The sequence below is a fragment of the Massilia sp. SYSU DXS3249 genome, assembly GCF_053668055.1.
Genome location: NZ_JBSIPX010000003.1, coordinates 56,254 through 169,518, shown reverse-complemented (window position 1 = coordinate 169,518; position 113,265 = coordinate 56,254). Strand labels below are relative to the sequence as shown.

Sequence of the window (113,265 nt, the reverse complement as noted above, 5' to 3'; positions counted from 1 at the left end):
TATATATACATTTATTACTGTAAACATCTGAAAGCAGGGAAAAGCGGGACAACCCGCGTTCGCCAGGCCAAACCAGCCCTGTCGACACCCTGTTTTTCGCCCTCAACCAACAAAAAAACATCAAAACATGCGTCTCGGGATCATCAGCGCGCTGTACGAAGAACAGCAGGGGCTCGTGGAAGCCATGCAGAGCCCCTACAAGCTCATCCATGGTCAACGCGAGTACTGGGTCGGACAGCTGTGGGAAATCGACGCTGTGTGCGTTTTATCGCGTATAGGCAAGGTTGCAGCGGCGATGACGGCTACCACGCTTGTGGAAAAGTTCGGAGTTACGCACATCCTGTTTACGGGTGTGGCTGGTGCAGGCGATAAAACGGTGCGCGTCGGCGACATCGTGGTGGCCGAATCGCTGGTCCAGCACGACATGGATGCCAGTCCCTTGTTTCCCCGCTTCGAGGTGCCGTTGACGGGACTGTCCCATTTCCCGGCGGACCGCCAGCTGGGTGCGCGCCTGGTTGACGCGGCACACGCCTTCCTCGACGATGATTTCAAGGACGCGATCGATGCGGACGAAAAAACGGTGTTCGGCCTCGTGCAGCCGCGCATCCACCGCGGCCTGGTGGCCAGCGGCGACCAGTTCGTCAACGATGGGGAACACATCAACCGGCTCAACGATGCCCTTCCCGGGCTGGTGGCGGTCGAAATGGAGGGGGCGGCGGTGGCCCAGGTGTGTTTCGAGCTGGACGTGCCCTGCGGTGTGATCCGGACGATTTCGGACAACGCGAATGAACACGCGGCCACCGACTTCATGCGTTTCGTGAAGTCGGTGGCCGCGCGCTACGCTTATTGCATCGTCAGGCAGTTCTGCCTGCAGGCGCAGGCACCGGCGATGCCGGTTCAGGCCAGCAGCGAATCGGCCGGCACGTAGCCGTAGCCGAGCGTGTCCGCCACGGCCTGATAGGTTACTTTGCCCAGCGCGACATTCAAACCCTGGCGCAGGTGGGCGTCGTCCAGCAGGGCGCGGCGCCAGCCTTTACTTGCCAGTGCCACGGCATGGCCGATGGTCGCGTTGTTCAGCGCGAAAGTCGAGGTGCGCGCTACCGCGCCCGGCATGTTCGCCACGCAGTAATGCACGACGCCATCGACCACGAAAGTCGGGTCGGCGTGGGTCGTCGCGTGCGAGGTCTCGAAGCAGCCGCCCTGGTCGATCGCCACGTCGACCACGACCGCGCCCTTCTTCATGCGCCCGATCATGGCGCGCGTCACCAGTTTCGGCGCCGCCGCGCCCGGCACCAGCACGCCGCCGATGACGAGGTCGCTCGATACCACCGCTTCCTCGATCGCGTGCGACGTCGAATACACGGTCGCAATCCGGTTGCCGTAGATCAGGTCGAGCTGGCGCAGACGGTCGATGTTTTTGTCGAGCACGGTCACGCGGGCGCCGGTGCCGACCGCCATCTGCAGCGCATTGGTGCCGACCACGCCGGCGCCGATGATGACCACGTGGCCAGGCGCCACGCCCGGCACGCCGCCCAGCAGCAGGCCCATGCCGCCCTTCGACTTCTCGAGGTGGGCGGCGCCGGCCTGGATCGCCATGCGCCCCGCCACTTCGCTCATCGGCGCCAGCAGCGGCAGGCCGCCGCCCTGGCCGGTGATGGTTTCGTAGGCGATGCAGACCGCGCCCGATTTGACGAGCGCCGCGGTCTGTTCCGGATCCGGCGCCAGGTGCAGGTAGGTGTAGAGGAGCTGCCCCTCGCGCAGCATCGCGCATTCGCCCGGCTGCGGCTCCTTGACTTTGACGATCATGTCGGCACGGGCAAAGATCTCTTGCGCCGTGTCGACGATCGTGGCGCCCGCCGCCAGATATTGCTCATCCAGCAGGCCGATCTCGGTGCCGGCGTTCTTCTGGACAATCACTTGATGCCCCCGTGCGACCAGCTCGTGCACGGAAGGCGGAGTCAGGCCGACCCGGTACTCATGGTTTTTGATTTCTTTTGGAACGCCAACTAACATGTCTTCCTCCAAAGTGAAAAAGCAGCTACATCATTACAGTCCCAGCGTCATTAAGCTTGCGTTGCCGCCAGCGGCGGTCGTGTTGACGCACAGGGCGCGCTCGGCCACCAGGCGCCACAGGGGCACCGGCGCCGTGCTGTCGGTATCGACGATGCTGACGATTGCGCCCGGGCGCGCGGCCAGTTGCGAACGCAGCTCGCCTTTCAAACCGGTCTCGACCAGCGCAACCTGGAAATCGCACTGCGCCACTTCCTTTTCTCCGACAAAGCGGATGCGGTCCTTGAGTTCCGGCGGCAGGTCGTCCGGCACCTGCAGCTGGGCGCTGGCCAGCACCAGGGCGCGGTTGCCGGTCGCCATCGCCGCCGCCAGCTGGTTCAGCATCGCCTTCGTCGAGTTCGCCACGCACAGCAGCACGCCGCGCGGGGTGAACGACAGCTGGTTGCGCTCGCCGGTCGGGCCCGGCAAGGCGAGGCACATGCCGTTCAGCTGGGTGCGGGCATAGGATTCGCCCAGGGTCACCAGGTCCTCATGGCCGTGGGTGCGTGCCCAGACCATCAATTCGTCCAGCGCCGCATACGGCTTGCGACCATGGCTGAGCAGCGGGCCGGGCAGCGGGCCGGCGTTCTTCTGCAGGCGCTTGATGTAGAGCGGACCGCCCGCTTTCGGGCCGGTGCCGGATTTGCCCTCGCCACCGAAAGGCTGCACGCCGACGACCGCGCCGACGATGTTGCGGTTCACATAGATGTTGCCGACGTGCGCGCGGCTGGTGATGAAATCGATGGTTTCATCGATGCGCGAATGCACGCCCAGGGTCAGGCCGAAGCCGGTGGCGTTGATCGCGGCGACGACCTTGCCGAGGTCGGCGCGGCGATAGCGCACGATGTGCAGCACCGGACCGAAGACTTCCTGTTTCAGTTCGTCCAGGGAAGCGATTTCCAGCACGGTCGGCGGGACAAACGTGCCCTGCGACGTCACGCTGCTTGGGAGCTCGAGCGCGAAATGCTGTTTCGCAGTCGCCTTCATGCGCTCGATGTGGCCGAGCAGGTTGCGCTGGGCTTCGGCGTCGATCACCGGGCCGATGTCGGTGGCCAGGCGGTCCGGGCTGCCGACGCGCAATTCCTGCAGCGCCCCTTTCAGCATGCGGATCGTCTTGTCGGCGATATCCTGTTGCAGGAACAGCACGCGCAGCGCCGAGCAGCGCTGGCCGGCGCTGTCGAACGCCGAGCTCAGCACGTCCTGCACGACCTGTTCCGGCAGGGCCGACGAGTCCACGATCAGCGCGTTCTGGCCACCGGTTTCCGCCACCAGTGGAATGTCGATGCCCTCGGCTTCCGCACGTTTCGCCAGCGTACGGTTGATCAGTTGCGCCACTTCGGTCGACCCCGTGAAAATCACGCCCTTGACACGCGTGTCGGAAGTCAATGCCGCGCCGACCACTTCGCCACGGCCCGGCAGCAATTGCAGGGCGGCGGCCGGGATGCCGGCCTCAGTGAACAACTGCACGGCGCGGTGCGCGATCAGCGGCGTCTGCTCGGCCGGCTTGGCCAGCACGACGTTGCCGGCGGCCAGGGCCGCGGCGACCTGGCCAGTAAAGATGGCGAGCGGGAAGTTCCATGGGCTGATGCACGTCACCGGTCCCAGCGCTTCGGCTTGCGGTGCATCCTTGACCTGGGCGGCGTAGTAGCGCAGGAAGTCGACCGCTTCACGAATTTCCGCGATCGCGTTCGGCAGCGATTTGCCCGCCTCGCGCACGGCCAGGGCCATCAGTTCGGCGCAGTTGTCTTCGAATAAATCAGCGGTGCGATCGAGCATGGCGGCGCGTTCCGCGTTGGCGCTGGCTTGCCACTGGCCGGCAAAGGCATTGGCCGCCTGCAGCGCGGTCTCGACATCCGTTTTGGAGGCTTCACGCACGCTGCCAACGATGTCGGCATGCTGGGCCGGATTGACGACCGACAGCGTGTCGGCGCCCTGGACTTCACCGGCGAGCAACGGCAGCGCGTGATAAGTCCGCTGGCGCGACAGTTCGGCGCCCAGTTCGCGCAGCGCGTCCTCATTCGTCAGGTCGATGCCGCTCGAGTTCTTGCGCTCGGTGCCGAACATGGCGCGCGGCAGGGCAATGCCCGTGTGCGGCAGGCCGCCGCTGGCACGCGCCACCTCGAACGGGTCGTTCAGCAGGGTGTCGATGGCGATCTTTTCGTCGACGATCTGGTTCACGAAGGAAGAATTCGCGCCGTTTTCCAGCAGGCGACGCACGAGGTAGGCCAGCAGGGTTTCGTGGGAACCGACCGGCGCATAGATGCGGCAAGGCTTGTTCAGGTTATTGGCGCCGACGACCTGGTCGTACAGCGTTTCTCCCATGCCGTGCAGGCACTGGAATTCATAGTTCTCGACGCCCTTTTCCTTGGCCCAGGTATAGATCACCGATAAGGTGTGCGCATTGTGGGTGGCGAACTGGGCGTAGATGCGGTCCGTCGCCCCCAGCAGCTTTTGCGCACAGGTGAGGTAGGACACGTCCGTGTACACCTTGCGCGTATAGACCGGGTAGCCCGGCATGCCGTCCACCTGCGCGCGCTTGATCTCGGCGTCCCAATACGCCCCTTTTACTAATCGCACCATGAACTTCTGGCCGCTGCGCGTGGCCAGGTCGACCACATAGTCGATCACGAAGGGGCAGCGCTTTTGATAAGCCTGTACCACCAGGCCGATGCCCTCGAAGCCGGACAGTTCCGGATCGAAAGCCAGGGCTTCGAGCATGTCGAGCGAGATTTCCAGGCGGTCCGCTTCCTCGGCGTCGATATTGATGCCGATGTTATAGCCCTTGGCCAGCAACACCAGGCTGCGCACGCGCGGCAGCAGTTCGTTCATCACGCGCGCGTACTGGGCACGGCTGTAGCGCGGGTGCAGGGCCGACAGCTTGATGGAAATGCCGGGACCGTTCTTGATGCCGCGGCCATTCGAGGCCTTGCCGATCGCGTGGATCGCCGCCTCATAGGAGGCATAGTAATTTTTCGCATCCAGCTCGGTCAGCGCCGCTTCGCCCAGCATGTCGTAGGAATACTGGTAGCCGCGGGTCTCGTTGGCCTGGCTGTTTTTCAGCGCTTCCTCGATGGTCTGGCCGGTCACGAACTGGTTGCCGAGCATGCGCATGGCAAGGTCGACGCCCTTGCGGATCAGCGGCTCGCCGCCCTTGGCGATCAGGCGCGTCATGGCCGAGCCGAGGCCGCTTTCGCTGTTGCTCGACACCAGCTTACCGGTGATCAATAAACCCCAGGTGGCGGCGTTCACGAACAGGGAGGGCGACTCGCCCAGGTGGCTGCGCCAATCGCCCTTGCTGATTTTGTCGGCAATCAGGCGGTCGGCAGTGGCGCTGTCGGGAATGCGCAGCAGCGCTTCGGCCAGGCACATCAGGGCCACGCCTTCTTCCGACGACAGCGAGAACTCGTGCATCAGCGCATCGACGCCCGAGGCGCGGGTGCGTTTTGCGCGCACGCTCGAGACCAGCCGGTGCGCCAGCGGTTTCGCCTCCGCGCTCGGGCGCGCGCCCTGGTCCAGCAGCCATTGCACGGCCTGGGTTTCGTCGCGGCGGTAGGCCGCGGTGATGGCGGCGCGCAAGGGCGTCTGCTCGTGCTTGAGTTCCGACTGGAGGGCGTCGAAGGGAACGAAGGTGGTGGCCGGAGAGGCGGCGATCTGCATGGCGGTCTTTATGAAGTCAGGGCTAAGAACAAGTCGGGGGCACACAGCAAAACGCGCCGGGCTGCGGGGCAGCCGGCGCGCGTTTTGATACGTGCTTCAATCGTTTGATTGTAGAAGGAAATCTTCTGGATTAATTCTGTTTTTACGGGGCACTAGCAATAGATAGTTTTTGGTGCGAGAATTCGACCAAATAATATTTATTCACGTTGGAGACGGCATGCTGGACAAGATTTCCAAGAAGATTTTGGCCGAGTTGCAAAACGATGGACGCATCAGTAACGTCGAGCTGGCAACCCGAGTCAACCTGTCACCGGCAGCCTGTCTCGAACGCGTGCGCAAGCTGCACGAGTCCGGCTACATCATGGGCTATACCGCCCAGTTGAACCCCCAGCTGCTCGACGTGTCGCTGCTGGTGTTCATCGAAGTCGTGCTCGACCGCACGACGCCGGAAGTGTTCGACGCCTTCAAACAGAGCGTGCAGCTGATTCCGGAAGTGCTGGAATGCCACATGGTGGCCGGCGGCTTCGACTACCTCGTCAAGGCGCGTGTCAAGGACATGGCGGCTTACCGCGAATTCCTCGGTAAAACCTTGCTGCAAAAGGGCGTGCGCGAAACGCACACCTATGCGGTGATGGAAGAGGTCAAGAATACGACGAAGTTGCCGATTCGGTGATGTGACGGCGCGACACCTGTCGATCAATGAGCAGAGGACGTAGGGTGGACGGGTCTCCCGTCCACGCGTTCAACGAAAGCGGATAAACAGCGACGCGATTGGGGACGCCGCGGTTGAACGCGTGGACGGGGAACCCGTCCACCCTACGTCCCTACGTTTGCGTTTCCCGGATCAGGTCCCTTTTTACGCCGCTTGCCGCTCCGACTTCGGCTGCGCCGACGCCGCCGTCGCCTCCAGGTTGCTCCGTAGCCAGCGGTGGGCGGGGCTGCGGCCGTCGCGTTCGTGCCAGAGCATGTCCAGGTGCACGGCCGGCAGGGTAAACGGCAGTTCGCGCCAGACCAGCGATTCGGTCATCCCGGTCGAGACCATCAGGTGTTTCGGCAGCACCGTGATCAGGTCGGAATTGGCCACCACCCGTCCCGCCGTGAAGAACTGGTTCACCGTCAACAGGATGCGGCGCTCGCGGCCGATCTGCGCCAGCGCCTCGTCGACCAGGCCATGCGCGCGTCCGGAAAAGCTCACCAATAAGTGATTTGCCTTGCAATAGGTGTCCAGGTCGAGCTTGGAATTGACCAATGGGTGGTTCTTGCGCATCACGCACACGTACTGGCCCGAGTACAGGCGTTCGTGGCGGATCGGCGAACCGGTCTCGTAGGACAATTGCGCCGCCACCCCCGGGAAGAAGCCGACCGCGAGGTCGATGTCGCCACGCAACAACATCGGGCGCGGTTCGCGCGTGGTGAGCGGCACCATGCGGATGTTCACGCCCGGCGCTTCGCTTTCGATCGAGCGCATCAAGGACGGCAGCCAGTAGGCGGCGGTGGCGTCGGCCATAGCCATGCGGAAGGTCGCCTGGGCCTTGGAGACATCGAAGGTTTCCGGCATGACGGCCGCTTCCAGCGATTGCAGCGCCTGGCGCACGGCCGGCCACAGGGCTTCCGCGCGCGGCGTCGGTTTCACGCCGTAGGCCGTGCGGATCAGCAGTTCGTCGCCCAGACTCTCGCGCAGGCGTTTGATCGCATTCGAGACGGCCGGCTGGGTCATCGCCAGGTGGCCGGCGGCGCGCGTCAGGTTTTGCTCGGTCATGACTGCGTCGAACACGCGCAGCAGGTTCAGGTCCAGCGTCAGAAAGCTCATGGCGGATCGCCTTTGCTGGCGCTTGCGCGCCGTAATTGGTCTAGCTCAAAAGTGTACCCGATTTCATTCACAATCAATATAAGAGGCATCATGAAACGGAATTAGATTTATATGTTGCATTGCAGTATATTTTCTAAAAACAAAATCCCGTCTTCAAGAACCATGTCTTTCGCCGCCACCCTCGTCCAGTTTTCCTTGCCCGTGCTGTCGCTGGCCGAATGCCTGCGCGCCGCCTGCCTGCTGGCGCTGGTGGCAAGCCTGCTGATGTTTTTCCGTCCCCTGATCAAGGGCATCGTGCGTGCGCTGGCGCTGACCCTGCGTGCGCGGCTGACGCGCAAGAACGTGCGCCGCAACATCGACGCCCTGCCCGGTCAGCGCGCCTGAGCGAAACACAGCAATGAAAAAGCGGCACCGGGAAAACCCGTGCCGCTTTTTTTATTGCGTGACCGCTACGCCGTCTGGCGCAAAGTTCAATCAGTGGCGACAGGCGCCGCCAGCCGTACCGCCGCGCTGCCCGGCAAGGCGTGTGAGTTACCCGCCGGAAGCCCCAATTTAAAAATGCCGACGGCGCGCGCCAGCTGGGCGGCCTGCTCCTGCATCGAGGCCGCCGCGGCGGCCGCTTCCTCGACCAGCGCCGCGTTTTCCTGGGTGCTCAGGTCCATGTCGACCACGTTGCGGCTGACCTGGGCGATGCCGGCGCTCTGCTCCTGGCTGGCGGCGGTGATCTCGGCCATGATGTCGGTGACGCGGCGTACGCTCTCGACCACGTCGCGCATGGTGGCGCCGGCCTGCTCGACCAGCAGGCTGCCCTCCTTGACCTTGTCGCTCGAGTCGCCGATCAGCACCTTGATTTCCTTGGCTGCGGCGGCCGAGCGTTGTGCCAGGCTGCGCACTTCGGCGGCGACGACGGCGAAACCGCGTCCCTGCTCGCCGGCACGGGCCGCTTCCACCGCCGCGTTCAGGGCCAGGATGTTGGTCTGGAAAGCGATGCCGTCGATCACGGCGATGATGTCGACGATGCGCTGGGACGAAGCCGTAATCGAGCCCATCGTATCGACCACCTGCGCCACGACGCTGCCGCCGCGCGCGGCGACGCTCGAGGCTTGCGCCGCCAGCGCGTTGGCCTGGCGCGCGTTGTCGGCGTTCTGCTGGACGGTGTCGGTGAGCGAGCGCATCGAGCCGGCGGTATTGCCGAGCGAGGCGGCCTGCAGTTCGGTGCGCGAGGACAGGTCGAGGTTGCCGCTGGCGATCTCGCTCGACGCCGCCGCCATCGCTTCGGTGCTGCCGCGCACGTCGAGCACGATGCGCTGCAGGCTGGCGTTCATGTGGCGCAACGCCTCCATCATCTGCCCGGTTTCGTCGCCGCTCTCGACGCGGATCTCGCTGGTCAAATCGCCGTCGGCCACGCGGCGCGCGATTTTCACCACATGGCGCAGCGGGCGCACGATGGAGCGCGTCGTCAGCCAGGCCACGCCCAGCGAGATGGCGGCCGCGGCAGCAGCCAGTCCCAGTACCAGCAGCTGCGTGCGGCGGGTGTCGGCGGCGGCCTGTTCAGCGGCGGCGCGGATGGCCGTGTCCGCATTGGCGCCGGCATTGCGCAACTCGATCAGCGCGGCCATCTCGTCGTTCAGGTTGGCCAGACCCGAATACGCCAGGCCGGCCAGCAAGACCAGCAGGGTAATCACGATACCGAAGCCGATGGCCATCCGCTGGCCGATGCGCAGATTATTGATGTTCACGAATTCCGTCCCAATAGTATGGTCGTGCTAAAACAGCAATATCAATATAGCACCGAAATCTTGACGTAAATCAAGATTACTCCACTATTTCAATGCTGCATGAGCACAAACTGGGACATCAGGCGGTATCGGGAAGCTGGTTGTTGTCGTGTTTTTCCTCGATCGCGTCGAGCACGGTCTGGGTATCGGCCGGTTTCGCCAGCTCATCCGCCTGGGCGTCGGCCTTGCCGGGAACGCCGGGCATGTCGCGCCGCAGTTCTTCGAGCATGGCAATGATCTTGCTGGATTTTTGTTCGGCCAGCAGGCTGATCTGCAAATCGAGATGGGCATTGTGCGCCGCCAGTACGGACATGCGGTTCTGGCGGATCAGCACGGTAGTGGAGATGAGCAGGGCGTTCAGGCCAACGAAGCCCTGTAGCCAGAAGAAAGGCGGCTCGTCGAATTCGTCGATATCGAAAAACGCCGGCCCGATCAGGTTAATGCCCATCCACACGAGGATCAGGACAACACTGCCGGCGACATAGCGCGGACTACCTAGGAACAAGGCCATCTTTTCGATGAAGGCCTGGGCGCGCGTTACCTCTTCTTCGTGACGCGCGTAATGGCCGGCAATGGTCTCGATGTTATCGGCGACCACGTCCGGCAAACGTTTGTCGAATCCCTGGTTTTGCTTGGCCATGAAAACAGCATAGCATGCGGTTTTCGATCGCTCCGCGACCGCCCGAATCGTGCGTGCTTCCCGCAGCAGTCTATTTCAGGCGGCGTTTTTGGCGGCCGTCAGGCGTTCGAACTTGGCCTGCAATTCTTCGCGCGTTTCGCGCCAGGCCGGGTCGAAGGGAATGCAGGCGACCGGGCACAGCACCTGGCAGGTCGGCTCGTCGAAGTGGCCGACGCATTCGGTGCATTTATGGGGATCGATCTCGTAGATCTCTTCGCCCATCGAAATGGCGTCGTTCGGGCACTCGGGCTCGCACACGTCGCAATTGATGCAATCGTCGGTAATCAGTAAGGCCATGGGACTGCTCTACACTCAAAAATGCCTGATGAATGGATCAGGCTTGCGGCGCCGTCAGGGATGCGATTTTCTTTTGCAGCCAGCGGTCCACCGAAGGGAAGACGAATTTCGACACATCGCCGCCCAGCATCGCAATCTCGCGCACGATGGTGCCGGAGATGAACTGATATTGGTCCGACGGCGTCAGGAACAAGGTCTCGACGTCGGGCAGCAGGTAGCGGTTCATGCCGGCCATCTGGAATTCGTACTCGAAGTCGGAAACGGCGCGCAGGCCGCGCACGATCACGCGGGCGTCGTGCTGGCGCACGAAATCCTTCAGCAAGCCGGAAAAGCTCTGGACCTTCACGTTCGGATAATGGCCCAGCACTTCGTTGGCGATCTCCAGGCGTTCCTCGAGCGAGAAAAAGGGTTTTTTGTTCTTGCTGTCGGCGACACCGACGACCAGGGTGTCGAACAGGCCGGACGCGCGGCGGACCAAATCTTCATGGCCGCGGGTGAGCGGATCGAAGGTTCCTGGATAAACGGCTACAACCATTGCGGCTCCCTGGGAGAAACACCTGTATTGAAAGGCGCATTATGCCTGAAAATCCGGCAGTTGCCCCAGCAAAGGGCTTCGATTGCCCGCAAATTGGGCAGAAATAAGGGGGTAATGCCTTGTTTTCGTGCAAGTTCAGGAGCGTAACTCAGGAACGTAACTTCAGCAGGTGGTAGAACACCATGCCCGCCTTGTCGGCCCGGATCGTTTCCCACGGCGCCAGCCAGTCCGGGGCTTCCTCTTCTTGCGGCAGCGCGAATTCGGCTTCGACGAACACCATGCCGTCTTCCTTCAGCAGCGCGATGCAGGCCGGCAGCGCCTGCGCGAGCAGGTCCTGTCCGTAGGGCGGATCAAGGAAGATCACGTCGTAGCGCTGGCCACGCGCCGCCAGGTCGCGCGCCACCGTCAAGGCGTCGCCGCGCAGCACGGTCACGTTCCCGGCCTTGAGCATTTCCTTGTTCAGCTCGAGCTGGCGCGCGGCGGGTCCGTGCGCGTCGAGCATGGTGACCGAGCGGGCGCCGCGGCTGGCCGCTTCGAAGCCGAGCGCGCCGCTGCCGGCGAACAGGTCGAGGCAATCGACCTGGTCCCAGTCGCCGCCGACCTGGTGGTGGATCCAGTTGAATACGGTTTCGCGCACGCGGTCAGGGGTAGGACGCAGGCCGAGCGCATCGAGCACCGGCAGCAATCGCCGTTTCCAGGCGCCGCCGATGATGCGGACCTGCTGAGGCGCGAGGCGCGGACGGCCATGCTGGCCCTGTGTTTTAACCGGTCGTTTTTGCATGGCGCGCACTATAGCAGAAGGAGCGCCTAACAAAACCCTCATAGCGGCGTTGCATTCGTCTCGCCGTACTAACGTACTGTCTTCGACGATGCGCCTTGCTCTGAGGGTGTTGTTAGACGCTCTAGAGTTACTTATTTTGCTTCCCGGGCCAGGCCATTAAAATCGTCGATCCAGCCCTGCATGCGTTTCTGGGCATGCGCCTTTTGCGCCGGCGTGGCGAGCCGGATCGCGGTCAGGATGTAATTCGCCGTGGCATTCGCATAGCTGTCATAAAACGCTTTGCGGTCGGGCGCATCCATGCGGCCGAAGAATTCGCGCAGCAGCGATGTGACCATGACCGTGGTTTGTTCCTTGCTCGGCTTTTCCTGCTGAATCTTGCGCGCCAGGGCGAGAATTTTGCGTTGGCGCAGGATGCGTTCTTCCAGCCAGACGTTATTGTCGAGCGGACGCGCATCCGAAGCGCGCCGCAACGCTGCTTCCTGTTCGTTGCTGAAGCGGCCGAACCACAATTTAAATTGGTCCATCGATTTGTCGAAACGCGCTTCCTGGCGTTTTTCGACGCTGCCGCTGACGAACTTGCGGCGGTATTCCTCGTTCTTTTTATTAAAACGCTCTTCCATTTGGCGGATCTGGTCGGGCGTGAGCGAGCGCGCCAGGTCGACCATGTCGGGCACGGCGTGCATGGCCAGGGTTTCGGTGCGGCTGCGGATCTGGCGATAACCGGCCAATAAATCGGCCTGGGTCGGATTGCCGGCCAGCTGGCGCTGGAAGCCGGCGAGCAGTGCGGCGTAATCCTGCAATTGGGTTTTGCGGTGCCATTGAAACAGTTCGCGGATGTCGCGTTTGACCCAATCGGCCTGCTCGCCTTCAAAGTCGACATAGGCGTCCAGCCACCAGTACAGTAAGGTGTCGCCGTTGTTGTAACTGAGGCGAATCGAGCTGCAGGCGCTGGTCAGGGCGATCAGGACAACGAGGAACAGCGCAAACGTGCGCTGGAGCAAGGGGTGATGCATGCTAAACTTTTCCATCTTATTAACTCTTCTTGAGTACGGCTTATGAACGTTGTCATCCTTGCCGCTGGCATGGGTAAGCGGATGCAGTCCGCGTTGCCAAAAGTCTTGCATCCGCTGGCTGGTAAGCCGCTGCTGCAGCATGTTATCGATACGGCCCGGGGCTTGAGCCTGAGTAAATTATGCGTGATTTACGGGCACGGCGGCGCAGCCGTGCCGGAGATGGTCGCCGGGCTGGCTGCTGACGGACAAGTGCCGATCGACACCGCCCTGCAGCAACCGCAGCTGGGCACCGGCCACGCCGTGATGCAGGCCGTGCCCCAACTCGACGAAAACGTGCCGACCCTGGTGCTCTACGGCGACGTGCCGCTGACCACGGAAGCTTCGCTGCGCCGCCTGGTCGAGGCCGCCGGCGACGATAAACTCGCCATCCTGACCGTCGAACAGGCCAATCCCTTCGGACTGGGCCGCATCGTGCGGGAAGACGGGCGCATCGTGCGCATCGTCGAAGAGAAGGATGCGAACGAGGCCGAGCGTGCGATCCGCGAGATCAACAGCGGCATCATGGCGATTCCGACCCGCCATTTGAAACGCTGGCTGTCCGCCCTGTCGAACAACAATGCGCAGGGCGAGTACTACCTGACCGACATCGTGGCGCAGGCCGTCGCCGAGGGCGTGCAGGTCACCTCGGTATCGGCTTCGGCCGAATGGGAAGTGGCCGGTGTCAACAGCAAGGTGCAGCTGGCCGAACTCGAGCGCCGCCACCAGCTCAACATCGCCAACGCGCTGCTGGAAAAAGGCGTGACCCTGATGGATCCGGCGCGCATCGACGTGCGCGGAGAGCTCATCTGCGGGCGCGATGTCGTGATCGACGTCGGTTGCGTGTTCGAGGGGCGTGTGGAACTGGCCGACGGCGTCAAGGTCGGCGCGCATTGCGTGCTGGTCGATGCGCGAGTCGGCGCCGGCGCCAACATCAAGCCTTTCTGCCACATCGAGGATGCCGTGGTCGGCGACCAGTCACAGATCGGCCCGTATGCGCGCCTGCGCCCGGGTACCGAACTCGGGCAGGATGTCCACATTGGTAACTTCGTCGAGGTAAAGAACAGCCAGGTCGCCGCGCATAGCAAGGCGAACCACCTGGCCTATGTCGGCGACGCAACCGTTGGCTCGCGCGTGAACATCGGCGCCGGCACCATCACCTGCAATTACGACGGCGCCAATAAATTCCGCACCGTGATCGAAGACGACGCTTTTATTGGCAGCGACAGCCAGCTGGTGGCGCCAGTGACGGTGGGCAAAGGTGCGACGCTGGGCGCCGGCACCACGCTGACGAAGGACGCGCCGGCCGGCAAGCTGACCATCTCGCGCCCGAAGCAGATGACCATCGATGGCTGGACCCGTCCAGTCAAAACGAAGAAGTAATCCACCGCCTGTCCACGGCCAATCCACCGGATATGGACAGGAAAATCACAGGGGTATCCACCGGCTTATCCAGCGTTTATTCATGGCTTACCCCAAGTGATTCCACATCCTCATCCACAAAGTTGTCCACAGGCAGGAATAACGTATGTTTCCTGCTCAGAGGGCGATGCGGGTGTCGAATTTGCTCCTGAAAGTCGAGAAATAGGCTTTGACGTTGCGTACGTTGGCGTGGGTGGCGAACAGCCGGTGCGCCAGCGCGTGGTAGGCCGGCATGTCGACCACTTGCACCACCAGCACGAAATCCGGGCCGGGGGCAACGCGGTAGCACTGCATTACCGCGTCTTCCTGGGCCGCCAGTTTCTCGAAGGCTTCCATCCGCTCGGCCGCCTGCACGTCGAGCGTGATCTCGACGATGGCGGTGAGCCGCGCGCCCACCTTTTCCGGCGCGACGATGGCGACTTGCCGTTCGATCACACCGTTCTCCGTCAGCTGTTTGACGCGGCGCAGGCAAGTCGGCGGCGACACGTGCACCAGCTCGGCGAGCTCGGCATTGGTATGCGATGCATCACTTTGCAAGGCGTTGAGGATGCGACGATCAAGGTCGTCCAGCGGCGGCAGTGGTGTAGCCATGAAATTTAAGTAAAGTTTTAGAATAAATTCGAAATAATATTTCAGCACTTCGTGTTGATGAAATTTTATAACGAAAATGGCTGCACTCTGAAAGCATATTTCATGCGCCTTGCCATACGATATGTTTTATTGCTAATTTTTTACTACGAGGTAAGTCCATGTGCGGTATCGTCGGTGCAGTAGCTCAGCGTAACATCACCCCCATCCTGATCGAGGGCTTGAAGCGCCTCGAATACCGTGGCTACGATTCCTGCGGCGTGGCGCTGCACGTCGAAGGCCGCCTGGCCCGTTCGCGCAGCACCTCGCGCGTGGCCGACCTCGAAACCCAGATCCAGGGCACCGGCCTGCAAGGTTTTACCGGCATCGCCCACACCCGCTGGGCCACCCACGGCGCCCCGGCCTCGCACAATGCCCACCCGCACTTCTCGCCGAACGAAGAAGCCGCCCGCATCGCCCTGGTCCACAACGGCATCATCGAAAACCACGACGAACTGCGTCGTGAGTTGACCGATCTCGGCTACGTCTTCCAGAGCCAGACCGACACCGAAGTCATCGCCCACCTTGTCGACCATATGTACAACGGCGACCTGTTCGACACCGTCCAGCAGGCAGTAAAGCGCCTGCATGGCGCTTATGCGATCGCCGTGTTCTCGCGCGAAGAACCGCACCGCGTCGTCGCCGCCCGCCAGGGCTCGCCGCTGATCCTGGGCGTGGGCGAAGGCGAGAATTTTGTCGCCTCCGACGCCATGGCGCTGGCCGGCACCACCAACCAGATCATCTACCTGGAAGAAGGCGACGTCGTCGACCTGCAACTGTCGCGCTACTGGATCGTCGACAGCGAAGGCAAACCGGCCGAGCGCGAAGTCAAGACCGTGCACGCCCACACCGGCGCCGCCGAACTCGGCCCTTACCGCCACTACATGCAAAAAGAAATCTTCGAGCAGCCGCGCGTGATCGGCGACACCCTTGAGGGCGTCACCGGCATCATGCCGGAACTGTTCGGCGACAACGCCTATAAAATTTTCAAGGACATCGACCGCGTCCTGATCCTGGCCTGCGGCACCAGCTATTACGCCGGCCTGACCGCGAAATACTGGATCGAGTGCATCGCCAAGCTGCCGGTCAACGTCGAAATCGCCAGCGAATACCGTTACCGTGACAGCGTGCCGCACCCGAAAACCCTGGTCGTCACCATCTCCCAGTCGGGCGAAACGGCCGACACCCTGGCTGCCCTGAAGCACGCGCGCAGCCTCGGCATGCCCTACACCCTGACGATCTGCAACGTCTCGACCAGCGCCATGGTGCGCGAATGCGAACTGGCCTACATCACTCGCGCCGGCGTCGAAGTCGGCGTCGCCTCGACCAAGGCATTTACCACCCAGCTCGCCGCCCTGTTCCTGCTGACCCTGACGCTGGCGCAAGTCAACGGCCGCCTGAGCGACGAGGAAGAGGCCGAGCACCTGAAGCAGATGCGCCACCTGCCGGTCGCCATTTCCTCGGTGCTGGCGCTGGAACCGCAGATCATCGCCTGGGCCGAAGAATTCGCCCGCAAGGAAAACGCCCTGTTCCTCGGCCGCGGCATGCACTACCCGATCGCCCTGGAAGGCGCGCTGAAGCTCAAGGAAATTTCGTACATCCACGCCGAAGCCTACCCGGCCGGCGAACTCAAGCACGGCCCGCTGGCGCTGGTCACCGAAGAAATGCCGGTCGTCACCATCGCCCCGAACGACGCCCTGCTGGAAAAGCTCAAATCGAACATGCAGGAAGTGCGCGCCCGCGGCGGCCAGCTGTACGTCTTCGCCGACGTCGACTCGCGCATCACCTCCGGTGACGGGCTGCACGTGATCCGCCTGCCGGAACACTATGGCGAGTTGTCGCCGATCCTGCACGTGTGCGCGTTGCAGCTGCTGGCGTACCACACGGCGCTGGCGCGTGGTACGGATGTGGACAAGCCGCGGAATCTGGCGAAGTCGGTGACGGTGGAGTAAGAATTTGTACCAGAGGAACACCTAGGCATACACAAAAGGCTGACTTAATGGTCAGCCTTTTGCTTTTACGAAGTCGTTCGGTATCTGCATCGCTGAATGTGATACGGGCGCTGAATAGATACCGTACTGAAGAATTTCCCGATAATCCTCGGTAAGCGGTACTACGTTGCCTGTGCTTTGCCAAGTTTGCGAAGAAGTTGCAAATCCATGCTCATAGGACCATTGAGCGACACGTATGGTCGTCGGTTCATCACATATGAACTGGCTGCCTAGTTCGTGTCTCAGGACAGCGCCTTGCGTAACGTTCCTGTTGCGCCATTTTTCCAAATGTATAGTCGAAGCCAACAGATCACGTTTGTCGCCGTTGCATTTTTTGTGCGCCAAGACAAAATTATGTCCGAGGTCGCGAGGGTAGCGAGACCATGGTATGAAATGGTCGACTTCACCTGCTTCGTTAAGACGGCGCTGGCAATAGAAGCAAGTGTCGTTCTGCAGTTCCTGAAGAATAGGCCTAACGAGCGCCAGCGAAGCTCGGTCCGTTCCAAACAGAGTTTCTTCGAGATCAGTGCCATTACCAACTAACGCAGCGTTTTTTGGATTCGTTCGAATATGATTTGTCCAGGCAGAACGGATGAGTTGTTGCAGCAAGCCATGAAATCGGCGCAGGTTGAACATTACGCCTGGCAGTAGTCTGATGTAGGGACCGGTGCCTGGAATGTAAAGAAAGCGAACCTCTTGGCGTCGCAGAATCTGCAGCCGCCACAGTGGCATGACCTTTAGTAGGCTCACTGTCCGCCTGACTGCAGCACGCCATTCGGGAGAAGCGCGGACCTTCGGTAGCGTACTGTAGCGAGCACGAAGGCCTTGCAAAAGTATGATGACGGCCGCCTGCTCGCCTTTATTCTGGATGAGTACTCCTTCCTCGTCGTCAACACGGTAAGGAATGACTTGTCGCCAATATAACTCGAGGAATTTGCTGGCGATATCGGTATGGAATAAGTCGAGGGTGTCGCCGGTATCGTTTCCCAGTTCTACAGCCAACTCCGTTATCGCAAGTAATAAAGCGTATTTGTATGTGGCGCCAAACTCTCCCTCATCAAACAGCCGTTGTATGTGGTCGAGGAAGACAAGCTGTTCTTGAGGTGAAGGGGCGGACATCGCTATGCCTTGCTCCAGTAGTCTGCCTTTTCTGGAATGACCCACCTGACTCCACCGCGCGGATCTGGCATATCCGCGGGATACCGTGGGATGAGGTGCATGTGGAGATGGGGTACGGTCTGGCCGGCTGTAGAGCCATCGTTGATCCCAATGTTGAAACCTGATGGCCCAAGCTCTTCTTTTAATAACGCCGCTGCCTTGTCCAGCAAAGCCAGCATTGCAGATCGTTCTTCGGAAGAAATCTCGAAGAAAGAACCGACATGGCGTTTGGGGATAACTAAAGTGTGACCTGAAGAAACAGGGTACGCATCCCGGATCACTACCGCCAGATCGTTACTGTCGATGATTCGATCTTGCGGCAGTGAACAAAAGACACAAGACATGGCAATGTAAGCGCTGAAATCGCGGAGTATTGGAAGAAGGCATATACTAACCTGCTTCTCGGCACAGTCAATCTCATCCATTCGAAGGAGCTGTCGAGCCGCTCTCACCATTCGAGCACTATTCTCCAGATCAGGATAGGTTCGAACTTATTTCACCCCCACGTTCACCATCCCCTTGAAATCGTAGGGAATCACGACGGTCTGCACTTTACCCTCGGCGATGCCTTCCGCAATCTTCATCTGCGCCTGCGCCTGCATGTAACTGATCGCGCCCGCATTCGCATTCAGGGCCGCGATCCGCTCGGCTTCTTTTTTCGCGATCTGGACTTCAACCTCTTTCGTCTTTTCCTCGTTCTTCGCGCGCACCAGGTTGTCGGCGCTGGCTTTGACGGCGTCGCTCGGCACCATGCTGCCGACCCGCACCTGGGAAATCACGATGCCGTTCAGCTTTTCGTCATTCAGCGTCGCCGCCATGGTTTCCTGGATTTCCTGCTCGATCTGGGCGCGGTTGTCGTTCATGTTCAGCGCCTCGTACTTGCGCGCCGTTTTATAGACCGCATTGCGCGCGGTCTGGTAGATATAGGCGTGCATCAGGTAGATGTCGTCGGACTTGTCCACCATGTGGAAGGAGCGGCTTTTGTTGATGTACAGGTCCGAGACCGAGGACGGCGTGATGTTGTAGATGACGCTGATATCGAATTCCTTCATCGTCGAATTGTCGGCGGCGAGCGGCGTCAGGTTCTGCACGTCGACACTCACGTCTTTGACGGGGAAGGTCAGGATCTTGCCGACGATCGTCTGGTTGAAACTGCCGGCGACGCGTTCTTCCGCTTCGATGGTCTTGTCGAAGTTGACGCGCAGGCCGACCTCTCCCGTATCGACGATGGTGCAACCGGTCGCCAGGGCGCCGACGGCAAGCGCGGCGGCAACGGCAAGGATGATCTTTTTCATGTGCTCTCTTTCAGGTGTTCCCCGGCGCTCGTACGCGAGGCGATATTTTTATCTGTACCAGTGTCGTCTATGAACATGACATTGCTGTTCAGCATCAACATGGTAACCGCTGCGGCAGGAATGAAAACTATCGAATGATCACGGCGGTGGAAGGCCAAAGGTGCCCGGGAAGTGCCGCCGAATTGCAGTATGATCGTCGGTTTCTTGAATTAACTCGTCCGTGATCACCACCTCGCCCGATACCTCGGCCGCCTTCGCCACCCACGCGGTCAACCTCGTCAACTGCGGCATCGTCGTCCTCGATGCCGACGGGCGCATCGTCCTGTGGAACCGCTGGATGGTGACGCATTCCGGCCGCTCGGCGGCGCGGGTGCGCGAGCAGTTGCTGCTCGATGTGTTTCCGGAGCTGCGCGGCTCGCGCGTCGACAGCGCGGTGCTGGGCGCGCTCGCCGAGGGGATCAGCACGAACGTGCCGCAATCGCAGAGCCGTGCGCCCTTCCCCCTGCGCGAGGCCGGCAGCTTCGACGGCGAGCGCATCGCCCAGGCGGTGTCGGTGACTCCCTTTCAGGACGGCGACGCGCGCCTGTGCATGATCGAAATCCGCGATGTCAGCGGCACTGCGGGGCGCGAGCGCCAGTTGCTCGAGCATGCCGAATCGCTGCGCGCGCGTTCCTATACCGATGGATTGACCGGCATCGCCAACCGGCGCGGTTTTGACGTGGCGCTCGAGCGGGAACTGCGGCGCGCCCAGCGCCATGGCGGGGCGCTGGCGCTGCTGTTGATGGACATCGATTCCTTCAAGGCCTACAACGACCACTTCGGCCACCAGCAGGGCGACGCCTGCTTGAGCACCGTCGCCCAAGCCCTGTCGAATATGCTGAAACGCCCGGCCGACCTAGCGGCCCGCTACGGCGGAGAAGAGTTCGCCGCCATCCTGCCCGATACCTCGCCCGAACAGGCGCGCGCCCACGCGAACGCGATCCGCGCCCACGTGGCCGCGCTGGCGCTGGCGCACGCGCCGGCCGCGGTCCGGCCGCACGTGACCCTGAGTATCGGCGTGGCCAGCTTCAGCTTGGAAGGATTACGCGACGCATCCTCCCTGATCGCCGCGGCCGACCAAGCGCTGTATGCCGCCAAGCGCAGCGGCCGCGACCGGGTGGTCGCGCATGGCGATGCCGCCCTGCCGCTCGACTAAAGAACCGCTGCTCAGCGGGTATCGCCGCCGCCGGGTTTGTCCAGGCTTTCCTTCGCCAGGTCTTCGACGGCATTGCCGCCGATGGCCGCGTCAACGGCCCCGGTCTGGCTGCCCGGATCCGGCATGTCCGCCGACGTCCCCGGCCGGCCGCCGGCCGCAGCCACGCTCATGCCCTTGTCTCCGCTTTCGGCGGCGGTCGTGCCTCCCGGGATTGGTTGTGTGGCGCTGCCGCGGCTGCTCTGCGGCTTGCCGGCCGGGCCGACATTGCTTTCCGGTGGTGCGCTGACGATGCCGCCATCGCGGCCGGCGCCACTTGCACTCCCCGTGTAATGGCCGCTGGTGGACGACCCGTCCTGCGCCTTCTGCTGGCTCTGCCCGCTGTCGGCGCCGGTGTCGACCCGGCCCGACAAGGGATCCGGCCCCGTACCGCCCGCATTGTTTTGCTTGTTCCCAACCATATCGACCTCCTCAAGCGTGATTACTGGTGGGTTTGATGGTAGTCCTTTGGCGGCAGGCTCCAATAGGCGCATTGGCTGACAGAGTGTAGGCGGCTTCGCACGACGTGCTCAGGCCAAAGGCTTTTCAGAGTTTTGCTACTCGTCAACGATAGGGGCTAGCTTGCGGGTAACAATGCGCCTTTGTTGGCCGGCTTTCCATGCATTTTTCCACTCAAGCATGTCCAAAGTCGAGCCTGTCCTTCACCTTGTTCATAAGCTTTCCAGGAGCTGCGAGTGGTTGAGCTATTCCCCCGCTTTACACAAGAAACCCGTCTGCTTCGCCTGCTTACGCCGCTTGGTCCCGACAAGTTACTCGTTGAGTGCCTGCGCGGCGAAGAGAATGTGGGCGCCTGCTTTTCGTTGCAACTATCGGTGCTGTCGACCGACGCCCATATTGCGCTTAAATCCTTGCTCGGCCAGCCGGCCCTGGTCGAGCTGTTAACCGCGGCACCCGGAATGAAATGGCGTCCATTTCACGGCTACATCACATCTGCCGAATGTGTTGGTGCCAATGGCGGATTTGCACGTTACACGATGACGATCGAACCCTGGTGCGCGTTCCTGAAGCTTGGTCGCGACAGCCGTATCTTCCAGGACAAGTCGGTGTTCGACATTCTGGATGCGGTATTCGGAAGTTCACGTGATCGAGGCAAACTCGCCATGGCGTGGCGCTACGACATTGCCGATCGGCGCATTTACCCATTGCGCTCCCTGACCTGCCAGTATCAGGAGTCCAACTTCGCCTTCGCCGAACGCCTGATGTACGAAGAAGGCTTGTTCTATTATTTTGAACACGACCCGGCTATCGAACACCGCGATCTCGGTAGTCATACGCTGGTCATTGCCGACCACAACGGTGCTTTCAAACCGAACCTGCAGGATGAAATACGCTTCACCCAGCCGGGTGCAGTGATGCGCGAAGACAGCATGGACCGCTGGCGCATTACGGCGCGCGCAGTCATTGCGTCGACAAGCATGCGTAGCTGGGATTACCGTTCAAACGGCACCCGTCCCGTTAGCGCCAGCGTGTCCTCTGCAAGCGATATCGCTGAACCAACAAGCTTCGACACACCTGGAACCTACGCATACCAGACACGCGCCCAGGGACAGCGCATTGCGGACAATCAGCTGCAAGCGGCGCAGAGGGCGAAAGAAACACATGTCGGGGCCGGAACGGTACGTACGCTGGCCGCCGGCACGACGTTTGTCCTGCGCGACCATGCATACCTGGACAGGGCACTGACGGACGATGCCCGTACGTTCACCGTCACGCGCGTAGTTCACCTCGCGCACAATAATCTCAGTGCCGAGCTGCGTTCCGCGATTGCACAGGCATTGGGAGACGACGCAACGTCCAGGCGCGCGGATGAGCCACGGGACGGGCTGCGGGCAAGCGCAACGATCCCGGGCCGGCCTCTGTACCGCAATCGTATCGAAGCGATCCGCAACGACATTCCCTACCGCGGCAGTAACGATCAGGGCCATGGACTTAACCTGCATCCACGTCCAACGGTGACTGGCCAGCAAACCGCCACCGTTGTTGGACCTGCGGGTTCTGTCATTCATACCGACCGCGAAAACCGCATCAAGGTGCAGTTTCATTGGCAGCGCAATGCAGGACGTAATGACCAAAGCCACAGCCGGCTGGATCATCCTGCGCCACTGGGTCAGACCGGGGCGCCGGCTGATGACCGTTCCGGAACCTGGTTGCGTATCGCAACGCCACTTGGCGCAATCGCCGGCGCCAATTGGGGTGCAGTGACTGTCCCACGGGTGGGTAGCGAAGTTCTGATCGATTTTTTGGATGGAAATATCGATCGACCCGTGGTGATCGGCAGTTTGTACAACGGACGCGGTGAGCGGGATGCGCAGCACAATCAGGTGTCCAACGGCGCCGGCGTCTCGACCGGCAATGCGCCTTCATGGTTCCCTGGCGAAGCTGGCGGCTACGCCCACCCGGCAGTGCTGTCGGGTTTCAAATCGCAGGCCATGGCGTCGAGCCAAAGCGGTAATGGCGCCTACAACCAACTGGTGTTCGATGACAGTGCGGGTCAAGCGCGCGTAGTGTTGCAAAGCCACGCCAGCCAGCATATTGGTTCGGCCGAACTCAACCTTGGCGCCCTTCGACATCAGACCGATAACCAGCGCTTGGCTCCGACTGGCTTTGGTGCCGAGTTCAAAACAGCGCATGGGGCAGCATTGCGGGCTGGCCGGGGTTTACTGCTGTCCACCGACATACGCGCCGGTGCTGCCGGTAACCAGCTCGATTCGCGGGAAGCGCAAGCACAAATCGAGCAGAGTAACGAATTGCAGAGCGGGCTGGCGCGTACTGCCCAGCAACACAACGCCGTATTGGAAGGCACCGAGAGCGACGCAGGGGCCCTGGCCGCAATACGTGCAATGGAAGACAGTATCGCCATTCTGCAGGGGGCCGCCAGTGCCTATAGCCAGCCCCACTTGCAGCTATCAAGCCCAGCCGGAATTGTCGCAAGCACGCCGAAGGACGCCGTGCTTGCGTCAGGCATGACGACAAGCCTGACCGCAGGGCAAGACATCAACCTTACGGCACAGGGAAATAGTCTCCATGCGGTAAAAGCCGGTATCAGTTTGTTCACGTATGGCAAAGCCACCGCCAAGGACAAACCAAATCAGGAAGTTGGCATCAAGCTGCACGCCGCCAGCGGCAAGGTCAGCACGCAAAGCCAGGCAGGGCCGTCACGACTTACTGCTGACAAGATGATTACTGTGGCAAGTGTCAGCAAGGATGTCACGGTCGCTGCTGCTCGCCATGTCTTACTGACTGCGCAAGGAGCCTGCCTAAAGCTTGAAGGCGGAAACATCATGCTGCATGCCCCAGGCAAGGTCAATTTCAAGGCCAGCAAGAAAGAATTGGCAGGCCCGGCCGACGGCAGCATCAGCACGCCTGCTCTTCCGAAGGCAAAGGACATCTATAACGAAGCGTTTGTGATTATGGACGAGGAAACGAAGCAACCGATGGCCCATGTGCGTTATCGACTCGAGTCCGCTAGCGGCGTCAAGCTGGAAGGCGTGACCGATGCACAGGGACGCACGCAACGCATTTTTACTTCAAAAAGCGAAAAGCTCACCCTGCACCTTCCTGATGACGAGTGACATCAGCAGTTCATTTTTTGCTTGCCACCCGATTTCAGGAGAGAACAAATGAGCGAAACGCTTACTGCTGTCAAATCCGCCTCTACTACGACACCGCGGGACACCTATGTCGAAGTAAGTCACACGTTAACGGAAGGTGTGCTCCTGTATGTCCCGGGAAATAACTCATTCATTGCACTGTATCCGGATGAGTGGCTGTCCTGCCGCGCTGACGGCTACAAGAACAAGACTGCCATCGAAGAACTCCAGGAAGCCAATCGCGACGTGACTGCAAAATCGTTGCTGCTGCAGGAGCTTCTCGAGCAGCCGAACGCTTCAAAAGCCGCCATCCTACAAGCGCGCAAGGATCTCGATACGGCGCTCTCTACCCTTTCGCAAAAGAGCGACGCCGCGAAAGAGCGGGTGCAGGCGCTCAGTGACCAGAAAGTGGATCCCAGCAACCTGGTCGAAATCGTTCCGCTGACAATGAAACGGATGGAGGGAAAGACCCATACGCCTATCTACGTCAACGCAAGGACCCTGAGAACGGCTTTGGCGGACCGGCGGGTGTATGTCGTGGAAGGTTCAGCTGAACGGAATAGACAGCCAAAAGAAAAACTATTCAATGGGACGACCCTCAACACGAAAGAAATACGCAATCGCATCCTGAATAGCGCACAGGACAAGGCGAAGTTCAGCAAGAAGTGGAAATTGGGGCCGGATGATGCGGATCAGTACAGCGGCATCTTGACCGACTGGGCGAAAGTGATGGGGGCCGATGCCACTGCCATGCTGGAACGGACACAGAAGGAGATTGTTGACGGCATCTTCGGTGCAAAAAACCGGGATCCAGACAATCCTCAACGAATGATCGATATGAAGCCGGAGGCGCAATTCTTGCGCTGGTCTGCAGGTGCCGGCGCTGAAGCTACCTTCATGCCGTTCCAGGGTAACTTGTACGATGCCCGCGATACCAACTGGAAGCAACGATTCAAGCGCGCTGCGAAGGCTGCACAGTTCAGCGTCAAGGCGAACGCGGAAGCATCGTTTGCCATTGGCGAGGCGAAGGTCGATACCACGCTCTATCTGCCGCATGCGGCAGGCTGGCACCTGGGGCCCGAACAGATCGGACAGGATTTTGATTTCGGCTACTTCCGGATGCGCGGCGATCTGACGCTGTCCGCCATCGCTGGCGCCAGCGTTGCCCTGGAAGCGGACGCCGCCTTGATGATCACAGGTCACAAGCAGGGAGTGCGAGGCAGGCCACGCAACCAGGCCGGTGCCAGAGCCAAGGTTGGGGCGAAGGGAAAGGTGGACGTGTTTGTTGGCTTGAAAGAATCAGTCAACCTGGCGGGTGCCCTGCAGTGGCTCAATCCGGAAGGTGTCATCAACCCGGGGGGACCCAAGAAGCCGGACCCAAACAAGACCAAGGCGGCCTATGCGGACTTGGCCAAGGTCAGTAGCGATATCAGTGCGATTCAGGGATTGGCTGCGACGCTGGGTTTTGAGTGCGATTACCGTGGCGGAAAATTCGTCATCGCAGCACAGGCAGGCGCCTGCCTCGGTCTGGGAGGCTCGGGAAGTGTAGCTTGCGAAGTGGGGTATGCCGAGATCGCGCAGTTCTTCATGTGCATTTCGCATCAATTAAAACAGGCTGATTACCGGAAGATGTCAAAATTAATGACATGGGTGGCTTTTGAATCATTTAACCAAATATTATATATTCATGTTGTTGCAGGAAAGAAAATAGAGACCTTTGCAGGTATGAAGATTAGTGATATTAAAGAAAATTATAACTATTTTGTTAAATCAATTAAAGCGAATGGCGAACAAGTGCTAAGGAGAATCGAAGCGCAACTGCGATCAGGGTGGGGTTGGTTTTCCTATATGCCGCCTGAATCTCGAGGCGCACTGATCCGGAGTGTCGCGGATGTAATTGCCCAGCCTCAATATTCAAGTAACTACGACTTAAAAAAGTTAGCTGCGTTTTCCGTCAATGAGTTGTTGTCCACTACCCAGTCGAGTAGCCACTTAAATAATACGTTAGACCGAATAAATATTGCGATGGGAAGTAAATTGGAACGTAATCAAGGAATAAAAATTATCAACTCAATCGTAGAGGGGACGAAATTCGCAGATTGTGTCGAGCGTTGCTCAATACAAGTGGCGCAGGCTACACCTTTGCTAGGCCGGGCGTTCCTTCGCAACGATGAGCCAGAATTTCGTCTTGCTCAGTTTCCACTACATCACCCGGGTTATGGCATTGTCTAGCGCTTATCGGAAGGGCTGTTAAGGGCGCAACGGAAATTATCTGATTTAAAGCCGGCATAAGGAGGAAATGGTACCCGTACCCCTTCGATAATTCCTTTTGGATAGATAGTGTGCATCGTTTGGGGAACTTGTGCCGCTTTCATGAATACCATGGCGGCGATTTCAGCTTTTCCACCCACACTGCCCCGCATAATTTTTTCTGTACCGCTTTCAGGGCCGGTAGGATTTTTCTTTGGCGAATTTTTATAATATTCTTCATGGAACCAGTCATTCACCCATTCACCCGTGTTTTCGGACATTCCGTATAAGCCAGCTGGATTGGGAGGGTAGCTGCCGACGTCAGGAATGATATCCGGATCCCCGTACTCTCTTTCGTTTGGAAAATTCCTCGGTCTTTCAAGCTTACCATTGTCAGTGGCGAACAGCACTTTCTTGCCACCTGAGCGGGCGGCGTATTCCCACTGTGCCTCTGTCGGCAAATCGAAGGGAAGTTTGGTCATTTTCCCTAGCCATTGGCAATAGGCCTTGGCTCCATACCAGCTGACCCCGACAGGGCGATTGGGTGCGCGCTGGTCAATCTCCATTTCGCCCATCGTAATGCGTTCATTGCCAATCGCATCAGTGAACACGTCAAAATCGTCGAAGGTGACCTTGTACGCCATCATCGAAAAGCCATCCAGGCTTACCTTATGCAATGGTCGGGAGTGCTTGTCGAAATCGTAGGGAACACCGGCTTCATTGCCCCAGTCGCCCATCTCGAATGTCCCGCCTTTGAGTGGGCGCATCGAACGCTTCACTTTTTTCAGCAAAGCCTGTATCCGTGTTTCGAGAGTAGCGTTGGCATCCGGTTGCGGTAGGGCCTTTGTCGTTTCGGAGCATAGGGCAAGCATCGGCAAGCTGACCAATATGGAAAATGCGACACGGTTCAGGATGGGCGTCATGATGGGTCTTTCAAGAATGCGGGATCAAGATGAGTATTCGAGGTTCAAGCACAGCAGCGCAGAACCCGCCAGCTGTGCTTGAACGATGATCAAGCCGCTGCAGCAGGAGCGATGAGCACCGTGCAGCGGTGATGCGGATCTTCGTTACCAACGTAGAGCACTGGCGCTGCGCGTTCTAGTGCATGGTGACGCGCCAGCGCCAGCGCGGTGATGCAGGGCACGGCACCGCAGGCGCCACTGCTCGCGCCAACACATGCAACATCCGCTTGATCATCAAGATGGGAAAAAGTCGTCGACACCACTCCCATTAGCTCAAGCATGCGGTTGGCGCGCTCCCCTGTGTCGGCAACTACCATCGCCACCTCCGCTGATTCGACGTTCGCCTGTTTGCAGGTGCGTTCAACAAGGTCCCGGAGCAGCTGCTTACTTGTGCCCTTGCTTTCGCCGATCGACACGTCATGCCGCCCCTCGAGGAAAGTCTCGAGTACGGCATAAGGGGCATCCACGACCGTTTGTGCTTGCTGTAGACTGGTGAGCAGGATCCCAGCCGCACCTTCTCCTGGAATCAATCCCTGTGCGCGCGACGACGTCAGAAGTAATCCGGCAGCATTCCACTGGTCTACCGTCTCCTGGTCGATATGCGAATCGCAGCTCATGACGAGCGCAGCTAGACCTTGATTGGCTATGGCAGCATCACGCGCAAACTGGTTGATTGCCGATGCAACGCAACCAGCGCTGGTCTGAACGTCGATGCAGGTGAGAGCAGTTTCTGGCCAACCAAACTGAGCCACTTGGTGCTTGAACCACATCCCAACCGTATTTCGCTGCTCGAGGGGCCAATCGGCTGGCAGGATGGCTATTAATCGAAGCGTCGGCGGCGTGCCCTCCAAGGGAATCAGCAATGACGCAGCCTCACCCCCAAGGTCACGCACGATGGCCGTTCCGAGCGTCAGCGCGCGCCACTGCACGTCGCTGAAACGCAATTCAGCCATATTGATACCAGTTAGCCAAGCGTTCAGTTCTTCCTGTAACGCGTCGTCGACGGCATCGTTACGGCGGGCTGCTGTAATAGGGAAGCCTTTGTCATCAATCAGCTCTGAATCAAGGTCGGGCCGTGCCTTGCGCTCCGCGATCGCACTGGCAAGTTCCTCGGGTGATGCACCATGAGGAGACCGTAGCGCGCTCGCGAGAATCGCTAGCGGCGGTACAGAAGGCGCGACAGGAGCCGATTGGGCTGCCGCGCTGGCTGTCCCAACCTTCGCGATTGCCGGTTGCGGCATGGCGAATTTGCTGCGGATGCCCAACCAGGAAGCGATCAGCCCCAACGGCAGCGCCAGCAGCACTAACGCCAGCTCGACCGCGCCGGGCTCGCTGCCCCCCGCACGCCACCAGGCGATCGCAGCGCCCCAGCAGAGAACGAAAACGAACACGGCCAGCAGGCCGGTCTTGAGCCAGCCGGGCAGCGTACGGCCGCCGGGCGTTGCGGTAGTCGAAGTCATCGGTTCAAATTAAAGGTTGTCGATCGTTGCCTGCTGGCCGGCGATCAGGGAGGCGCCGCAGGCGGTTTTGTCGCCGTGGCGGGCGGCCGCTTTGCCGTCGACGATCAGGGTCGAGTCGCCGCTGACGATCGGGTTCGGGCCGTGTTTCGGGCAGACGGTTTTGTCGCCCATGCGGGCGATCGGCTTGCCGCCGCTGTCGCTGTGGGGCGAGCCTTCGATGACGGAGCCGCCGTGGGAGGTTTTGTCGCCGAGTACGATCAAGGGGCCGGACATGGGAGTCTCCGTGTCAAGCCGCCACAGCGAGCAGCTCGAGTTTTAGTTCCTTCATCCCGGCCGGCACATAGATCGAAATCGATTGCGCCTTGAGCATGCGCTCGTACATCTGCCCTTTCGACTCCAGCATGAAGTAACAGGTGTCGGGCCGCACGGCCAGCGCGGCCGGGGGCTGCGGGGTGTATTGCAGGCGCACGCCGGGCAGGGCCGAGAGCACGAATTTCTCGACGTCGTCCGGAGCGCCGACTTTAAAACGCAGCGGCACCACGTCGACCAGCTGCACGGCCGGGATGTCGGCCGCCACGGAGATATAAAAGGTGGTCTTGTCGTCGATCTTGCCGGAGTCGAGCGCGCCGATGTGGTACGAAGGGCGTACCTCGTTGAGCGCGATCGCGAAATATTTCGAAGAGATCACCGTGTCGAGCAGCTCGCGGATGATCGTGTGCAGTTTAGTGAAGGCGGGGCCCGGGTCGGCGTGCTGGTAAGGGGGCAGGTCGGCCAGGGTCCAGCTTTTCGAGAAAGTCATCAGGCCGCCGGCCACGTCCAGCAATTGTTCGAAGAGCCGTTCGGGATGCAGGCTCGGGTGATGGAAATGGTGGGTCAGCGTCGCGTAGGCCGAGCTGGCCGTGTGCAGCAGCCAGAACGAGGACATGTCTCCCGAACGAAATTCGATCACGTTGCGGCTGGGCTCGCGGTGGTGGCCATACAGGGCACCTACTTTCGCCTGCAGCGCGTCGAGCAGGCGGCGCAGCTGCTGGAACAGCACGGGCGCCGCGCCCAGCGACAGGCTGGGCGGCACGAAGGCCGGGTCGAGTTCAAAACCGCCGGTGGTCGCGCGGCGCAGGCGCAGCAGCGGGAAATGGATGTAGGCGTCGCGCGGGTCGAACTCGGACACCAGGCGCACCGCCTTTTTCAGGTAGGCCAGCTGCACCGGCGCGGCCTGCGTGTACAGGTCGGCCGTTTCCTGGTTCGCCTGCATGTAGCGAACCGACTGCGGCACCGATTGCGCAGGCTGGCCCGGCGGGGCGAAGTTGCCGCTGAACGGCTTTAAGCCCGGCAGGGCGGCGTAATACGTGACGGTTTGCTGGGACTGCTGGAGCAGGTTCAGGTCGACCGTGTCGGGCAGCTCGTCGATGCCGGGCGCGTCGACCAGTTCTCCGTCCTGGAAGCGCAGCGCCAGGTCGTTGATGCGCAGTCGGTTGTTGGCGAGCGCTTCGCGGTCGACCTGCAGCCGTTCCACGCCCCAGGCATAGGGGTGCACTGCCTTGATGCCTTTTTGCAGGCAGTGCTCGTGGTACTGGTCTTGCCGCTGGAAGTGCTGGGGGCGCAGGAGCAGGCCCTCGCCCCAGAGTACTTTGCTCGTCATGTCCTGGTTCCTGGATGGTTTCGGTTTGGGGAACTTTGCCAACGGAAACAGTAGCACCCCACGCGACGGGGCCTGTTTGCGCTTGCTCAAACGTCGGTATTGCACAACGCCAGCACGGGGGATTGCCCATCCTTATCTTTTTTCAAGACCGGCCCAGGGAGGCCCGGTAACACTACCGGGTGGACGCAAAACGATCGGGGATGCCATGAAAGGATTTACGCCAGGCCTGTTCGACCGCCTGCTCGGAACGCCGGGAAGGGCTGGCAATGCGGCCGGCAATGCGGCAGGAACGGGATCGCGCATGTCGCTCGAAGACATGAAGGACGCCGTGGCGCGCGACCTGGAAGCGCTGCTCAACACGCGCATGGTACTGCCCGACGGCTTGCTCAAAGCCTACCCGGAGTGCAGCAATTCGATCGTCAGCTACGGCATGAACGATTTCGCCGACCTCTCCCTATCCAGCCCGACCGACCGCGCCACCATCTGCAGCTGCATCGAAAGCACGATTGCCTGCCACGAACCGCGCCTGCGCAACGTCAAGGCGGCGCTGGAGATGCGCGAAGGCGCCGTCAACCGGCTCGACTTTTCGATCACCGGGCTGCTGGTGCTCAACGCTGCGCAGGAATCGGTGAATTTCGACGCCGTGCTTCAGCCCTCGACGCTGAGCTACAGCATCAACAAGGCGGGCCGCCCAGCGCCTGCGGGAGCCTAAGTTGGAACAATTACTGCCGTATTACGAGAGCGAACTCGGTTACCTGCGCCGCAACCTGCGAGAGTTCGCCGAACGCTATCCGAAGATCGCCGGCCGCCTCCTGATCAGCGGCGAACTCTGCGAAGACCCGCATACCGAGCGCATGATCGAATCCTTCGCGCTGCTCAATGCGCGCATCGCCAAGCGGCTCGACGACGATTACCCGGAATTCACCGAAGCCCTGTTCGACGTGCTGTATCCGCACTACCTGCGCCCCTTTCCCTCCTGCTCGATCGCGCACCTGGACTTCGCCGGCGCCGCCAAGCAGCAGACCACAGCCGCCACGATCCCGCGCGGCACCCAGTTGACGACGAAGCCGGTGCGCGGCGGCACCTGCACCTTCCGCACCGTGTACCCGGTGGCCGTGGTGCCGCTGGCGCTGTCCCGCGCCGCCTTTTCCGACATCCTGCGTGCCCCGGACGCGCTGCGCGCCCCGCCCGGCGCAACCTCCAGCATCAGCCTGACGATCTCCACCACCCTCGACCAGGTCGCCCCGGGCAGCCTGAACCTGCCGCTGCTGCGCGTCTTCATCGACGGCGAACCCTCGTTTTGCGCGGCCCTGCGCGACGCCCTGTTCATGCGCCCAGTGGCCGCCTATGCCGAGGCCGACGGCAGCGGACGCTGGCTGGCCCTGCCGGACATTCCCATCAAGCCGGCGGGCTTCGACGACGACGAATCGCTGATCGACTTCCCGGCTCGCTCGCACGCCGCCTATCGCCTGCTGACCGAGTATTTCTGTTTTCCCGAAAAATTCAATTTCTTCGATATCGACCTGGCGATGTTGACGGCCGCCCTGCCGCCAGGGACCAAATCGATCACCCTGCACCTGGCCTTGCAGGGCATCCGCAGCGACTCGAACACGGCGCGCATGCTGGGGACGCTGGCCCCGCATCACCTGCTGCTCGGATGCACGCCCGTGGTGAACCTGTTCCGCCAGCGCGGCGAGCCGATCCGCCTGACCCACACGTCGGCCAGTTATCCGGTACTGGCCGACGCCCGCCGCGCCTTTGCCTTCGAGGTGCAGTCGATCGACGCGGTGAATCTGGTGCGCCAGACGCCCCAGGGAGAGACCGTCGTCGAGTTCCGCCCTTTTTACTCTCTCCAGCATGCGCAGACGCCCGAGCAGAACGGCCACTACTGGGCCATGCGGCGCGATGACAGCCTGCGCGAGCGCAGCCCGGGTTTCGAAACGCAGATCACGATCGTCGACATCGACTTCGATCCGGCCGCGGTCGAGACCGATACCCTGAACCTGGAACTGACCTGCTCGAACCGCGACCTGCCGTCCTTGCTGGGCTATGGCCAGGCCGGCGGCGACCTCTTCCTCGAAGGCGGCTCCAGCGTGCGTGCAATCAGTTTCTTGCGCAAGCCGACGGCCACGTACCGCTTCGCCAGCGGGCGCAGCGCGCACTGGCGCCTGATCTCGCACCTGGCGCTGAACCACCTGTCGCTCACCGCGGGCGGCGTCGATGCCTTCCGCGAAATGCTGGCCCTGTACGACCTGCCGCGTTCTCCTTCCTCGCAGCGCCAGATCGGCGGCATCAGCGCCATCGAACAGCGGGCTGCCAGCGCCTGGCTCGCCGGCAATCCTTTTACCTGTCTCGTGCGCGGCGTCGACGTGCGGCTGACGATCGACGAAGAAGCCTTCATCGGCAGCGGCATCCACGTCTTTGCCCACATCGTCGAGCGCTTCCTCGCCCTCTACGTGCACGCCAACAGTTTTACCCGGCTGGTGATCGTGTCGGCCAAAACTGGAGAAGAGTTATTCACATGCCTACCCAAAAGCGGCGATTTGAGCCTGCTGTAATCGAGCGCCTGTTCCGGGAGCCCTACCGTTTCGAGTATTTCCAGGCCGTGCGCATGCTCGAACTCTGGCTGCGCCGCCACGGTGCGCCCGAGCAAAGCCTGGTCGCCAATTTCCTGCGCTTCCAAAATTCGACCTCGCTGCGCTTTCCGGCCAGCCAGCTGGAGGCCGTCGCGAGCGAGCCGCCAGGCCTGGACGCCGCCCCCGGCGCGCTCGCTGAGGCCCTGGCATCGAACACCCTGAAATGGATTCGGGTCACGCCTTCGTTCATGGGTCTGCTGGGCGGGCACGGCGTGCTGCCGCCGCATTACACCGAACGGATCGCCGCCCAGCAGTTCAACGACAAGGACGAGGGCGCGCGTTCCTTCCTCGACACCTTCTCGAATCGTTCGCTGGCGCTGTTCTATGCCGCCTGGCGCAAGTACCGGCTGCACCTGAAATACGAGGCGACGGGCAAGGACGGCTTCCTGCCCCTGCTGCTGGGACTGGCGGGACTCGGCAACGCGTCGCTGCGGCGGCGCCTGGCGCTGCCCGCGCATGGCGGGGTGCTCGACGAGTCGCTCGGCTATTTCGCAGGCGCGCTGCGCCAGCGGCCGGTGTCGGCCACCCAGATGGCGCGCGTGCTGTCCGAGTATTTTCATCAGACTATCCGGGTGGAACAGTTCATCGGGTGCTGGTACGAGATGCCGGCCGCCCAGCAAACCGTGCTGGGGAGCGACAACGCCGTGCTCGGCACGCGCGCGATTGCCGGGGCCCGCGTCTGGCAGCGCGACCTGCGCCTGCGCATCGTCGTCGGCCCGCTCGAGCATGCCGGTTTCACATCCTTCTTGCCCGGTGGGCCGGCGGCGCGCGCGCTGGCCAGCCTGGTCGGGATGCTGACCGGAGTGGCTTTCGAGGTCGAAGTCGAACTGGTGCTGCGCGCGGCCGACGTGCGCCCGGTGACGATGCGCGAAGGCAGCGAGCTCGGGCGCCTCGGCTGGGACAGCTACCTGGTGGAGATGCCGCCGGCGGCGGACCGCCGCGACGTGCGCTACGAGCTAGTACTGGGCTAGACGATCCCGCCGTTCACGCGCACGCGCTGCGGGCCGCCGCCAGCCTTCAATTCCAGCGCCCGGCCCGTCCGCCGATGCTGTAGCGCCCCGCCCCCAGCAGGGCGATGGCGATCGCCGCGAAGAAATACATTCCCTGCAGTTCGAGCGCCCAGCCGCCGGTTTGCGACATCGTGAAGAATTCCTTGGTATGCACCAGCAGCACGGCGACGATCATGTTGCCGGCCACCACCAGGGCGGCGGCCCGGGTCCAGAGCCCGACCAGCATCAGCAGCGGCGCCACGACTTCGCCGATGTAGACGAGGTAGCCGATCGCGCCGGGCAGCCCCATCTTTTCCAGCATGCCGGTAATGAAGCCGACGCCGCCGACCAGCTTGGAGAGGCCGTGGAACAGCAGCAGCAGGGCAAGCGTGACGCGCAGGACCAGGCGGCCGAGATCCTCGCGCGAGGAATCGGCGCCGTTCGAGACAGGGATGGTGCTCATCGGATGCTCCTTGCGGCAGTGGTGGAAAGGGTCAAACCAGTATGGACGAAGGGGCAGGTGTCCGCGCACACTTGTCGAGCGGCGCGGAGCCCGTTCAGGGCCCGCCCGCCAGCACCTTGTCGGGCGTGATCGGCGTCGTGCGGATGCGCTTGCCGGTCGCGTGGTAGATCGCGTTGCTGACCGCCGCGGCCACGCTTACCTGGCCGATCTCGCCCACGCCCTTGGCGCCCAGGCGGCTGACGATGCGGTCGTCTTCTTCCACGAACAGGACGTCAATGTCGTGGATGTCCGCGTTCACCGCCACGTGGTATTCCGACAGGTTGTGGTTCATGAAGCGCCCGAAGCGGTGATCCAGGTGGCTTTCCTCGTGCAGCGCCTGGCTGATGCCCCAGACCACGCCGCCGACAATCTGGCTGCCCGCCGTTTTCGTGTTCATGATGCGCCCGGCCGCCACCGCGCTGACCACGCGCGTCACGCGCACGATGCCGAGTTCCTCGTCGACCCGCACCTCCACGAACACGGCCGAGTGCACCAGGCGCCGGTACTTGCGCTGTTTCAGCATCTGCGGCAGCAGCAGGTATTTTTCCTCGATGCGGCCGCGGCTGCTCCGTTCGGCGACCAGGCCCAGCGAGATAAACGTGCCCGGATCGTCCTTCAGGCGCATGGTGCCGCCCGTGAATTCCACGTCTTTTAGACGCTTGTCGCGGAAGGGAGAGTCGGCGGCCGACTGCGCATGGCGCAGCAGGCTCAAACGCAGCTTGTCGCAGGCGCCCGCTACCGCCGAACCGACCGTCGCCACGTGCGAGGAGCCGCCCTCGATCGGCGCCACCGGCAGCGTCGAGTCGCCCAGCTGGAAGGTCACGCGCTCGAGCGGCAGGCCCATGCTTTCGGCGGCGATCATCGCCATCACGGTATAGGTGCCGGTACCGATGTCGGAGGCCGCGCTCGACACCACCAGTCGCCCGTCCGCGTGCATCACGGCGCTGGCGCGGGCGAACAGCTGCATCGCATCCCAGACCCCGGTCGCCATCCCCCAGCCGACCAGCTCCGAACCCTCGCGCATCGAGCGCGGCGCGAGCGGGCGGCGCGACCAGCCGAATTTCTCGGCTCCTTGCGCATAGCAGGCGCGCAGCTCCTTGCTCGAATACGGCTTGTCCTCGATCGGCACGCGCTCTGCATAATTTTTCAGGCGCAGCGCCAGCGGGTCCATCTCGAGCGCGTAGGACAGCTCGTCCATCGCCACTTCCAGCGCATGCATGCCGTGCGCCGCGCCGGGCGCGCGCATGTCGATCGGCGTGTACTGGTCGAGGCTGACGACCTTGTAGCCGAGCCGGATGTTGTCGCAGGCGTAGAGCAGGCCCGACCAGTTGACGACGACCTCGGCGTGGTCCTCGATCTGCGAGGTTTCGCCGATGGCCTCGTGCAGGATGGCGCGCAGGGTGCCGTCCCGTTCGGCCGCCAGTTTCACGGTCTGCACGGTTTCCGGACGGTGGCCGAAGCTGAACATCTGCTGGCGCGTGAGCACCACCCGCACCGAGCGTTTTAAATGCAGAGACGCCATCACGGCCAGGGTCAGCTGGTACTGCGGGCGCAGGCCGGAACCGAAGGCGCCGCCGACGTACGGATTGCGCACCGTGACCTTGTCCTTGGGCAGTCCGAACACATGCGACACGTACCAGCGGTTGTTCTGCGAGCTCTGCGTCTTCTCGTAGATCGTCAGGTGGCCGTCTTCGCCGCGGATGACGGTCGAGGCGAACATCTCCATCGGATTGTGGTGCTCGACGCCGTGGTGGAAGCGCGCCTCGATCCGTACCGGCGCCGCCTGCCACGCCTTCTCCGCCTTGCCCTTCTCGGGCGGCGGCGGCTCGAAACCGGATTTCAGCGGGCAGGGCGCACGCGCGCGGCCGAGGTTGGCCTCGAGCCGGGTGTCGTGCGGCTCGACGTCGTAGTGCACGCGCACCAGCGCCGCCGCCCGACGGGCCGCCTCGAAGGTCTCGGCCAGCACCAGCGCCACCGGCTGGCCGCTGTAGATGACCTTGTCGTCGTAGAGCGGCTTGAAGGGCGAGCCGGCCGGCGCCGTCATGTCCTTCCAGGCGAGGTCGAAGCCGCGCACTTTCGGGCGGTTCAGGTGGCTCAGCACCTCGATTACGCCGTCGAGCGCCAGCGCCTCCGTCGTGTCGATTTCGCGGATGCGGCCCTTGGCGACCGTCCCGCTGACGACCACGCCGTACAGCAGGCCGGGCGCGAAGTGTTCGGCGGCGTATTGCGCAGCGCCGGTCACCTTGGCGCGCCCGTCCACGCGCGAGACGTCGGTGCCGGTGGCGACGCGCCCGGTACCCGGCTCGGCGACCGGCGTTTTCAGGGCGGGGATCAGGTCAGTCATGCTGCGCTCCCAGGTTAGTCACGGTGCCCTGCACCGCCGTCTGCAGCGCGCGCACGATCGCCTTGCGCGCCAGGCCCACTTTGAAATCGTTGTGGCCCTGGCCGCGCGCACCCTCGAGCAGGACGTCCGCCGCGCGCCCGAACAGGGCCGCATCCGGCCGCTGCCCGGCGAGCAGCTGTTCGGCCTCAGGTTTGCGCCAGGGTTTGTGGGCTACCGAGCCGAGCGCGATGCGGCCGCTCCGGATCACGCCGTCGTCCCCGATGTCGAGCGCGGCGGCCACCGACACCAGGGCGAAGGCATACGACAGGCGTTCGCGCAATTTCAGGTAGGCCGAGTGGGCGGCGTAGCGGCGCGCATCGGGCAGGGTGATGTGGGTGATCAGTTCGTCGGCTTCGAGCACCGCGTCGTACTGGGGCGTGTCGCCCGGCAGGCGGTGGAAGTCGGCGAAGGAGATGGCGCGCTTGCCGCGCCCGGATTCCACATGCACCGTCGCCTCCAGCGCGGCCAGGGCCACGCACATGTCCGACGGATGGGTCGCGATGCAGTGCGCGCTGGCGCCGAGGATCGCGTGCTGGCGCGTGATTCCGCCGATGGCCGCGCAGCCGCTGCCGGGTTCGCGCTTGTTGCAGGGTGTGGCCAGGTCGTAAAAATAATAGCAGCGGGTGCGCTGCAGCAGGTTGCCGCCATTCGTCGCCATGTTGCGCAGCTGGGGAGACGCCCCGGCCAGGATGGCAGCGGTGAGCAGCGGGTAGCGCTCGCGCACCAGCGGGTGGTAGGCGGTGTCGGCGTTGCGCGCGGTGGCGCCCAGGCGCAGGCTGTCGCCGTCCTCCTCGATGGCGTCCAGCGGCAGGCGGTTGATGTCGACCAGGCGGCCGGCAGTCATGACGCCTTCCTTCATCAGGTCGAGCAAATTGGTGCCGCCGGCAATGAAACGCACGGCCTCGCCGCTGAAGCGAGGATTATTCGCCACCTGCTCCACGGCGGCGCCTGCATCGCGCGGTTGGGCAAAGGAAAAGGGGTTCATGCCGGCACCGTCCCGACCACGACCGGACGCGTGGCGGTGTCGCCGCCCTCGATCCCGGCGACGGCGCACACGGCCTTGCGGATGCCCGGATAGGCGCCGCAGCGGCATACGTTGCCGCTCATGAGTTCGCGCACGTCGGCCACCGTCTTCGCGTGGCCCTCGTTGATCAGGCCGACGGCCGAGCAGATCTGGCCCGGGGTGCAGTAGCCGCACTGGAAGGCGTCGTGGTCGACAAAGGCCTGCTGCATCGGGTGCAGCGCATCGCCCTCGGCCAGGCCTTCGATGGTGGTGATCTCGCGGCCCTCCTGCATCACGGCGAGAGTCATGCAGGCATTAATGCGCCTGCCGTCGACGAGGACGGTGCAGGCGCCGCACTGGCCGTGGTCGCAGCCCTTTTTCGAGCCGGTCAGGTGCAGGCGCTCGCGCAGCAGGTCGAGCAGCGTGACCCAGGCCTCGAGTTCGAGCCGGTGTTCGCGGCCGTTGATGCGCAGCATGAGCGGATAGCGCTCGGGAGCGGTCATGGCAAATCCTTTCAGGGGTGGAGCGCGGCGGCGGTGTGCACAGTCAGCGCGGAAGGGCTTGCCGTTCCGTCGAGTTCATCTTAGGGGCAAGGCGGTCCCTACCGGCGCACGGTTAGCGCCGGCGCCGTACGGCCCGGCGCCCGGTCGAATCCGCCCCGAAGGGCTACACTGTCTCGTATCACTTCAGTATCACTTCACAAGAGGAAACCATGAAAGCCATCGCCGCATTTGCCTCCCTGCCCGCCGACAACGACGCCGCCCTGCAGGACATTACCCTGCCCGACCCGGTCGCCACCGGCCACGATGTCCTGGTCGAGGTTCACGCCGTCTCGGTGAATCCGGTCGACACCAAGGTGCGCCGCGGCCTGCCGCCCGAGGCGCAGGCGGAGCCGCGCGTGCTGGGCTGGGATGCGAGCGGCATCGTGCGCGCCGTCGGGCCCCAGGTGACCCTGTTCAAGCCGGGCGACCGCGTCTGGTACGCCGGCGCCATCCACCGCGCCGGCAGCAACAGCGAGCTGCAATTGGTGGATGAGCGGATCGTCGGGCGCATGCCGGCCAACCTCGGCTTTGCCGAGGCGGCGGCGCTGCCGCTGACGGCGATCACGGCCTGGGAACTGCTGTTCGACCGCCTGAACCTGCAGTTAGGCGCGCACCATGGGCAGAAACTGCTGGTGGTGGGCGCGGCCGGCGGGGTCGGTTCGATCCTGATCCAGCTCGCGCGCCAGCTGACCGGGCTGACCGTGATCGGCACCGCCTCGCGCCCGCAGACCCAGGAGTGGGTGCGCATCCTCGGCGCCCAGCACGTGGTCGATCACAGCCGGCCCCTGGACACGGCGCTGCAGGAAGCGGGCCTGGGCGAAGTCGACTACGTCATCAGCTTGACCAACACCGACAAGCATTTCGAGTCCCTGGTAAATGCCCTGAAACCGCAGGGCAAGCTGGCGCTGATCGACGACCCGGAACCGATCGACGTGCGCCTCCTGAAGCGCAAAAGCATTTCCCTGCACTGGGAACTGATGTTCACCCGTTCGCTGTTCAACACGCCGGACCTGCAGGAACAGCACCTGCTGCTCAACGAGGTGGCGCAGCTGGTCGAGGATGGCCGCATCCGCACCACGCTGGCCGAGCATTTCGGACCGATCAATGCCGCCAACCTGCGCCGCGCGCATGCCTTCATCGAGAGTGGAGCGGCCAGCGGCAAGGTGGTGCTCGAGGGTTTCGGGGGCTGATTTATCGGGGTTTTGATTGTCTTTTGGCATTTTTTGAGGCCTTCGCCAAACCTCAAAAAACGCCTAAATTAAACGGTATTATGATTTATACGGTTTAAATTAGATAAATCGAATAAATCGTATTATTCATGCTGCATGTGGTGGTCTCTCCGCCATCGCATGTGGCTGCGATATCGCCACCGGGAGCTGCCATGAAAGCCGTTTTATTCGCCCTTCTGCTGGCCTGCGCCGGACCGCTCGCGCAGGCAGCCGACACCGACGACGACGCCCTCTGGCAGCGCCTGCAGGGAGGCGGCGTCACGGTCCTGATGCGCCATGCGCAGACGGTGCCCGGCATCGGCGACCCGCCCGGCTTCGTCCTTGGCAAGTGTCCTACCCAGCGCAACCTCTCCGGCGCCGGCCGCCGCGACGCCGAGGCCATCGGCGCGGCCTTCCGGCAGCGCGGCGTCCAGCCCGGCGCCGTCTGGTCGAGCCGCTGGTGCCGCTGCCTGGACACGGCGCGCCTGGCTTTCGGGCGCGTGCAGCCGGAACCGAGCCTCGATTCGATGTTCAACGACGATGACACCGCCGCCGGCGCCAAGCTGCGTGCCCTGCAGGCCAGGCTGGCCGCGTGGACGGAAAAGGCACCCCTGGTGCTGGTGACGCACGACGTCAACATCCGCGCCCTGACCGGGCAATCGGTGTCCCAGGGAGAGATGGTGCTGACGGTGCCGCGCGGCGGGAAGCTGGAAGTCATCGGCCGCCTGAAAGCCCACTAAGAGCGCCTAACAAAACCTCCATAGCTGCGTTGCAGCTCCTTGCCGTACAGTCGTACTGTCTTCGTCGCTGCGTCGGGCGGCCGCATCCCTTGCTCTGAAGGTTTTGTTAGGCGCTCTGAAAACGTTGTACAAACGCCTACAGCGGCCGCGCGGGAGCAGTGCCGGCAAAGATAGCGCGTAGAATCGGTGGCTGTCGTTCCACGGGAGAAGCTCATGAAACGTCTCATCCTGCTTGCCGCCGCCTCCGCCCTTGCCGGCAGCGCCCTGGCCCACCATGGCTGGAGCGAATACCAGGCCGACAAGCCGCTCGACCTCACCGGCACCATCGAACAGAGCGGCTATGAACAGCCGCACGGCTTCGTGCGCCTGAAAACGGCGGATAAAACCTGGCTGGTGGTGCTGGCGCCGCCCTATCGCATGGAAAGCCGCGGCTTGCCGTCCGCCAAACTGGTGGCCGGCCAGAAGGCAACCGTGCACGGCTATCCGCACCGCAGCAAGGGCGACGAACTGCGCGCCGAGCGCATCACGATCGATGGCAAGACCACGGAGCTGCGCTGATGGAGGAAGGGGCCGGCGCGCCTGTGTGGCTGACATGGCTGGCCGGCACGCCCGTGTCGGAAACGATGCGCACCGCGCTCTGGGCCTACCCGGTCGTCGAGATCGTGCACATCGCCGGCTTTTCGGTGCTGGTCGGCAGCGTCGTGCTGTTCGATTTGCGCGTGCTCGGCTTCGCGCGGGCGCTGCCGGTGGCCGAACTGGGGCGCCACCTGTTGCGCTGGGCGCTCGCGAGTACCCTGTTCGTGATCCCGGCCGGGCTGCTGCTGTTTTCCGCGCATCCGGTCGAGCTGGCGAACAATCCCGCTTTTCTGTTGAAGCTTGCCCTGATCGCTGCCGCCGGCCTCAATGCCCTCGCCTTCCACCTGCTGCCCTACCGCACCGTGGCCGCCTGGGACCGGGAAAGGCCGGCGCCGATGGCCGCCCGCCTGGGCGCCGCCCTGTCGATCCTGCTGTGGCTGGGCGTGATCACCTGCGGCCGCCTGCTGGCCTACCTGTAAGCATGGCAACAGCAGCCGCGTCCGCCTTCTGCTACAGTGAGCCCTCATCACCTCTACCCGCATCAGCCATGCTGAAACCCTCGACCATCGCCGCGCTCGTCCTCGCCGGCTGCGCCTGCAACGCCGCCGCGGCGGCCATCCCCGTCTACGGGTTTGTCGTAAAAAACACCTACCCCCACGACCCGCAGGCGTTTACGCAGGGCCTGTTCTTCCGCGATGGCCAGCTGTTTGAAACCACCGGCATCGCCGGACGCTCCATGTTGCGCAAGCTCGACCTGAAAACCGGCAAGGTATTGCAAAAGGCCGACCTGCCGCAGGAAGTCTTCGGCGAGGGCTCGACCGCCTTCGGCGATAACATCCTCGGCCTGACCTGGCGCTCGAAGACCGGCTACGTGTTCGACGCCAAAACCTTTGCCGTGAAAGCGCGCTTTCCGTATGAAGGCGAAGGCTGGGGCCTGGCCAGCGACGCGCGCCAGCTCTACATGAGCGACGGAAGCGCCCAGATCCGCGTGCTCGACCCGCATACCTTGAAGGAAGTAAGGCGCGTGCAGGTGACGGCCGACGGCAAGCCGATTGATGCGTTGAACGAACTCGAAATGGTCGACGGCGAGCTGTTCGCCAACGTCTGGGGCACCGACGTGATCGCGCGAATCGACCCGCAGTCGGGCAAGGTGGTCGGCTGGATCGACCTGACGAACCTGCTGCCGCCCGCCCAGCGCGGCACCAGCTCGGTCGATGCCGTGCTGAACGGTATCGCCTACGACAGCAAGCGCAAGAAGCTGTATGTCACCGGAAAATTGTGGCCGAAGTTATTTGAAATTGAACTTGTCCGCTTCCAGGGCCGTTAAGGGGTAACGGCAATCACCACTTTGCCGAAATGCGAACCTGATTCCATGTAACGGTAGGCTTCCTTTGCCTGGTCGAAGGTGAACACGCGGTCGACTACCGGTTCCAGGTTCGTCACGGCGGCAAAGCGCATCACGTCTTCGAGCATGGCGCGGCTGCCGACAAAAATGCCGACCATGCGCTTGGCGCCGGCCAGCAGGGAAGCCGGATTGACTTCTCCGCCAAAACCGCTGACGCCGCCGATGATGGCGACGCTGCCGCCCATCGCGCACGAGGCCACCGAGCGGTTCACCGTGCCCTGCCCGCCCACTTCCAGCACCACGTCGGCGCCGTGACCGTGGGTCAGGCGCAGCACTTCTTCCTGCCATTCGGGCATCGCCCGGTAGTTGATCGTGTGGTGGGCGCCGAGTTCGCGTGCGCGCTGCAGTTTTTCGTCGCTCGAGGAGGTGATGATGGTGCGCAGCCCGGCCGCTTTCGCCAGTTGCAGGCCCAGCACCGAAACGCCGCCGGTGCCCAGCAGCAGCACCGTGTCGCCTGGCTGGATGTCGTTGCTGGACCTGAAAATCGCGTTCCAGGCGGTGACGCCGGCGCAGGGCATGGTCGCGGCCTCGATATAGCTCAGCTGCGGCGGAATTTTCACCAGCGCCTCTTCGTGCAGGATGACTTCCTCGGCCAGCATGCCGTCGATGTCGCCGCCCAGCGCATGGCGGATTTTGGTCGGCGACGTGCGCCCGTCCTGCCAGTGCGGGAAAAAGGAGGCGGCCACGCGGTCGCCCACCTGCAGACTCGTCACGCCATGGCCGACGGCCAGCACTTCGCCGGCGCCGTCCGAGCAGGGGATGATGGGGTTGTCCACATTCACCAGGTAATTGCCGCTGGCGACCATCAGGTCGCGGTAGTTCAGCGACACGGCGTGCACGCGCACCCGCACCTCGCCCAGCGCCAGCGCGCGCTCGGGAAAATTCACGCACTGCAAGCCGTCGATGTTATCGCCCGGCAAAATCTGATATGCCCGCATCGTTTCCTCCATCACCTTTGTGGTCGCGGCCGTTCCGGGGCCGGCCGCGTTGCCCGGTTGTTCGACAGTTACATAGGCTTGGCCACCATCAGCCAGAAGATGACGACGAAGGCGGCAAACGCCGGCACCCCCAGCGCCACCCAGATTTTAAACAGGCGCCAGTACTGCGGCGGCAGTTCGCTGTTGGTGCGCGCCGCCTCGGCCGACAGGTCGCGCAGGCGCATCTGGATCCACACCACCGGCAGCCAGCAGGCGCCGGCCAGCACGTAGAGGGCGATCGACCACATGATCCACTTGCTGTGGAAGGGATAGCCGGCCAGGTGGATCATGTAGAAGCCGGTCAGCGGCTGGATGACGGCCGTGGTGGCGGTGAACAGCCAGTCGGCCCAGACCACGTTGCGGGTGACCACGGCAATCGCGCGCACGTCGCGGCTCATGGTGGCGAACAGCATGTACCAGGCCGAGCCGATGCCGGTGCCGAACAGGAAGGTCGACGACAGGATGTGCAACCATTTCACGACCACGTAGTCCATTAGTTCTCCTCTTCCAGTTCGTACAGCAGCCAGATGGCGGCCAGCATCGGCAGGTTCTTGGTCAGCGGACCATAGGGGTGCAGCAAAAATTCGGGCAACTTGAACGCTATCACGACCGTATAAAAACCGATCAGCGCCAATTGTGCGAGCCACAGCCAGCGCCGCCGCGGCAGGAAGGCGATGCCCAGGCCCAGCAGCAGGTCGAAAGTGGCGGCGCCATACAGCATCAGCGGCTGCAGGGCCTCCGGGATGCCGGTGCGCGCAAGCAATTCATAGCTTTGCTCGACCGGATACAAACCGAAGGACACGATGGCGGTAATGATCCACACCGCGACGATGCTCCAGCGCAGCGTCGGCAGCAGCCAGCCCAGCTTGGCCAGCGTGCGTTCGGCGCGAGGGTCGGTGACGAATTCGGCGATGGTTTTCAGAGGGCGCCCGAGCAGGTGGCGGATGACGGCGGCGTCGCCGGTATTGCCCCGGTCCAACATGCGCAGGGCTTCCTCGTCGAGCAGGCCGCCGGGCAGCCAGCGCCCGATTTTCGCCATCGCGCGTGCCATGAAACCGGGCAGCGGCAGCACGCGCAGCCTTCCCAGTCCCATGGCGGCGCGCAGCCTGGCCAGGTAGTCGGTGAAGGGCAGCGCTTCGGGGCCGACCAGCGGCACCCGCAGCGAGGTTACGCCAGGGGGCATCGGCAGCTTGTGGCGCAGCAGGGCGAGGATGGCGCCGACGACGTCGTCGATGTGCACCGGCTGCACCAGTTGCGGGGCGGCGCCGAAGCGCAGCGCGAAGGGCATGCTGGCCAGGCCCTTGAACACGCGCGCGCTGGTGCCCTCCTTGCCGTAGACCAGCGAGGGCTGGACGATGTAGGCGCGCACCGGCAGGCCGGCCAGGTAGTCGTCGGCGGCGCGCTTGGACAGGTGGTAGCGGGTCTCGGCATGCTGGTCCGCACCGAGGGCCGAGAGCTGGATCACCATCTGCACGTGCTCGGACTCGGCGCAGGCGGCGAACAGCGCGCGCGGCGTTTCCAGGTGCAGGCGTTCGAAGGTCTGGTTGCCCGACTCGCGGAAAATCCCGACCGTGTTGATGACGGCCTCGACCTTGGAAAGGCGCGCCAGCCAAACGGATTTGTCGGTATCTTTTGCGAAGTCAGCATGAACATAGGTACAACGTGGATCCTGGCTCGTTCCGGGCGTGCGCACGGCGCACACGACGTGGTGGCCTTCGGCCAGCAGCGCCTGCAGCAGGTGCTGCCCGATGAAGCCACTGGCGCCCGTCAGCAAGATCCGCATGCGTTTTCCCTTTCACCCGATTCGACAAGGATGATCAATATGACAGATTGGACAACATCGATGCAACGCGGCCTGGTCTCGGGCGGCGTTTCCAGCGTGGTCTCGACCGCGGCGCTGGCCCTGCTCGGGCGCAGCGAGACGGGCAGCGCCTATGCGCCGACCAACGCCGTCAGCCACTGGATCTGGGGTGACGAAGCCGCCGAACACGACGAGTTTTCGCTGAAGTACACCATCACCGGCTACGCGATCCACCACCTCAGCGCCACCTTCTGGTCGGTGCTGTTCGAAAAGCTGGCCGGCGAGAAGCTCGACCGCAAGGACTTGCGCGTGACGCTCGCCACCTCGGCCGCCACCTCGGCACTGGCCTGCTTCGTCGACTACAAGATGACCCCGAAGCGCCTGAACCCCGGCTACGAAATGCGCCTGTCGAAAAAGTCGCTGGCCGGCGTATATGCCGCCTTTGCGGTCGGCCTGGCGCTGGGAGCGATCGCCTTGCGCCGGAATTAAGCTTCAGTCATCAGTCTAGAACAGGCGGGAAAAACGTGCCGCTCTCCGCGCCTTCCGCTTTCCTGTATGCGCTGCTGCTGCACGGTGTGCTCGGGTTCATCGACATTGTCCTGAACCATGAGTGGCTGGCGAAACTGCCCGATCGCCGCGACGCAGCCGAGGAAGAAGGCCTGCATGCGTCGCGCGAGTGCATCTTCGCCTGCCTGTTCGCGTCGATCGCCTGGTTCGCCTGGCATGGGCCGCTGGTGTGGTGGATCGCCGCGCTGCTGCTGGCGGAGGTGCTGGTGTCGGCGCGCGACGTCGTCGTGGAAGGCGAGATCCGCGTGCTGCCGGCCTCCGAGCGCGTGCTGCACCTGCTGCTGTTCATGAACCTGGGCGCCCTGGTCGTGCTGGGTGCATTCATGCTGAGCGAGTGGCACGTCGGCGAGATGATGCTGATCCGTGTCGATCACGGCTGGGCGAGCTGGGTGCTCACTGCAATGGCGGTCGGGGCATTGATTTGGGCCGTGCGCGATGGCTTTGCGGCAAGGCGACGCCGTTCGTAGGGTGGACGGCTACGCCGTCCACGCGGTGATAGTTAGCGGCAAGATCATCAAACGCGATATCGGAGCCAGTAGCGCTCACCGCGTGGACGGGGAACCCGTCCACCCTACGTCCCTTCGTTTTGCCGGCCGGCCGATCGTCAATCCTTAAAACCCGTAATTGGCGCGGGCGTAGACAAAGCGCCCCGAACGCCCGAACGCCGAGTAGTTCGAGAACGGCGTATTACCCGTCGTGTTCAGCGAAGGCGGCTGGGTTTCCGGATACTGGTCGAAGACATTGTCCGCGCCCAGCGCCAGGGTCAGCTTGGGCGTGAGGGCATAGCGCGCCTCGAGGTCGACCAGGGTCTTCGCACCGAGCGGGAAGTCGAAGGCGGCCGTCGTGCCCGGCGTCATTACCTTGCCGTAGCGGGTGGCGCGCGCGGTCAGGCCCCAGGGGCCCAGCTTCCAGTTCAGGTTGGCGCTGAGCTTGTTTTTCGGCTGCCCTTCCTCGAGCGCGATGATGTTGGCGCGGTCGAACAGCACCGGCGCCGGGCTCAATGCGGCCAGCTGCGCCGTTACCGGCACCTTGGTCACTTCGGTGCTGTTGATGTTGCCCGCCAGCGTGACGTCGAAGCGCCCTGCCGTGCCGGCGTTGATCGGCCAGTTGACGACGACGTCGATGCCGTCGGTGGTGGTGTCGACGCCGTTGATGAAGAAGCGCCCGCCGCCCACGCCGACAAACCCCTGGGAGGCGATGTAGGTGCGCACATTGGCCTGGGTCAGGTTCTCCGACAGCACGATGCGGTCGCGCATCTTGATGCGGTAGGCGTCGATGGTCACGCTGATTGGGTCGAAGCGCAGCACCGCGCCGAGCGACAGGTTGACCGATTTTTCGGCATCGAGCGGCTGTGCGCCGAGGGCGACGGCCACCGGGTCAGTCGGTTTGAATGTCGTGATCTCGAACGGCACCCCGTTGATGAAATTGGTCGAGGTCGACGTGAAGTTCTGCTGCTGCGGCGACGGCGCCCGGAAACCGTTCTGCACCGAGCCGCGCAGGGCGAAGGCTTTACTGAAATCGTAGCGGCCGGCGAGTTTGCCGGCCAGGCTGTTGCCATAGTCCGAGTAATGCTCGGCGCGTACCGCGACCGACGCCAGCAGTTGCGGGGTCAGGTTCGCTTCCAGGTCGACGAAAGCGCCGACCGCGGTACGGTGGGTGTCGATTTCGTTGGCCGGACGGAAGCCCGGGAAGACCTGGGCGCCCGGGGCCGCCGGGGTGCCGTTGGCCAGCACTTCGCCGCCGTAGCGGTAGGAATCCGGCTCGCCGGCGAACAATTCATAGCCTTCGCGCCGCACTTCGGTGCCGACCGCAATGTTCAACGGCGACGAGAGCCCGGCCACGTCCAGCGAGCGCACGCCGGTCAGGTTCAGCACCAGCTGGTCGTAGGCAAAACCGCCGGCGTCGAACTGGGTCTTGCTGCTCGGCCCGATCGAGCGGTTGAGCGTGTTCTGGATCTCGAATTCCATCCGGTTCTTGCCGTAGCCGAGGGAGGCGTCGACATCCCAATTGCCCAGCGTCCAGGTCAGGCCACCGGTCATGCTGAAGTCGTCCACGGTCGGGGCGATCACCGGCAGGAAGCCGTCCGGATAAATGGAGAGGATGTTGCGCGCGTCCTGGGCCGGACGGAAGAAGCCGCTCGAGCGGGCTTGCCGGTTCTGGTAGCTGGCCCAGCCATACACCTTCATGCCGTTGCCGAGGTCGTTGCCGGCGTTGGCAAACAGGGTCGTTTGCTCCATTTCCGGTTCGCCATACCAGGCATTGAAGCGGTTGATCGTGTTTTCGCGCGGGTCAAAAGCGCCGTTGGCCAGGCGCGGGTATTGCTGGCGCATGTCGTAGCCGCCGCGCTCGGTGCGCGCCTGGTCCTTGTATTCGGCCGCGATGGTCAAGTGGCCGGTCTCGCCCAGCGCCAGGCCCTTCCAGGCGCTGACCGTGGTGGTATGGCCGTCGGTGCGCTCGCGCGAGGCCGGGCCGCTCCAGGTGCCGCCGGCCGGGGGCACGTCGTTCCACAAATCGTATTCGCTGATGCGCGCGCCATAGGTGACGCTGGCCTCGCCGCCCGTGCGGTCGGTGCGCAGGCGCAGGTTGATGACGCCGGCGATCGCGTCCGACCCGTACTGGGCGGCGGCGCCGTCGCGCAGCACCTCGATGTTCCTGACGATCGCGGTCGGGATCGTGTTCATGTCGACCGCCGCCGAGCCGCGGCCCATGCTGCCGTTCAGGTTGACCAGCGAGGAGGCGTGGCGGCGCTTGGAATTGACCAGCACCAGGCTGTGGTCGGGCGCCATGCCGCGCAGCGTGGCCGGGCGGATGGTGTCGGTGCCGTCGGTCAGCGACGGACGCGGGAAATTGAGGGAAGGAAGGGCGACCGACAGCGCCTGGTTCATTTCCGTGGTGCCGGCATTTTTTAATGTCTCGGCCGGGATGATGTCGACCGCCGAGGCGGTGTCGAGCGCACTGCGGTTGGCCACGCGCGTGCCCGTCACCACGACGGTGGCCGCGCTGCCTTCGGTGGCGGTGCTTTCCTGGGCACCTGCTGGGCCGGCGAACATCGCGGCGATCGACAGGGCCAGCACCGTTTTCTTCGTGGAACTTTTTTGCATTTTCTTCCCTCACGTAGTTGGTCCGAGCGGCAAGCTCTCAAACCAGTCTGGAGGGCGGACTCGGGCATGTCAAATTGCAACGACTACCCGAGGTCTAAATGCAACAATTGTAATTACGTCAGGATGCAGTAAGGTAAATCGGCATACGGCTCAGTGCGCCGGCACGGCCTTCTTGCCGCGCATCTTGTTCACCAGGGTCACCACCACCACGATGATTGCGCCGACCAGCAGGCCGACCAGGGCGTCGAAGATGATCGGGCCGATCACGTGCAGGAAACCGCCAACGCCCGGCACCGCGCCCAGCCACTCCGCCATGCCTTCCGAGTAATGGTGCAGCAGTTCCCAGTTGTGGCTGATGATGCCGCCGCCGACCATGAACATGGCGGCGGTGCCGACGATCGACAGGAGTTTCATCAGGCGCGGCGCCAGCGCCAGCAGCATGCGGCCCAGGCCGCGCGCGAACCCGCTGGCCTTCTGGCTCAGGTAGAGGCCGGCGTCATCGATCTTGACGATGCCGGCGACCAGGCCGTACACGCCCACCGTGAACAACACGGAGAGCAGGATCAACACCACCACCTGCTGCATGAAGGGCATGGCCGCGATCGTTCCCAGCGAAATGACGATGATTTCTGCCGACAGGATGAAGTCGGTACGGATCGCGCCCTTGATCTTCTCCTTTTCGACGGCGACCATGTCTTCCTTGCCAACTACCGCCGCCGCCAGGCGTTCCTTGTGGGCCGCGTCTTCTTCCGGGCTGTGCAGGAATTTATGGGCCAGTTTTTCGGCGCCCTCGAAGCAGAGGAAGGCGCCGCCGATCATCAGCAGCGGAATGATCAGCCAGGGCACGAAGGCCGAGATCAGCAGCGCCGCCGGCACCAGGATCGCCTTGTTCCAGAACGAGCCCTTGGCCACGGCCCAGACCACCGGCAGTTCGCGCGAGGAGTCGACGCCCGATACCTGCTGGGCGTTGAGCGCGAGGTCGTCGCCGAGCACGCCCGCGGTCTTCTTGGCCGCCACCTTGCTCATGACGGTGACGTCGTCGAGGACGGTTGCGATGTCGTCGAGTAATGCCAGCAAACTGCCTGCAGCCATGGACCTGCTCCTGTGATTGACAATATGGCAGCATCTTAACCGAGCACAGGTAGCGCAGGCACACGGTTCAGCGCGAAAAATTGCGTTTCAGCCGCGTAAATCTGCAGCTCGTCGCTTTCGGCACCGCAGATCGGGGGCACGTACGTATAGTCACTATCGAAGGCTGCGGTACGCCAGCCTCGCCCAGCCGAAGGAGACCAGGATGATCCCGACCATGAACCAAGTCAGCCAAGCCAGCCAAGCCAATGCGCCGGTGCGCCGCACCCGTCCGCCGAAACGCAAGACGCGCATCACCATCTACCTCGACGACGAGGTGCTGAACGAATTCCGCAACCTGTCCGAGCGCAGCGGCACCGGTTACCAGACGCTGATCAACGCCGCGCTGCGCATGCGCCTGGCCAGCGGAGCCGAGCCGAGCCTGTTGTAATCCACGCCTCCTCCGGGGGCGGGAGTAGATTACAAGTGGCAATCACTTGTGCTACCCTTCCCGCTCTTTGACCTTCGGAGGCAGCATGAAAAAAGGCGAACTGATCGCGGAATTTGCCAGGCGTACCGAGATGACCGGTAGCGCGGCCAACAACGCGGTCAACACGATCATCGAGATCATCACCGAACGCCTGGCGCAAGGCGACACGGTCGGCATCACCGGCTTCGGTACGTTCTCGGTCACCGAGCGCGCCGCGCGCAAGGGCCGCATTCCGGCCACCGGTGAAGTGATCGACATCGCCTCCTCGAATACCCCGCGTTTCGCCGCCGGCGCGACGCTGAAGGCGGCCGTCAATCCGCACAAGAAGTAATCCCCATCTAATCAGCCTTGTCGGGCATGCGCCGCGGCCCTCGCCGCGCCATGCCTTCCCCTTTTTCTGTTTGCCAATTCCCCATGAGCTTCGCCACCTGGATCGCCTTCGTCATCGCAGGCACCGTCATCGCCATTTCGCCCGGTTCCGGCGCCGTCCTGTCCATGTCGCATGGGCTGGCCTACGGCGTGAAAAAGGCCAGCGCCACCGTGTTCGGCCTGCAGCTCGGCCTGATCCTGGTGCTGGCCATCGCCGGCGCCGGCGTCGGTTCCCTGCTGCTGGCCTCGCCCACGGCCTTCTTCGTCGTCAAGGTGATCGGCGCGCTGTACCTGATCTGGCTCGGCGTGTCGCAGTGGCGCTCGAAGGTGGAAACCGGTCCGGCGGCCAGCGGCGCCGGCCTGGCCGCGCACCCCTCGGTGCGCAAGCGCGTGCTGACCGGCTTCCTGACGAACGCCACCAATCCGAAGGGCATCATCTTTATGGTCGCGGTGTTGCCGCAATTCATCTCCAAAGATGCGCCGCTGCTGCAGCAACTGATGATCCTCGGCGTGACGATGGTGACCATCGACAGCCTGGTGATGCACGGCTACGCCACCCTGGCCGCCTCCATGCAGCGCCTGTTCCGCGACCCGCGCGCGGTGCGCATCCAGAACCGCTTTTTTGGCGCGGTACTCGTGGTAGTTGGTTCCATGCTGTTCTTCGTGGAACGCGCCAGCAGCTGAGTTGCAGGCAGGGCACGGCCGGGTTTGTTTGTTTCGGTCTGGCAGCATTTGCAACCGTCTGTAACCCCGGTTGTCCGCCACGCGGCGCTGGGGTGTAATCAGGTCGACGCAGTCCGTCTGTTCGTCCCTACCGCCTGGAGCCCACCATGTCCCTCCGTACCCTGAAGACCGCGACGCTGCTGGCGCTGGCGGCACTGACTAACCTGGCGCTGGCGGACGATCCCCCGGCCCGGGTCGGCCGCGTGGCGCTGGCCCAGGGCCAGGTCAGCATCAGCACCCCGGGCGAAGCGGCCAGCAGCGCCCTCGTCAACTGGCCTGTCACCTCCGGCAACACGATTTCCACCCAGGCGGGCGCGCGCAGCGAACTGCGCGTGGGCTCGACCGCGATCCGGGTCGACGGCGACACCGCGCTTGAAGTCGTGCAGCTCGACGACGAGCAGCTGCGCCTGCGCCTGCACTACGGCAGCGCCAGCATCCGCGTCGTCAATGCCGACGTCGCCGCCGGCTTCGAACTCACCACACCCGATGCACGCGTGCTGTTGCAGGGACCGGGCCGGGTACGCGTCGATGCCGGGCGCGTGGCCGACACCAGCACCGTGAACGTGTTCGACGGCGTCGCCATCGTCGAGGGCGGCGGCGAGCGCCTCACCGTGCGCGCCGGCCGCAGCGCGGAAATGCAGGGCAATGACCTGCGCACCCGGCAAGCCCTGGCCGACGCCTTCGACGAGTGGTCCGCCGTGCGCGACCGCGAGACCGACGCGACCCGCGCCACCCGCTACGTGACGTCCGAGATGACGGGCTACGAGGACCTCGACCGCCACGGCAGCTGGCGCGACGACAGCGAATACGGCGCGCTCTAGCTGCCGAACGTGGCCTCGACCTGGGTGCCCTACCGCGACGGCCGCTGGACCTGGATCGCGCCCTGGGGCTGGACCTGGGTCGACAACGCGCCGTGGGGCTATGCGCCCTTCCACTATGGCCGCTGGGTCCATGTGCACAACCGCTGGGCCTGGGCGCCGGGACGCATCGAGCGCCATCCGGTGTGGGCGCCGGCCCTGGTCGGCTGGGTCGGCGGCGCTGGCTGGAACCTGAATTTCCATTCGCGCCCGTCGATCGGGCAAGGCTGGTATCCGCTGTCGCCGCACGACCATTTCGTGCCGAACTACCGCCATTCGAACGAACACCTGCGCCGCCTGAACGCCCATCGCCGCGATCGCCAGGATGACAAGCGGCACGACGGCAAGCACCATGACTACCGCCAGCGCGGCCTGACCGTGGTGCCGCAGGAGCGCTTCGGCCAGCGCGGCGAAGTGGTGGTGGCGCGCGAACCGCGCGTGACGCCGCCCGCAGCCTGGAACAGCGCCCCGGCCGCGCTGCCGCCGACCCCGCGCCTGATGCGCGAGGCCGTGGCGCGGGCCCAGGAAGCGCGTCGTGACGCCAATGATCGCCGCGATGGCCGCTGGGAAGGGCGCCGCGACGGCAGCGACGGCGACCGCCGCGACGGCCGCTGGGCCGGGCAAGGGGACAAGCGCCCTGCTCCCGTGATCACGACCGCGCCGCCGGCCGTCGCCGCCCCGGTGCCGCAGGTGGGCAGCGTGCAGCCCGGATTCGTGCGCCAGCCGGGCACGATCACCACCCTGCCCCCAAGCGGCTTACAGCGCGATCCGCGCCGCGACGGCGGTGTCAGCCGCGAAGCCATCGAGGAGCGCCAGCGGCGCTTCCAGGAGCGTCAACGCGACGAGGGCCACCGTGGCGGCGCCGCCGGCGCCATGGAAGCGGCCGCCGCCCGAGCCCAGGCCCAGATGCCGCGGCCGCAGGCCACCGCGGTGGCGCCGCCGCCGCCGCGCGCCATGCCCTCGCCACCACCGGCTGCGGCACCGGTCACCGTGTCGCGCCCGGCGCCGGAGCCGGTGCCGCAGACGATGCGCCGTGGCGACGACGGCCCGCGCCACCGCGATGTCCGCCAAATGGAACGCTGATGGAATGACGCGTGCGTACGCCGGCCGGGAGGGGCCGGCGTACGCACGCGGCCCGCATTGGCTACAATGTGCTTTTGCACTGGAATTGCACAATGGACCCGAAAGAATCCCTCATTGAATATCCGAGCGACTTCCCGATCAAGGTGATGGGCCCGACGCACGACGCCTTTGCCACCACGATCGTCGAGGTCGTAGTGGGCTTCGACCCGACCTTTCACCACGGCCGCATGGAAGTGCGTCCGTCGGGCAAGGGCAACTACACCGGCCTGACCTGCACCGTGCGCGCCACCAGCCGCGCCCAGCTCGACGACCTGTACCGCGCCCTGTCGGCTCACCCGATGGTCAAGATCGTCATGTAAGACGCCCCGGCGCATATCCCGGCCGGGCAGGGGAATAGGTGCTGGCTTATAATGTCGGGGCTGTCCACCTTCCCCGACCGGATTTCCATGCACCCGATCCGCCCTGCCAGTCCGCTCATCCGTGAGCTGGGCCGCGCCGACTACGAACCCACGTTTGCCGCCATGCGCGCGTTTACGGACGCGCGGACGAGCGACACGCCGGACGAACTGTGGATCGTCGAGCATCCGCCCGTGTTCACGCTCGGGCTCGGCGCCGACCGCGGCCACCTGCTGGCCGGCCCGGGCGTGCCGGCCCACGGCATCCCCGTGGTGCAGACCGACCGCGGCGGCGAAGTGACCTACCACGGCCCCGGCCAGGTCGTGATCTACCTGCTGATGGACCTGCGGCGCAACAAGCCGGGCGGCAAACTGTATGCCCGGCAATTTGTGGCAAAAATCGAACAGGCGGTCATCGACGTGCTGGCGGCGTATAATCTTGGCGGTGAACGCGTTGCCGGCGCGCCCGGCATCTATATTGCCGAGGGCCCGCGCCGCGGCGCGAAAATCGCCGCGCTCGGCCTGAAAGTACGCGGCAACGGCTGCACCTACCACGGCGTCTCGCTGAACGTGGCGATGGACCTGGCGCCGTTCTCGTGGATCAACCCTTGCGGCTATTCCGGCCTGGCCACCGTCGACATGCGCACCATGGGCATCGAGGCGCCACTGGCCGATGTGCAGGCAGCACTGGCGCGCGCCCTCGTGCACCACCTGTCCGAAGCTGCCGAACCGAACAACTCCAACTGACGCCCGCCTGGGCCTGATGCGACATGACTACCGATACCGACACCGGTCTGACTCCCGCCTACAACGCCCTCGAGAAGCAGAAGGGTGCAAGTAAAACCTCGCGCATCCCGATCAAGATCGTCCCGATCGCCGATGCCGAGCGCCTGAAAAAGCCGGACTGGATCCGCGTGAAGGCGGCCACCGCCTCGTCGCGCTTCTACGAAATCAAGGACATCCTGCGCGCGAACAACCTGGTCACCGTCTGCGAAGAAGCGAGCTGCCCGAACATCGGCGAATGCTTCGGCAAGGGCACCGCGACCTTCATGATCATGGGCGACAAGTGCACCCGCCGCTGCCCGTTCTGCGACGTCGGCCACGGCCGCCCCGACCCGCTCGACGTCAACGAGCCGGGCAACCTGGCGAAGACCATCGCCGACCTGCGCCTGTCCTACGTCGTGATCACCTCGGTCGACCGCGACGACCTGCGCGACGGCGGCGCCGGCCACTTTGTCGAGTGCATCACCAAGACCCGTGCACTTTCGCCGAACACCAAGATCGAAGTGCTGGTGCCGGACTTCCGCGGCCGCCTCGAAAAGGCCCTGAACATCTTCGCCGACGGCCTGCCCGACGTCATGAACCACAACCTGGAAACCGTGCCGCGCCTGTACAAGGAAGCGCGTCCGGGCGCCGACTACCAGCACTCGCTGGTACTGCTGCGCGATTTCAAGAAGATGTACCCGAACGCAGTCACCAAGTCCGGCATCATGGTCGGCCTGGGCGAGACCGACGAAGAGATCCTGCAGGTGATGCGCGACATGCGCGAGCACGACATCGACATGCTGACCATCGGCCAGTACCTGGCACCGTCGAACTCGCACCTGCCGGTGCGCCGCTACGTGCACCCGGACCAATTCAAGAAGTTCGAGGAAGCGGCCTACGAGATGGGCTTTGTCCACGCAGCCGTGGGCGCGATGGTGCGTTCCTCCTACCATGCGGACCAGCAGGCGCACAACGCGGGTGTGGCGGCGTAAGCAGTCAGCCGGCAGTGCCCAGGGAACGGCCTCCGCGGAGGCCGTTTTTTATTGCCCTTGCCGGGGCCTTGCGGAACAGGACGTTGGCGCCATCCGCGCTATAGTGATAACAAGCAGACATCATCCTGAGCACACATGAGCAATTCACGCTACGACTCGACTGACATGGACAGCGGCGACGACGCCTTCCTCGAACGCGAACTCGATTTGCCATCGCGCGGCATCGAACTGGTCAAGATGGAAGGGCGGGTCTTCCTGCGCTTTTCCGGAGAGGTGAAATACGAAGGGCTGCGCGTGCGTTATGCGCTGGTGCCGGCGCGCGGGGTGCTGGCCAAGCCGAGCAAGTGGCGCAAGATGGACATGATCGCGCGGCGCGAGCTGATCGAGGAACGCACCGGCGACAAGGCGCTGGCCGAGCTCCAGATGGACACCGAGGAGTTCGTGGCCGAGATCGCGGAACTGGCCGACGACGCCGGTTTCGATCCGCGCGACTTCCTCGGCGTGCTCGACGAGCTGGAAACGTCCGAGCCGGCCGAGTACGTGTTCGAGCGCATCCGCCAGCGCGTGGAACACGCCATCGAGCGCGAGCAGGAAGAGCGCCACGCCGCGCGCACCAAGGAAAGCATCAACCTGGCCGAGTACCCGGAATCCTTCGAGGTGGCGAGCCGCATGCAGAGAAAATTCATCGCCCTGCTGGGTCCGACGAATTCCGGTAAGACCCACCGCGCGATGGAAGCGCTGGCAAAGGCGAAAAGCGGCGCCTACCTGGCCCCGCTGCGTTTGTTAGCCCTGGAAAACTACGAACGCCTGCAGGCCGCGCGCCCGCACGGGGAAGAGCTGAAAGTCAGCCTGATCACGGGAGAAGAGCGCCGCATTGCCGAGGGCAGCACGCACGTGGCCAGCACGGTCGAGATGCTCGACTCGAAGACGCCGATCGAAGTGGCCGTGATCGACGAGATTCAGATGCTGGCCGACCGCGACCGCGGCGCCGCCTGGACCGCGGCCGTGTGCGGCGCGCCGGCGTCCACCGTCTACCTGGTCGGCGCACCCGAAGCGCGACGCGCGATCGAGGCGCTGGCCGACCGGCTGGAAGTCTCGCTCGAGGTGCACATTTTAAAGCGCATGGCGCCGCTGGCGATGGAACCGTCGCCGGTGCGCAAGCTCTCCAACCTGCGCCGCGGCGATGCCGTGATCGCGTTTTCGCGGCGCGACGTCCTGATGTGGCGCGACCTGATCACCGAGAAGGGGCTGTCGGTGGCCACCGTCTACGGCAACCTGTCGCCGGAAGTGCGGCGCGCCCAGGCCGAGCGTTTCCGGGAGGGGCAGGCCGACATCGTGGTCGGCACCGATGCCCTCGCGATGGGCCTGAACATGCCGATCGCGCGCATCGTGATGACGACGGCGGTCAAGTACAACGGTGTCGAGGAAGAGGAAATCTCGGCAGCGCTGGCCAAGCAGATCGCCGGACGGGCAGGGCGCTACGGCGTGCACGAGGAAGGCTTTGTCGCCGGCTACGACGACGACACGCACGAGGTCATGCGCTCGCTGATGAAGGAAAAGATCCCGCCAGTGCCCGCCAGCGGCTTCGCGGTGGCGCCCTCGCTCGAGCAGCTGCACCGGATTTCCTCGGTGACCGGCGAAACCTCGCTGGTGAAATTATTAAAACGCTTCGTGCACAACATCGACGTGCCGGACGGTTTCTTTTATCCGCGCATCACCGAGGAGCAGAACGAACGCGCCGAGTGGCTCGACACCCTGGACCTGACGGTGGCCGAGAAATTCATGCTGTCCCTGGTGCCGATCTCGAGCCGGGTACCGATGCTGCAAAGCGCCTGGGAACACTGGGCGCTGTCGCTGGCCAAGAAGCGCATCTGCAAGCTGACCCCGCATACGCAGGAACTGTTCTGGATGAACCTGCAGGAGGTCGAGGACACCTGCCGCATGTATTCCGCCTACGCCTGGCTCGGCTACCGCCAGCCGGATTTCTTCCCCAGCATCGAGGAAGCGCAAGGCCTGGCGCGCGAGGCCTCGGAGCGGGTCGATTCGCTGCTGCAGCAGCAGAATGCGGCCACGCGCAAGCGGCAGGGGAGTGCGGGGAAACCGAAGCGAAGGGCGTAGACGTAGGGTGGACGCTCCGTGCCCACGCGGGCCTTTGCACGGTGTTGGCGCCGATTCAATGTGGTGATGTGCGATCCGATACGCTGACGAATGATGGCACCGCGGCGTTAATTGGCGCAAACACAACGCCACGTTTCGCGTGGGCACGGGGCGCCCACCCTACGCCCCATGTTCTGCACGCATGCCCGGCCCCGTGTACGATGAGCCTTCCATCGTCCACGGTACCCACATGAGCACCCAAACCACCCTCGAAAGCTTCAACCAGCGCGGCGCCAACACTTTACCTGGCTACCTCGGCATCGAAATCCTCGAGGTCGGAGAACGCCGCCTGGTCGCCCAGCTGCCGATCAAACCCCACCTGCTGGCGCCGAACGGCTACCTGCACGCGGGCAGCATCGTGACCCTGGCCGACACGGCCGCCGGCTATGCCTGCATTGCCAACCTGCCCGAGGGCGCCACCAATTTCACGACGATCGAGCTGAAATCGAACCATTTCAGCACCGCGCGCGAAGGCACGATCACCTGCGTGGCGACGCCGGCCCACCTGGGCCGCACGACGCAAGTGTGGGATGTAACGGTGACGAACGCGGCCAACGGCAAGACGGTGGCCCTGTTCCGCTGCACCCAGATGATCCTGTATCCGAAGAGCGCCTAAGAGCGTCTAACAAAACCTCCATAGCTGCGTTGCAGCTCCTCGCCGTACAGTCGTACTGTCTTCGTCGCTGCGCCTTGCTCTGAAGGTTTTGTTAGGCGCTCTAAGACTCCAGGCAGTTGCGCCTCAGGGCGCGGGCACGCAGGCCGCCGCCACGCCGGCCGCGGTGCCGCCCACGGCAGGCAGGTCGGACGGCGCCTTGCCGTTGCCGACCAGGATGGCCGGCTGTCCCTTGTAGCTCAGCTTCAATTCCTCGCCCGCATACTTGACGAGTGCCTTCGGTACGAACACGGCGAAGCGGTAGTTCAGGTCCGGATAAAAGCCGCTCTGGAAGATCTGTTCGGGCGGCCCTTCCTGGATCTCGGCGGCAATGGCGTCGAGGATGGGCAAGGTGTCGCCGGCGTTGTTCAGGTCGACCTGGCCCTGGTAGCGCAGGGAGTAGGGCGGCAGGCCGCCGATGTCGCGGCCCTCGTAGCTCACGCGGAAATTGTTGACGTTGTAGTGAAAACCGCGCCGCGCCTGCGGGGTGACGTCGACATTGCACAGGACAAAAATGGCCCAGAAGCCGCCGGCATCGACCGGCGTCAGGTGGCCGACGCGGTACAGCGCGGCCGACAGGGGAATCGGATTGGTGAAGCGGATCTCATGCGCGTTGGCCACGTGCTGGTAATGCAAAACGGCCACGGCCTTCGGCTTCGGCCCGGCACACGCGCTCAAGCCTGCCAGCGCGGCGACGATGCCTATCCTGCGGAAAAAGTGACCCATTGCATCTCCTTTGCGAGCATGACTGCAGGCCCGCGGTCAGCGGGCGGATCAAGCTTGGCTGATTCCGGCATTGCAGGCTTGAGTTAAGTCAGGCGTGCTGTGGTGTGGATGTTACCGCCTTGGGGTTTCACCCGGCGACGGGACGTTATCCACCAAGCCAGTTTAATGTCAGATCGTCATCGCGGCAAGGCAAGCACGGCCGATGCGGGGCAATCGTCGGCCGCTCAGCTCGCGGCCAGCGCCTTCTGGAGCAGGGCGTGGACTTCCATGAAGTCGGGTTCGCCGACATAGCGCTTGAGGATGGTGCCGTCCTTGGCGATCACGAAGGTGGTCGGCGTCAGGGTGACGTCGCCGAAGGATCTGGCGAGGTCACCGCCCGAGTCGAGCGCGACGATGAAGGGCAATTTCCGCGTTTCCGTGAAGTTCAGGACGTAGTTGGGCGGGTCGTACTGCATGGCGACAGCGACGAATTCCAGGCCTTGCCCCTTGAACTTGTTGTAGGTGTCGACCATGGCCGGCATCTCGCGCACGCAGCTGGCGCAGGAGGTTGCCCAAAAATTGACCATCACCACCTTGCCGCGCAGGTTCTGGGTGCTGACCTTGTCGCCGGCGATGCTGATGAAGGTGACGTCCGGCGCTTTTTCCGTGGTCGCCAGCGTGGCGTAGCCGACGCCCGCCAGCGCGAGCACGAACGCCCCAATGGCGGCGGGTTTGATCCAGGAGCGGGTGGCAGGAGCGGTCATGGCGGCTGGTACGGATAAAAAAAAGCGGGGCTGCCGAAACAAACCCCGCCGGTGATTACAGAGCGACCGTCGAGGTCTTCGGGAATTGCGTGCGCAGTTCCTCTTCGGTCATGTATTCGAAGAGTTTCACGACGCGCTGCACGCCTGCCACGCTCTGGGCGATCTTCGCGCCCAGGTCGCCTTCGCGCTGGGTCACGCGGCCCATCAGGTAGACGGTGCCGCGCTCGGTGACGACCTTGTACGAGGTGGCCGAGATTGTCTTCATCTCGACCAGGCTGCCCTTGACGTTGGCGGTGATCAGCGCATCCGAGGAGCGCGAGGTATAGCTCGACGGCCCGGCGATCACGAGTTCGTTGATGACGGCCTGCACGTTCTCGATGCCGCGCACTTCGCGCTCGACGGCCGCCTTCATGGCTTCGTCGCGCACCTCACCCGTCAGCAGCACCTTGCGGTTGTAGCTGGCGATGTTGACGTGGCCGGCGCTGCCGACCAGTTTCGGCACCTGCACCTCGGCCTTGACCGTGATCGACTTGTCCTCGGTCTGCGCGCCCAGCGTGCGGCGGTCCATCGTTGCGGCAGCACCCATGGCGGCGCCGCCGACGATCAGCGGCACGCAGCCCTGCAGGGAACCCAGCAGCGCAACAATCAGGACGGCTTTCGCCAGCGGGCGGGCGTTCAGGCCGGGTTTACTCATTCTCGTCTCCTCCGAAAAGCGCGACGTCGATGCCGTCGCAAATAGCATGGATCGCGACCAGGTGCACTTCCTGGATGCGCGCGGTACGGCTGTGCTGCACGTTGATGTGGACGTCGGCGTCGGTCAGCAGCTTGGCCAGCGCGCCGCCGTCCTTGCCGGTGAAGGCAACGACGCGCATCTCGCGCTCGAGCGCCGCTTCCACGGCGGCCAGCACGTTGCCCGAGTTGCCCGAGGTCGAAATCGCCAGCAGGATGTCGCCGGCCTGGCCGAAAGCCTGCACCTGCTTCGAGAAGATCTCGCGGTAGCTGTAGTCGTTGGCGACGGCGGTCAGGATCGAGGTGTCGGTGGTCAGGGCAATGGCCGGCAGCGGGAAACGCTCGCGCTCGAAACGGCCAACGAGTTCGGCAGCGAAGTGCTGGCAGTCGGCGGCGGAACCGCCGTTACCGCAGGCCAGGATCTTGTTGCCGTTGGACAGGGCGCCGAACATCAGTTCGATCGCCTGCGAAATAGGTTGCGACAGGGCAGCAGCCGACTTCAGTTTGAGGTCGGCGCTCTCCTGGAAGTGGGCGAGGATGCGTTGAGTATTCATAGCCGGAGATTATAGTGTAGTACCTGAGGCAGGCGGAGAAAGGCTTTTAAGAATTGCTTACACTTAAGCCGACGTTAAGGCGCGCTAGGTTTGAATAGCGTTGCGGATCCACTCGAGCTTGTCGCCATCGATGGCAACCACGTCGAAGCGGCAGGGAGGCGTGGAAGGAAAACGCTGAAGATACACCTGGGCGGCGCGCACCAGCCTGCGGATCTTGGCCGGCGTGATGCTGGCTGCCGCACCGCCATGGCGGCCGTCGGCGCGCTGGCGCACCTCGACAAACACGAGCGAGTCGCCGTCGCGCATGACGAGATCAAGCTCGCCGCCCTTGCAGGTAAAATTGGCTTCGATCAGCGCCAGGCCGTGGCGCTGCAAGTGGCGCAGCGCCGCCTGTTCCCAGTCGCGGCCTTGCGCCTGCTTCTCGGACAAGCGGGGCGGCCACATGTCATCTTCCGATGGCGGCCGGGTTGGCCGGGTTGGCTACCACCTCGAAACCGATGCCGTCGCGGTACACGGCGGCGGCCTCGTCGCGCCGCAGAGTCCAGGCGCCATTGTTCATGCGCACCGACAGGCGGCCCGTCACGCCGTCGAGCTCGAAGTTGGCGCCGGGACGCAGTGCCAGTTCGCGCGCCAGGCGAAAGGCGTCGATGCCGAGCGCGTACAGGCGCTGCATGTCGAGCGATTCCGCATCCACGGGGCGCGGATACACCATCACCTGCGGATGGTCGGGCTGCACTGTCCAGGGCACGTCGAGCAGGCGCACGCCGTCCAGTTCCGGCACCGACAGTCCGGGCGTGCGGCCCGGGTTGGCAGCCGACACGCCATAGGTCGGGATCGAGGTGCCGAGCGCACTGCGTACTTGGCGCAGCTGGCCGGCGTCGAGCGCGGCGAACACCAGTTGCGGACGGTCGATATCGAGGCGCGAACGCAATTCGGACAGGGCATTGCCGTCGACATAGCCGTCGACCACCGGCAGTTCGACGGTGGCGTTGTTGTGCCCCAGGCGCGACCAGCGCGCCGCGAAAGCGCCGGCCACGCGCTGCTGCCAGGCGGCGCCTCCGCCCAGCACGAGCGCGCGTCCATTCGGGTGTTCCTGCGCGGCCCAGTCGGCCACTTGCCTCGCTTCGTCCTCGAGCGACAGGCCGACCACCAGCATCTGCTGCGGCAGCGGCCGCTCGAGCTGGGGATGGTTCAGCGCCAGGGTCGGCTTGGTGACCAGCGGGCTGCTGGCGACCGCGGCGACGGCGGAACGGGCGAGGGGGCCGACGACGATGTCGTTCTGCTCGACCGCGCGCGCATAGGCGTCCAGGGTCGATTCGGGCGTATCGCCGCTTGGAACGACACGCACCTCGATCCCGTCGCGGTCGCGCTCATGGCCAGCGAGGAAACCGGCACGCACCGCCTCGGCGGCCTGGCCGAGCGCGTTCGACTGCAGCGGCAGCAGCAGGGCGACGCGGGCCGTGCCCTCTGGCGCCGGACGCGCCGCCGAGCCGCCGGTACCCGGATACAGCTCCACCGGCGAGGTCACCGTGTCCGAACGCCTTGGCTCCGGTGGTGGCGGCACCTCACGTGGCGCACTTGTGTTTGGCTCGACGGGCGCGCACAATCCGCCCGGTACCCCGCATCCCAGATCGGGTGGCAACGGCGTGCTGCCGCAACCCGCAATCAGGCCGAACACGCTCGTTGCGATCAGGCCTTTTAGATTTTTTTTGAGCATCGCATCCCCAACATGACCAACATGACTGATCAGCAGTCCATCGATATTGCCCGGCTGCCCGTGATGGCCGAGGCAGCCCAGCAGTCTTATCCTACGGCAACATTGTACGTCGTGGCCACGCCCATCGGCAACGCGACCGACATCACGCTGCGGGCCCTGCACCTGCTGGCGCTGGCCGACGTAGTTGCCTGTGAGGATACGCGTAAAACCGGCGCCCTGCTCACCCGTTACGGTTTGAACAAGCAGATGGTGGCGGCGCACCAGCACAACGAGCGCGAGGCGGCCGAGAAACTGGTGGCGCGCCTGCGTGCCGGCGAGCGGGTGGCCCTGGTGTCGGACGCCGGCACGCCGGCCGTGTCCGACCCCGGCGCGCGCATCGTCGACGCCGTCCGTGAAGCGGGCTTGCGCGTGCTCCCGCTGCCGGGCCCGTCGGCGGCGGTCGCGGCCCTGTCGGCCAGCGGCCTGGTCAACGACCGTTTCAATTTTGTCGGTTTTTTACCCGCCAAATCGAAGCAGCGCGAAGCGGCCCTCGCCGAACTGGTGCGCGAACCCGCCACGCTGGTCATCTATGAGGCACCGCACCGCATCGTCGACTGCGTCGAAGCATTGGTTAGTGTGTTCGAGCCGACCCGCCAGGTCGTGTTTGCACGCGAACTGACCAAGCTGTTCGAGGAAATCCACCGCTGCCCGCTTGGCGAGGCGCTGGCCTGGGTGAGGTCCGACCAGCACCGCGAGCGCGGTGAATTCGTCGTGCTGATCGAAGGGGCGGCCATCGAGACCGACGCGCAGGACGCCGAGGCCGAGCGCATCCTGAACATTTTATTGGCCGAATGCAGCGTCAAGCAGGCGGCGAATCTGACGGCGCAGATTACCGGGCGCAAGAAAAATGCGCTGTATGAGCGGGCCTTGCAGATCAAGGGCGAGTGATCGGGGAAGCCACCGGCGTCCGCGGTAGGCATATAACGGTCACCACTTGCAGCCGCTGTCCTTCTTGTCCGCCAGCAGCAGCAGCGGCGCCAACAGCCCTCCCGGCACCCCGTCCTTGCAATCGCGCCGCTTGGCCGCGCCGATCGCGCGCGCGGCGCGGCTTTCCGTTTCCAGCGGTGGTTCCGGGAATTGGGCGACGGCCGTGCCTTCGCGTTCCGGGTCGCGCAGATGGGCCAGCGAACGTGCCGTCTTGCGTGCCGCATCGAGATCGAAGCGCGGCGTGTCCGGCGGCGCTTCCGGTGCCTGCTCGACGACGAAGGGATCGGGCGCCGCAGGTCTTGCCGCTTGCGGCGGTACCGCGATCACGGGCCGCGGCTTGCGCAGTGCCGGGGCAGGCGCCGGCCGTCCGGCCGCGGCAGGCGGCGTTGCCGGTGCTGGTTCGATACGCGGCGGTGGCGGCGCGGGCTGCACCCGGACAGCGAGCGGGCGTGGCGGCTCGGGCGGCAGTTCGGCCGGCGGGCCCGGGTTGCGCAAGCTCGCCAGCATCCAGGCATGCAGGGCCAGCGACACGGCCACGCCCGCCGCGATGCGTTGCGCCGTGCGCCGCTCGCCGCCGTCGACTGCACCCCCATTCGCTGCTGCCAGTTTCACAATGCGTCCATCCGGTTGTATGAAAAATCCAAAAAGATCAGGTATTTGAAAACGTGACCTTGACCAAAACGGGTTCAGCAGCTATGATGTGTGTCTTCGGAGTGTAGCGCAGCCCGGTAGCGCATCTGGTTTGGGACCAGAGGGTCCAAGGTTCGAATCCTTGTACTCCGACCAGTATTAAGAGAAAAGCCGACAGCGAAAGTTGTCGGCTTTTTTCGTTGTCATCGCCGGTTCGATTGCCATCGTTGGCGGCGCCCGCCGAATTGCTTCGACAGGGCGCCAAGAGACTTGGTTCAACCCGCCCGTTTGGCCGCGATCGCATTCCCGGTGCGGCTCGCGCTCTTGCGGCCCAGCACCCCCGAAATGAACTGCCCCGCGTCGACCACCTGGTCGAGATCGATCCCGGTCTCGATGCCCAGGCCGTGCAGCAGGTAGAGCACGTCTTCAGTGGCGACGTTGCCGGTCGCGCCCTTCGCGTACGGGCAGCCGCCCAGGCCCGACACCGAGGAGTGGAAGATCTGCACGCCCACTTCCAGGCTGGCGTAGATGTTGGCCAGCGCCTGCCCATAGGTGTCATGGAAGTGGCCCGACAGCCGCTCGAGAGGGAATTCGCGCGCGGCCGCCAGCATCACCGATTGCGTCTTGCGCGCGGTCGAGACGCCGATGGTGTCGGCGATGTCGATTTCGTCGCAGCCGAGGTCGCGCATGCGGCGCACCACGTCGGCCACGGCCTCGAGCGGCACCTCGCCCTGGTAGGGGCAGCCGAAGGCGGTGCTGATGCTGCCGCGCAGGCGCAGGCCGTTCGCCTTGGCCGCTCGCGCCACCGGCTCGAAGCGCGCGATCGATTCCGCGATCGAGCAGTTGATGTTCTTCTGCGAGAAAGCTTCCGAGGCCGAGCCGAAGATCACGACCTCGTCGGCCCGCGCGGCCAGGGCCGCTTCAAAACCCTGCATGTTCGGCGTCAGGGCCGAATAGATGGTGCCGGGCAGGCGCGTGATCCCCGCCATCACCTCGGTGCTGGTCGCCATCTGCGGTACCCATTTCGGCGACACGAAGGAGGCCGCCTCGACGTTCGCGAAACCGGCGCGCGACAGGCGGTCGACCAGTTCGATTTTCACCGCGGCGCTGATGGTTTCCCTTTCGTTCTGCAGGCCGTCGCGCGGACCGACTTCGACGATTTTGACTTGCTTCGGCAGGGTAGCTTGGCTGTTCATGTTCAGTATCCCAGTGTGCGGTCGACGAGGTCGCCGACCGGTTGTCCGCTTTCAAAAGCGGTGATTTTGTCCACGATCTGGTGCACGGCTTCCCCACGCACGGTCAGTGCGGAGATGTGCGGCGTGATCGTGATGCGCGGCTCGTCCCAGAACGGGTGCGGCGCCGGCAAGGGTTCGTTGCGGAAGACGTCGAGCGTGGCCCCGGCGATGTGCCCGGAGCGGATCAGCGCCAACAGGTCCGGTTCGGCCACCTGGGCGCCGCGCGCGACGTTGATCAGGTAGGCGCCCTGGGGCAGCATGGCCAGGCGCCGCCGGTCCAGCAGGTTGTTCGTTTCAAGCGTCAGCGGCAGCAGCGACACCAGCACCCGCGTGCCGCCTAAAAACGCAGGCAGTGCTTCCATGCCGGCGAAGCAGTCCACGCCCGGAATCTCCTTCGGCGTGCGGCTCCAGCCGCGCACCGGAAAACCGAAGGAGCGCATGGTCTCGGCCACGCGCAGGCCCAGCTTGCCGAGCCCCATCACGCCGACCGTGAAATCGTCCTTCGCATACGGCGGCAGCGGCGACCACAGGCCATGTCTCGCCTGCTCCTCGTATTCGTCGAAACGGCGGAAGTAGCGCAGCGTCGCATAGGCCACGTATTCCGCCATCTGCACCGCCATGCCGGCATCGCCCAGGCGCACGATCGGCACGTCGGGGAGCGCGTCGCCATGCTTCAGGAGCGCGTCGACGCCGGCCCCCATCAGGAAGATCGCCTTCACGCCGCCCAGCTGCGCCAGCAGCGCTGGCGCCGGGTTCCACAGTACCGCGTAGTCGCAAGGCGCCAGCGCCTGGCCTTCCCGCCATTCCACGGTCTCGGCGCCGGGCAGCGCGCGCATGAAATCCTGCGCCCAGGGCGCAATCACGCCGTCCCCGCGGTACAGGAGGATGCGCATCGGATGGCCTCTCAAGCAGCCTTGAACGCCAGCAGCGGCGCGCCGTCCGCGACCTGGTCGCCGACCGCGTACAGCACCTCTTCGACCAGGCCGTCAGATGGCGCGGCGATGGTGTGCTCCATCTTCATCGCTTCCATGATGACGAGGGCGTCTCCCTTTTTCACCTGCTGGCCGCCCTCGACCATCACCGCCACCACCTTGCCCGGCATCGGCGCGGTCAGGCGGCCGCCCGCAGCCTCGGCCTCGCCGGCATGGGCCATCGGGTCCTTGTAGGCCAGGGTGACGTGCTCGCCATTGGTGAACACGTGGAACAGGTCGCCGTCGCGGCGCACGGTGCCGTGCATCGACTGCTCGCCCAGGCGCACCGACAGCGTGGCGCCCTCATGGCCGGTCACGCTCAGGGCTTGTTTGACGCCGTGCACCTCGAGCTCCCAGCCCTGCGGGTGGTAGACGACGCCGACCCGGTAGTCGCCGGATTCGGTACCGGCCGCGTACTCGTCGCCGAACGACAGCACGCGGCGGTAGTCGCCGTTCAGGCGCCAGCCCTGCGCCTGGCCCCAGGGGTCGGCCGCGACGCTGGACGCGCCGGCCGACTGGCGTTTTTCCGCTTCGATCAGCGACACGGCCGCCAGGGCCAGCGCGCCGGCGGGGGCGGGGCGCAGCGCCGGGAACAGGGAGGCGCCGTTACGCTCGATCAGCCCGGTGTCGAGGTCGGCCGTGGAAAAGGCCTCGCCCTCGACCAGGCGTTTCAGGAAGGCGATGTTGGTGGCCAGGCCGACGATCTGGAACTCGGCCAGGGCCTGCGACAGGCGCGCCAGCGCTTGCGTGCGGTCCGCGCCCCAGACGATCAGCTTGGCGATCATCGGGTCGTAGAACGGAGAAATCGCATCGCCTTCGCGCACGCCCGAATCGATGCGCACGGCGGCCGGTTCGCCCCCCGCGGTGCCGCCCAGCTCGAAGCTCACGGCGTGGGGCGTATCCATGTGGCGCAGGGTGCCGATCGACGGCAGAAAACCCTTTTCCGGGTTCTCGGCATAGATGCGCGCCTCGATCGCGTGGCCGTGGATGGCCAGTTCGTGCTGTTTTTTCGGCAGCGGCTCACCGAAGGCGACGCGCAGCTGCCATTCGACGAGATCCGTCCCGGTGATCATTTCGGTGACCGGGTGCTCCACCTGCAGGCGGGTGTTCATCTCCATGAAGTAGAACGAGCCGTCCTGGTTGGCGATGAATTCGACGGTGCCGGCGCCGACATAGCCGACGGCGCGCGCGGCGTTCACCGCCGCTTCGCCCATGGCCGCGCGGCGGTCGGCCGGCATGCCGGGGGCCGGCGCCTCTTCCAGCACCTTCTGGTGGCGGCGCTGCACCGAGCAGTCGCGCTCGTGCAGGTAGACGCAGTTGCCGTGGGTGTCGGCGAACACCTGGATTTCGATGTGGCGCGGACGGGTCAGGTATTTTTCGACCAGCACCTTGTCGTCGCCGAAGGAGCTGATCGCCTCGCGCTTGCACGAGCCCAGCGCGGCCACGAAGTCTTCGCTGCGCTCGACCACGCGCATGCCCTTGCCGCCGCCGCCGGCGCTGGCTTTGAGCAGCACCGGGTAACCGATGCGGTCGGCCTGCTGGCGCAGGAACTCGGGGTCCTGGTTGTCTCCGTGGTAGCCCGGCACCAGCGGCACGTTGGCGCCTTCCATCAGCTGCTTGGCGGCCGACTTCGAGCCCATCGCGCGCATCGACGAACCCGGCGGCCCGATGAAGACGAGACCGGCCGCGGCGCAGGCTTCCGCGAACTCGGCGTTCTCGGACAGGAAGCCGTAGCCCGGGTGGATCGCCTGGGCGCCGACCGCTTTCGCCACCTCGATGATCTTCTCGCCGCGCAGGTAGCTTTCCTTAGCGGCGGCCGGCCCGATCCACACCGCCTCATCGCAGACCGCGACGTGTTTCGACCCGGCGTCCGCATCCGAATACACGGCAACGGTACGGATACCCATGCGGCGCGCGGTGGCGGCGACACGGCAGGCGATTTCGCCACGGTTGGCAATGAGGATTTTCGTGAACATGCGTTTGTCTCGCTTTATGGTTCTTGGGTATGGGTCGGGATAAAACGGCTTAGCAACCGCAGCTTTCCTTCGGCGCCGAGTCCAGCGTGGCCGCGCGGGTTTTCAGGCCCAGCTTGGCCAGCAGCGCGCGGTCGTCTTCCGCTTCCGGGTTGCCGGTGGTGAGCAGCTTGTCGCCGTAGAAGATCGAATTGGCGCCGGCCATGAAGCACATCGCCTGCACAGCCTCACCCAACTGGCGCCGCCCGGCCGACAGGCGCACGCGCGCCTGCGGCATGGTGATGCGCGCCACCGCGATGGTGCGCACGAATTCGATCGGGTCGAGCGGGTCGAGGCCATGCAGCGGCGTGCCTTCGACCTGCACCAGGTGGTTCACCGGCACCGATTCCGGATACGGGTTCAGGTTCGCCAGCTGGGCGATCAGGCCGGCACGCTGCTCGCGCGTCTCTCCCATGCCGACGATGCCGCCGCAGCAGACCTTCAGGCCGGCCTGGCGCACGCGGCCCAGGGTATCGAGGCGGTCCTGGTATTCGCGGGTCGAGATGACGTTGTTATAGAAATCGGGCGCGGTGTCGATGTTGTGGTTGTAGTAGTCGAGGCCCGCAGCCTTCAGCTGTTCGGCCTGGCCCGCTTCGAGCATGCCGAGGGTGGCGCAGGTTTCCATGCCGAGCGCTTTCACTTCGCGCACCATCTCTTCGACCTTGCCCATGTCGCGCTCTTTCGGGCTGCGCCAGGCGGCGCCCATGCAGAAACGGGTGGCGCCGCTGGCTTTCGCCTGGCGCGCGGCGTCGAGCACGGTGTCGATGTCGAGGATTTTTTTCGCTTCGACGCCGGTGTCGTAGCGCGCCGCCTGCGGGCAGTAGCCGCAGTCTTCCTCGCAGCCGCCGGTTTTAATAGACAGCAGGGTCGCCAGTTCGACGTCGCCGTCGGGGAAGTGGGCGCGGTGGGCTTCCTGGGCGCGGAACATCAGTTCGTTGAAGGGCAGCTCGAACAGCGCCAGCACGTCGGCCAGCGGCCAGGTCGCATCCGGACGCTCGGTGATCGGGGCGCCAGGGCGGTGCAGGGCGACGGTGTGGGGTGCATTCATGGTCATTCCTTTGTCTTGCTTCGTACGTTACAGAGCCCGCGTCGACGGCCAACCCGGCAGTCCCGCGAGATCGATGAATCGGGCCGCGTTGGCGGCAGTAGGGTGTTCGAGGCGCGGCACCACCCCCAGCAGCGGAGCGGGGATGCGCGCGGACAGCGCCTCGATGTTCTCGTCGAAAAAGCGCATTTCCGGGTCCGCGGTATTGGCGACCCAGCCGGCCAGCACCAGGCCGCGCGCGACGACCGCTTCCACGGTGAGCAGCGCATGGCTGATGCAGCCCAGGCGCATGCCGACCACCAGGATCACGGGCAAATTCAGCTGGGCGGCGAGGTCGGCGCTGTCGAAATCGTCGTTGAACGGCACCCGGAAGCCGCCCACGCCTTCGACCACGACGGCGTCCGACGCGGCCAGGATCTCGGCATAGGCGGCGATGATCGGCACCGCGGTGATCGTCACGCCTTCGAGCGCGGCCGCGATGTGCGGCGCCGCCGGCTCGCGCAGCATGAAGGGGGTCGTGATGTTGGAGGGCAGGTGCACGTTGCCGGCGGCCGCCAGCATGTCGGCGTCCTCGTTGTGCAGTTCTCCATCGCGCAGTTCGGCGCCGGCCGCGACCGGCTTCATGCCGCAGGCGCGCAGGCCGCGCTCGACCAGTGTATGGAGGATCGCGCTCGAGACCAGGGTCTTGCCGATCTCGGTGTCGGTGCCGGTCACGAAGCAGTTGAAGCGGGTCGGAATGCCCTCCGCCGCCAGCGCTTCGGCCGGTTCCGGTATGCGTTCCCCGGCAGGCAGCGGCCGCGCGAGCGGTGCGGCGACGCCGGTCTCGATCATCGGTTCGGGCGGCTCGTTGAGGTTCTTGTTGTCAAAGCGCGTCATCACGCTCCCTCCAGTTCGTTCAGGGCGCCGGCCAGGCGCGCGACTTCGTCGTGGGTGTGGGCGCCCGACAGGGTCACGCGCAGGCGCGCGGTATTCACCGGGACCGTCGGCGGGCGGATCGCCGGCACCCACAGGCCCTTCGCATAGAGGCCGGCGGCCACGCGCAGCGCTTCCTCGTTGCTGCCGATGAGGATGGGCTGGATCGCGGTGGGCGAGGCCGGGCGGGTCCAGCGCTGCAGGTTCAGTTCCGCGCCCAGCTGGGTGACCAGCGACTCGAGGTGGGCGCGCAGGGCATTGCCTTCCTCGCTGGTGATGATGTCCAGGCTCGTCAGCAGTGCGTGGGCCAGCGCCGGCGGCGCGGCCGTCGTGTAGATGTAGGGCCGGGCGCGCTGGACCAGCAGCTCGATCACCGCGGAGTGCGCAGCGATGAAGGCGCCGCCGACGCCGGCCGCCTTGCCGAGCGTGCCGACGTACACCAGGTTCGGCGAGCGCAAGCCGAAATGCTCGAGGGCGCCGCGCCCCTGGGCGCCGAGCACGCCGAAGCCGTGGGCATCGTCCACCACCAGCCAGGCGCCATGGCGCTCGCACAGGGCCAGCAGGCCGGGCAGCGGCGCCAGGTCGCCATCCATGCTGAAGACGCTGTCGGTGGCGACGATTTTCGTGCCCGCCTTGCTGGCGGCGAGCTGCTGCTCGAGCGCCGCCAGGTTGCCGTGCGGGTAGATGCTGACGGCGGCTTTCGCCAGGCGCGCGCCGTCGATCAGCGAGGCATGGTTCAGCTGTTCGGAAAAGATGACGGCGTCCTGGTCGCAGCCGAGGGCGCTGAGCACCGCCAGGTTGGCCATGTAGCCGGTGCTCAGGTAGAGCGCGCGCGCATCCTCGATGTGGGGCGCGGCGAAGTCGGCCAGGCGCTCTTCCAGGATCGCGTGGGCGCGGCTGTGGCCACTAATGAGGTGCGAGGCGCCGCTGCCGGCGCCGTACAGCTGGGCGCCTTCGCGCAGGGCGGCGACCACGCGCGGGTGGGCGGCCAGGCCCAGGTAGTCGTTGCTGCAAAAGGCGAGCACCGCGCGCCCGTCGACCACCTGCAGCGGCGCGCAGCGGGTGTCGGCCACGCGCCGGCGGCGGATCAGGCTTTGCGCATCGAGCGCGGCCAGCTTGCGGTTGACGTTATCGATCAGGTCCATCTCAGCCCGCCATCACGGAGTCGAACACCGATTGCACGCGCACGCCGAGCAGGTCGATTTCTTCCTGGCCCAGCACGTAGGGCGGCATCAGGTAGACGGTGCGGCCGATCGGGCGCAGCAGCAGTTCGTTCTCGACGGCGGCGGTAAAGAAGCGCCGCGCGAAGGTCGAGGCGCGCGCCGGATCGGGCTCGATCGCATCGAACGCGAAGATCATGCCGCGCTGGCGGAAGTGGTGGGTGCGCTCGTGCTCGGCCAGCGGGGCGAGCGCGATCGTCAGCCTGGTCGCCAGCTCGCGGTTGCGGTTCAGGACGTCGTCGTCGCGGAAGATCTGCAGGGTGGCCAGGGCCGCGCGGCAGGCCAGGGCATTCCCCGTATAGGAGTGCGAGTGCAGGAAGCCGCGCGTAATGTCTTCGCTGTAGAAGGATTGGTAGATCTCGTCGGTGGTCAGCACCAGGGACAAGGGCAGGTAGCCGCCGCTGATGCCTTTCGACAGGCACAGGAAATCCGGCCAGATGGCGGCCTGCTCGCAGGCGAAGAAAGTGCCGGTGCGGCCGCAGCCGACCGCGATCTCGTCGGCGATCAGGTGCACGTGGTGGCGGTCGCACAGTTCGCGCAGCAACTCCAGGTAGAGCGGGTCGTACATCGCCATGCCGGTAGCGCACTGCACCAGCGGCTCGACGATCATGGCGGCGATCCTGTCGCCGCGCTCTTCGAACAGGCGCTCGACATCCTGCAGGGCGCGGCGCGCCACGTCCTGGCTGGATTCGCCCTCGACGGCGTTGCGCGCGTCGGGCGAGGCGACGACGTGGGCGGCGCGCAGCAGCGGGCCGTAGGCATCCTTGAACAGCGGGACGTCGGTCACGGCCAGCGCGCCGATGGTCTCGCCGTGGTAGCTGCCCTGCAGGCAGACGAATTCCTGCTTGTTCGAGAACCCCGCGTTGCGCCAGGCGTGGAAACTCATCTTCATCGCGATCTCGACCGCCGAAGCGCCGTCGGACGCATAGAAGGCGTGGCCGAGGGCGTGGCCGGTCAATGCGGCCAGCTGTTCCGACAGTTCGACCACCGGCTCGTGGGTGAACCCGGCCAGCATCGCGTGCTCGAGTTTGTCGAGCTGGTCCTTCAGCGCGGCATTGATGCGCGGGTTGGCATGGCCGAACAGGTTGACCCACCACGAGCTGATGCCGTCGAGGTAGCGCCGCCCTTCGTGGTCGTACAGCCACGGCCCCTTAGCGTGGCTGACCGCGATCAGCGGCACTTCCTCGTGGTGCTGCATTTGCGTGCAGGGGTGCCACACGCTGCGCAGGCTGCGAGCGATCCAGTCGGACGATGTCTGTTGCTTCAAAATGGGTCCCGCTTCCTCTTCAATTCAGCTTGGTTCAGCCTCAGTTCAGCCAGTTCGGCTTGCGTTTCTCCAGGAAGGAAGCCACGCCTTCGCGCCCCTCGCTCGAGGCGCGGATGGCGGCGATGCGCCCGGCCGTATCGAGCAGCAGCGCATCCGTGACCGGCGCATTCACCACCTCGCGCACCAGCTTTTTCGCCTCCGTCACGGCGTGCGGGCTGTTCGACACCAGCGCCTTCACCAGGCCGGCGACCGTGGTGTCGAGGGCGTCCGCCTCCACCACTTCGTGCGCCATGCCGATCCGCAGCGCGGCCGCGGCGTCGAAACGCTCGGCCGTCAGGAAGTAGCGGCGCGCGGCCTGCTCGCCCATGGCCTTGATGACGTAGGGCGAAATGGTCGCCGGAATCAGTCCCAGCTTCACTTCGGAAAGGCAGAAGTTTACTCCAACGGCCGCCACCACGATGTCGCACGCGGCGACCAGGCCCATGCCGCCCGCATAGCAGTCGCCCTGCACCTTGGCCACGGTCGGCTTGGGGCACAGGTAAATCGTGCGCAGCATGTCGGCCAGGCGCGACGCGTCGGCCAGGTTCTCGTCGTGCGAGTACGCGGCCATTTTCTTCATCCAGTTCAGGTCGGCGCCGGCGCAGAAGGCCGAACCGTTCGCAGCCAGCACGATCGCGCGCACCAGTTCGTTGCGGCCGAGTTCATCGAAGGCGAGCGCCAGTTCGGCAATCGCCTGCTCGTTGAAGGCGTTGCGCAGGTCCGGGCGGTTCAGGGTGACGGTGGCGACCTTGTCGGCGACGCCGATGGTCAGGGTTTCGTAGTTCATTGTATGTGTCCCTTCCTTACATCCGGAAGACGCCGAACTTCGTCTCTTCGATCGGCGCGTTCAAGGCAGCCGACAAGCCCAAGCCCAGCACCATGCGCGTATCGGCCGGGTCGATCACGCCGTCGTCCCACAGGCGTGCCGACGCATAGTAGGGGTGGCCCTGGTGTTCGTACTGCTCCTTGATCGGCTGCTTGAAGGCCGCCTCTTCTTCAGGACTCCACTGCCCGCCCTTGCCCTCGATGCCGTCGCGTTTCACGGTGGCCAGCACGGACGCCGCCTGGTCGCCCCCCATGACGGAAATGCGCGCGTTCGGCCACATCCACAGGAAGCGCGGAGAGAAGGCGCGGCCGCACATGCCGTAGTTGCCGGCGCCAAACGACCCGCCGATGATGACGGTGAATTTCGGCACCGAAGCGGTGGCGACGGCAGTCACCATCTTGGCGCCGTTGCGGGCGATGCCTTCGTTTTCGTACTTGCGGCCGACCATGAAGCCGGTGATGTTCTGCAAGAAGACCAGCGGAATCTTGCGCTGGCAGCACAGTTCGATGAAGTGGGTGCCTTTCAGGGCCGACTCCGAGAACAGGATGCCGTTATTCGCGATGATGCCGACTTTGACGCCGTAAATGTGGGCGAAGCCGCACACAAGCGTCGTGCCGTATCGCGCCTTGAACTCGTCGAATTCGCTGCCGTCGACCACACGTGCGATCACTTCGCGCACGTCGAACGGCTTGCGCGTATCGACAGGAATCACGCCGTACAGCTCCTGCGGCGCATATTTCGGCTCGACGACTTCGCGGGTCGCGCCCTGCACGGGTTTGGTGCGGTTCAGGTTCGAGACGATGGTGCGCGCCAGCGACAGCGCGTGCAAATCGTTCTGGGCCAGGTGGTCGACCACGCCGGATAAACGGGTGTGGACGTCGCCGCCGCCGAGATCCTCGGCCGTGACGACTTCGCCGGTCGCCGCTTTCACCAGCGGCGGGCCGCCCAGGAAGATCGTGCCTTGCTCCTTGACGATGATCGATTCGTCGCTCATCGCCGGCACGTAGGCGCCGCCTGCCGTGCAGGAGCCCATGACGACGGCGATCTGCGGGATGCCCTTGGCGGACAGGTTCGCCTGATTGTAGAAGATGCGGCCGAAGTGGTCGCGGTCGGGGAAGACGTCGTCCTGGTTCGGCAGATTCGCGCCGCCCGAGTCGACCAGATAAATGCAGGGCAGGTTGTTCTGCTCGGCGATTTCCTGGGCGCGCAGGTGTTTTTTGACCGTCATCGGGTAGTAGGTGCCGCCCTTGACCGTGGCGTCGTTGCAGACGATCACGCACTCCTGGCCGGCGACGCGGCCGATGCCGGTGATGATGCCGGCGCTGGGCGCGGCATTGTCGTACATGTCGAAGGCGGCCAGCTGGGAAAACTCGAGGAAGGGCGTGCCCGGATCGAGCAGCATCTGCACGCGGTCGCGCGGCAGCAGTTTTCCGCGCGCGACGTGTTTGGCTCGCGCCGCTTCGCCGCCGCCCTCGGCAATGGCCGCCACCTTGGCCCGCAGGTCGTCCACAATGGACTGCATGGCCGTCGCATTTGCTTTGAAGTCATCACTGCGCGGATTGAGTTTGCTCTCGATGTGGGGCATTGCCGTCCTCTGTCTAATTCTTACTTTGGAAAAGTGCCGTCCAGATAAAACCAGCGCGGCGCGCCGCCCAGGTCCGGGTCGGGTTCGCGCAGGAAGCGGCTGATCTCATGCAGCCGGTGCGCGCGTCCCCCTACTTTGAAGCGGGCGACGAATTCCACCGTGTCGTTGTCTGGATGATGCACCAATTCTGCTTTACGTTGACGTAAACGTAAAGCAGATTTTATCTCCAGGCCGAGCCAGCGCAGGTTCTCGTCGGGATCGATGATGGCGTCGCTGGGCCGGGTACGCGGATGCCAGGTGGCGCGCAGGTAGGCTTCGTTGCGCTGGGTGTAGGCGGTGTAGCGCGAACGCATCAGGGCTTCGGCAGTGAGTGGCAGAGCTTCGCCGGCAATGAAGGGACCACAACAGGTGGCAAGCGAGGCGCCGCCGCAAGGGCAGGGGGCGGAAGGAGAGGTAGGGGACATGCCTCGGATTATCGGCGATTTCGAGCGCATGCGGCAGGCTTGGCCAACCCGGCCCTGGACGGCCTGACACTCAATTGCAAACGACAGCCAGTTCGGAATTGTTAAACGCCGTTTTGTCGAAAAACTTTACACACGAGCTTGCGCCGAGTTCAGGTAAAAATCTACTTTATTGATTTACAAGAATAATTTCTCGTTGGCACAATAATTGCTTATAGTACATTTTATTTGTTATCGAGGAAATTATGAAATTCGCTCAAGCAGCCCTGGCAGCGCTTTCGTTCGCAGGCATCATGCATTCGGCATCGGCAGTCGTCATCACCTCGACACCGCAGACCTTCAATACCAACGGCAATGCTGTCGCGACCTTCGACATCGACGATACCTATAATGGCAACGTACTGATCGATTTTTCGTTCAGCTACACCGGCACCCTGGCAAACAATACGTTCGCCGGTCTGTGGTTCGGCAACTGGCAAGCCGCCAACATCGGCCTGAAGGCGAACTGCGAAACCCCGGCCGGCAATTGCAAGACCCAGGACGTCTTCGTCCGCACCCAGGGCGACAAAGGCCCGTGGGTTCCGGATAGCAACTTGGTTGCAGGCCAGACCTACAAGATCGTCGGCTACCTGCAAAAAGTCGATGGCAGCAAGTACTACAACCGCTTCGATGCGTGGCTCAATCCAGGCACCATGAACCTGGCCGAACTGGCCACCATCAAGCATGCCACGGGCACTGGCGGTGGAGCGAAACTGACCAGCTTCGACACCATGGGTATCCGCACGGCGAACATCTCGAGCCAGACCGTTACGTTCTCGAACATCAATATTGCCCAGATCCCGGAACCTGGTTCGGTCGCTCTGATGGCCCTGGCCCTGGCCTGCATGGGCGCCGCTGCCCGCCGCAAGCGCAAGTAATCACGACAGCGCGTGCATCGGAAAGCCCGGCATCCACGCCGGGCTTTTTTTATTGCCGTGCAGCCCGCGTCAGACCGTGTTCAGGATCACCGTAAAGGTGCTGCCCGTGCCCGGGCCGTCGCTGTGCGCCGTCACCGTGCCGCCGTGCAGGGTCACGACGTTCTTGACCAGCGCCAGGCCGATGCCGAGGCCGCCCTGGGAGCGGTCCGGCGTGCGTTCGGCCTGGGTGAACAGGTCGAATACCTGGGGCAGCAGCGTGCTGCCGATGCCGATGCCGTTGTCGCGGATGCGGATCGCGGCCGTCCCGGGAGCGCACTCGACCGATACCCCGATGCGGCCGCCGCGCGGCGTGTATTTCGCGGCATTGTTGAGCAGGTTGGCCAGCACCTGCACCAGCCGGTTCGGGTCGCCCATGACGCTGGCGCCCTCCGGGCCGGGCTCGACCGTCAGCAGGTGTTCGCGCGCCTCGATCAGGGGCCGTGCCTGCTCGACGGCGCCGCCCACGATGGCCATCACGTCCAGCGGCACGGATTCAAGCTGGATCAGCCCGCGCGTGACCCGTGAAATGTCGAGCAGGTCGTCGACCAGCGAGGTCATGTGCTTCACCTGGCGGCTGATCACCTCGCTCGACTTGCGCACCCGTTCCTCGCTCGCGATGCCGATTTTGAGCAGTTCGGCGGCCGAGGCGATCGGCGCCAGCGGGTTGCGCAGTTCGTGCGCCAGCATGGCAAGGAATTCATCCTTTCTCCGGTCCTGCTCCTGGAGCGAACTGTAGAGGCGCGCATTTTCGAAGCCGTTCGCGGCAATCGAAGCCAGCTGCACCAGGATCGCCTCGTCTTCTTCGGTGAACTCGCCCTCGATCTTGTCCGATGCCTGGACCAGGCCGATGTTATTGCCCTTGCGGTCGACCAGCGGCACGGCCAGCCAGCCGCGCATCGGCGGGTGCGCCGCCGCATGGGCGCCGAATCCCTTCCAGTCCGGGTGGGCGAGCAGTTCGTCCTGGGTCAGGCGTAGCGGCCGGTTGCTGCTGCACACCAGCGCATAGATGCCGCTGCCGTCGGGCGCAACGTCGAAGCTGCGGTAGCCGGCGTACTTGTCCGACAGCGACACCGCATTGATCATCTGGGCGCCCTGCTCGCTGATGGACACGACCGCCTGGTGTACCTCGAGGATGCCGCGCACTTCCTCGACCAGCGCTTCGGCCATGTCCTTGCTCGACAGGGCGCTGCCCAGGGTGCGCGACGCCTGCGCCACCTTGGTCAGCAGGGCCGAGTGGCGTTTTTCCCGCTCGAGGCGCTGCGACAGTTCCGCCTGCGCCATGACGATGTCGTGGATGTCCTTGTTGGAGCCGATCCATTCGCGCACGGAACCATCCGCGTCCTCGATCGGCACGCCTTTGACGGCCGTCCAGCGGTAGCTGCCGTCGGTCTGGCGCAGGCGGTAGGCAGTTTCGTAGACGCGGCGGTTGGCGGTGCAGTCGAGCCAGACCTGGCGGGCGTTCTCGCGGTCGTCGGGATGGACGGCGTCGAGCCAGCCGTATTCCTTCCACTCCTCGTAGCTCTGGCCGGTCACGCCGCGCCACGAGGGCGAATCTTCGAGCACGCGGCCGTCCGGAGCGGTGCTCCAGACGGTCTGCGAAGTCGCCATCACCAGCGAGCGGAAACGCTGTTCGCGCGCGCGCAGGGCCGATTCCGCCGCCAGCCGGTCGGTGATGTCCTCATGCATCAGCATGACTTCGAGCACCTTGCCCTCGCTGTCCTTGATCGGGTGGGCCCGCGCGGTGACCCAGCGCGCGCGCCCGGTGCCGCTCAATTCGACCACGTCATAGCGGATCGCCGGGATTTCGACGGATTCGCCGGCCAGCGCACGCCTGAGGTAAGGAACGACGCCGCTGGCGATCAGCTGGGCATCGGTCAGCAGGCTGAACGCGTCGCTCAGGATGTAGTCCATCAGGGGCGTGCCTGCGTGGATCTGCCAGAGTTCCTGCCATGCCCGGTTGACGCGCAGGGTCTGCCCGCTGGGGGCGAGGATCTGGATGCTGGTCGGTGCCTGCTCGAAGAGTTCGCGGAAACGGGTTTCCGGGCTGGCGAGATGCGCGTCTCCAGGCAGGGGGAGGGTAGGGGCGTGCGACATGGATTCCGGGAGCGAATTGCCCGAACAAGGGGTTGGAACGTTTACGTACGGCATGATGTCATAGTTTCACCCTCCCCGCACCCTTTGCCTACTTCGGGTGGAATTCCTCGGTCGACACGAACAGGTCCCAGCACGCCAGGAACAGGGCGGCGATCAGCGGGCCGATCACGAAGCCGTTCAGGCCGAACAGGGCCATGCCCCCGATCGTCGACAGCAGCACCAGGTAGTCCGGCATTTTCGTGTCCTTGCCGACGAGCACCGGGCGCAGGATGTTGTCGACCAGGCCGATCACGAGCACGCCGAAGGCGATCAGGACGATGCCTTTCCAGATGACGCCCGTCGCCAGGAAATAGATGGCGACCGGCGCCCAGACGATGGCCGCGCCCACGGCCGGCAGCAGCGACAGGAAGGCCATCACCACCGCCCACAGCAGCGCCGCCTGGACGTCCAGGAACCAGAAGATCAGGCCGCCGAGCGCGCCTTGGGCGATGGCGACCAGCACATTGCCCTTCACGGTGGCGCGGATGACGGTCGTGAAATTGGTGAACAGGCGGCGCTTGTAGTGGGCGCTCAGCGGGAAGGCGTTCTTGACGCGGTTCGCCAGCGACTGGCCGTCGCGCAGCAGGAAGAACAGCAGATACAGCATTACCGTCAGGCCCACCAGGAAATCGAAGGTCATGCCCCCGACATGCAAGGCCTGGCGTGCGACGACCTGGCTGGCCTGGGCGGCGCCTTCCTGCAACTTGAGCTGCAATGAGGCGAAATCGGTCAGGTCAAAGCGTTCGAGTATCCGGATCACCCAATCCGGCAGCGACAGCATGATGCGCTGGAAATACCTGCCGACATCGATATTGCCCGAACTGATCATGGTGTAGACGGCGGACGCCTGGTCGACCAGGGAAACGGCGATCAGCGACAGCGGCAGGATCACCATCACCACGATCGAGGCCAGCGTGATCAGGGCGGCAAGCGTCGGCTTGCCCTTGGTGGCGCGCAGCAGGCGCCGGTTCAGGCTGGAAAACAGGATGGCCAGCACGATGCCCCAGAACACCGCCCCGGAATAGGGCAACAGGATCCAGCCGAAGGCGAGGCTGACGACGATCAGCAGGACGAGGAAGAATTTTTGTTCGAGGGAGTACTGGTTCATGTGGGGTAATTAACATTTTTGTAATTGCGCGCCCTAATCATAGTCGATCCAGTAGCTTTGGCATACGTTGCCGTGGCGCCCATGTAAAACGCCCGGTTTCTCCAACCACGCGAAGGATCCACCATGTTCAGCTTCGACGATTTTGCTCAGCTAAAATTTTTGGAAGGACGCTGGAGAGGCGTCAGTGCCGACGGCAAGGAATTTTATGAAGAATACGTCCACCCCGAGCCGGCCGTCTTCCATTCGCGCCGGTATCCGGACGCCAGCTTCGAGCGGCACAGCGACGGCAGCACCATCCGTTTCGAGAATGGGGAAGTCACCTCGCAATGGGGAGAATTCACCTGGCGCGCCTCCGATATCGGCCCCGACAGCGCCCGCTTCGCCCCGGTCAGCGCGCCCAGCGAGTTCAACTGGCACCGGATCGATGCCGACACCCTCGAGGCCACCCAGCACTGGAGCGCCGAAGGAAAACCCCAGCACTACACGATGCGGCTGACCAGGGTGCCGGCACACAGCCCATCCTGAACGCCCTGCAAATGCCGGTAAATACATGCAAACGCTCGACTTGTTGAGCGTTTGCATCTGCCGCATCGATTGCAGTTTTACATGAGACAATTGCGTTCGCTCACTTTTTTAAGCGTTAACGCCTGTCCATGACCTCGAATCATCGCCCTGATCTCCTTTCGTCCCTGCTGCAGCGCCACCGTTCCCTCGTCCTGTCCCCGGTCCTGGCCGGCACGCTGCTGGCCGGCGTTCCCGCCGCCGCACAGCAGGCAACGGTGACGCCGCCGGCAATGCCGGCCCAGCAGCCGGCACCGGTCCAGCCGGCGGCCGCTGCGCCGGCTCCGCCGGCAGCCGATGCGGCCGTGGCACCGGGCGTGGCGACCGTCTCCGTCAGCGGTACCCGTTCCTCGAACCGCATCGACCGCCAGGTCTACGACGTCAAAACCGATGCCGCCTCTTCGAACGATTCGGTGGGCGACGCGCTGAACAAAGTGCCCTCGGTGGCCGTCGATGCCGACGGTTCGGTCACCCTGCGCGGCAGGAGCAATGTGCAAATCCTGATCGACGGCAAGCCGTCGGCCATGATGCAGGGCGAGAACCGGGCCGCGGCGATCAACGCGCTGCCGGCCGGCGACCTCGAATCGGTCGAAGTGCTCAACAACCCGGGCGCGCAATTCGGCAACGAAGGCGGGGGCGGCCCGATCATCAACCTTGTGATGCGGCGCGAACGCCGACCCGGCGGTTTCGCGGCGGTCAACGCCAACGTCGGCACCGAAGGCCGTTTCAATGCGAACAGCTTCGGCAGCTACACGACCGGCCGCATGAGCGTGCAGGGCGGCGTCTTCCTGCGCCGCGACAAGCGCGATTCCGAGCGCGAGGTCAACCGCGAGCGCATCGATGCGGCCGGCGGCGTGGCGCCCAGCAGCCAGGTGTCGACCGGCGAGAACATCAACGAGACCGCCGGCCTGAACGGCATGTTCAGCTACAACATCGGCGAAAAGGACGTGCTGGCGCTGACGACCATGCTCAGCGGCACCTCGACCGAGGCCGATTCGTTCGAACGCTACCGGGGCGCGAACGCGGCCGGCGCGGTCGACAACGAATACCTGCGCAACAACGACCGCGAGGCGCGCAATCGCAACTACAGCCTCGGCGCGCGCTTCGACCACAAGGGTACTTTGCCCGGCGAGAACCTGAAACTCGACCTGCGCGTGTCGGGCACCACCTTCGAGGCCGATTCGCGCGACGCGCGCAGCTATACGGTGCGGCCAGTCAACGCCAGCGCCGACCGGACCCGCCAGCACAACGACAACGGCACGCGCGTCATCGATTTCACCGGCGACTACGACCGGCCGGGCGAGAACGGCATCCTGCGCGTCGGCTACAAGGTGGCGCGCAACAGCAATACCTTCGACAACGCCTTCTTCGACATCGCCAACGGCACCCTGGTCGAGACGATTAACACCGGACGCACCAACCGCTTCGAGATCGACGAGACCACGCTGGCGCTGTACGGCACCTACCAGCTGCGCCTGTCCGGCAAGTGGGGCGTGCAGGGCGGCCTGCGCGGCGAGTACACGGACGTCGACCTGAACCAGGTCACGACGAACATCCGCGCCGGCAACCATTATTTCGATGCCATCCCGAGCGCCTTCCTCAGCTACGACTGGTCGGACGACACCGCCCTGCGCCTGAGCTACGCGCGCCGCATCCGCCGTCCGGGCGCCAGCGACCTGAATCCCTTCGTCGTCTACCGCGACGAATTCAACGTCTCCTCGGGCAATCCGAACCTGCGCCCGACCAATTCCGATTCGCTCGAACTCGGCGTCGAGACCAAGCTCGGCAAGGTGGAGACGAATGTGCGCCTGTACGCGCGGCGCGACTCGGACCTGATTTCCGAGCGCCGTTTCTTCATCGGCGACAACGTGCTGCTGACCACCCGCGACAACGAAGGCACCAGCCGTTCGGGCGGCCTCGAATTCACCTTCAGCGGCCGCGCCACCGACAAGCTGACGATCAACGCCAGCGGCAACCTCGGCTACAGCGAACAGACCGTGCTGGGCAGCGCGAGCGACGACAAGCGCAACGCGACCTCGCTTTCCGGCCGCGCCCGCATCAGCTACCAGATGGACCCGAGCAACCAGTTCCAGCTGTCGGTCAATGCGCAAGGCAAAGTGCTGTTCGGCGAAGGCTACCGCGAGCCGGTGCAGACCGCCGACTTCACCTACCGCCGCAACCTGACTCCGGCGCTCAGCCTGGTGCTGAACGTGAACGACGTCTTCGATTCGCAGAAGACGGAATCGGTCACCGAAACCGCACGCCTGCGCGAGTACAGCGTCCAGCGTGCCAACGGACGCATGGTGTCGGTGGGCCTGTCCTACCGATTCGGCACGTTCGCCGGCGGCGGACGCCCCGGCATGATGATGCGCGGCGGGCCGGGCGGCGGAATGGGCCGCGGAGGGTAAGACTAAGGGGCCGGGCGCAACACGGCCTGGTTCCCGTGCAGGGCCAGCGGCACCGCCCTGGCCCAGCGGTTCGAGGACAGCGAAAAGTCCAGTGCCCGCACCTGGTGATACCACCCGGCGGGTACGTACAGCATGTCGCCGGGCCCGACGATGCATTCGACCAGCGCCGCCTGCCGCGCCAGCGGAAAGCGCGCGTAATCGGGCGCCTCGGGATCGAAGGGCGAACCGAACAGGATCGCGTTCGCTTCGCTCGGGTACAGGTATGCGTCGTGGTGCGGCGGCGCCAGGAAAATCCGCTTGGTGCCCCAGATCTGCGCAAAGATATTGTCGTCGTAGTCGCAATGCAGCGGCGTCACCGTCCCCGCCGGGCCGATCCAGAAGCGCGGCGGCCCCATCTTCCCGAAATACGCGGGCCAGTGGCACAGGCTGTTCAGCTCGCGCAATTCCAGGTTGCCGAGATAGGGCGGCAAGCCCTCGCTGGCGGCCGCCAGTGTCAGGTACTCGCCCATGGTCATGTCCTGCATGGCGCGGTCCGGCGCAAACGCCGTGTTGATGTAGTCGCCCACCCGCGCACGCACCGGCAGGTGGCCGAAACGCTCGCCCAGCGCCTGCGGGCCCAGGGTGGCCAGCGGCCAGCGCCCCACCAGCCCGGTGATGATGAACGGCAGGCCCTGTTCGGCGCGTGCCCGGAAGGCGGCAGCGTCGGACACACGCACGCGCGGCACTTCCGCCAGCGCCGGCAGCGCGCGCGCCGCCTGCCGGATCGCGTCGCGCATCTCCGCGATCGAGCTCACGCCGCGCACCAGCGCATCGCGCTCTTCGCGCGCCTGCTTGCGGGCGGCGGCTTCCTCGGGCGAGGTGTGGAGGGCGGGCCTGGGCGGCAGGCGCGGCGTGCCGCGTGCGGGCTGCGGTGGATGATCGGGGAGAGCCGGATTTTCTTCGTTGGACATATTGCTTGCCACCGCACGCGATGGCCTTACCTCATTCTACACATGCCCTGCCGACAAGGGCTCGCCGGCAGGGGGCATCCGGGCAGTGTAGCAGGGCGTGGCCGACTGTACCGCTTGATGCAAGTAATGCGTGCTGCTGACTTGTTAGGACTTGGCTTGGTACTTGTCGAGGTCAAACCCGCTTACGTCAAACTCGAATACCGGCGTCCCTTGCTGATAAATGTTTACTGCCACGCGTACCCGCTTCGCTTTTCTTAGTTTGGTAAGGAACCGGGGATAGTCGTCAAGGAAGATGACGTCCGAACTATGATCCGCCGCTGCTGAAGCTGCGAAACTGCTGGGTTTTTCATCATCGAATCGGATTTGTACCCTGCAGCCCTCATATGATGGGCAAAGAATCTGGCCCCGCTCTATGCGGAACAAAACATCCTTGCCATGGCGTGGATCGATACGTAGCGTGATTCGGCCATGCTGAGATCCGCTATATGGGAAATCAAAGTCGACCGTATTGGTGCTCTCGACCGAAGCGGTCTTGCGCTTACCGCCGGTCATCTTTTCCTCGACAACGTAATAGGACCATTGCTGACCTGCTGCTGTCTTGGGCTCTTCATCTGGTGTCGATGTTACTACAGCTGGCGCGGCCGGATCCTGGGCAACAGGAGCAGCGGTCGCGACAGGTGCAGAGACCTGCGCGCGCGCCAACTGCGCCTCAAGAGCAACAATCTTCTCGTTCGCTTGCTCAAGTTTCTTTTTGGTTTCGGCCAGATCCGCATCGGATGAGCAGCCAGCAATTTGGGCTGCCAGCCCGATTGCGCAAAGAGTTTTGGTAGCGAATCGAAAGGCCGGTACACGGTCGGCAAAATGTTTAACTTGCATGATGAGTGTTATCGTTGTTTTCAGAATTCAGTTCGTCGATGTACCAGGAGCGGTGCCAGGTCATGAAATCCTCCATCTGTCTGCCCAGCACGCCAAGCATCCCCCCAGTCCAGCTACCGAATGCACGCGAGCCATCCGATTTATAAAGGTTTTCCGGTAGCGTTCTCAGTGTATAAGCCGGGTTCTGCTTACCGTATTCCCGGCCTAGCTCTTGAAAATAGCCACCTTCCAACATAAATTTTTCATGTCCACGGTGTGATAGCTGGACAGCCTTGAAGGATCGGGCCTTCTGCTGTTCGGCATATTGCAGCAATACGCGCGTCACATCCATGGGACTGGATGTTCCTGATACATCCCGTAAGTCATAAATGAGTACATTCGGATTCACGAAATACTCGTAATGAACAAAGACCTGAATGCCTTCATTGCGCGAATCAGCCTTCTGAACCTGCGACATGGCGTATTGAAGGTTGATGTAATTGGGGGCGCCAATGACGAGCACCGCTGTGAAAATTGTGCCGGCAAGGATGCCGACAATGCGCTTTGCCATGATAGGAATAGGAACAATAAAAATACAATCTTGCTATTTTTATTTCCAAATTGCAAGCTTATTGTCGTTGTTTAGAAAAATCAGGTCATTCGGACGAGCGAATAAGACACATCAGGGCCTATACTTATCCAGGGCGGATAAGCCCAGCGATAAAGTTGTATTAAGAAGTGGAAAATTGCTGCCGTCCGAGCAGAATGGCATTCGCAGTTGCGTCAAGGGGTTTCGTTGCCAGTTTCAGTTACAGTATGGACGTAAGAATGGAATGTCTTAATTCGCGTGCGTGCGTTCAGTCCGTTCGTGCGTATCTTTATCCGACGTAGCGGATACCTTGGATTGGCCACAGGTACAGGGGTGTCCGGAAGCGTGCTGAAATGAGATCACCTTGTCATGCAGCCGCGCATACAAGCAACCGCTCATACTATTCCAGTTTTCGGGCATCCGGTTCTTCAAGTTATCTTTACCGAAGTCGAGCCAGTCGCGGTGTTCGGGCTCGATCCAGATCACGACGAGCAAGCGCCGGAGCAAGACCGCAACGTCATGCACCGACTGGTGCTTTGCGAAGCATTCCTTTGCCAAGTCCCTCAGGACTACGCAGGGAACGACGTGCTCGGGATGCTGTCCAGGTTTGCCATCGTTTTGAGGTACAACGGCATTCGGCACAAACCACTCGGCTATCCGGCTATGCTGGGTAATGTCTTCACGCACCATGCGTCGGTAGAAACGTGCCATTCGTATATAAGAACGCTCGAGGCGCCGGCCTGGATCGGCCACTGGGTAAAAAGCGCCCTCATATGGTTGGCAACCTTCGCGTATGCCTGTTTCGACTCCGTCCAGATTTCCGAATAAACCTCCCTGTTCACATATCCAGTGATGGAATGCGAGAGCCGCTTCCGTCAGCGAGAGCGCCTTGCTCCCATACCAGACTTGCCGAAACTGGGCCTGCACCTGCTGCCACTTCAGCGTAGGCAGGGGCAACTGGTGACAAATCAAGCGAGAGTCGCCGTTCGTGTCCTCTTCGGCCAGCTCGAAAAAGAACAATGCTAGTTGCACGATCCGCTCAATGTAATTCAGGGGGGCGTTTCCTTTAACGGTTGGTACATGTTCGCGACGATAATCGGGATGCAGGTCTGGACTGGGTTCTAACATCTTTTCTCTTTGAGCATGTCTCTGGTTGCGAACGGGACTGATACATGGTTTAAGCTCAGCGCGCAGTCGGCCCGCTCAGGTAGGGCGGCTTGCCGCAGGCATCGTCGACGCTGAAGCTCAGTGCGAGCGCATAGCCATCCGGTGCGTAGCGGGTGATCAGGAGGCCTTCCCTTGCGTGATAGGTCGGGCCGCCGACGGCGTGGTCGACGAAGCAGGCTTTCAGGTCTTCGACGCCGTCGCCGTTGACATCGCCGCGCTCGACGATCGTTAGCTTATAAAACCAGCCATCCCGCTCGAAGCTGACGCTGTCGTCGCCGGCGTTGACGGGTGCCAGCCTCAGGTCCGCGAAAGTGCGCGTTGCCGGAGTACGCCTGGGCCCGATGGAACTGCGGATGCTGGCCAGGTCGAATTTTTCCGCGAGAAAGCTGCCGAGGCCGGTGTTCGGGAAATGGGTCGTCACCGGCGCGGCCTGCGCGGCCGTCGCCAGCATCAGGCAGCACAGGCCGCCTGGAAGAATGCGGTAGGTATTCATGAAGCCTCCCTGGTCTGGTCCGGGACCAGCCTACCGGAGCGCGGTGCCGACGGTATTGACCAGCACGATCGGTGCGCCGGATACCGGGAAGCCTCAAGCCGGGCCTGGAAAGACCTCAGCGCTGCAACGCCAGCATGTCCAGCGCAAATGGCGGCGCCTTGCCCTGCATCAGGTCGGTCAGCACGCGCGCGGTGCCGGCGGCAAAAGTAAAACCGAGCGGGCCGTGGCCGACGTTCAGCCACAGGTTAGCCAGGGGGGAGGCACCGATGATCGGGGCGCTGTTGGGCGTGGCGGGGCGCAGGCCGGCCCAGGCTTCGATGCGTTCGTAGTCGGCCGCGTGCGGCATCGTCTCTTTGACCTGACGGGTCAGGCTGCCGATGCGCTTCGGGTTCAGGCTCAGGTCTTCGCCGACCATGTCGACCATCGCCGCCACGCGCAGCTTGTCGCCGATGCGCGCGTACAGCACTTTACGCTCGAAGTCGGTCACGCTGATCTCGGGCGCGGTGTCGCCGCCGCGGATCGGCGCGCTCAGGCTGTATCCCTTCAGCGGGTATAGCGGCAGCGAAATGCCGACCTGCGCCGCCAGGTTGCGGCTCTGGATGCCGGCGGCGAGCACGAAGGCATCGGCGCCCAGGAAACCGGCGCTGGTGTCCAGTCCCGTCAGTTTGCCGCCCTCGGCGACCATGCGCATGACATCGGCCTGGACAAAACCCGCGAACCGCGGGTGCTGGCGCACGCGTTCGGCCAGCGCCACGCAGAAGGCGTGGCAGTCGGCCACCGCTTCGCCGCTGTTATAGATGCCGCCGGCCAGCAGGTGACGTGCGGCCGCCAGCGAGGGTTCGCGCGCGGCACATTCGGCGCCGGTCCAGATTTCGCCGGCGGTGGCCTTGCCGGCCGCCTGTTCAAAGATCTTGGAGGAGCGGTAGACCACCAGCTTGCCGGCGTCGCGCCAGGCAAAATCGTCTGGCGCGACGATGGACCCCAGCTCGGCCATGCCGGCGCGGGATAACTCTCCCAGTTGCAGCAGCTTGGCCGTGGTACGGCGGTTGGCTTGACTGGTGCATTGGCCGAGGAAGCTGGCCAGCCAGGTCCATTGGCGCAGGTCCGCCTCGGGCTTGAAGCGCAGCGGGCCGTGTTCCTGGAACAGCCAGGCAATCGCTTTCAGCGGCACGCCGGCGTCGGCCAGCGGAGAGACATAGCGGTAGCTCAACTGGCCGCCATTGCCGTAGCTGGCGCCGCTGGCGACTTGCCCCGCGCGCTCGACCAGGGTCACGCGAAAGCCGGCCTCGAGCAGCCACCAGGCCGAGGTCAGGCCGACGACGCCGCCGCCGATGACGATGATGTGCTGCTTCCCGTGCATTCCGAATGATTGTTGTTGGCTGAGATAAGGAAGAGCTTAGGGCGGGCGGACGCGCAGGGCCAATGAAAGAGGAACGCCACGCCATAACCGCCAGTCATGTGAATTTTGCTGAGTTGTGGAAAACACCTAGCCGGCGATGGCGTGCTGGAACATGCTGCTGAGTATCCGTTCCTCGAAACGGGCAAGCGCCGAATACTGCCCTTTGTGGATGCCGGGATCGCTGGAACTGCCTCCGACGAGAACGATCATCCCATTCTTGCGCTTGCGGTCGAAGGCAAAGACGGAACGCAGGCCGTAGGCGTCGCCCAGGTGGCCGACCGCATCGAACCCGCCTTCGACCAGGCGCAGGCCTGGCTGGTCGGGGAATTGGGCATTGCCCAGGCCCCAGGCGGTGAAAAAGCCGTTCAGGCTGTCGCCGTTATTCCCCTTGCCATCGAAGGTCCACTGGCGCGCGAACATGCGCTCGAGCGTCTGCGGCTGGAGGATGCGGCGGCTCTCATGGACGCCGCCGTTCATCAGCATCAGCATCACGACCCCCATGTCGCGCGCCGATATGCGCAGGCCGCCGGTCGGGCTGAAGGGCGTGGCATTCTCGCCAGGCACGTAGCGCTCGATGCCGGCGGGGGGCGCCGGAGGGGTGGTGCGCACGTCGTCGACCTGGGCGATCCACGGCCCCTGCGCATCCCAGACTTCGGTATCGACCGTACGCTTGCGGTAGAGCGTGGCCAGGTGAGTAAGCGCCGGGGCCGGCAATTCCGACACGTTATAGCCGGCCTTCAAACCGAGCGGCTGCAGCAGCAGGCGCTGCATCAGGCGGTCGAAGCGTTCGCCCGTCACCCGTTCCATCAGGGTGCCGATGATGCCCCAGCCCAGGTTGCAATAAGTAAAATATTCGCCCGGACCGGCCTTTGCCGCCCACATTGTTCCGTCACCGTGCAGGCGAGCACCCGGCACGACGAAGTCGCGCAAGGCGGTGCCGATGGGGAAGGAATAGCCGGCCTCGTCGCGCAGCGAGGACGTGTGGGTCAGCAGGTGGCGCAGGGTGATGGCGCGATCGGGGAAATGCGGGTTACGCAGGCTAAAGCCCAGGTAGCCTGAAACGTCGGCGTCGAGTTCGAGCTTGCCGTCTTCCACCAGGCGCATCAGGCCGAGCGTGGTCATCATCTTGGAAATCGAGGCGATCCGGTACAGGGTGTCGCGGTTCGCCGGCAGGTCGGGCGCGGCGCCCTTGCCGATCCAGCGCCGGCCGAACTGGCCTTCATAGGCCACCTTGCCGGCGCGGATCGCCAGCACGGACAGGCTGGCCAGTTCGCAGGCGGGATCCTGGACGATGGCGGCCAGTTCGCGGTCGAGCTGCTCCTTGCGGCCCGGTCCGGCGCCGCTCAGCGGGACCGCTGCCAGCAGGGGATCGACTGCGCCCAGCAGGGCCAGTCCGAGCAAGCTTCTCCTGTTTCCGTTCATGCCAGTCCTTTCTGTTGTGTCTGCCCGAGCTTACGGAGCGCGCCCCAGGCTCGCCAATGAAATGCCGTGCGCGCCGCATAAGCTTTTGTTATCGCGCCCGGATAATATCGGAACAATTTTGCGGCTGCCCGCATCGCCCTGCCTTACACTGGCGAGGCGAGCCATCCATTCACGACCATGAACCAACCGATTACCGACTTCAAGCTCGACGCCAACGACAATTCGCCGCTGTACATGCAGCTGGCCCGCAAGCTGACCCAGGACGTGCGCGACGGCCGCTACCAGGCCGACCAGGCCTTGCCCTCGGAACGCACGCTGTCCGAGCAGCTCGACGTGTCGCGGGTGACGGCGAGAAAAGCGATCGACCAGCTGGTCGAGCAGGGGCTGGTGGTGCGCCGCCGCGGCTCCGGCAATTACATTGCGCCGCGCATCGAGCAGCCGCTGTCGAACCTGTCGAGCTTTTCGGAGCAGTTGCAGCAGCGCGGCTACACGCCGAATTCGCGCTGGCTGCGGCGAGAAATCGTGGCGGCCGACGCCGACGAACAACTGGCGCTGGGCCTGTCGCCCGGCGCCCGGGTGGCGCGCCTGGAGCGCCTGCGCCTGGCCGACGAGGTCGTGATGGCCTACGAGACGAGCGTGATTCCGGCCTCGGTACTGCCGCAGCCGCAGGAGGTGGCCAATTCGCTCTACGCCCACCTGGATGGCAGCGGCAACATGCCGGTGCGTGCCTTGCAGCACATCCGCGCCATGAACGCGCCGCTCGAGCTGGCGGCGAAACTGGGCGTGCCGGAAGGGCAGGCGGTGCTGTTCATCACCCGCGTCGGCTACCTCGAGTCCGGCGTGGCGGTCGAGCTGACGCATTCCTACTGCCGCAGCGACTATTATGATTTTGTGGCGGAACTCCGCCGAACCCCGGCGTAAGCTTTGGGTGCATAACCTTTCGTCATAACGACGGCCCTTCCTTTCATGGGAAAGCCTGCAAGATTGGTATTACACTGGTTTTATTGATAATCCGCCCGGACCGCTGCGCCATGCTCAACACCGAAACCCCAGCCCAGGACCACGCCCTGCTCGACCAGTACCCGACCGTGGAACTGGTGAACGTGCTGGTGGACGACCAGTTGAACGCCGTGAATGCCGTGCGCGCTGCTGCTCCGCGCCTGGCCGCCGCCGTGGCGGCCGCGCTGCCGCGCGTGGAAGCCGGCGGGCGCCTGATCTATGTCGGCGCCGGCACCTCGGGCCGCCTGGGCGTGCTCGACAGCGTCGAGCTGTACCCTACTTTTTCCTGGCCGCACGGGCGCGCCGTGGCCTTGCTGGCCGGGGGCACGGACGCCATGTTCGTCGCCGTCGAGGGTGCCGAGGACGATATCGTCCAGGGCGCGGCCGACCTGCGTTCCGTGAACGTGACCGCCGCCGACGTCGTCCTGCTCATCGCCGCTTCCGGCGGCACGCCCTATGTGCTGGGCGCCCTGCGCGCGGCGCGCGAGCTTGGCGCGCTGACGATCGGCTTTGCCAACAACCCGGATGCGCCGGTCGCCAACGAGGCCGAAATCGGCATCACCCTCGACACCGGCCCGGAAGTCATTTCAGGCAGTACCCGTCTGAAGGCCGGCACTTCGCAAAAAATTGCCCTAAACACTTTTTCGAGCGCCTTGATGGTGCGTTTGAACAAGGTTCATGGCAACCTGATGGTAGACTTGAAGGCGACCAACGCCAAGCTGGTGCTGCGCGCCATCCGCCTGACCTCGTTTGCCACCGGTGCCGACGAGGCCGCGGCGAGAAGCGTGCTGGAGCAGTGTGATTTCCACGTCAAGACCGCGATCGTGGCCTTGTCCAAGCAGATCAGTGTCGACCAGGCGCGCGCTTTGTTGGAAACGGCGCGCGGCAGCGTCCGCCAGGCACTGGCCGGGAGCGCCTGACAACACCGCCATGGCGGCGTTGCAGCGTCTCGCCGTACTCACGTACTGTCTTCGACGCTGCGCCTTGCCCTGACGCCGTTGTCAGGCGCTCCGGATGCAGCGGGGACATCTAGCAGGCATCCAACTTAACCGTTCCCGATCACGAAAGCGTTATGAAAACCTCGCAAGCGAAAAGTCCGTGGCTGTGGGTGCCGTCGCTCTATTTTGCCCAGGCCATTCCCTACGTTGTGGCCATGCAGCTGTCGGTCATCATGTACAAGGACATGGGGGTGTCGAACTCCGACATCGCCTTCTACACGAGCCTGCTGTACCTGCCCTGGGTCATCAAACCGCTGTGGTCGCCCGTGGTGGACATGTTCGGCACCAAGCGCGGCTGGACGGTGACGCTGCAGCTGGCCGTGGCCGCCGCGCTGGTGGCGGTGGGCGCCGTGCTGCACCTGCCGGCTTTCTTCATGGTCAGCCTGGCCGTGATGTGGCTGATGGCCTTCAGTTCGGCCACCCACGACATCTCGGCCGACGGCTTTTATATGCTCGGCCTGCGCCAGAAGGACCAGGCCGCTTTCGTCGGCGTACGCAGCACCTTCTATCGGCTGGCGACGCTGGCCGGGCAGGGCCCGCTGGTGGTGCTGGCCGGCTATCTCGCCGTCTCGCTGGGCGACGCCCACCAGGCCTGGTCGATCGTGTTCTTCGTGCTGGCGGGCCTGTTTGCCGCCGCCTTTGCCTGGCACCAGCTGGTGCTGCCGCGCCCGGAAAGCGACCGGGCCGTCTCGGCCGGCGCCAATCCGCTGCGCGAATTTTTCGGCACCTTCGGCGCCTTCTTCCGCAAGCGCGACATCTGGCTGATCCTCGGTTTTATTTTGACCTTCCGCCTCGGCGAAGCCCAGCTGCTCAAACTGGTGGCACCCTTCCTCAAGGACCCGCTCAGCGAAGGCGGCCTCGGCTTGACGACGGCGCAGTACGGGATTGCCTACGGCACCATCGGCATCATCGCCCTGACCCTGGGCGGGCTGGCCGGCGGCTACCTGATTTCGCGCCTCGGCCTGAAGCGCTGCCTGTGGCTGATGGTGTTCGCGGTCCACCTGCCCGACCTCGTGTTCGTGTATCTGTCGCAGGCCCAGCCGCAGAGTTTCGCCCTGATCTGCGTGTCGCTGGCCGTGGAGCAGTTCGGCTACGGCTTCGGTTTCACCGCGATGATGCTGTACATGATCATGGTCTCCGACGGCGAACATAAAACCGCGCATTACGCGATCTGCACCGGCCTGATGGCGCTGGGCATGATGGTGCCGGGCATGTGGAGCGGGGATTTGCAGGAATACCTGGGTTATAAAAATTTCTTCATCTGGACCTGCCTGGCGACGATCCCGGCCTTCATCATGGCGGCCCTGGTAAAAATCGATCCGGAGTTTGGGAAGAAGTGACCGCGCCTGCCCGCCTGGATTCGCTCGACGCCTTCCGCGGCTTCACGATTGCCGCCATGGTGCTGGTCAATAATCCGGGCGACTGGGCCAACCTGTATTCGCAACTGGCGCACGCCAAGTGGCATGGCTGGACGTTTACGGACACCATCTTTCCCTTCTTCCTGTTCATCGGCGGCGTCTCGATGGCGCTGTCGCTGGGCCGCCTCGCCGCCGCCGGCGCCGACAAGCCGCGCCTGCTGCTGAAACTGGCGAAGCGCGCCTGCCTCATCTTCCTGATCGGCTTCCTGCTGAACCTGATCCCGCATTTCAATTTCGGCACCGTCCGTATTCCCGGCGTGCTGCAACGCATCGCCCTGTGCACGCTGCTGGCCGCGCCGATCGTCGTCTATTGCACATGGCGGGCGCAACTGGCGATCATCGTCGTCTTGCTAGCCCTCTACAGCGCCCTGATGCTGTGCTACCCGGTGCCCGGCATCGGCGCCGGCGTGCTGGAGCCGGGCAAGGATTTCGGCGCGTACATTGACCGCATGCTGCTCGATGGCCACATGTGGGTGCAATCGAAAACCTGGGATCCGGAAGGCTTGGTCTCGACGCTGCCCGCCCTGTGCAGCCAGCTGTTCGGCGTGCTGGCGGGGCGCTTCCTGTTAAGCAAACTGAGCCGCATGGAGCAGACCGTCTGGCTGCTGCTGGCCGGCCTGCTGTTCGTCTGGCTGGGCGTCATCCTGGACGCCATCCTCATGCCGATCAACAAAAGCCTGTGGACGCCTTCGTACGCCGTGTTGATGACGGGCTGGGCATTGCTGGTATTCTCCGCCTTCTTCTGGCTGCTCGACGTGAACCCGTATGGGGCGCTGCGCGCGGCGGCGGCGCGCTGGACGCGTCCGTTCCAGATCTACGGCATGAATGCGCTGTTCATCTTCGCCTTCTCCGGCTTGGTGGCGAAGATGCTCGGCTTTATCAAGCTGGCCCAGCCCGATGGCGGCATGGTCTCGCTGGGGCGCACGCTGTATGCGCCGATCCGCGACTTACCGCTGGGCGCGGTGAACACCTCGGTGCTGTACGCGCTGCTGTTCAATGCCTGCATGTTCACGATCGCCTGGGTCATGTGGCGTCATAAATGGTTTGTCAAAGTTTAACGATCAATGAATAAAAAGGGAGCGGTAGTGCAACCTGATTTGAAAAAGCGCGCGATTGCGCTTGCCGGCGTGCTGGCAATGAGTGGCTTCCTGGCCAGCTGTTCGACCCCGAAGAAGGTCGCAACCAAGCCGGGCGGCACCATCGTTTCCAGCGGCAGCCTGCCGCCTGCCGCCCCGCGCGAATTCCGCGCCGCCTGGGTCTCGACGGTCGCCAACATCGACTGGCCGAGCAAGCAGAACCTGAACGCCGCCCAGCAGCAGGCCGAAGCGATCGCCATCCTCGACCGCGCCAGGGCGATGAACCTGAACGCGATCGTGCTGCAAGTGCGCCCCTCGGCCGACGCCATCTATCCCTCCAAGCTCGAGCCCTGGTCGGAATACCTGACCGGCGCCCAGGGCAAGGCGCCGCAACCCTGGTACGACCCCCTGAAATTCTGGGTGACCGAAGCGCATGCGCGCGGCCTCGAGCTGCACGCCTGGTTCAACCCCTACCGTGCGCGCCACGACGGCGCCCGCTCGCCGGCGGCGCCGAACCACATCACCCGCGCCAACCCGGCCGCCGTCAAACGCTACGGCAAGTTCATGTGGATGGACCCGGGCGAGGAATCGGCGTCGAAGCAGACGCTGGACGTGATCCTCGACGTCGTGCGCCGCTACGACATCGACGGCGTCCACATCGACGATTATTTCTATCCTTATCCGATCGAAGCGACCCCGACTGTCGCCGGCAACGAGGCTGCGCTCGATGGAATACCGGCGGGCAAACCCGGCGTCAAAGCCGAGCTCGACTTCCCGGACACCCCGAGCTGGGAGCGCTACCTCGCCCGTGGCGGCAAGCTCGACCGCGCGTCCTGGCGCCGCCAGAACGTCAACGATCTCATCGAGAACATGTACCAGGGCATCCACCGCGAAAAGAGCTGGGTGCGCTTCGGCATCAGCCCCTTCGGCCTGGGCCGTCCCGACCGCCGCCCGCCGGGCATCAATGGCTTCTCGCAGTACGACAAGCTGTACGCGGATGCCGAGTTGTGGCTGCAAAAGGGCTGGCTCGACTATTTCACGCCCCAGCTGTACTGGCCGCGTGCGCAGGCGGCGCAGGCCTATGACGTGCTGCTCGACTACTGGATCGGCCAGAACACGATGGGCCGCCACATGTGGCCGGGCCTGTTCACCAGCCGCATCGGCGCACCGACCAAGGACTACCAGCCGCAGGAAATCGTCGACCAGATCGACGCCACCCGTGCGCGCCCGCAGGCCGGCGGCCACGTACACTTCAGCATGATTGCGCTGATGCAGAATCGCAAAGGCATTACCGACCAGCTGAGCACGGGCAGCTACGCGACCCAGGCGCTGGTGCCGGCGACGCCCTGGCTGGGCAACGTCAAGCCGGGCGTGCCGCGCGTCAAAGCGGTGCGCAACGGCAAAGGCGTCGATCTGAAACTGACCGCGGGCAAGGCGAACGCGCTGTACACGGTGTGGGCGCGCCACGGCAACGAATGGCGTTTCAATGTCGTGCCGGCCTCGAAGGTCGAGTGGACGCTGGAAGACGACGCCCGCCTCGGCGCGGCCGACGCCGTATTCGTCGGCGCGGTCGACCGCCTCGGCATCGAGAGCGACCGGGTGCTGGTGTGGGGCAAGGCGTAGGTGTGACGCATACCGCGATGTGTGACGGAGGGACGTAGGGTGGACGGGTCTCCCGTCCACGCGTTCAACAGCCCTATGAAATTCCGCGCCGCCTCATCCGTTCGTTGAACGCGTGGACGGCATCACCGCAGCGGGCACGCGTATTGACGGGTAGAGCCGTCCACCCTACGCCCGGGCGACACGCCTACCATACATAAGCTCTGTTCATGCCACACGCGCCAGTATCCATTCAAAACGCATACCACCAGGACGTACGATCGCCCCATGTTGACTTCACACGCTGACCCCGGTTCCAGCATCGGCCTCGGCATCGACGCCGGCGGCACCCAGACCCGCTGGGCGCTGGCGTCAAACGACGGCGCCATCCTGGCCGAAGGCACGGTCGCCGGCCTGTCCGCCCTGCAGATGGGCAAGCCCGACGGCCGCGCCAGCGTCCACGCCACCTTCGCCGAACTGGCACGCGCGGTGCTGGGCGTGGCCCGCCCCGACCGGGTGCGCGCCGGGCTCACCGGTTTTGGCGGGGAAGGCGAGCAATTGCAGCGCTGGCTGGCCGAGCTGCTCGGCATTGCGCCGGGGGCGGTGGCGATGTGCAACGACATCGAGATCGCCTGCCGCGCCAGCTTCGCGCCGGGCGAAGGCTACCTGGTCTATGCTGGTACCGGTTCCATTGGCGCCTTCATCGACGCCGACGGCCAGTTCCACCGTGCCGGCGGGCGCGGCGTCGTGCTCGACGATGGCGGCGGCGGCTTCTGGATCGCGCGCGAAGCGCTGCGCCACATCTGGCGCAACGAAGACGAACACCCCGGCTGCTGGGAAGCGTCGCCGATGGCGCATGCCGTTTTTGATTACGTCGGCGGATCGGACTGGGCGTATTCGCGCCAGTTCATCTATGGCCAGGAAAGGGGAGAGGTCGGCAAGCTGGCGTTGGCCGTCGCCGCAACCTGCAAACAGGACCCGGCAGCGGCGGCGATCCTGGACGAAGCCGGCCGCGAACTGGCGCGCCTGGCGCTGGCGCTGATCCGGCGCTTCGGGCCGCGTCCGGTCGTGCTGGCGGGCCGCGCCGCGGAGCTGCATCCTTCGATCGCCGCCGCCATGCGCGCGTCGCTGCCGCCCGAGACGCAGCTGACGCAGACCGCCATGCGCGCCCACCACGCCGCCGCACGCCTGGCAGCCCTTGATGACAACCCGATTTAACTGTTTATGAGTGATGGACGCCTGATGAAAACCCTTGCAGCTACCCTCCTGATTGCCCTGCTGGCCGGTTGCGCGACCGGACCGAAAGGGATCGACACGACGTACAACGCCGTCGGCCAGTCCAGCCGCGTGCGCTTCCTGGTGCTGCATTACACCGTGGCCGACAAACCGGCCTCGATCAAGATCCTGACCCAGCAGCAAGTAAGCGCCCACTATCTCGTCACCGACGATCCCGAGCCCATCGTCTACCGCCTGGTGGACGAGAACCGCGCCGCCTATCACGCCGGCAACTCGAGCTGGAAGAACTACACTCAGCTCAACAACAGCTCGATCGGCATCGAGATCGTGAACGCCGGCTGGAAAGATACGCCGGCCGGCCGCGTGTTCGCGCCCTTCCCGCAGTCGCAGGTGAATGCCCTGATCCCGCTGATCAAGGGCATCGTCGAGCGCCACAAGATTGCACCGGAAAATGTGCTGGGCCATAGCGACATCGCCCCGCTGCGCAAGCAGGACCCGGGCCCGACCTTCCCCTGGTACCAGCTGGCGCAGGCCGGCCTCGTGGCTTGGCCGGACGTGAATCGCGTCGCGGCCGTACGCCAGGTGTTCAATATCCAGGCGCCGGACGCCTTCTGGTTCCAGAAAAAACTGGCCACCCACGGCTTCGCGCTGGCGCAGACCGGCGTGTTCGACCAGCCGACCCGCACCGTCATTGCCGCCTTCCAGATGAAATATCGTCCGGCGAACATTGCGGGCGAACCGGATGCGGAAACCGCCGCCCTGCTCGAAGTGCTGACCACCCCGGCGAACGCACCGCTGCCGGCCGTGCCGCCGCCGCCGGCGCCGATCTTCCGCCCGGCGCAGCCGGAGACCGTGCCGCTGAATCCGGGCGTGCCGCCGGTGCCGCCTGTGCCGGCCACGCCGGCCGTGCCGCCAGTGCCGCCAGTGCCGTCGACCGTACCGCCGGCCCCCGACGTACCGCCGCCGGCGCCGACGCCCACCGTGCCGCCCGCGCCCCAGGTTCCGCCGGTCCCGACCGCGCCGCCGCCCGTCCCGGTTGCGACGAGCCCACAATGACGGTCGCCGCCACCTCCGTTTCCCTGTATCCTTCGGCCCACCCGCGCCTTGCGCGGGTGTCTTGTTGAGGGATTGAAGCAATGCGCCTGCGCCATATCGAAGTTTTTCACGCCATCATGCAGGTCGGCACCATCAGCGGTGCCGCCCAGGTTCTCCATATTTCCCAGCCGGCGGTGACGAAAGTGCTGCAGCACGCCGAGCTGCAACTCGGCATGCCGCTGTTCGAGCGCGTGCGCGGCAAGCTCTATCCGAAGCCGGAAGCGCACCGCCTGTTCGCCGAAACCGAAAAGCTCAACCGCGACCTGCAGGGCATCCGCCGCCTCGCCGCCAGCCTGAAGGGCCGCGCCGTCGAGACCGTGCGCCTGGTGTCGACGCCGACCCTGGCCATCAGCGTGCTGCCGCAGGCGATGACCGCCTGGCGCCACGACTTCGCCCAGACCCGCTGCGAGCTGGCGACCTATCATACGAGCGAGATCGTGAACGCGCTGCGCCTGGGCGAGGCCGACCTCGCCCTGTCGCTGCAGGATCCGCGCCATCCCGGCATCGTCGCCGAGCCGATTGCCCAGGGCATGCTGACCGTGATGGCCCCGGCCGGCACCTGGAGCGAGGCCGAATGCGCGCAGCCGATCGGCCCGGAAGGCCTGACGGGCGAACTGATCGGCCTGGCCGACAACGACCCGCTCGGTGAGATGGTGGTCGCGTCCTGCGAGGCGGCGGGCGTCACGCCCGTGTTCCGCACCGTGGTGCAAACCTACCAGATCGCGCGCTCGCTGGTGGAAGCGGGCGCCGGCACGGCCGTGCTCGACCCGTTCACGGCCGCCTCGGCCAGCGCCGGCAAGGTGCAGTGCCGCCAGTGGGCGCCCGCGATGCCGGTCCAGCTGTATCTCTTGAGCGCCAGCCACGCGCCGCTGTCGCATGGCGCCCGCGAACTGGCCAATTGCATCGGCGCCACGGCCCGCGCCTGTCTCGAGAAAGGATGTCAGTAAACATGGATGTGCAAGGCCAGGCGACGACTTTCCCCAGCGTCGCCAGCGAAGACATCGCCGCCAGCCCGGAGTTCCGTCATTTGACGACGATCGCCGGCATCCGCGTCGACCTGCGCTATGCCAGCGCCAACAATTTCGTCGGGCGCGACCTGTATTCCCCCTTCGACTGTGCCTGGCTGCACCGCGAAGCGGCGTCCGCGCTGGAAACGGCGGTGGCGTATCTTGCCGCGCGCGCGCCCGGCCACACCCTCCTCGTGCTCGACGCCCTGCGCCCGCAGCGCGTGCAGCAGCAACTGTGGGATGCGTTGGACGGCACCGGCCTGCAGATGTACCTCGCCAATCCGGCGCGCGGCTCGATCCATTCCTACGGCATGGCGCTCGACGTCACCATCCTCGACCCGCAAGGCGTGGAACTCGACATGGGCACCGGCTTCGACGACATGACCGACCTGTCGCACCCGGCCCTGGAAGCAGGCTTCCTCGCCGCCGGCAAGCTGAGCGACGCACAAGTCGCCAACCGCCGCCTGCTGCGCGACGCCATGTTCGGCGCCGGTTTCGTCGGCATCAACACGGAATGGTGGCATTTCGACTGCGGCGACCGCGAACGGGTGCGTTCCACTTTCCGCCGGGTGCTATAAGCCGACACCTCGTCCCGCACCGGCTGCGCCTACGGTGGACTCGCTTCAGCGCAGTGCGCACGCTTGAGTTTTCTCAGCCTTCGTTCATTCCGCACCCCGGACAATCTCTCAATACCGACGAGAGGTTGATGCAGGGGCTTGACGCTCCAGTCCGCTTGACCTCTCTCGCAGGACCATTCTTCCAACGGACAAGCGAGGTGCGTGATGAAAAGCTTTATGGTGGCGGCTGTCGCGGGAGCGGCGCTGGCCGGTTGCGGCACGGTAGGGGGCGACATGTTCGCCGCGCAGGACCGGACGGTGGAATACGTCCGGGTGTTCGACATCAAGACCGACGCCCCTGCGCCCGCGGTGGTGCGCGCCGCCAGCGAGGGCATCAACCGCAACATCAACAACGCCACGCTGGCCACGCCGGTGCCTGAGGCAGCCGACCTGCAGGACCAGCCCGGCCGCTTCAAACTGGCCGACGCCCCCGGCACGGCGCGGGGGCCGAATTGCGACGGCGCCAGCTGGACCGCACAAGCCAGGCCCGACGTACGCGGCAGCCAGGACATGCAGGTCGTCGCCTGCCTCTATCCCTACAAGAGCGGCTACCACCTCGACATGTACGCCGCCTTCAGCAAGAAGGAAGGCGGCTGGCTTGCCTGGCCGCGGCGCGCCACCGGCATGGTGCTGGGCACGCCCGAAAAATACGTCGAAAAAACCATGCTCGACATCGTGCGCACCATCCGGCAAAGCACCAACGCCCAGGTGGCGCTGGTCGAAGCGAAACCCGACGTCGCCGGCGCGCCCTGGCTCGACCCGGCCGGCACCGCGCCGCGCAGCAGCGATACGGCCAAGCCCTGATAATTGAAATTTTCTTTCAGAATAGTCGATTTTTGAAAGAATATTTCAAGGCGGCCGCGTGCTTCCTGCGGTCTTCTTCCTGAACCGTGGAGCTGCGGCGGGTCTGCAGTGCTTGCATCAGTGCTTGCAACGGCGCTGCACCCCCGCTGACTCCAGCCTTTCCATGGAACTGTATGCCACCTTATGATTTCGAGTTGCTGTACAAAAGTATCCTTGCTGCCGTCGCCGCATCGGGGTCGATCGGGCAGCGCATGCATGCGGTTATCGACGAATGCGAACGGCAGTCGCCGCATGCGGACTGGGAACGCTTGCGCGCTATCGATTTCGATGCGGACCTACCGCTGCTGGAATCGTGGCTGGCCGACGCCTGGCGTGAAGGCGCGGTCCGTGCGGGCGACCGCGGACTGTGGTTCGGCCTGTTCAATCCGGTCGACGCGCAGGAGGGCGCGACCTCCGACATGTATTTGGCCAGTGGACCGTCCTACGACGGGCAATCGCTGGACTGGCCGGGCGAGATCGACCTGCGCGACGGCGTCAGCTACCTGCACTCGGCGGTGCTGGCGGCGATGTACCGCATCGCCTACGGCACGCCCGACGGCCTGAGGAACCAGGCCGAGTACCCGCTGGCGCTGACCTATGCGGCCATCGCGGCCCGCACCACGCTGGCGCAGGGCCTGCTGCCGGCGGAACTGGCCAGCCTGCGCGGCGCCGCGGCCGGCTTCGACGATGGCGATGCGCTGTCTATCGGCGAATTCGATAACCTGCGATTTTGCCTGCAGTTGCGTGCGGTCTGATTGCCAGCCAAGCGCCTGAGCTCAGACTGGCAATGAAGCCCATTGCGCTGAGTCCGGACGCTAAAGGCTGCACAACGGTTTCAGAACGCGTGGAGTCCTGACCCCACGCGGTTCTGCAGCCCGCCATACTGGAAAAGCCGGCAGGCCTTCTCACTCAGGGCAGGACGGCTACCGGCACGGCTGCCGATGCAGGTACGCCGGTCGCTGCCGGTACTGCTGGTGCAGCCGGCGCCGGCACACCCGAGCGCGCCACCCAGTCGACCAGGGCGTCGACCACGGCGCGTCCGCGTCCTTCTCCGGCCAGGTCATCATTGACCATGGCGACGACCACGTGCTGCACGCCGCTCGCATCCGGCACGTATCCGGCGACGGCGACGACATTGCGCAGCGTCCCCGTCTTGAGGCGGGCGCGGCCGGCGGCCGGGCTGCCGTTCAGGCGGCGGCGCATGGTGCCGTCCGTTGCCGCGATCGGCATGCTGGCCATGAATTCCGGCGCCCAGTTGCTGCGCAGGCCGGCGCGCAGCAGGCCGCCCATCTGCAGCGGGCTGATGCGCTCGAGGCGCGACAGGCCGGAACCGTTTTCGATCACGAGTCCCGTGTCGTCGATGCCGCGCGCGCGCATCCAGTTGCGCACCGCCGCGTCGGCGCGGGCGTGGGTGGTTTGCCCGTCAATCGCCGGCAGGCGCCGGCTGCCCAGCACCGGGTCCGCCTCCAGGGCGCCCATGCTCAGGAATACCGTGCGCGCCAGGGCGTTGTCCGACGGCTTATTGGTGTCGCGGACGATTTCCGGCAGGGCGCGCGCCTTGTGCTCGGCCAGCAGGCGCGCGTCGAGCGGGGCAATCCCCTCGACCGTCTTGCCGCTCAGCTTGCCGCCGAGCTGTTTCCACTTCAGGCGGAACAAAGCGTCGATGTAGTCGTCGCGGTCGAGCACGTTGATGCTGTTGGTCTTGGCGCACTCCTTCGGGTAGGTCCCGTGCAGCACCACCTGCAGCTTGCCGTCCTTGCCGCGCACCGCTTCGGGCAGCTTCCAGCCGTCTTCCCACTTCGCGCAATCGGCATCGACCAGCGTCATCTTCGAGGTGATCGTCACGCCCGCGAGGGCCGGCTGCATGTCGAGCGCGAGGCGTTTATTCGTCGAGCGCATGTCGATTTGCAGCATGTTCTTGTTAATCAGCAGCGCGTCCGGGATGACGTTGTAATAGGCCTCGGGCGACTCGTCGAAGGGCGGCGTGCCGACGTCGAGGCGCGCCGGCTGGAACAGCGCGCGGTCGAGCACCAGGTTGCCCTCGATGCGCTTGACGCCGGCATTGTGCAGGGCGCGCAGCATGCCCTCGAGCACCTCGCCAGACAGGTCGGCGTCGGCGCCGCCGCGCAGCACCAGGTCGCCTTTCAGCACGCCGTTTTTCACGTCTCCATTCGTCAGCAGCTCGGTGCGGCCGCGGAAGACCGGGCCCAGGTGCTCGAGGCCGACCAGGGTGGTCACCAGCTTCATCGTCGAGGCAGGCTGCAGCGGGCGCGAGGCCTCGTGCGCCAGCACCACCTGGTCGCCGCGCAGCACCAGCGCACCGACCGAGGTCGGGGGCAGGCCCTGTTCGGCCAGCACGCGCAGCACCGGTTCCGGCAACTCGGCGCGGGCGGCGGGCAGGCAGGAGAGGACGGCGGCAGCGAGGACGAGGTGACGAAACATGTGAAAACCTTAACCGAAGAAGAGGTAAGCGACGAAGATGGCGGCAATCACGCCGGCAAAATCGGCGAGCAGGCCGTAGCCGATCGCGTAGCGGGTCTTGCGGATGCCGACCGAGCCGAAATACAGGGCCACGATATAGAAGGTGGTGTCGGCCGCGCCCTGCAGGATCGCGGACAGGCGGCCGACGAAGGAATCGACGCCGTAGGTCGTCATCGCATCGATCATCATGGCGCGCGAACCGCTGCCCGACAGCGGCTTCATCAGCGCGGTCGGCAGGGCGCCGACGAAGTCGGTCGGCAGGCCGAGCTGGGTGAACACCCAGGTAAAACCGTTGACGATCAGGCCGAGGATGCCGGAATTGCGCACCACGCTGATGGCGACCAGCATGCCGACCAGATAGGGAATGATCTTCAGCGAGGTCTCGATGCCGCCCTTGGCGCCCTCGATGAAGGCCTCGAACACGTTGACGCGCTTGTAGAGCGCCGCGATCATGAAGGCGGCGATGATCGAGAACAGGATCAGGTTGGCGACCAGGATCGAGACCGCGCCGATCTGCGAGCGGTCCAGGAAGTTGGTGAGATAAAACACCATGCCGCCGATGATGGCCGTCAGGCCGCCGATCCAGCCGAAGATCACCGGGTCGAGCAGGTTGATGCGCTGGCGCAGGCTGACGGCGACGATGGCGGTGAACGTCGAGCAGAAGGTCGCGATCAGGGTCGGGATAAAAATGTCGGCCGGATTGGCGGCGCCGAGGATCGCGCGCTGGGCCATGATGGCCAGCGGGATCACGGTCAGCCCCGAAGTCTGGATCACGAGGAACATGATCTGGGCATTGCTGGCCTCTTCCTTGCGCGGATTGAGCGTCTGCAGGCTCTCCATTGCCTTCAGGCCGAAGGGGGTGGCGGCATTGTCGAGGCCGAGGATGTTGGCCGAAAAATTCATCACCATGTGGCCGTTGGCCGGGTGGTTGCGCGGCACTTCGGGGAAGATGCGCGAGAAGAAGGGGGCGATAATGCGGGCGAACAGGTTGATGGCGCCGGCCTTTTCGCCCACGTTCATGATGCCCAGCCACAGCGTCATCACGCCGGCCAGCGGCAGGGCGATGTCCATCACCGCCATCTTGGCCGACGAGAAGGTGCCGTCGATCACGCGTTTAAAAATTTCCGCATCGCCGAGAAACAACCATTGGGCAAGTGCGGCGATGAAACCAACGAGGAAGAAACCAGTCCAGATGTAATTCAGTGCCATGTGTCAGTCCGATAAGGCGGTGCCATGTTCAACAGCCGCGAATTGGTCACACCAGGGGACACGGCAGCTCATGCGCACGATTGTGCAGCGGAGAGTATAGGCGCAGAGCAAGCTGCAAGGATGAAAGAATGCAGCCGCGCCATGCGGAAAAGTTATGCGCCGCAGTTTCGTTTGCCCTGACCACGTGTCGCGCATATGATACGCAAGCTCATCGACGACCTGCCCCACATGACCCTCCGCACCGCCTTCTCTTCCCTGCTGTTGGCCTCCGTCACGCTGGCGCTGCCGTCGGCGGCGCAGGCGCCGGCACAGCCCGCTGCTCCGCAAAAAGTGCTGCGCCTGTTCCTCTCCACCAGCGAAACCGGCCTCGACCCGGCGGCCGCCTCGGACATCGCCACCTTGTCCCTGCTGGAAAACCTGTTCGACCCGCTGCTGCGCTACGACTACCTGGCGCGTCCAGTGAAGCTGCGCCCGAACACGACGACCGCCATGCCGGAAGTGAGCGCGGACGGCCGCACTTATACCTTCCGCATCCGTCCCGGCATCCACTTCACGCCCGACCCCGCGTTCAAAGCTAAAAAACGCGAGATGACGGCGCAGGACTACGTCTACAGCATCAAACGCCTGTACGACCCGACCCTGAAGTCCCCTTGGGCCTATATGTTCGACGGCAAAATCGTCGGCGACGAGGCGCTCAAACAGCGTTTCAGCGTCGACACCCCGGTCGAAGGCTTGAGCGCGCCGGACCGCTACACCCTGCGCATCCGCCTAAAAGAGCCGGACAATAATTTCCTGTTCTATATGGCGACGCCGGCCTCCAGCGTGGTGGCGCGCGAAGTGATCGAGGCCTATCCGGGCCAGGCCGGCAACCATCCGGTCGGCACCGGGCCCTTCATGATCGGCGAATGGAAGAGAAGCGACCGCATCGTGCTGCTGGCCAATCCGTATTCGACGGCCGTGTTCCAGGCCACACCAGGCAAGGATCCGGGAGACCAGGCGATCGCCGCCGCGCTGAACGGCCAGCGCCTGCCGCGCGTGGACCGGGTCGAGGTGAAAATTGCCGAGGAATTCCAGGGCCGCATGCTGGGTTTCCTGAACAGCGAATACGACTACCTCGAGCAGGTGCCGGAATCGATGACCGACATGGTGATCAGGGAGGGCCAACTGAAACCCGAGCTGCGGGCGCGCGGCATGCAGTTGTCGCGCTTCCCGGTGCTGCAGACCTATTACATGTGGATGAACATGAACGACCCGGTCGTCGGCGGCTACAGCAAGGACCGGATCGCCCTGCGCCGCGCGATTGCGCTGGCCTACAACGGCGCGGAAGACATCGCCCTGCTCAAGCGCGGCTTCGCCATCAAGGCCGAGTCGCCGCTGCCGCCCAACGTGCTCGGCTACGACCCGCATTACCGCAGCCCGGTGCCCCATGATCCGGCCCTGGCCAACGCTTTACTGGACCGCCACGGCTACGGCAAGCGCGATGCGGAAGGGTTCCGGCGCGCACCCGATGGCAAACCGCTGACCCTGACCATGCACAGCGAGGCCACCGTCGGCGGGCGCCTGCGCGACGAGCTGTGGAGAAAATGCCTGAACGCGATCGGGCTGCGCGTCGTGTTCAGGTCGGACAAGAAGACCGAGATCATCAAGGCTTCGCGCCTGGGCAAGGTGACCATGTTCGAGAGTAACTGGATTGCCGACTTCCCCGACGGCGACAATTTCTACCAGCTGCTCTACGGCCCGAACGCGGGCCGCGCCAACTATGCGCGTTTCAATTTGCCTGCCTACAACGAACGCTACGAAGCGGCCCGCCAGCTGACCGATGGCCCCGTGCGCCAAAAGCTGTATTTCGAGATGAACCAGCTGATCCACGCCTACAACCCCTGGGTGCCGCTTACCCACCCGGTCTCGGCCGATATCCGCCACCCGTGGCTGAAAAACTACAAGCGCCATCCGGTGGAATTGACGTCCTGGCGCTACCTGGACATCGATGTTGCGGAAAGGGCACGTTTGGCCCGGCAGCGCAACTAGATCCGTCAATTTTCCTTCTATAAACATTCCGGGAAGTTATACTTCCCGCCGGTTTATTCATTGGATGGCGCTGGAGGCCGGGCGTACTCTCGGAAAAAAACCATGCTGCAATGTAATGACATTGCGGCGAACAAAGCGACGCATTGCCGCACATATTCAAGATCGCACCCCTTAGGAGAGACGCGTGAAGTTAAAGAAGCTAGCACACCTGATTGCCCTCATCGGGGTAGTCGGCCCAGCAGTTGCTCAGGAAACGCAACAAACCACCCCGATGGCACGCGTCGAAGTCACCGGTTCGAGCATCAAGCGCATCGCCAAGGAAGGTGCGCTGCCGGTCGAAGTCATCTCCCGCAAGCAGCTTGAAGAGCAGGGCATCGTCACCGCCGAGCAGCTGATCGCGACCCTGAACATCAACGGCAATGGTTCCGACAACCTGGCCTCGAACGCCGACGTCACCTCGGGTGCCCAGCGCGGCAACAACGGCGCCTCCTCGGCCAACCTGCGCGGCCAGGGCGCCGATTCGACCCTGGTGCTGCTCAACGGCCGCCGCGTGGCGACCCACGGCATGAAGGGTTCGGCGGTCGACCTGAATTCGATCCCGATGGCGGCGGTCGAGCGCATCGAAGTGCTGAAGGACGGCGCCTCGGCGATCTACGGCACCGACGCGATCGGCGGCGTGATCAACTTCATCCTGCGCAAGAACTACGAAGGCCTGGAAGCGCAAGCCTTCACCGACGTCACCGAAGCGGGCGGCGGCAACATCCACCGCGCCTCGCTGACCGGCGGCTTCGGCGACCTCGACACCAACGGCTTCAACGTGCTCGTGACGGCGGCCCACAGCCGCAACGAAGCCCTGCGCGGCGACCAGCGCGACTTCGTCAACACCTTCCAGCCTGACCGCGGCGTCTCGGTCGATACCCGCGGTTCGCCGTCGGCCAACATCTTCGCCACCACCGTCGCTCCGTCGCTGCTGTCGCGCACCGGCACCGGCCCGACCCTGCCGGGCGGCACGGTCGCCTTCAACGGCATCAGCCTGCTCGACCTGCCGGGCGGCGCAGGCTGCGACAGCATCGACGGCATGGGCCCGTACGATGAGAAGCTGTGGGACACGCCGGGCGCCGCCTACGGCTGCGCCTGGGATACCGGCCGCGCGGCCGTTCTGCAGCAGCCGGTGAAGAGCACCAATGGCCTGGCGCGCGCCACCTTCAAGGCCGGCGACCACCAGCTGTTCGCCGAAATCGTCGGCTCGCAGACCGACGTCGCCAAGCGCTTCTCGCCGAACCAGATTTCGCCGGGCGGCACGACCTTCAACGGTACCTCGTTCTACCCGAGCACGGGCCAGTACTACAACCGCGTGTACGACGCGCTGGTCAAGGTGTTCCCGACGGTCGCCGCCAACCGCGGCCTGCCGATCGCCTACCGCTGGCGCTGCATGGAGTGCGGCAACCGCGAAATCGAAACCGAATCGAAGGCAGGCCGCCTGCAGGTGGGCGCCGACGGTCCCCTGAGCCTGGGCGCCCTGGGCACATTCGACTACCGTGTCGGCCTGTCGCGCGCCTTCAGCGAGTCGCAGTCGACCCTCGGCAGCGGCTACAACTACACGGCCGCCCTGGCCAACGCCCTCGGCACCGGCAAGATCAATCCCTTCCTGCTGCCTGGCGAAACCCAGACCCAGGAAGCGCTCGACCTGATCCGCTCGACCTCGGCCGAAGGCGTGGTCCTGTACGGCGGCAAGACCGTCCTGACCCAGCTCGACGCCGCGCTGTCGGGCGAAGTCTATCGCCTGCCGGCCGGCGCCGTGATGGCCGCCGTCGGCACCGACCTGCGCCGCGAAGAGTACAAGTTCAACGGCGACGCCCGTGCGGCGAATGCCCGTCCGGTGATCCTGAACGCACCGTTCGACGACACCAACGCACTGGACAACGTGCACCGCGACATCAAGGCGGTCTACGCCGAAGTGCTGGTGCCGGTCACGAAGGCGCTGGAAGTGACCTTCGCCGGCCGCCACGACCATTATTCGGGCTTCGGCGGCACCTTCAACCCGAAAGTGTCGTTCCGCTACCAGCCGGTCGCATCCTTGCTGTTCCGTGGTTCGTACAATACGGGCTTCCGCGCGCCGTCCTTCAACCAGCTGTTCAACGGCGTGACCGAATCGCCGTATGCCGGCAAGGACCTGGCCGATCCGGCCAAGTGCCCGACCCTGAAGGTCGACAGCACGAAGCCGGGCTGCGAGTCCGTCAACCCGATCACCCTCACCGGCGGCAAGAGCACCCTGGGACCGGAGACGGCGAAGCAGGCCTCGCTCGGCGTCGTGTGGGAACCGGTCGCACGTACCTCGTTCAACGCCGACATCTGGGAAGTGCGCAAGGAAGACACGATCGATTCGTTCAACCTGGCGACCATGCTGGCGAACTACAACCTGTTCGAAGGCTCGTTCCTGCGTGATCCGGCAACCGGTAACCTGGTTGCGGTCGACCAGCGCTGGATCAATGCCGGCGAACGCATCACCCGCGGCCTGGAACTGGGCGCGCGCACCGGCGGCAACTGGCAAGGCACCGTCTGGGGCGTCGGCATGGACGGCTCGCGCCTGCTCAAGAAAACCTCGCGCGCTACCCGCAACGCCACGTTCAGCGAAAGCGAAGTCGGCAAGTTCACCTTCACCGGCGACCTCGGCCTGAAGTGGAAGCACACCGCCTACGTCACTGCCAAGCGCGGCGACTGGAGCGGCCTGCTGCAGAACGTCTACCGTTCGGGCTACAAGGACCAGGTGCTGCCGGGCGTGGCCAGCGGCCGTGTCGTGCCGTCGAACTACGATCCGAAAGTCGATGCGTATTCGATCTTCAACGCCAGCGTGAGCTACAGCGGCATCAAGAACCTGACCCTGACCGCCGGCATCAAGAACCTGCTGGACGAAGATCCACCGTTCGCGATCACCTACGACAGCAACTCGGGCGCCGGCAGCAGCTGGGAGCCGCGTGTGGCCGATCCGCGTGGCCGTGCGTTCACGCTGACCGCGAACTACCGGTTCTTCTGATCGCACTGTCGCGCAAGGTGTAATCTGGCCCGCGGAAGAAGAAGGCATGCCTTCTTTCTCCGCGGGTTTTTTCATTCCACATCGAACCTGCATGCCCTTCAACCCGACGCTCAGCCGCCGCGCCTTTGCCTCCCTGCTGGCAGCTGCCAGCGCCACTGCGCTGCTGCCGGCAGCGGCACTGGCCGCGCCGCGCAAACGTCCCGCATCACGTTTACGTATGAAGCCCCTGATCAAACCTCCGCGCCTGCGCCAGGGCGATACCGTCGCCCTGATCGCCCCGGGCGGCTACGCCACCGAAAAATCGATCGCCAAGGCACGCGCGAACATCGAAAAACTGGGGTGCAAGGTGCGCGAAGGCGCGTTTCTGCGCGAAGTGCACGGCAACTACGCCGGCACCGTGCACCAGAGATTGCTGGACCTGCACGCGGCGTTTGCCGATCCGGAAATTAAAATGATCTGGCCGATCCGCGGCGGCTCCGGCTGCATTTCCCTGGTGGCCCACCTCGACTACGCGCTGATTCGCGCGAATCCGACGATCTTATTGGGCTACTCCGACATCACGGCGCTGCACCTGGCGATCCATCGGCATGCGGGCCTGGTGAGCTTCCACGGCCCGGTCGCCTCCTCGACGATGAGCGATTATTCGCTGGAACACATGCTGGCGGTGCTGTCCGACCCGCAGCCCGAATACACGATTCCGATGGCGCTGGAAAACAGCCGGCGCGCGCTGGAGGCGCCGCATTTCGCGATGCGCACCGTACACAGCGGCGTCGCCACCGGACCCCTGATGGGCGGCAACCTGAGCATGGTGGCGGCGCTGGCCGGCACCCCGTACGCGGCCGATTTCAAGGACAGCATTCTGTTTCTGGAAGAGGTCAACGAGGCGCCCTACCGGATCGACCGCTGGCTGACCCAGCTCGACCTGTCCGGCGGCCTGTCGAAGGCGGCGGCGGTCATGGTCGGCATCTGCGAGGATTGCGGGCCCGAGCACGAGGAGATTTCGCTCACGCTCGACCAGACCCTCGACATCCACCTGCAGCCATTGAAAGTGCCGGCGGTGACCGGCTATTCGATCGGCCACATCCGCAACCAGTTCACGATTCCGGTCGGGCTGCGCGCCACGCTGGACACGGGGCGGCAGACGGTGACGCTGCTGGAGCCGGCGGTCACGTAGGGTGGGCGGCTCCACCCGGCACGGCGCATCGACGCGGCTCTCGCGCCGCTCACGCGTTCAACCGGCCGTAGAAACGCCGCGTTTGTTCACGAGGTGGTCGAACGCGTGAGCGGCATTGGTGCAAGGTGTAGGCCAGCCGTCGGGTGGAGCCGCCCACCCTACCTCGGCTACTCCGCCAGTTTGAAGTCGAAATACACCGGATACACCATCTCGCAGGGCTGGCCCTGGCAGCGCGCCGGCTTGTACTCGTGCACCATCGCCAGTAGCTGGACGGCGTTCACCATTTCCTGCCTGATCACGCCATGGGTGCTCACGTTCTTCGGCTTCCCGTCCTTGCCGACCAGGACATGCATGGCGAGCTGGCCTTCGGAGGGGCCGAGGGCGCGGTTGAAGCGGTGGATGTTTTCGAACAGGACGCGTTCGCCCCATTTCGGGAAGGGCGGTTCGTCGCCGGCTTCGAGTGCCGGATAGTTGGCACGCAAGGCATTTTGCTGGGCCGGGGTCATTTCGGCCCAGCTGGTGTCCACGGGCAGGTAGGCCACCACGTGGTTCTGGCGCACATGGGTGCCGGTTTTGGCCCCGGTGATGGCGTGGCGGCCGCTTGCTGTCTCCAGCACGGGCGCGCCGGCAACCCGGCCGTCCTGGAAACTGCCCTCGAAGCTGCGGCCGCTGCCGGCATACACGATCCTGCCCTGGCCGTCGAAGCGGTCGTTCTTCCATTCGCCCGTATAGCTGCCGCCGGTGGCGAAGCTCGCCTCGCCGCGGCCATGGCGCTTGCCCGCGACCCAATCGCCGGTATAGCGCGACAGGTCGGTGTGCACGCGGGTGCCCTTGCCGTGCGCCAGGCCTTCGGCGACCTCGCCTTCGTAGAAGCCACTGCTGCCCGGATACGCGAACTTGCCCCGTCCGTGCGGCACGCCGTTCCTCACGGTGCCGGTATAGGTGTAGCCGGGCGTCGTCAGCACCGCTTCGCCGCCGGGCTCGCCGCGCACCAGCACGGCGTCCAGCCTCGCCTGGCCCGCGTCCGTTTGCCAGGCCAGCACGCCCTTACCGCTGGCGTAACCGTCGGTGCAGGCGCCGCTCCAGCTCACCGCCTGGGTGGGCGCGGGCTGGACGGGAGCGATACGGCAGTCGGCCGCGCCCAGCCAGGCCGGCTCGGCGGCCTGGGCGGGAGCGTGGAATGCGGCGATGATGGAAAGAGCGGCAAGGGAAATCGGGGAGCGGCGAACCAGGTGCAGATGCATGGCGGAACCCTTTATGTGAGGTAAAACAATGCTTGCTCGCATCATTATGCGTCGACTTTTGGTTTCAAGTAAAGCAACAAAAAAGTAAAAGGAGGGGTGGCGTTCCAGGCCTATGCGACATGAATACGTAGGCGAACCGAGCGCCATCGACACCGAACGGCAAGCGGTGACGCTGCTGGAGCCCGCCGTCAGCCGAGGCCGGCGACGTGCTTCAGTCCGCGACCGAGAACACGAAGGTGAACGGGAAGATCATCTCGCAAGGCTCGCCCTGGCAGCGCGCCGGCGAGTACTGCTCCAGCATGAACAGCTGGGACACGGCGCGCACCAGCGCCGGGTCGGGCGCGCCAAAGGTCGTCACCTTGAGCGGCTTGCCATCCTTGCCGACCAGGACATGCACGCCAAGCTTGCCCTCGACAGCGCCCAGGGCCACGTTGATGCGCTGCACGCCATCGATCAGCGCAGCTTCGCCCTTCAAGGGAAAGGGCGGTTCGTCTCCCGCCTCGAGCGCCGGACAGAGCGAACGTACGGTGTTTTTCTGGGCCGGCGTCAGCGCGCTCCAGCTGGGCGTCAAAGGGATATTGCTTCTGATCCGGTCTTGCGTGGCGGCGCGACTGCCGTGCGCCCGCTCCTTGATCGCATACTCGCCGTTGTCGAGCTCGGGTGCGGGCAGGCCGGCAACACGTCCATCCGCGAACAGGCCCTCATGCGTGCGGCCGCTGCCTGCATACACGATCCGGGCCTTGCCCATGGAACTTGTCGTCCTTCCAACCGCCGATATAGCTGCCGCCGGTAGCAAAAGTCGCTTCGCCCCAGCCGTTGCGTTTGCCGTCGCTCCATTCGCCGGTATAGCGCGCGCGGCCGAGGGAAAGATAGATGCCTTTCCCATGCTGCTTGCCCGCTGCCACGTCGCCTCCGTACCAGCCCTTGTCTCCTGCGTATTCGAAGTAGCCTGTGCCGTGCGGCACGCCATTCCTGAGGGTGCCGGTATAGGTGTAGTCCTTGGTCTTCAGGACAGCTTCGCCACTGACGACGCCCGCCACCAGCGTGGCTTCGAGGCGGATCTTGTCGAACGAGGCGGTACGCCAGGTCAGCACGCCCTTGCCGCTGGCATGACCGTCCTTGCAGGCGCCATCCCAGCCGACGGCCTGGTTCGAGGGAGCGGGCTCGAGCGCCGCGATGCGGCAATCGGGTGCGCCCAGCCAGGCGACATCGGCGGCGAGTGCGGGTGCACCGCAGGACAGGATCAGGAAAGACAGCGAAGAACGG

General features: G+C 64.3%; 103 protein-coding genes, 1 tRNA gene and 1 pseudogene (1 of these 105 only partly in view). 47 read left to right on the top strand and 58 right to left on the bottom strand.

What is annotated here, in order from left to right:
- The first annotated feature begins 127 nt into the window (after positions 1–127).
- Positions 128–928 (top strand): 5'-methylthioadenosine/adenosylhomocysteine nucleosidase, encoded by an 801-nt coding sequence (locus ACWCIA_RS05010; protein WP_454161491.1) that lies wholly within the window; start codon positions 128–130, stop codon positions 926–928.
- Here ACWCIA_RS05010 and ald read toward each other — a convergent pair.
- Both ald and putA read right to left on the bottom strand, forming a co-directional pair.
- A complete protein-coding gene (gene ald / locus ACWCIA_RS05005) occupies positions 898–2,013 on the bottom strand; it encodes an alanine dehydrogenase (protein WP_454161490.1) in 1,116 nt (371 codons plus the stop codon). The two genes, ACWCIA_RS05010 and ald, sit on opposite strands and share 31 nt — an antisense overlap.
- Before the next feature lie 33 nt (positions 2,014–2,046).
- Positions 2,047–5,706 (bottom strand): trifunctional transcriptional regulator/proline dehydrogenase/L-glutamate gamma-semialdehyde dehydrogenase, encoded by a 3,660-nt coding sequence (putA, locus tag ACWCIA_RS05000; protein WP_454161489.1) that lies wholly within the window; start codon positions 5,704–5,706, stop codon positions 2,047–2,049.
- Between the two features lie 217 nt (positions 5,707–5,923).
- Between putA and ACWCIA_RS04995 the strand changes: the two genes are divergently transcribed.
- Positions 5,924–6,379 (top strand): Lrp/AsnC ligand binding domain-containing protein, encoded by a 456-nt coding sequence (locus tag ACWCIA_RS04995; protein WP_056340766.1) that lies wholly within the window; start codon positions 5,924–5,926, stop codon positions 6,377–6,379.
- A gap of 183 nt (positions 6,380–6,562) precedes the next feature.
- Here ACWCIA_RS04995 and ACWCIA_RS04990 read toward each other — a convergent pair whose 3' ends face one another.
- Positions 6,563–7,516, bottom strand: coding sequence for a LysR family transcriptional regulator (locus ACWCIA_RS04990; protein ID WP_454161488.1), 954 nt, complete (start codon positions 7,514–7,516; stop codon positions 6,563–6,565).
- 162 nt (positions 7,517–7,678) lie between these two features.
- On the opposite strand from ACWCIA_RS04990, the gene ACWCIA_RS04985 reads away from it, so the two are divergent.
- Positions 7,679–7,900, top strand: coding sequence for a hypothetical protein (locus tag ACWCIA_RS04985; RefSeq protein ID WP_454161487.1), 222 nt, complete (start codon positions 7,679–7,681; stop codon positions 7,898–7,900).
- Positions 7,901–7,986: 86 nt separating this feature from the next.
- Here ACWCIA_RS04985 and ACWCIA_RS04980 read toward each other — a convergent pair whose 3' ends face one another.
- The 6 genes from ACWCIA_RS04980 to ACWCIA_RS04955 form a co-directional block, all read right to left on the bottom strand.
- A complete protein-coding gene (locus ACWCIA_RS04980; RefSeq protein WP_454161713.1) occupies positions 7,987–9,222 on the bottom strand; it encodes a methyl-accepting chemotaxis protein in 1,236 nt (411 codons plus the stop codon).
- Between the two features lie 151 nt (positions 9,223–9,373).
- A complete protein-coding gene (locus ACWCIA_RS04975; RefSeq protein ID WP_454161486.1) occupies positions 9,374–9,934 on the bottom strand; it encodes a DUF1003 domain-containing protein in 561 nt (186 codons plus the stop codon).
- 75 nt (positions 9,935–10,009) lie between these two features.
- Entirely contained in the window at positions 10,010–10,270 is a 261-nt protein-coding gene (locus ACWCIA_RS04970; RefSeq protein ID WP_454161485.1) for a YfhL family 4Fe-4S dicluster ferredoxin, read from the bottom strand.
- A gap of 37 nt (positions 10,271–10,307) precedes the next feature.
- Positions 10,308–10,805, bottom strand: a complete 498-nt coding sequence (coaD, locus tag ACWCIA_RS04965; protein ID WP_454161484.1) for a pantetheine-phosphate adenylyltransferase — start codon at positions 10,803–10,805, stop codon at positions 10,308–10,310.
- A 148-nt stretch (positions 10,806–10,953) separates the two neighbouring features.
- Positions 10,954–11,586 (bottom strand): 16S rRNA (guanine(966)-N(2))-methyltransferase RsmD, encoded by a 633-nt coding sequence (rsmD, locus tag ACWCIA_RS04960; protein WP_454161483.1) that lies wholly within the window; start codon positions 11,584–11,586, stop codon positions 10,954–10,956.
- A gap of 131 nt (positions 11,587–11,717) precedes the next feature.
- Positions 11,718–12,740 (bottom strand): DUF6279 family lipoprotein, encoded by a 1,023-nt coding sequence (locus ACWCIA_RS04955; RefSeq protein WP_454161482.1) that lies wholly within the window; start codon positions 12,738–12,740, stop codon positions 11,718–11,720.
- On the opposite strand from ACWCIA_RS04955, the gene glmU reads away from it, so the two are divergent.
- Complete coding sequence (gene glmU, locus ACWCIA_RS04950; protein ID WP_454161481.1) at positions 12,642–14,018, top strand: bifunctional UDP-N-acetylglucosamine diphosphorylase/glucosamine-1-phosphate N-acetyltransferase GlmU; 1,377 nt, start codon at positions 12,642–12,644, stop codon at positions 14,016–14,018. The two genes, ACWCIA_RS04955 and glmU, sit on opposite strands and share 99 nt — an antisense overlap.
- A 156-nt stretch (positions 14,019–14,174) precedes the next feature.
- On the opposite strand, the gene ACWCIA_RS04945 is transcribed toward glmU, so the two are convergent.
- A complete protein-coding gene (locus ACWCIA_RS04945) occupies positions 14,175–14,648 on the bottom strand; it encodes an Lrp/AsnC family transcriptional regulator (RefSeq protein ID WP_454161480.1) in 474 nt (157 codons plus the stop codon).
- Positions 14,649–14,806: 158 nt separating this feature from the next.
- On the opposite strand from ACWCIA_RS04945, the gene glmS reads away from it, so the two are divergent.
- Positions 14,807–16,636, top strand: coding sequence for a glutamine--fructose-6-phosphate transaminase (isomerizing) (gene glmS / locus ACWCIA_RS04940; RefSeq protein WP_454161479.1), 1,830 nt, complete (start codon positions 14,807–14,809; stop codon positions 16,634–16,636).
- 51 nt (positions 16,637–16,687) lie between these two features.
- Here the strand turns inward: glmS and ACWCIA_RS04935 are convergent, their stop codons facing one another.
- From ACWCIA_RS04935 to ACWCIA_RS04925, 3 genes are all read right to left on the bottom strand, one after another.
- Positions 16,688–17,794 (bottom strand): HNH endonuclease, encoded by a 1,107-nt coding sequence (locus ACWCIA_RS04935; RefSeq protein ID WP_454161478.1) that lies wholly within the window; start codon positions 17,792–17,794, stop codon positions 16,688–16,690.
- A 2-nt stretch (positions 17,795–17,796) separates the two neighbouring features.
- A complete protein-coding gene (locus tag ACWCIA_RS04930; RefSeq protein WP_454161477.1) occupies positions 17,797–18,258 on the bottom strand; it encodes an HIT family protein in 462 nt (153 codons plus the stop codon).
- Between the two features lie 66 nt (positions 18,259–18,324).
- A complete protein-coding gene (locus tag ACWCIA_RS04925; protein WP_454161476.1) occupies positions 18,325–19,128 on the bottom strand; it encodes an SPFH domain-containing protein in 804 nt (267 codons plus the stop codon).
- A 220-nt stretch (positions 19,129–19,348) separates the two neighbouring features.
- On the opposite strand from ACWCIA_RS04925, the gene ACWCIA_RS04920 reads away from it, so the two are divergent.
- On the top strand, positions 19,349–20,323 hold the full coding sequence (locus tag ACWCIA_RS04920) for a diguanylate cyclase domain-containing protein (RefSeq protein WP_454161475.1): 975 nt from the start codon (positions 19,349–19,351) through the stop codon (positions 20,321–20,323).
- 11 nt (positions 20,324–20,334) lie between these two features.
- Here ACWCIA_RS04920 and ACWCIA_RS04915 read toward each other — a convergent pair whose 3' ends face one another.
- Positions 20,335–20,781 (bottom strand): hypothetical protein, encoded by a 447-nt coding sequence (locus ACWCIA_RS04915; RefSeq protein ID WP_454161474.1) that lies wholly within the window; start codon positions 20,779–20,781, stop codon positions 20,335–20,337.
- 273 nt (positions 20,782–21,054) lie between these two features.
- Here ACWCIA_RS04915 and ACWCIA_RS04910 point away from each other — a divergent pair, with 273 nt between their 5' ends.
- Positions 21,055–23,952 carry a type VI secretion system Vgr family protein gene (locus ACWCIA_RS04910; protein ID WP_454161473.1) on the top strand — a complete coding sequence of 966 codons (2,898 nt, stop codon included), beginning with the start codon at positions 21,055–21,057 and terminating at the stop codon, positions 23,950–23,952.
- A gap of 48 nt (positions 23,953–24,000) precedes the next feature.
- Positions 24,001–26,202 carry a hypothetical protein gene (locus ACWCIA_RS04905; RefSeq protein WP_454161472.1) on the top strand — a complete coding sequence of 734 codons (2,202 nt, stop codon included), beginning with the start codon at positions 24,001–24,003 and terminating at the stop codon, positions 26,200–26,202.
- On the opposite strand, the gene ACWCIA_RS04900 is transcribed toward ACWCIA_RS04905, so the two are convergent.
- The 4 genes from ACWCIA_RS04900 to tssK form a co-directional block, all read right to left on the bottom strand.
- Positions 26,199–27,143 (bottom strand): formylglycine-generating enzyme family protein, encoded by a 945-nt coding sequence (locus ACWCIA_RS04900; protein ID WP_454161471.1) that lies wholly within the window; start codon positions 27,141–27,143, stop codon positions 26,199–26,201. The two genes, ACWCIA_RS04905 and ACWCIA_RS04900, sit on opposite strands and share 4 nt — an antisense overlap.
- Before the next feature lie 89 nt (positions 27,144–27,232).
- A complete protein-coding gene (locus ACWCIA_RS04895) occupies positions 27,233–28,642 on the bottom strand; it encodes a hypothetical protein (protein WP_454161470.1) in 1,410 nt (469 codons plus the stop codon).
- Positions 28,643–28,651: 9 nt separating this feature from the next.
- Entirely contained in the window at positions 28,652–28,915 is a 264-nt protein-coding gene (locus tag ACWCIA_RS04890; protein ID WP_454161469.1) for a PAAR domain-containing protein, read from the bottom strand.
- A gap of 13 nt (positions 28,916–28,928) precedes the next feature.
- Positions 28,929–30,281: a type VI secretion system baseplate subunit TssK gene (gene tssK, locus ACWCIA_RS04885; protein WP_454161468.1), complete on the bottom strand. Its 1,353-nt coding sequence runs from the start codon at positions 30,279–30,281 to the stop codon at positions 28,929–28,931.
- A gap of 205 nt (positions 30,282–30,486) precedes the next feature.
- Here tssK and tssE point away from each other — a divergent pair, with 205 nt between their 5' ends.
- The 3 genes from tssE to tssG are packed head-to-tail and all read left to right on the top strand — an operon-like array spanning position 30,487 to position 33,888.
- Complete coding sequence (tssE, locus tag ACWCIA_RS04880) at positions 30,487–30,993, top strand: type VI secretion system baseplate subunit TssE (protein ID WP_454161467.1); 507 nt, start codon at positions 30,487–30,489, stop codon at positions 30,991–30,993.
- A 1-nt stretch (position 30,994) separates the two neighbouring features.
- Positions 30,995–32,839 (top strand): type VI secretion system baseplate subunit TssF, encoded by a 1,845-nt coding sequence (gene tssF, locus ACWCIA_RS04875; protein WP_454161466.1) that lies wholly within the window; start codon positions 30,995–30,997, stop codon positions 32,837–32,839.
- Positions 32,803–33,888 (top strand): type VI secretion system baseplate subunit TssG, encoded by a 1,086-nt coding sequence (tssG, locus tag ACWCIA_RS04870; RefSeq protein ID WP_454161464.1) that lies wholly within the window; start codon positions 32,803–32,805, stop codon positions 33,886–33,888. The genes tssF and tssG overlap by 37 nt, the downstream gene beginning before the upstream one ends.
- Before the next feature lie 46 nt (positions 33,889–33,934).
- On the opposite strand, the gene ACWCIA_RS04865 is transcribed toward tssG, so the two are convergent.
- From ACWCIA_RS04865 to ACWCIA_RS04850, 4 genes are all read right to left on the bottom strand, one after another.
- Positions 33,935–34,369: a DoxX family protein gene (locus tag ACWCIA_RS04865; RefSeq protein ID WP_454161462.1), complete on the bottom strand. Its 435-nt coding sequence runs from the start codon at positions 34,367–34,369 to the stop codon at positions 33,935–33,937.
- A 94-nt stretch (positions 34,370–34,463) separates the two neighbouring features.
- The gene (locus ACWCIA_RS04860) at positions 34,464–36,752 is read right to left on the bottom strand and encodes a xanthine dehydrogenase family protein molybdopterin-binding subunit (RefSeq protein WP_454161460.1); all 2,289 of its coding nucleotides are present in this window, start codon (positions 36,750–36,752) and stop codon (positions 34,464–34,466) included.
- Positions 36,745–37,776, bottom strand: coding sequence for an FAD binding domain-containing protein (locus ACWCIA_RS04855; protein WP_454161458.1), 1,032 nt, complete (start codon positions 37,774–37,776; stop codon positions 36,745–36,747). Before ACWCIA_RS04855 ends, ACWCIA_RS04860 begins: the two co-directional genes overlap by 8 nt.
- The gene (locus tag ACWCIA_RS04850; RefSeq protein ID WP_454161456.1) at positions 37,773–38,297 is read right to left on the bottom strand and encodes a (2Fe-2S)-binding protein; all 525 of its coding nucleotides are present in this window, start codon (positions 38,295–38,297) and stop codon (positions 37,773–37,775) included. Before ACWCIA_RS04850 ends, ACWCIA_RS04855 begins: the two co-directional genes overlap by 4 nt.
- Before the next feature lie 209 nt (positions 38,298–38,506).
- On the opposite strand from ACWCIA_RS04850, the gene ACWCIA_RS04845 reads away from it, so the two are divergent.
- From ACWCIA_RS04845 to ACWCIA_RS04825, 5 genes are all read left to right on the top strand, one after another.
- Positions 38,507–39,526, top strand: a complete 1,020-nt coding sequence (locus ACWCIA_RS04845; protein ID WP_454161454.1) for a zinc-binding alcohol dehydrogenase family protein — start codon at positions 38,507–38,509, stop codon at positions 39,524–39,526.
- A 191-nt stretch (positions 39,527–39,717) separates the two neighbouring features.
- Positions 39,718–40,284 carry a histidine phosphatase family protein gene (locus ACWCIA_RS04840; protein WP_454161452.1) on the top strand — a complete coding sequence of 189 codons (567 nt, stop codon included), beginning with the start codon at positions 39,718–39,720 and terminating at the stop codon, positions 40,282–40,284.
- 213 nt (positions 40,285–40,497) lie between these two features.
- The gene (locus ACWCIA_RS04835) at positions 40,498–40,842 is read left to right on the top strand and encodes a DUF6152 family protein (protein WP_454161450.1); all 345 of its coding nucleotides are present in this window, start codon (positions 40,498–40,500) and stop codon (positions 40,840–40,842) included.
- Positions 40,842–41,339: a DUF6644 family protein gene (locus tag ACWCIA_RS04830; protein ID WP_454161448.1), complete on the top strand. Its 498-nt coding sequence runs from the start codon at positions 40,842–40,844 to the stop codon at positions 41,337–41,339. The genes ACWCIA_RS04835 and ACWCIA_RS04830 overlap by 1 nt, the downstream gene beginning before the upstream one ends.
- Positions 41,340–41,407: 68 nt before the next feature.
- Positions 41,408–42,187, top strand: a complete 780-nt coding sequence (locus ACWCIA_RS04825; protein ID WP_454161446.1) for a glutaminyl-peptide cyclotransferase — start codon at positions 41,408–41,410, stop codon at positions 42,185–42,187.
- Here the strand turns inward: ACWCIA_RS04825 and ACWCIA_RS04820 are convergent.
- From ACWCIA_RS04820 to ACWCIA_RS04810, 3 genes are all read right to left on the bottom strand, one after another.
- Positions 42,184–43,203, bottom strand: a complete 1,020-nt coding sequence (locus ACWCIA_RS04820; RefSeq protein ID WP_454161444.1) for a zinc-dependent alcohol dehydrogenase family protein — start codon at positions 43,201–43,203, stop codon at positions 42,184–42,186. The genes ACWCIA_RS04825 and ACWCIA_RS04820 overlap by 4 nt on opposite strands.
- Positions 43,204–43,271: 68 nt before the next feature.
- Positions 43,272–43,736 carry a DUF2269 family protein gene (locus ACWCIA_RS04815; RefSeq protein ID WP_454161442.1) on the bottom strand — a complete coding sequence of 155 codons (465 nt, stop codon included), beginning with the start codon at positions 43,734–43,736 and terminating at the stop codon, positions 43,272–43,274.
- Positions 43,736–45,025, bottom strand: a complete 1,290-nt coding sequence (locus tag ACWCIA_RS04810; protein WP_454161440.1) for an SDR family oxidoreductase — start codon at positions 45,023–45,025, stop codon at positions 43,736–43,738. Before ACWCIA_RS04810 ends, ACWCIA_RS04815 begins: the two co-directional genes overlap by 1 nt.
- 60 nt (positions 45,026–45,085) lie before the next feature.
- Between ACWCIA_RS04810 and ACWCIA_RS04805 the strand changes: the two genes are divergently transcribed.
- Together ACWCIA_RS04805 and ACWCIA_RS04800 are read left to right on the top strand one after the other, a co-directional pair.
- Positions 45,086–45,532 (top strand): hypothetical protein, encoded by a 447-nt coding sequence (locus tag ACWCIA_RS04805; RefSeq protein ID WP_454161438.1) that lies wholly within the window; start codon positions 45,086–45,088, stop codon positions 45,530–45,532.
- A 35-nt stretch (positions 45,533–45,567) separates the two neighbouring features.
- Positions 45,568–46,077, top strand: coding sequence for a hypothetical protein (locus ACWCIA_RS04800; protein ID WP_454161436.1), 510 nt, complete (start codon positions 45,568–45,570; stop codon positions 46,075–46,077).
- Between the two features lie 144 nt (positions 46,078–46,221).
- Here the strand turns inward: ACWCIA_RS04800 and ACWCIA_RS04795 are convergent, their stop codons facing one another.
- Both ACWCIA_RS04795 and ACWCIA_RS04790 read right to left on the bottom strand, forming a co-directional pair.
- A complete protein-coding gene (locus ACWCIA_RS04795; RefSeq protein WP_454161434.1) occupies positions 46,222–48,711 on the bottom strand; it encodes a TonB-dependent receptor plug domain-containing protein in 2,490 nt (829 codons plus the stop codon).
- Between the two features lie 150 nt (positions 48,712–48,861).
- Positions 48,862–49,803, bottom strand: coding sequence for a DUF808 domain-containing protein (locus ACWCIA_RS04790; RefSeq protein ID WP_454161432.1), 942 nt, complete (start codon positions 49,801–49,803; stop codon positions 48,862–48,864).
- Positions 49,804–50,017: 214 nt separating this feature from the next.
- Here ACWCIA_RS04790 and ACWCIA_RS04785 point away from each other — a divergent pair, with 214 nt between their 5' ends.
- The 10 genes from ACWCIA_RS04785 (at position 50,018) to ACWCIA_RS04740 (ending at position 58,226) form a co-directional block, all read left to right on the top strand.
- The gene (locus ACWCIA_RS04785; protein ID WP_454161430.1) at positions 50,018–50,230 is read left to right on the top strand and encodes a BrnA antitoxin family protein; all 213 of its coding nucleotides are present in this window, start codon (positions 50,018–50,020) and stop codon (positions 50,228–50,230) included.
- Positions 50,231–50,315: 85 nt separating this feature from the next.
- Positions 50,316–50,600 (top strand): HU family DNA-binding protein, encoded by a 285-nt coding sequence (locus ACWCIA_RS04780; protein WP_454161428.1) that lies wholly within the window; start codon positions 50,316–50,318, stop codon positions 50,598–50,600.
- An 83-nt stretch (positions 50,601–50,683) separates the two neighbouring features.
- Positions 50,684–51,322, top strand: coding sequence for a LysE family transporter (locus ACWCIA_RS04775; protein WP_454161426.1), 639 nt, complete (start codon positions 50,684–50,686; stop codon positions 51,320–51,322).
- A 146-nt stretch (positions 51,323–51,468) separates the two neighbouring features.
- Positions 51,469–52,182, top strand: a complete 714-nt coding sequence (locus ACWCIA_RS04770; RefSeq protein ID WP_454161424.1) for a FecR domain-containing protein — start codon at positions 51,469–51,471, stop codon at positions 52,180–52,182.
- A 9-nt stretch (positions 52,183–52,191) separates the two neighbouring features.
- Entirely contained in the window at positions 52,192–53,301 is a 1,110-nt protein-coding gene (locus ACWCIA_RS04765) for a DUF6600 domain-containing protein (protein ID WP_454161422.1), read from the top strand.
- Positions 53,302–53,393: 92 nt separating this feature from the next.
- Positions 53,394–53,660, top strand: a complete 267-nt coding sequence (locus ACWCIA_RS04760; RefSeq protein ID WP_454161420.1) for a DUF493 family protein — start codon at positions 53,394–53,396, stop codon at positions 53,658–53,660.
- A gap of 87 nt (positions 53,661–53,747) precedes the next feature.
- On the top strand, positions 53,748–54,443 hold the full coding sequence (lipB, locus tag ACWCIA_RS04755) for a lipoyl(octanoyl) transferase LipB (RefSeq protein ID WP_454161712.1): 696 nt from the start codon (positions 53,748–53,750) through the stop codon (positions 54,441–54,443).
- Positions 54,444–54,466: 23 nt separating this feature from the next.
- Complete coding sequence (gene lipA, locus ACWCIA_RS04750; protein WP_454161418.1) at positions 54,467–55,453, top strand: lipoyl synthase; 987 nt, start codon at positions 54,467–54,469, stop codon at positions 55,451–55,453.
- Positions 55,454–55,588: 135 nt separating this feature from the next.
- Positions 55,589–57,571 (top strand): helicase-related protein, encoded by a 1,983-nt coding sequence (locus ACWCIA_RS04745; RefSeq protein WP_454161416.1) that lies wholly within the window; start codon positions 55,589–55,591, stop codon positions 57,569–57,571.
- Positions 57,572–57,800: 229 nt separating this feature from the next.
- Positions 57,801–58,226, top strand: coding sequence for a PaaI family thioesterase (locus ACWCIA_RS04740; protein WP_454161414.1), 426 nt, complete (start codon positions 57,801–57,803; stop codon positions 58,224–58,226).
- A gap of 123 nt (positions 58,227–58,349) precedes the next feature.
- On the opposite strand, the gene ACWCIA_RS04735 is transcribed toward ACWCIA_RS04740, so the two are convergent.
- The 6 genes from ACWCIA_RS04735 to ACWCIA_RS04710 form a co-directional block, all read right to left on the bottom strand.
- Entirely contained in the window at positions 58,350–58,988 is a 639-nt protein-coding gene (locus tag ACWCIA_RS04735; RefSeq protein ID WP_454161412.1) for a hypothetical protein, read from the bottom strand.
- Between the two features lie 224 nt (positions 58,989–59,212).
- Positions 59,213–59,731 carry a peroxiredoxin family protein gene (locus ACWCIA_RS04730; RefSeq protein ID WP_454161410.1) on the bottom strand — a complete coding sequence of 173 codons (519 nt, stop codon included), beginning with the start codon at positions 59,729–59,731 and terminating at the stop codon, positions 59,213–59,215.
- A 55-nt stretch (positions 59,732–59,786) separates the two neighbouring features.
- Positions 59,787–60,425 carry a BON domain-containing protein gene (locus ACWCIA_RS04725; protein ID WP_454161408.1) on the bottom strand — a complete coding sequence of 213 codons (639 nt, stop codon included), beginning with the start codon at positions 60,423–60,425 and terminating at the stop codon, positions 59,787–59,789.
- The gene (locus tag ACWCIA_RS04720; RefSeq protein WP_454161407.1) at positions 60,418–61,014 is read right to left on the bottom strand and encodes a phosphoheptose isomerase; all 597 of its coding nucleotides are present in this window, start codon (positions 61,012–61,014) and stop codon (positions 60,418–60,420) included. The genes ACWCIA_RS04725 and ACWCIA_RS04720 overlap by 8 nt, the downstream gene beginning before the upstream one ends.
- Before the next feature lie 84 nt (positions 61,015–61,098).
- Entirely contained in the window at positions 61,099–61,458 is a 360-nt protein-coding gene (locus tag ACWCIA_RS04715; RefSeq protein ID WP_454161405.1) for a YraN family protein, read from the bottom strand.
- A 1-nt stretch (position 61,459) separates the two neighbouring features.
- Positions 61,460–62,542 carry a penicillin-binding protein activator gene (locus ACWCIA_RS04710; protein WP_454161403.1) on the bottom strand — a complete coding sequence of 361 codons (1,083 nt, stop codon included), beginning with the start codon at positions 62,540–62,542 and terminating at the stop codon, positions 61,460–61,462.
- Between the two features lie 210 nt (positions 62,543–62,752).
- Between ACWCIA_RS04710 and rsmI the strand changes: the two genes are divergently transcribed.
- Positions 62,753–63,658: a 16S rRNA (cytidine(1402)-2'-O)-methyltransferase gene (rsmI, locus tag ACWCIA_RS04705; protein WP_454161711.1), complete on the top strand. Its 906-nt coding sequence runs from the start codon at positions 62,753–62,755 to the stop codon at positions 63,656–63,658.
- Positions 63,659–63,697: 39 nt separating this feature from the next.
- Here rsmI and ACWCIA_RS04700 read toward each other — a convergent pair whose 3' ends face one another.
- Entirely contained in the window at positions 63,698–64,309 is a 612-nt protein-coding gene (locus tag ACWCIA_RS04700; protein WP_454161401.1) for a hypothetical protein, read from the bottom strand.
- 97 nt (positions 64,310–64,406) lie between these two features.
- Between ACWCIA_RS04700 and ACWCIA_RS04695 the strand changes: the two genes are divergently transcribed.
- Positions 64,407–64,483 (top strand) — tRNA-Pro (locus tag ACWCIA_RS04695).
- A 119-nt stretch (positions 64,484–64,602) separates the two neighbouring features.
- Here ACWCIA_RS04695 and ACWCIA_RS04690 read toward each other — a convergent pair.
- The 10 genes from ACWCIA_RS04690 to ACWCIA_RS04645 are packed head-to-tail and all read right to left on the bottom strand — an operon-like array spanning position 64,603 to position 75,903.
- The gene (locus tag ACWCIA_RS04690; protein ID WP_454161399.1) at positions 64,603–65,523 is read right to left on the bottom strand and encodes a hydroxymethylglutaryl-CoA lyase; all 921 of its coding nucleotides are present in this window, start codon (positions 65,521–65,523) and stop codon (positions 64,603–64,605) included.
- A 2-nt stretch (positions 65,524–65,525) separates the two neighbouring features.
- Positions 65,526–66,455: a 2-hydroxyacid dehydrogenase gene (locus ACWCIA_RS04685; RefSeq protein WP_454161397.1), complete on the bottom strand. Its 930-nt coding sequence runs from the start codon at positions 66,453–66,455 to the stop codon at positions 65,526–65,528.
- Positions 66,456–66,466: 11 nt separating this feature from the next.
- A complete protein-coding gene (locus tag ACWCIA_RS04680; RefSeq protein WP_454161395.1) occupies positions 66,467–68,509 on the bottom strand; it encodes an acetyl-CoA carboxylase biotin carboxylase subunit in 2,043 nt (680 codons plus the stop codon).
- Positions 68,510–68,558: 49 nt separating this feature from the next.
- Entirely contained in the window at positions 68,559–69,593 is a 1,035-nt protein-coding gene (bioB, locus tag ACWCIA_RS04675; protein WP_454161393.1) for a biotin synthase BioB, read from the bottom strand.
- A 27-nt stretch (positions 69,594–69,620) separates the two neighbouring features.
- The gene (gene bioD / locus ACWCIA_RS04670) at positions 69,621–70,466 is read right to left on the bottom strand and encodes a dethiobiotin synthase (protein ID WP_454161391.1); all 846 of its coding nucleotides are present in this window, start codon (positions 70,464–70,466) and stop codon (positions 69,621–69,623) included.
- Positions 70,466–71,647, bottom strand: a complete 1,182-nt coding sequence (gene bioF / locus ACWCIA_RS04665) for an 8-amino-7-oxononanoate synthase (RefSeq protein WP_454161389.1) — start codon at positions 71,645–71,647, stop codon at positions 70,466–70,468. The genes bioD and bioF overlap by 1 nt, the downstream gene beginning before the upstream one ends.
- 1 nt (position 71,648) lies before the next feature.
- Positions 71,649–72,989 carry an adenosylmethionine--8-amino-7-oxononanoate transaminase gene (gene bioA, locus ACWCIA_RS04660; protein ID WP_454161387.1) on the bottom strand — a complete coding sequence of 447 codons (1,341 nt, stop codon included), beginning with the start codon at positions 72,987–72,989 and terminating at the stop codon, positions 71,649–71,651.
- A 40-nt stretch (positions 72,990–73,029) separates the two neighbouring features.
- On the bottom strand, positions 73,030–73,815 hold the full coding sequence (locus tag ACWCIA_RS04655) for an enoyl-CoA hydratase/isomerase family protein (RefSeq protein ID WP_454161385.1): 786 nt from the start codon (positions 73,813–73,815) through the stop codon (positions 73,030–73,032).
- A 16-nt stretch (positions 73,816–73,831) separates the two neighbouring features.
- Positions 73,832–75,439 (bottom strand): carboxyl transferase domain-containing protein, encoded by a 1,608-nt coding sequence (locus tag ACWCIA_RS04650; protein ID WP_454161383.1) that lies wholly within the window; start codon positions 75,437–75,439, stop codon positions 73,832–73,834.
- Positions 75,440–75,459: 20 nt separating this feature from the next.
- Positions 75,460–75,903 (bottom strand): YchJ family protein, encoded by a 444-nt coding sequence (locus tag ACWCIA_RS04645; protein WP_454161381.1) that lies wholly within the window; start codon positions 75,901–75,903, stop codon positions 75,460–75,462.
- A 242-nt stretch (positions 75,904–76,145) separates the two neighbouring features.
- Here ACWCIA_RS04645 and ACWCIA_RS04640 point away from each other — a divergent pair, with 242 nt between their 5' ends.
- A complete protein-coding gene (locus ACWCIA_RS04640; protein ID WP_454161380.1) occupies positions 76,146–76,817 on the top strand; it encodes a PEP-CTERM sorting domain-containing protein in 672 nt (223 codons plus the stop codon).
- Between the two features lie 69 nt (positions 76,818–76,886).
- Here the strand turns inward: ACWCIA_RS04640 and ACWCIA_RS04635 are convergent, their stop codons facing one another.
- Both ACWCIA_RS04635 and ACWCIA_RS04630 read right to left on the bottom strand, forming a co-directional pair.
- Positions 76,887–78,950, bottom strand: a complete 2,064-nt coding sequence (locus ACWCIA_RS04635) for a sensor histidine kinase (RefSeq protein ID WP_454161379.1) — start codon at positions 78,948–78,950, stop codon at positions 76,887–76,889.
- An 88-nt stretch (positions 78,951–79,038) separates the two neighbouring features.
- Positions 79,039–80,097 (bottom strand): AI-2E family transporter, encoded by a 1,059-nt coding sequence (locus tag ACWCIA_RS04630; RefSeq protein WP_454161378.1) that lies wholly within the window; start codon positions 80,095–80,097, stop codon positions 79,039–79,041.
- A 123-nt stretch (positions 80,098–80,220) separates the two neighbouring features.
- On the opposite strand from ACWCIA_RS04630, the gene ACWCIA_RS04625 reads away from it, so the two are divergent.
- Both ACWCIA_RS04625 and ACWCIA_RS04620 read left to right on the top strand, forming a co-directional pair.
- Positions 80,221–80,622, top strand: a complete 402-nt coding sequence (locus tag ACWCIA_RS04625) for a hypothetical protein (RefSeq protein WP_454161377.1) — start codon at positions 80,221–80,223, stop codon at positions 80,620–80,622.
- A gap of 128 nt (positions 80,623–80,750) precedes the next feature.
- Positions 80,751–83,066 carry a TonB-dependent receptor domain-containing protein gene (locus ACWCIA_RS04620; protein ID WP_454161376.1) on the top strand — a complete coding sequence of 772 codons (2,316 nt, stop codon included), beginning with the start codon at positions 80,751–80,753 and terminating at the stop codon, positions 83,064–83,066.
- A gap of 2 nt (positions 83,067–83,068) precedes the next feature.
- Here ACWCIA_RS04620 and ACWCIA_RS04615 read toward each other — a convergent pair whose 3' ends face one another.
- The 7 genes from ACWCIA_RS04615 to ACWCIA_RS04585 form a co-directional block, all read right to left on the bottom strand.
- Positions 83,069–84,016 (bottom strand): cupin-like domain-containing protein, encoded by a 948-nt coding sequence (locus tag ACWCIA_RS04615; protein WP_454161375.1) that lies wholly within the window; start codon positions 84,014–84,016, stop codon positions 83,069–83,071.
- A 144-nt stretch (positions 84,017–84,160) separates the two neighbouring features.
- Entirely contained in the window at positions 84,161–84,892 is a 732-nt protein-coding gene (locus ACWCIA_RS04610; RefSeq protein ID WP_454161374.1) for a hypothetical protein, read from the bottom strand.
- Positions 84,882–85,442 (bottom strand): hypothetical protein, encoded by a 561-nt coding sequence (locus ACWCIA_RS04605; RefSeq protein WP_454161373.1) that lies wholly within the window; start codon positions 85,440–85,442, stop codon positions 84,882–84,884. The genes ACWCIA_RS04610 and ACWCIA_RS04605 overlap by 11 nt, the downstream gene beginning before the upstream one ends.
- 267 nt (positions 85,443–85,709) lie before the next feature.
- Positions 85,710–86,588: a hypothetical protein gene (locus ACWCIA_RS04600; RefSeq protein ID WP_454161372.1), complete on the bottom strand. Its 879-nt coding sequence runs from the start codon at positions 86,586–86,588 to the stop codon at positions 85,710–85,712.
- A 55-nt stretch (positions 86,589–86,643) separates the two neighbouring features.
- Positions 86,644–87,120 carry a hypothetical protein gene (locus tag ACWCIA_RS04595; RefSeq protein ID WP_454161371.1) on the bottom strand — a complete coding sequence of 159 codons (477 nt, stop codon included), beginning with the start codon at positions 87,118–87,120 and terminating at the stop codon, positions 86,644–86,646.
- A gap of 115 nt (positions 87,121–87,235) precedes the next feature.
- Positions 87,236–88,480: a D-amino acid dehydrogenase gene (locus ACWCIA_RS04590; protein WP_454161370.1), complete on the bottom strand. Its 1,245-nt coding sequence runs from the start codon at positions 88,478–88,480 to the stop codon at positions 87,236–87,238.
- A gap of 126 nt (positions 88,481–88,606) precedes the next feature.
- Complete coding sequence (locus ACWCIA_RS04585; RefSeq protein WP_454161369.1) at positions 88,607–89,920, bottom strand: serine hydrolase domain-containing protein; 1,314 nt, start codon at positions 89,918–89,920, stop codon at positions 88,607–88,609.
- 198 nt (positions 89,921–90,118) lie between these two features.
- Between ACWCIA_RS04585 and ACWCIA_RS04580 the strand changes: the two genes are divergently transcribed.
- From ACWCIA_RS04580 to ACWCIA_RS04530, 11 genes and pseudogenes are all read left to right on the top strand, one after another.
- Complete coding sequence (locus ACWCIA_RS04580) at positions 90,119–90,862, top strand: GntR family transcriptional regulator (RefSeq protein ID WP_454161368.1); 744 nt, start codon at positions 90,119–90,121, stop codon at positions 90,860–90,862.
- 110 nt (positions 90,863–90,972) lie between these two features.
- Positions 90,973–91,860: an N-acetylmuramic acid 6-phosphate etherase gene (gene murQ, locus ACWCIA_RS04575; protein WP_454161367.1), complete on the top strand. Its 888-nt coding sequence runs from the start codon at positions 90,973–90,975 to the stop codon at positions 91,858–91,860.
- 152 nt (positions 91,861–92,012) lie between these two features.
- Complete coding sequence (locus ACWCIA_RS04570) at positions 92,013–93,278, top strand: MFS transporter (RefSeq protein ID WP_454161366.1); 1,266 nt, start codon at positions 92,013–92,015, stop codon at positions 93,276–93,278.
- Entirely contained in the window at positions 93,275–94,414 is a 1,140-nt protein-coding gene (locus ACWCIA_RS04565) for an acyltransferase family protein (RefSeq protein WP_454161365.1), read from the top strand. The genes ACWCIA_RS04570 and ACWCIA_RS04565 overlap by 4 nt, the downstream gene beginning before the upstream one ends.
- A 27-nt stretch (positions 94,415–94,441) precedes the next feature.
- Entirely contained in the window at positions 94,442–96,055 is a 1,614-nt protein-coding gene (locus ACWCIA_RS04560) for a family 10 glycosylhydrolase (protein ID WP_454161364.1), read from the top strand.
- Between the two features lie 264 nt (positions 96,056–96,319).
- Entirely contained in the window at positions 96,320–97,249 is a 930-nt protein-coding gene (locus ACWCIA_RS04555; protein ID WP_454161363.1) for an N-acetylglucosamine kinase, read from the top strand.
- 24 nt (positions 97,250–97,273) lie between these two features.
- Positions 97,274–98,044 (top strand): annotated as a pseudogene (locus tag ACWCIA_RS04550) (N-acetylmuramoyl-L-alanine amidase); the annotation flags it as partial.
- Positions 98,045–98,403: 359 nt separating this feature from the next.
- The gene (locus ACWCIA_RS04545) at positions 98,404–99,309 is read left to right on the top strand and encodes a LysR family transcriptional regulator (protein ID WP_454161362.1); all 906 of its coding nucleotides are present in this window, start codon (positions 98,404–98,406) and stop codon (positions 99,307–99,309) included.
- A gap of 2 nt (positions 99,310–99,311) precedes the next feature.
- Positions 99,312–99,947 carry a M15 family metallopeptidase gene (locus ACWCIA_RS04540; RefSeq protein WP_454161361.1) on the top strand — a complete coding sequence of 212 codons (636 nt, stop codon included), beginning with the start codon at positions 99,312–99,314 and terminating at the stop codon, positions 99,945–99,947.
- 204 nt (positions 99,948–100,151) lie between these two features.
- The gene (locus ACWCIA_RS04535) at positions 100,152–100,790 is read left to right on the top strand and encodes a hypothetical protein (protein WP_454161360.1); all 639 of its coding nucleotides are present in this window, start codon (positions 100,152–100,154) and stop codon (positions 100,788–100,790) included.
- Between the two features lie 251 nt (positions 100,791–101,041).
- The gene (locus ACWCIA_RS04530; protein ID WP_454161719.1) at positions 101,042–101,584 is read left to right on the top strand and encodes a hypothetical protein; all 543 of its coding nucleotides are present in this window, start codon (positions 101,042–101,044) and stop codon (positions 101,582–101,584) included.
- Between the two features lie 154 nt (positions 101,585–101,738).
- On the opposite strand, the gene dacB is transcribed toward ACWCIA_RS04530, so the two are convergent.
- A complete protein-coding gene (dacB, locus tag ACWCIA_RS04525) occupies positions 101,739–103,271 on the bottom strand; it encodes a D-alanyl-D-alanine carboxypeptidase/D-alanyl-D-alanine endopeptidase (protein WP_454161359.1) in 1,533 nt (510 codons plus the stop codon).
- 9 nt (positions 103,272–103,280) lie between these two features.
- Positions 103,281–104,519, bottom strand: coding sequence for a nucleoside recognition domain-containing protein (locus tag ACWCIA_RS04520; protein ID WP_454161358.1), 1,239 nt, complete (start codon positions 104,517–104,519; stop codon positions 103,281–103,283).
- A gap of 195 nt (positions 104,520–104,714) precedes the next feature.
- Here ACWCIA_RS04520 and ACWCIA_RS04515 point away from each other — a divergent pair, with 195 nt between their 5' ends.
- The 3 genes from ACWCIA_RS04515 to ACWCIA_RS04505 all read left to right on the top strand — a co-directional run bounded on the left by ACWCIA_RS04515 (position 104,715) and on the right by ACWCIA_RS04505 (position 110,755).
- Positions 104,715–106,547 carry an ABC transporter substrate-binding protein gene (locus ACWCIA_RS04515; RefSeq protein ID WP_454161357.1) on the top strand — a complete coding sequence of 611 codons (1,833 nt, stop codon included), beginning with the start codon at positions 104,715–104,717 and terminating at the stop codon, positions 106,545–106,547.
- 271 nt (positions 106,548–106,818) lie between these two features.
- Positions 106,819–109,581 (top strand): TonB-dependent receptor domain-containing protein, encoded by a 2,763-nt coding sequence (locus tag ACWCIA_RS04510; protein WP_454161356.1) that lies wholly within the window; start codon positions 106,819–106,821, stop codon positions 109,579–109,581.
- 91 nt (positions 109,582–109,672) lie between these two features.
- A complete protein-coding gene (locus ACWCIA_RS04505; RefSeq protein ID WP_454161355.1) occupies positions 109,673–110,755 on the top strand; it encodes a S66 peptidase family protein in 1,083 nt (360 codons plus the stop codon).
- Between the two features lie 167 nt (positions 110,756–110,922).
- Here the strand turns inward: ACWCIA_RS04505 and ACWCIA_RS04500 are convergent, their stop codons facing one another.
- The 3 genes from ACWCIA_RS04500 to ACWCIA_RS04490 all read right to left on the bottom strand — a co-directional run.
- A complete protein-coding gene (locus tag ACWCIA_RS04500; RefSeq protein WP_454161353.1) occupies positions 110,923–111,999 on the bottom strand; it encodes an MORN repeat-containing protein in 1,077 nt (358 codons plus the stop codon).
- 211 nt (positions 112,000–112,210) lie between these two features.
- Complete coding sequence (locus tag ACWCIA_RS04495) at positions 112,211–112,747, bottom strand: hypothetical protein (RefSeq protein WP_454161351.1); 537 nt, start codon at positions 112,745–112,747, stop codon at positions 112,211–112,213.
- A protein-coding gene (locus tag ACWCIA_RS04490) for a hypothetical protein (RefSeq protein ID WP_454161349.1) crosses the window boundary here: on the bottom strand, positions 112,701–113,265 show its 3' portion. It continues 20 nt past the right edge of the window; 565 of the gene's 585 nt are visible here — the last part of the coding sequence; its start codon lies beyond the right edge, outside the window; it ends in the stop codon at positions 112,701–112,703. The genes ACWCIA_RS04495 and ACWCIA_RS04490 overlap by 47 nt, the downstream gene beginning before the upstream one ends.

Bases quoted from the DNA above. Each gene is read 5' to 3' on its own strand.
- ACWCIA_RS05010 (WP_454161491.1), top strand. From the start codon at position 128: ATGCGTCTCGGGATCATCAGCGCGCTGTACGAAGAACAGCAGGGGCTC.
- ald (WP_454161490.1), bottom strand. From the start codon at position 2,013: ATGTTAGTTGGCGTTCCAAAAGAAATCAAAAACCATGAGTACCGGGTC.
- putA (WP_454161489.1), bottom strand. From the start codon at position 5,706: ATGCAGATCGCCGCCTCTCCGGCCACCACCTTCGTTCCCTTCGACGCC.
- ACWCIA_RS04995 (WP_056340766.1), top strand. From the start codon at position 5,924: ATGCTGGACAAGATTTCCAAGAAGATTTTGGCCGAGTTGCAAAACGAT.
- ACWCIA_RS04990 (WP_454161488.1), bottom strand. From the start codon at position 7,516: ATGAGCTTTCTGACGCTGGACCTGAACCTGCTGCGCGTGTTCGACGCA.
- ACWCIA_RS04985 (WP_454161487.1), top strand. From the start codon at position 7,679: ATGTCTTTCGCCGCCACCCTCGTCCAGTTTTCCTTGCCCGTGCTGTCG.
- ACWCIA_RS04980 (WP_454161713.1), bottom strand. From the start codon at position 9,222: ATGGCCATCGGCTTCGGTATCGTGATTACCCTGCTGGTCTTGCTGGCC.
- ACWCIA_RS04975 (WP_454161486.1), bottom strand. From the start codon at position 9,934: ATGGCCAAGCAAAACCAGGGATTCGACAAACGTTTGCCGGACGTGGTC.
- ACWCIA_RS04970 (WP_454161485.1), bottom strand. From the start codon at position 10,270: ATGGCCTTACTGATTACCGACGATTGCATCAATTGCGACGTGTGCGAG.
- coaD (WP_454161484.1), bottom strand. From the start codon at position 10,805: ATGGTTGTAGCCGTTTATCCAGGAACCTTCGATCCGCTCACCCGCGGC.
- rsmD (WP_454161483.1), bottom strand. From the start codon at position 11,586: ATGCAAAAACGACCGGTTAAAACACAGGGCCAGCATGGCCGTCCGCGC.
- glmU (WP_454161481.1), top strand. From the start codon at position 12,642: ATGAACGTTGTCATCCTTGCCGCTGGCATGGGTAAGCGGATGCAGTCC.
- ACWCIA_RS04955 (WP_454161482.1), bottom strand. From the start codon at position 12,740: ATGCTGCAGCAGCGGCTTACCAGCCAGCGGATGCAAGACTTTTGGCAA.
- ACWCIA_RS04945 (WP_454161480.1), bottom strand. From the start codon at position 14,648: ATGGCTACACCACTGCCGCCGCTGGACGACCTTGATCGTCGCATCCTC.
- glmS (WP_454161479.1), top strand. From the start codon at position 14,807: ATGTGCGGTATCGTCGGTGCAGTAGCTCAGCGTAACATCACCCCCATC.
- ACWCIA_RS04935 (WP_454161478.1), bottom strand. From the start codon at position 17,794: ATGTCCGCCCCTTCACCTCAAGAACAGCTTGTCTTCCTCGACCACATA.
- ACWCIA_RS04930 (WP_454161477.1), bottom strand. From the start codon at position 18,258: ATGGATGAGATTGACTGTGCCGAGAAGCAGGTTAGTATATGCCTTCTT.
- ACWCIA_RS04925 (WP_454161476.1), bottom strand. From the start codon at position 19,128: ATGAAAAAGATCATCCTTGCCGTTGCCGCCGCGCTTGCCGTCGGCGCC.
- ACWCIA_RS04915 (WP_454161474.1), bottom strand. From the start codon at position 20,781: ATGGTTGGGAACAAGCAAAACAATGCGGGCGGTACGGGGCCGGATCCC.
- ACWCIA_RS04905 (WP_454161472.1), top strand. From the start codon at position 24,001: ATGAGCGAAACGCTTACTGCTGTCAAATCCGCCTCTACTACGACACCG.
- ACWCIA_RS04900 (WP_454161471.1), bottom strand. From the start codon at position 27,143: ATGACGCCCATCCTGAACCGTGTCGCATTTTCCATATTGGTCAGCTTG.
- ACWCIA_RS04895 (WP_454161470.1), bottom strand. From the start codon at position 28,642: ATGACTTCGACTACCGCAACGCCCGGCGGCCGTACGCTGCCCGGCTGG.
- ACWCIA_RS04890 (WP_454161469.1), bottom strand. From the start codon at position 28,915: ATGTCCGGCCCCTTGATCGTACTCGGCGACAAAACCTCCCACGGCGGC.
- tssK (WP_454161468.1), bottom strand. From the start codon at position 30,281: ATGACGAGCAAAGTACTCTGGGGCGAGGGCCTGCTCCTGCGCCCCCAG.
- tssE (WP_454161467.1), top strand. From the start codon at position 30,487: ATGAAAGGATTTACGCCAGGCCTGTTCGACCGCCTGCTCGGAACGCCG.
- tssG (WP_454161464.1), top strand. From the start codon at position 32,803: ATGCCTACCCAAAAGCGGCGATTTGAGCCTGCTGTAATCGAGCGCCTG.
- ACWCIA_RS04865 (WP_454161462.1), bottom strand. From the start codon at position 34,369: ATGAGCACCATCCCTGTCTCGAACGGCGCCGATTCCTCGCGCGAGGAT.
- ACWCIA_RS04860 (WP_454161460.1), bottom strand. From the start codon at position 36,752: ATGACTGACCTGATCCCCGCCCTGAAAACGCCGGTCGCCGAGCCGGGT.
- ACWCIA_RS04855 (WP_454161458.1), bottom strand. From the start codon at position 37,776: ATGAACCCCTTTTCCTTTGCCCAACCGCGCGATGCAGGCGCCGCCGTG.
- ACWCIA_RS04850 (WP_454161456.1), bottom strand. From the start codon at position 38,297: ATGACCGCTCCCGAGCGCTATCCGCTCATGCTGCGCATCAACGGCCGC.
- ACWCIA_RS04845 (WP_454161454.1), top strand. From the start codon at position 38,507: ATGAAAGCCATCGCCGCATTTGCCTCCCTGCCCGCCGACAACGACGCC.
- ACWCIA_RS04840 (WP_454161452.1), top strand. From the start codon at position 39,718: ATGAAAGCCGTTTTATTCGCCCTTCTGCTGGCCTGCGCCGGACCGCTC.
- ACWCIA_RS04835 (WP_454161450.1), top strand. From the start codon at position 40,498: ATGAAACGTCTCATCCTGCTTGCCGCCGCCTCCGCCCTTGCCGGCAGC.
- ACWCIA_RS04830 (WP_454161448.1), top strand. From the start codon at position 40,842: ATGGAGGAAGGGGCCGGCGCGCCTGTGTGGCTGACATGGCTGGCCGGC.
- ACWCIA_RS04825 (WP_454161446.1), top strand. From the start codon at position 41,408: ATGCTGAAACCCTCGACCATCGCCGCGCTCGTCCTCGCCGGCTGCGCC.
- ACWCIA_RS04820 (WP_454161444.1), bottom strand. From the start codon at position 43,203: ATGCGGGCATATCAGATTTTGCCGGGCGATAACATCGACGGCTTGCAG.
- ACWCIA_RS04815 (WP_454161442.1), bottom strand. From the start codon at position 43,736: ATGGACTACGTGGTCGTGAAATGGTTGCACATCCTGTCGTCGACCTTC.
- ACWCIA_RS04810 (WP_454161440.1), bottom strand. From the start codon at position 45,025: ATGCGGATCTTGCTGACGGGCGCCAGTGGCTTCATCGGGCAGCACCTG.
- ACWCIA_RS04805 (WP_454161438.1), top strand. From the start codon at position 45,086: ATGCAACGCGGCCTGGTCTCGGGCGGCGTTTCCAGCGTGGTCTCGACC.
- ACWCIA_RS04795 (WP_454161434.1), bottom strand. From the start codon at position 48,711: ATGCAAAAAAGTTCCACGAAGAAAACGGTGCTGGCCCTGTCGATCGCC.
- ACWCIA_RS04790 (WP_454161432.1), bottom strand. From the start codon at position 49,803: ATGGCTGCAGGCAGTTTGCTGGCATTACTCGACGACATCGCAACCGTC.
- ACWCIA_RS04785 (WP_454161430.1), top strand. From the start codon at position 50,018: ATGAACCAAGTCAGCCAAGCCAGCCAAGCCAATGCGCCGGTGCGCCGC.
- ACWCIA_RS04780 (WP_454161428.1), top strand. From the start codon at position 50,316: ATGAAAAAAGGCGAACTGATCGCGGAATTTGCCAGGCGTACCGAGATG.
- ACWCIA_RS04775 (WP_454161426.1), top strand. From the start codon at position 50,684: ATGAGCTTCGCCACCTGGATCGCCTTCGTCATCGCAGGCACCGTCATC.
- ACWCIA_RS04770 (WP_454161424.1), top strand. From the start codon at position 51,469: ATGTCCCTCCGTACCCTGAAGACCGCGACGCTGCTGGCGCTGGCGGCA.
- ACWCIA_RS04760 (WP_454161420.1), top strand. From the start codon at position 53,394: ATGGACCCGAAAGAATCCCTCATTGAATATCCGAGCGACTTCCCGATC.
- lipB (WP_454161712.1), top strand. From the start codon at position 53,748: ATGCACCCGATCCGCCCTGCCAGTCCGCTCATCCGTGAGCTGGGCCGC.
- lipA (WP_454161418.1), top strand. From the start codon at position 54,467: ATGACTACCGATACCGACACCGGTCTGACTCCCGCCTACAACGCCCTC.
- ACWCIA_RS04745 (WP_454161416.1), top strand. From the start codon at position 55,589: ATGAGCAATTCACGCTACGACTCGACTGACATGGACAGCGGCGACGAC.
- ACWCIA_RS04740 (WP_454161414.1), top strand. From the start codon at position 57,801: ATGAGCACCCAAACCACCCTCGAAAGCTTCAACCAGCGCGGCGCCAAC.
- ACWCIA_RS04735 (WP_454161412.1), bottom strand. From the start codon at position 58,988: ATGGGTCACTTTTTCCGCAGGATAGGCATCGTCGCCGCGCTGGCAGGC.
- ACWCIA_RS04730 (WP_454161410.1), bottom strand. From the start codon at position 59,731: ATGACCGCTCCTGCCACCCGCTCCTGGATCAAACCCGCCGCCATTGGG.
- ACWCIA_RS04725 (WP_454161408.1), bottom strand. From the start codon at position 60,425: ATGAGTAAACCCGGCCTGAACGCCCGCCCGCTGGCGAAAGCCGTCCTG.
- ACWCIA_RS04720 (WP_454161407.1), bottom strand. From the start codon at position 61,014: ATGAATACTCAACGCATCCTCGCCCACTTCCAGGAGAGCGCCGACCTC.
- ACWCIA_RS04715 (WP_454161405.1), bottom strand. From the start codon at position 61,458: ATGTGGCCGCCCCGCTTGTCCGAGAAGCAGGCGCAAGGCCGCGACTGG.
- rsmI (WP_454161711.1), top strand. From the start codon at position 62,753: ATGACTGATCAGCAGTCCATCGATATTGCCCGGCTGCCCGTGATGGCC.
- ACWCIA_RS04690 (WP_454161399.1), bottom strand. From the start codon at position 65,523: ATGAACAGCCAAGCTACCCTGCCGAAGCAAGTCAAAATCGTCGAAGTC.
- ACWCIA_RS04685 (WP_454161397.1), bottom strand. From the start codon at position 66,455: ATGCGCATCCTCCTGTACCGCGGGGACGGCGTGATTGCGCCCTGGGCG.
- ACWCIA_RS04680 (WP_454161395.1), bottom strand. From the start codon at position 68,509: ATGTTCACGAAAATCCTCATTGCCAACCGTGGCGAAATCGCCTGCCGT.
- bioB (WP_454161393.1), bottom strand. From the start codon at position 69,593: ATGAATGCACCCCACACCGTCGCCCTGCACCGCCCTGGCGCCCCGATC.
- bioD (WP_454161391.1), bottom strand. From the start codon at position 70,466: ATGACGCGCTTTGACAACAAGAACCTCAACGAGCCGCCCGAACCGATG.
- bioF (WP_454161389.1), bottom strand. From the start codon at position 71,647: ATGGACCTGATCGATAACGTCAACCGCAAGCTGGCCGCGCTCGATGCG.
- ACWCIA_RS04655 (WP_454161385.1), bottom strand. From the start codon at position 73,815: ATGAACTACGAAACCCTGACCATCGGCGTCGCCGACAAGGTCGCCACC.
- ACWCIA_RS04650 (WP_454161383.1), bottom strand. From the start codon at position 75,439: ATGCCCCACATCGAGAGCAAACTCAATCCGCGCAGTGATGACTTCAAA.
- ACWCIA_RS04645 (WP_454161381.1), bottom strand. From the start codon at position 75,903: ATGTCCCCTACCTCTCCTTCCGCCCCCTGCCCTTGCGGCGGCGCCTCG.
- ACWCIA_RS04640 (WP_454161380.1), top strand. From the start codon at position 76,146: ATGAAATTCGCTCAAGCAGCCCTGGCAGCGCTTTCGTTCGCAGGCATC.
- ACWCIA_RS04635 (WP_454161379.1), bottom strand. From the start codon at position 78,950: ATGTCGCACGCCCCTACCCTCCCCCTGCCTGGAGACGCGCATCTCGCC.
- ACWCIA_RS04630 (WP_454161378.1), bottom strand. From the start codon at position 80,097: ATGAACCAGTACTCCCTCGAACAAAAATTCTTCCTCGTCCTGCTGATC.
- ACWCIA_RS04625 (WP_454161377.1), top strand. From the start codon at position 80,221: ATGTTCAGCTTCGACGATTTTGCTCAGCTAAAATTTTTGGAAGGACGC.
- ACWCIA_RS04620 (WP_454161376.1), top strand. From the start codon at position 80,751: ATGACCTCGAATCATCGCCCTGATCTCCTTTCGTCCCTGCTGCAGCGC.
- ACWCIA_RS04615 (WP_454161375.1), bottom strand. From the start codon at position 84,016: ATGTCCAACGAAGAAAATCCGGCTCTCCCCGATCATCCACCGCAGCCC.
- ACWCIA_RS04610 (WP_454161374.1), bottom strand. From the start codon at position 84,892: ATGCAAGTTAAACATTTTGCCGACCGTGTACCGGCCTTTCGATTCGCT.
- ACWCIA_RS04605 (WP_454161373.1), bottom strand. From the start codon at position 85,442: ATGGCAAAGCGCATTGTCGGCATCCTTGCCGGCACAATTTTCACAGCG.
- ACWCIA_RS04600 (WP_454161372.1), bottom strand. From the start codon at position 86,588: ATGTTAGAACCCAGTCCAGACCTGCATCCCGATTATCGTCGCGAACAT.
- ACWCIA_RS04595 (WP_454161371.1), bottom strand. From the start codon at position 87,120: ATGAATACCTACCGCATTCTTCCAGGCGGCCTGTGCTGCCTGATGCTG.
- ACWCIA_RS04590 (WP_454161370.1), bottom strand. From the start codon at position 88,480: ATGCACGGGAAGCAGCACATCATCGTCATCGGCGGCGGCGTCGTCGGC.
- ACWCIA_RS04580 (WP_454161368.1), top strand. From the start codon at position 90,119: ATGAACCAACCGATTACCGACTTCAAGCTCGACGCCAACGACAATTCG.
- murQ (WP_454161367.1), top strand. From the start codon at position 90,973: ATGCTCAACACCGAAACCCCAGCCCAGGACCACGCCCTGCTCGACCAG.
- ACWCIA_RS04570 (WP_454161366.1), top strand. From the start codon at position 92,013: ATGAAAACCTCGCAAGCGAAAAGTCCGTGGCTGTGGGTGCCGTCGCTC.
- ACWCIA_RS04555 (WP_454161363.1), top strand. From the start codon at position 96,320: ATGTTGACTTCACACGCTGACCCCGGTTCCAGCATCGGCCTCGGCATC.
- ACWCIA_RS04545 (WP_454161362.1), top strand. From the start codon at position 98,404: ATGCGCCTGCGCCATATCGAAGTTTTTCACGCCATCATGCAGGTCGGC.
- ACWCIA_RS04540 (WP_454161361.1), top strand. From the start codon at position 99,312: ATGGATGTGCAAGGCCAGGCGACGACTTTCCCCAGCGTCGCCAGCGAA.
- ACWCIA_RS04535 (WP_454161360.1), top strand. From the start codon at position 100,152: ATGAAAAGCTTTATGGTGGCGGCTGTCGCGGGAGCGGCGCTGGCCGGT.
- ACWCIA_RS04530 (WP_454161719.1), top strand. From the start codon at position 101,042: ATGCATGCGGTTATCGACGAATGCGAACGGCAGTCGCCGCATGCGGAC.
- dacB (WP_454161359.1), bottom strand. From the start codon at position 103,271: ATGTTTCGTCACCTCGTCCTCGCTGCCGCCGTCCTCTCCTGCCTGCCC.
- ACWCIA_RS04520 (WP_454161358.1), bottom strand. From the start codon at position 104,519: ATGGCACTGAATTACATCTGGACTGGTTTCTTCCTCGTTGGTTTCATC.
- ACWCIA_RS04515 (WP_454161357.1), top strand. From the start codon at position 104,715: ATGATACGCAAGCTCATCGACGACCTGCCCCACATGACCCTCCGCACC.
- ACWCIA_RS04510 (WP_454161356.1), top strand. From the start codon at position 106,819: ATGGCACGCGTCGAAGTCACCGGTTCGAGCATCAAGCGCATCGCCAAG.
- ACWCIA_RS04505 (WP_454161355.1), top strand. From the start codon at position 109,673: ATGCCCTTCAACCCGACGCTCAGCCGCCGCGCCTTTGCCTCCCTGCTG.
- ACWCIA_RS04500 (WP_454161353.1), bottom strand. From the start codon at position 111,999: ATGCATCTGCACCTGGTTCGCCGCTCCCCGATTTCCCTTGCCGCTCTT.
- ACWCIA_RS04495 (WP_454161351.1), bottom strand. From the start codon at position 112,747: ATGGGCAAGGCCCGGATCGTGTATGCAGGCAGCGGCCGCACGCATGAG.